The sequence below is a fragment of the Streptomyces sp. NPDC091387 genome, assembly GCF_044756945.1.
GTDB lineage: Bacteria > Actinomycetota > Actinomycetes > Streptomycetales > Streptomycetaceae > Streptomyces.
This window is the reverse complement of sequence record NZ_JBIVTZ010000013.1, coordinates 170,224-253,559: the sequence shown is the minus strand read 5'-3', so window position 1 is coordinate 253,559 and position 83,336 is coordinate 170,224. Positions and strand designations below refer to the sequence as shown.

The 83,336-nt window shown below is 71.4% G+C and carries 78 protein-coding genes (1 of these 78 running past the window's edge); 60 read left to right on the top strand and 18 right to left on the bottom strand.

The genetic code is table 11. The features are described 5' to 3' along the window. Positions 1 to 145: 145 nt before the first annotated feature. Complete coding sequence (locus tag ACIQM0_RS27170; protein ID WP_401291302.1) at positions 146 to 1,321, bottom strand: pyridoxal phosphate-dependent aminotransferase; 1,176 nt, start codon at positions 1,319 to 1,321, stop codon at positions 146 to 148. A gap of 139 nt (positions 1,322 to 1,460) precedes the next feature. Here ACIQM0_RS27170 and ACIQM0_RS27165 point away from each other — a divergent pair, with 139 nt between their 5' ends. The 16 genes from ACIQM0_RS27165 to ACIQM0_RS27090 all read left to right on the top strand — a co-directional run bounded on the left by ACIQM0_RS27165 (position 1,461) and on the right by ACIQM0_RS27090 (position 18,560). Next, positions 1,461 to 1,796: a hypothetical protein gene (locus tag ACIQM0_RS27165; RefSeq protein ID WP_401291300.1), complete on the top strand. Its 336-nt coding sequence runs from the start codon at positions 1,461 to 1,463 to the stop codon at positions 1,794 to 1,796. A 363-nt stretch (positions 1,797 to 2,159) separates the two neighbouring features. Beyond that, positions 2,160 to 2,681: a DUF2617 family protein gene (locus tag ACIQM0_RS27160; protein WP_362961153.1), complete on the top strand. Its 522-nt coding sequence runs from the start codon at positions 2,160 to 2,162 to the stop codon at positions 2,679 to 2,681. An 84-nt stretch (positions 2,682 to 2,765) separates the two neighbouring features. Next, positions 2,766 to 4,364, top strand: a complete 1,599-nt coding sequence (locus ACIQM0_RS27155) for a polyamine aminopropyltransferase (protein ID WP_401291298.1) — start codon at positions 2,766 to 2,768, stop codon at positions 4,362 to 4,364. Between the two features lie 119 nt (positions 4,365 to 4,483). Further along, on the top strand, positions 4,484 to 5,425 hold the full coding sequence (locus ACIQM0_RS27150) for an SRPBCC domain-containing protein (RefSeq protein ID WP_401291295.1): 942 nt from the start codon (positions 4,484 to 4,486) through the stop codon (positions 5,423 to 5,425). A gap of 23 nt (positions 5,426 to 5,448) precedes the next feature. After that, positions 5,449 to 6,243, top strand: coding sequence for an aldose 1-epimerase (locus ACIQM0_RS27145; protein WP_401291292.1), 795 nt, complete (start codon positions 5,449 to 5,451; stop codon positions 6,241 to 6,243). 76 nt (positions 6,244 to 6,319) lie between these two features. Further along, positions 6,320 to 6,859 (top strand): orotate phosphoribosyltransferase, encoded by a 540-nt coding sequence (gene pyrE / locus ACIQM0_RS27140; protein WP_401291290.1) that lies wholly within the window; start codon positions 6,320 to 6,322, stop codon positions 6,857 to 6,859. A 200-nt stretch (positions 6,860 to 7,059) separates the two neighbouring features. Continuing rightward, positions 7,060 to 8,091 (top strand): class II fructose-bisphosphate aldolase, encoded by a 1,032-nt coding sequence (gene fbaA / locus ACIQM0_RS27135; protein ID WP_363021268.1) that lies wholly within the window; start codon positions 7,060 to 7,062, stop codon positions 8,089 to 8,091. A 109-nt stretch (positions 8,092 to 8,200) separates the two neighbouring features. Further along, on the top strand, positions 8,201 to 9,367 hold the full coding sequence (locus tag ACIQM0_RS27130) for a MalY/PatB family protein (RefSeq protein WP_401291287.1): 1,167 nt from the start codon (positions 8,201 to 8,203) through the stop codon (positions 9,365 to 9,367). Positions 9,368 to 9,484: 117 nt separating this feature from the next. Then, positions 9,485 to 11,008 (top strand): MFS transporter, encoded by a 1,524-nt coding sequence (locus ACIQM0_RS27125; RefSeq protein ID WP_401291285.1) that lies wholly within the window; start codon positions 9,485 to 9,487, stop codon positions 11,006 to 11,008. 66 nt (positions 11,009 to 11,074) lie between these two features. Continuing rightward, positions 11,075 to 11,488, top strand: coding sequence for a DUF3151 domain-containing protein (locus tag ACIQM0_RS27120; RefSeq protein WP_401291282.1), 414 nt, complete (start codon positions 11,075 to 11,077; stop codon positions 11,486 to 11,488). Positions 11,489 to 11,812: 324 nt separating this feature from the next. Further along, a complete protein-coding gene (locus ACIQM0_RS27115) occupies positions 11,813 to 12,661 on the top strand; it encodes a tryptophan 2,3-dioxygenase family protein (protein ID WP_363021271.1) in 849 nt (282 codons plus the stop codon). Next, positions 12,654 to 13,850: a kynureninase gene (kynU, locus tag ACIQM0_RS27110; protein ID WP_401291279.1), complete on the top strand. Its 1,197-nt coding sequence runs from the start codon at positions 12,654 to 12,656 to the stop codon at positions 13,848 to 13,850. Before ACIQM0_RS27115 ends, kynU begins: the two co-directional genes overlap by 8 nt. 368 nt (positions 13,851 to 14,218) lie before the next feature. Further along, entirely contained in the window at positions 14,219 to 15,094 is an 876-nt protein-coding gene (locus ACIQM0_RS27105; RefSeq protein WP_401291277.1) for an alpha/beta hydrolase family protein, read from the top strand. Positions 15,095 to 15,203: 109 nt separating this feature from the next. Beyond that, the gene (locus tag ACIQM0_RS27100) at positions 15,204 to 16,505 is read left to right on the top strand and encodes a sensor histidine kinase (RefSeq protein ID WP_401291274.1); all 1,302 of its coding nucleotides are present in this window, start codon (positions 15,204 to 15,206) and stop codon (positions 16,503 to 16,505) included. After that, a complete protein-coding gene (locus tag ACIQM0_RS27095) occupies positions 16,502 to 17,182 on the top strand; it encodes a response regulator (RefSeq protein WP_401291272.1) in 681 nt (226 codons plus the stop codon). The genes ACIQM0_RS27100 and ACIQM0_RS27095 overlap by 4 nt, the downstream gene beginning before the upstream one ends. A 142-nt stretch (positions 17,183 to 17,324) precedes the next feature. Further along, positions 17,325 to 18,560: a cytochrome P450 gene (locus tag ACIQM0_RS27090; RefSeq protein WP_401291269.1), complete on the top strand. Its 1,236-nt coding sequence runs from the start codon at positions 17,325 to 17,327 to the stop codon at positions 18,558 to 18,560. An 86-nt stretch (positions 18,561 to 18,646) separates the two neighbouring features. On the opposite strand, the gene ACIQM0_RS27085 is transcribed toward ACIQM0_RS27090, so the two are convergent. From ACIQM0_RS27085 to ACIQM0_RS27075, 3 genes are read right to left on the bottom strand one after another with little or no spacing between them, the layout of a single operon-like run. After that, positions 18,647 to 19,024 carry a hypothetical protein gene (locus ACIQM0_RS27085; protein WP_401291267.1) on the bottom strand — a complete coding sequence of 126 codons (378 nt, stop codon included), beginning with the start codon at positions 19,022 to 19,024 and terminating at the stop codon, positions 18,647 to 18,649. Between the two features lie 49 nt (positions 19,025 to 19,073). Next, positions 19,074 to 20,705: an ABC transporter permease gene (locus ACIQM0_RS27080; protein WP_401291265.1), complete on the bottom strand. Its 1,632-nt coding sequence runs from the start codon at positions 20,703 to 20,705 to the stop codon at positions 19,074 to 19,076. Then, positions 20,702 to 21,616 carry an ATP-binding cassette domain-containing protein gene (locus ACIQM0_RS27075; protein WP_401291262.1) on the bottom strand — a complete coding sequence of 305 codons (915 nt, stop codon included), beginning with the start codon at positions 21,614 to 21,616 and terminating at the stop codon, positions 20,702 to 20,704. Before ACIQM0_RS27075 ends, ACIQM0_RS27080 begins: the two co-directional genes overlap by 4 nt. A gap of 112 nt (positions 21,617 to 21,728) precedes the next feature. On the opposite strand from ACIQM0_RS27075, the gene ACIQM0_RS27070 reads away from it, so the two are divergent. Beyond that, on the top strand, positions 21,729 to 22,286 hold the full coding sequence (locus ACIQM0_RS27070) for a GbsR/MarR family transcriptional regulator (protein WP_401291259.1): 558 nt from the start codon (positions 21,729 to 21,731) through the stop codon (positions 22,284 to 22,286). Between the two features lie 24 nt (positions 22,287 to 22,310). Here ACIQM0_RS27070 and ACIQM0_RS27065 read toward each other — a convergent pair whose 3' ends face one another. After that, positions 22,311 to 23,165 carry a diacylglycerol kinase gene (locus ACIQM0_RS27065; RefSeq protein ID WP_401291256.1) on the bottom strand — a complete coding sequence of 285 codons (855 nt, stop codon included), beginning with the start codon at positions 23,163 to 23,165 and terminating at the stop codon, positions 22,311 to 22,313. A 186-nt stretch (positions 23,166 to 23,351) separates the two neighbouring features. On the opposite strand from ACIQM0_RS27065, the gene ACIQM0_RS27060 reads away from it, so the two are divergent. From ACIQM0_RS27060 to ACIQM0_RS27040, 5 genes are all read left to right on the top strand, one after another. After that, positions 23,352 to 24,635, top strand: a complete 1,284-nt coding sequence (locus ACIQM0_RS27060) for an adenylosuccinate synthase (RefSeq protein ID WP_363021281.1) — start codon at positions 23,352 to 23,354, stop codon at positions 24,633 to 24,635. Positions 24,636 to 24,771: 136 nt separating this feature from the next. Continuing rightward, a complete protein-coding gene (locus tag ACIQM0_RS27055; RefSeq protein ID WP_401291253.1) occupies positions 24,772 to 25,623 on the top strand; it encodes a Scr1 family TA system antitoxin-like transcriptional regulator in 852 nt (283 codons plus the stop codon). 13 nt (positions 25,624 to 25,636) lie between these two features. After that, on the top strand, positions 25,637 to 25,825 hold the full coding sequence (locus ACIQM0_RS27050; RefSeq protein ID WP_327337718.1) for a DUF397 domain-containing protein: 189 nt from the start codon (positions 25,637 to 25,639) through the stop codon (positions 25,823 to 25,825). Positions 25,826 to 26,015: 190 nt separating this feature from the next. Further along, positions 26,016 to 26,228 (top strand): hypothetical protein, encoded by a 213-nt coding sequence (locus ACIQM0_RS27045; RefSeq protein ID WP_401291249.1) that lies wholly within the window; start codon positions 26,016 to 26,018, stop codon positions 26,226 to 26,228. Next, entirely contained in the window at positions 26,228 to 26,497 is a 270-nt protein-coding gene (locus ACIQM0_RS27040; RefSeq protein WP_328866479.1) for a hypothetical protein, read from the top strand. The genes ACIQM0_RS27045 and ACIQM0_RS27040 overlap by 1 nt, the downstream gene beginning before the upstream one ends. 22 nt (positions 26,498 to 26,519) lie before the next feature. Here the strand turns inward: ACIQM0_RS27040 and ACIQM0_RS27035 are convergent, their stop codons facing one another. Then, positions 26,520 to 28,055 (bottom strand): substrate-binding domain-containing protein, encoded by a 1,536-nt coding sequence (locus tag ACIQM0_RS27035; protein ID WP_401291247.1) that lies wholly within the window; start codon positions 28,053 to 28,055, stop codon positions 26,520 to 26,522. 275 nt (positions 28,056 to 28,330) lie between these two features. Between ACIQM0_RS27035 and ACIQM0_RS27030 the strand changes: the two genes are divergently transcribed. Together ACIQM0_RS27030 and ACIQM0_RS27025 are read left to right on the top strand one after the other, a co-directional pair. Further along, positions 28,331 to 29,212, top strand: a complete 882-nt coding sequence (locus tag ACIQM0_RS27030; protein ID WP_401291245.1) for a glycoside hydrolase family 19 protein — start codon at positions 28,331 to 28,333, stop codon at positions 29,210 to 29,212. Between the two features lie 328 nt (positions 29,213 to 29,540). After that, positions 29,541 to 30,434, top strand: a complete 894-nt coding sequence (locus ACIQM0_RS27025; RefSeq protein WP_401291243.1) for a glycoside hydrolase family 19 protein — start codon at positions 29,541 to 29,543, stop codon at positions 30,432 to 30,434. 35 nt (positions 30,435 to 30,469) lie between these two features. Here the strand turns inward: ACIQM0_RS27025 and ACIQM0_RS27020 are convergent, their stop codons facing one another. The 4 genes from ACIQM0_RS27020 to ACIQM0_RS27005 form a co-directional block, all read right to left on the bottom strand. After that, the gene (locus tag ACIQM0_RS27020; protein ID WP_401291366.1) at positions 30,470 to 31,966 is read right to left on the bottom strand and encodes a helix-turn-helix domain-containing protein; all 1,497 of its coding nucleotides are present in this window, start codon (positions 31,964 to 31,966) and stop codon (positions 30,470 to 30,472) included. 319 nt (positions 31,967 to 32,285) lie between these two features. Next, the gene (locus ACIQM0_RS27015; protein WP_401291240.1) at positions 32,286 to 32,831 is read right to left on the bottom strand and encodes a sigma-70 family RNA polymerase sigma factor; all 546 of its coding nucleotides are present in this window, start codon (positions 32,829 to 32,831) and stop codon (positions 32,286 to 32,288) included. A gap of 177 nt (positions 32,832 to 33,008) precedes the next feature. Continuing rightward, entirely contained in the window at positions 33,009 to 33,860 is an 852-nt protein-coding gene (locus ACIQM0_RS27010) for a hypothetical protein (RefSeq protein ID WP_401291238.1), read from the bottom strand. Then, positions 33,857 to 34,717, bottom strand: coding sequence for a transglycosylase SLT domain-containing protein (locus ACIQM0_RS27005; RefSeq protein WP_401291235.1), 861 nt, complete (start codon positions 34,715 to 34,717; stop codon positions 33,857 to 33,859). The genes ACIQM0_RS27010 and ACIQM0_RS27005 overlap by 4 nt, the downstream gene beginning before the upstream one ends. A gap of 323 nt (positions 34,718 to 35,040) precedes the next feature. On the opposite strand from ACIQM0_RS27005, the gene ACIQM0_RS27000 reads away from it, so the two are divergent. The 14 genes from ACIQM0_RS27000 (at position 35,041) to ACIQM0_RS26935 (ending at position 49,832) form a co-directional block, all read left to right on the top strand. Then, positions 35,041 to 35,640: a hypothetical protein gene (locus tag ACIQM0_RS27000; protein WP_401291233.1), complete on the top strand. Its 600-nt coding sequence runs from the start codon at positions 35,041 to 35,043 to the stop codon at positions 35,638 to 35,640. Further along, positions 35,637 to 35,918 carry a hypothetical protein gene (locus ACIQM0_RS26995; RefSeq protein WP_401291231.1) on the top strand — a complete coding sequence of 94 codons (282 nt, stop codon included), beginning with the start codon at positions 35,637 to 35,639 and terminating at the stop codon, positions 35,916 to 35,918. The genes ACIQM0_RS27000 and ACIQM0_RS26995 overlap by 4 nt, the downstream gene beginning before the upstream one ends. 105 nt (positions 35,919 to 36,023) lie before the next feature. After that, the gene (locus ACIQM0_RS26990; RefSeq protein WP_401291229.1) at positions 36,024 to 36,344 is read left to right on the top strand and encodes a hypothetical protein; all 321 of its coding nucleotides are present in this window, start codon (positions 36,024 to 36,026) and stop codon (positions 36,342 to 36,344) included. 18 nt (positions 36,345 to 36,362) lie between these two features. Beyond that, on the top strand, positions 36,363 to 37,112 hold the full coding sequence (locus tag ACIQM0_RS26985; protein WP_401291227.1) for a hypothetical protein: 750 nt from the start codon (positions 36,363 to 36,365) through the stop codon (positions 37,110 to 37,112). 1 nt (position 37,113) lies between these two features. After that, the gene (locus tag ACIQM0_RS26980) at positions 37,114 to 38,358 is read left to right on the top strand and encodes a hypothetical protein (RefSeq protein ID WP_401291224.1); all 1,245 of its coding nucleotides are present in this window, start codon (positions 37,114 to 37,116) and stop codon (positions 38,356 to 38,358) included. A 182-nt stretch (positions 38,359 to 38,540) separates the two neighbouring features. Next, positions 38,541 to 40,034, top strand: a complete 1,494-nt coding sequence (locus ACIQM0_RS26975) for an SCO6880 family protein (protein ID WP_401291222.1) — start codon at positions 38,541 to 38,543, stop codon at positions 40,032 to 40,034. A gap of 272 nt (positions 40,035 to 40,306) precedes the next feature. Next, positions 40,307 to 41,803: an ATP/GTP-binding protein gene (locus ACIQM0_RS26970; protein WP_401291364.1), complete on the top strand. Its 1,497-nt coding sequence runs from the start codon at positions 40,307 to 40,309 to the stop codon at positions 41,801 to 41,803. 77 nt (positions 41,804 to 41,880) lie between these two features. Further along, the gene (locus tag ACIQM0_RS26965; protein WP_401291362.1) at positions 41,881 to 43,593 is read left to right on the top strand and encodes a TraM recognition domain-containing protein; all 1,713 of its coding nucleotides are present in this window, start codon (positions 41,881 to 41,883) and stop codon (positions 43,591 to 43,593) included. A 113-nt stretch (positions 43,594 to 43,706) separates the two neighbouring features. Further along, entirely contained in the window at positions 43,707 to 44,741 is a 1,035-nt protein-coding gene (locus tag ACIQM0_RS26960; protein ID WP_401291219.1) for an NlpC/P60 family protein, read from the top strand. 52 nt (positions 44,742 to 44,793) lie between these two features. Further along, a complete protein-coding gene (locus ACIQM0_RS26955) occupies positions 44,794 to 45,333 on the top strand; it encodes a DUF4913 domain-containing protein (protein ID WP_401291216.1) in 540 nt (179 codons plus the stop codon). 534 nt (positions 45,334 to 45,867) lie between these two features. Continuing rightward, entirely contained in the window at positions 45,868 to 46,926 is a 1,059-nt protein-coding gene (locus ACIQM0_RS26950; RefSeq protein ID WP_401291214.1) for a hypothetical protein, read from the top strand. Between the two features lie 112 nt (positions 46,927 to 47,038). Further along, a complete protein-coding gene (locus tag ACIQM0_RS26945) occupies positions 47,039 to 47,275 on the top strand; it encodes a hypothetical protein (RefSeq protein ID WP_401291212.1) in 237 nt (78 codons plus the stop codon). Continuing rightward, positions 47,262 to 48,119 (top strand): hypothetical protein, encoded by an 858-nt coding sequence (locus tag ACIQM0_RS26940; protein WP_401291210.1) that lies wholly within the window; start codon positions 47,262 to 47,264, stop codon positions 48,117 to 48,119. The genes ACIQM0_RS26945 and ACIQM0_RS26940 overlap by 14 nt, the downstream gene beginning before the upstream one ends. A gap of 129 nt (positions 48,120 to 48,248) precedes the next feature. Continuing rightward, positions 48,249 to 49,832 carry a glycosyl hydrolase gene (locus tag ACIQM0_RS26935; RefSeq protein WP_401291207.1) on the top strand — a complete coding sequence of 528 codons (1,584 nt, stop codon included), beginning with the start codon at positions 48,249 to 48,251 and terminating at the stop codon, positions 49,830 to 49,832. Here the strand turns inward: ACIQM0_RS26935 and ACIQM0_RS26930 are convergent. Further along, positions 49,817 to 52,825 (bottom strand): AfsR/SARP family transcriptional regulator, encoded by a 3,009-nt coding sequence (locus tag ACIQM0_RS26930; protein WP_401291204.1) that lies wholly within the window; start codon positions 52,823 to 52,825, stop codon positions 49,817 to 49,819. The genes ACIQM0_RS26935 and ACIQM0_RS26930 overlap by 16 nt on opposite strands. A gap of 220 nt (positions 52,826 to 53,045) precedes the next feature. Between ACIQM0_RS26930 and ACIQM0_RS26925 the strand changes: the two genes are divergently transcribed. Both ACIQM0_RS26925 and dnaN read left to right on the top strand, forming a co-directional pair. Further along, on the top strand, positions 53,046 to 54,521 hold the full coding sequence (locus ACIQM0_RS26925; RefSeq protein ID WP_401291202.1) for a hypothetical protein: 1,476 nt from the start codon (positions 53,046 to 53,048) through the stop codon (positions 54,519 to 54,521). A gap of 172 nt (positions 54,522 to 54,693) precedes the next feature. Continuing rightward, positions 54,694 to 55,839 (top strand): DNA polymerase III subunit beta, encoded by a 1,146-nt coding sequence (gene dnaN, locus ACIQM0_RS26920; RefSeq protein WP_401291199.1) that lies wholly within the window; start codon positions 54,694 to 54,696, stop codon positions 55,837 to 55,839. Between the two features lie 52 nt (positions 55,840 to 55,891). Here the strand turns inward: dnaN and ACIQM0_RS26915 are convergent, their stop codons facing one another. Together ACIQM0_RS26915 and ACIQM0_RS26910 are read right to left on the bottom strand one after the other, a co-directional pair. Then, positions 55,892 to 57,883 (bottom strand): Ig-like domain repeat protein, encoded by a 1,992-nt coding sequence (locus tag ACIQM0_RS26915; RefSeq protein WP_401291359.1) that lies wholly within the window; start codon positions 57,881 to 57,883, stop codon positions 55,892 to 55,894. 175 nt (positions 57,884 to 58,058) lie between these two features. Further along, positions 58,059 to 60,575, bottom strand: coding sequence for a protein kinase (locus ACIQM0_RS26910; RefSeq protein WP_401291197.1), 2,517 nt, complete (start codon positions 60,573 to 60,575; stop codon positions 58,059 to 58,061). A gap of 183 nt (positions 60,576 to 60,758) precedes the next feature. Between ACIQM0_RS26910 and ACIQM0_RS26905 the strand changes: the two genes are divergently transcribed. From ACIQM0_RS26905 to ACIQM0_RS26895, 3 genes are all read left to right on the top strand, one after another. Beyond that, positions 60,759 to 62,132, top strand: a complete 1,374-nt coding sequence (locus tag ACIQM0_RS26905; protein ID WP_401291194.1) for an aspartate aminotransferase family protein — start codon at positions 60,759 to 60,761, stop codon at positions 62,130 to 62,132. A 105-nt stretch (positions 62,133 to 62,237) separates the two neighbouring features. Further along, complete coding sequence (locus ACIQM0_RS26900) at positions 62,238 to 63,002, top strand: GntR family transcriptional regulator (RefSeq protein WP_401291191.1); 765 nt, start codon at positions 62,238 to 62,240, stop codon at positions 63,000 to 63,002. Positions 63,003 to 63,123: 121 nt separating this feature from the next. Then, positions 63,124 to 63,774 carry a hypothetical protein gene (locus ACIQM0_RS26895; RefSeq protein WP_401291188.1) on the top strand — a complete coding sequence of 217 codons (651 nt, stop codon included), beginning with the start codon at positions 63,124 to 63,126 and terminating at the stop codon, positions 63,772 to 63,774. A gap of 133 nt (positions 63,775 to 63,907) precedes the next feature. Here ACIQM0_RS26895 and ACIQM0_RS26890 read toward each other — a convergent pair whose 3' ends face one another. Continuing rightward, the gene (locus ACIQM0_RS26890; protein ID WP_401291186.1) at positions 63,908 to 64,696 is read right to left on the bottom strand and encodes an SLATT domain-containing protein; all 789 of its coding nucleotides are present in this window, start codon (positions 64,694 to 64,696) and stop codon (positions 63,908 to 63,910) included. A 370-nt stretch (positions 64,697 to 65,066) separates the two neighbouring features. Here ACIQM0_RS26890 and ACIQM0_RS26885 point away from each other — a divergent pair, with 370 nt between their 5' ends. The 3 genes from ACIQM0_RS26885 to ACIQM0_RS26875 all read left to right on the top strand — a co-directional run bounded on the left by ACIQM0_RS26885 (position 65,067) and on the right by ACIQM0_RS26875 (position 66,923). Next, positions 65,067 to 65,402 carry a YbaB/EbfC family nucleoid-associated protein gene (locus ACIQM0_RS26885; protein ID WP_311307800.1) on the top strand — a complete coding sequence of 112 codons (336 nt, stop codon included), beginning with the start codon at positions 65,067 to 65,069 and terminating at the stop codon, positions 65,400 to 65,402. A 124-nt stretch (positions 65,403 to 65,526) separates the two neighbouring features. Next, positions 65,527 to 66,126 carry a recombination mediator RecR gene (gene recR, locus ACIQM0_RS26880; protein WP_362961245.1) on the top strand — a complete coding sequence of 200 codons (600 nt, stop codon included), beginning with the start codon at positions 65,527 to 65,529 and terminating at the stop codon, positions 66,124 to 66,126. A 137-nt stretch (positions 66,127 to 66,263) separates the two neighbouring features. Beyond that, on the top strand, positions 66,264 to 66,923 hold the full coding sequence (locus tag ACIQM0_RS26875) for a DUF5063 domain-containing protein (protein WP_363031120.1): 660 nt from the start codon (positions 66,264 to 66,266) through the stop codon (positions 66,921 to 66,923). On the opposite strand, the gene ACIQM0_RS26870 is transcribed toward ACIQM0_RS26875, so the two are convergent. Continuing rightward, positions 66,916 to 67,332, bottom strand: coding sequence for a hypothetical protein (locus tag ACIQM0_RS26870; RefSeq protein WP_401291182.1), 417 nt, complete (start codon positions 67,330 to 67,332; stop codon positions 66,916 to 66,918). The genes ACIQM0_RS26875 and ACIQM0_RS26870 overlap by 8 nt on opposite strands. An 84-nt stretch (positions 67,333 to 67,416) precedes the next feature. Here ACIQM0_RS26870 and ACIQM0_RS26865 point away from each other — a divergent pair, with 84 nt between their 5' ends. The 10 genes from ACIQM0_RS26865 (at position 67,417) to ACIQM0_RS26820 (ending at position 76,878) form a co-directional block, all read left to right on the top strand. After that, entirely contained in the window at positions 67,417 to 68,217 is an 801-nt protein-coding gene (locus ACIQM0_RS26865) for a helix-turn-helix domain-containing protein (protein WP_401291180.1), read from the top strand. After that, complete coding sequence (locus ACIQM0_RS26860) at positions 68,214 to 68,456, top strand: DUF397 domain-containing protein (RefSeq protein ID WP_385352225.1); 243 nt, start codon at positions 68,214 to 68,216, stop codon at positions 68,454 to 68,456. Before ACIQM0_RS26865 ends, ACIQM0_RS26860 begins: the two co-directional genes overlap by 4 nt. A gap of 328 nt (positions 68,457 to 68,784) precedes the next feature. After that, on the top strand, positions 68,785 to 69,720 hold the full coding sequence (locus tag ACIQM0_RS26855) for a hypothetical protein (RefSeq protein ID WP_401291178.1): 936 nt from the start codon (positions 68,785 to 68,787) through the stop codon (positions 69,718 to 69,720). An 88-nt stretch (positions 69,721 to 69,808) separates the two neighbouring features. Further along, a complete protein-coding gene (locus ACIQM0_RS26850) occupies positions 69,809 to 70,024 on the top strand; it encodes a hypothetical protein (protein ID WP_363031116.1) in 216 nt (71 codons plus the stop codon). Continuing rightward, the gene (locus tag ACIQM0_RS26845; protein ID WP_401291175.1) at positions 70,021 to 70,446 is read left to right on the top strand and encodes a PIN domain nuclease; all 426 of its coding nucleotides are present in this window, start codon (positions 70,021 to 70,023) and stop codon (positions 70,444 to 70,446) included. The genes ACIQM0_RS26850 and ACIQM0_RS26845 overlap by 4 nt, the downstream gene beginning before the upstream one ends. 282 nt (positions 70,447 to 70,728) lie before the next feature. Then, entirely contained in the window at positions 70,729 to 72,105 is a 1,377-nt protein-coding gene (locus ACIQM0_RS26840; protein ID WP_401291172.1) for a ParB/Srx family N-terminal domain-containing protein, read from the top strand. 216 nt (positions 72,106 to 72,321) lie between these two features. Beyond that, entirely contained in the window at positions 72,322 to 73,593 is a 1,272-nt protein-coding gene (locus tag ACIQM0_RS26835; protein WP_363031113.1) for an aspartate kinase, read from the top strand. Continuing rightward, complete coding sequence (locus ACIQM0_RS26830; protein ID WP_363031112.1) at positions 73,590 to 74,654, top strand: aspartate-semialdehyde dehydrogenase; 1,065 nt, start codon at positions 73,590 to 73,592, stop codon at positions 74,652 to 74,654. The genes ACIQM0_RS26835 and ACIQM0_RS26830 overlap by 4 nt, the downstream gene beginning before the upstream one ends. A 374-nt stretch (positions 74,655 to 75,028) precedes the next feature. Then, positions 75,029 to 75,604 (top strand): SigE family RNA polymerase sigma factor, encoded by a 576-nt coding sequence (locus ACIQM0_RS26825; RefSeq protein ID WP_207319729.1) that lies wholly within the window; start codon positions 75,029 to 75,031, stop codon positions 75,602 to 75,604. Positions 75,605 to 75,702: 98 nt separating this feature from the next. Then, complete coding sequence (locus tag ACIQM0_RS26820) at positions 75,703 to 76,878, top strand: hypothetical protein (protein ID WP_401291168.1); 1,176 nt, start codon at positions 75,703 to 75,705, stop codon at positions 76,876 to 76,878. A gap of 91 nt (positions 76,879 to 76,969) precedes the next feature. Here the strand turns inward: ACIQM0_RS26820 and ACIQM0_RS26815 are convergent, their stop codons facing one another. Then, positions 76,970 to 77,908, bottom strand: coding sequence for an SURF1 family protein (locus tag ACIQM0_RS26815; protein ID WP_401291165.1), 939 nt, complete (start codon positions 77,906 to 77,908; stop codon positions 76,970 to 76,972). A 72-nt stretch (positions 77,909 to 77,980) separates the two neighbouring features. Then, positions 77,981 to 79,843, bottom strand: a complete 1,863-nt coding sequence (locus ACIQM0_RS26810; protein WP_401291163.1) for a S9 family peptidase — start codon at positions 79,841 to 79,843, stop codon at positions 77,981 to 77,983. A gap of 71 nt (positions 79,844 to 79,914) precedes the next feature. Here ACIQM0_RS26810 and ACIQM0_RS26805 point away from each other — a divergent pair, with 71 nt between their 5' ends. Continuing rightward, complete coding sequence (locus ACIQM0_RS26805; RefSeq protein WP_401291160.1) at positions 79,915 to 80,766, top strand: class I SAM-dependent methyltransferase; 852 nt, start codon at positions 79,915 to 79,917, stop codon at positions 80,764 to 80,766. A gap of 55 nt (positions 80,767 to 80,821) precedes the next feature. Further along, positions 80,822 to 81,211, top strand: coding sequence for a nuclear transport factor 2 family protein (locus ACIQM0_RS26800; RefSeq protein WP_401291158.1), 390 nt, complete (start codon positions 80,822 to 80,824; stop codon positions 81,209 to 81,211). A gap of 127 nt (positions 81,212 to 81,338) precedes the next feature. Here ACIQM0_RS26800 and ACIQM0_RS26795 read toward each other — a convergent pair whose 3' ends face one another. Beyond that, positions 81,339 to 82,145, bottom strand: a complete 807-nt coding sequence (locus ACIQM0_RS26795) for an SGNH/GDSL hydrolase family protein (protein ID WP_401291155.1) — start codon at positions 82,143 to 82,145, stop codon at positions 81,339 to 81,341. Positions 82,146 to 82,356: 211 nt separating this feature from the next. Here ACIQM0_RS26795 and ACIQM0_RS26790 point away from each other — a divergent pair, with 211 nt between their 5' ends. Together ACIQM0_RS26790 and ACIQM0_RS26785 are read left to right on the top strand one after the other, a co-directional pair. Further along, positions 82,357 to 82,593 (top strand): hypothetical protein, encoded by a 237-nt coding sequence (locus ACIQM0_RS26790; protein WP_401291152.1) that lies wholly within the window; start codon positions 82,357 to 82,359, stop codon positions 82,591 to 82,593. 87 nt (positions 82,594 to 82,680) lie between these two features. Beyond that, positions 82,681 to 83,336, top strand: the 5' portion of a protein-coding gene (locus ACIQM0_RS26785; RefSeq protein WP_401291150.1) for a DeoR/GlpR family DNA-binding transcription regulator. It continues 130 nt past the right edge of the window; 656 of the gene's 786 nt are visible here — the first part of the coding sequence; the start codon lies at positions 82,681 to 82,683; its stop codon lies beyond the right edge, outside the window.

The following is an 83,336-nucleotide window of genomic DNA, read 5'->3' as shown; positions in this document are numbered from 1 at the left end:
GTGGCGCGCGCGCGGGGCCGGCCCCCGGGCCCTTCAGCCGGCGCCGGGGGGGGGGGGGGGCCCGCGGGGGCCCCCCCCCCCCGCCCCCCCCCCCCCCCGGGGGGGGGGGGGGGCCGGCGCGCCCCCCCCCCCGCGCCGGGCTTTCTCACCGGCTCTTCAGCCGGGTCACCGCCTCCGCCAGCACCTCCGTGCGCTTGCAGAACGCGAAGCGGACGAAGGGGGCGCCCTGTTCCCGGTGGTCGTAGAAGACCGCGTTCGGCACGGCCACCACCCCGCACCGCTCCGGCAGCGCGCGGCAGAAGGCGAAGCCGTCCGTCTCGCCGAGGGCGCGGATGTCGGTGGTGACGAAGTACGTGCCGGCCGGGCGGTAGACCGTGAAACCGGCCTCGGCGAGTCCGCCGCTCAGCAGGTCCCGCTTGGCCCGCAGGTCCGCGCGCAGTGTGTCGAAGTAGCTGTCGGGCAGTTGCAGCGCCTCGGCGACCGCGTACTGGAACGGCCCGGCGGAGACGTACGTCAGGAACTGCTTCGCGGAGCGGACCGCCGTCACCAGTTCGGGGCTCGCGGTGATCCAGCCGACCTTCCAGCCGGTGAAGGAGAACGTCTTTCCGGCCGAGCTGATGGTGACCGTCCGCTCGCGCATACCGGGGAACGAGGCGAGCGGCAGGTGCTCGCCCTCGAACACGAGGTGCTCGTAGACCTCGTCGGTGACGACGAGGAGGTCGCGCTCGCAGGCCAGTTCGGCGATCGCGGCGAGTTCCTCGCGGGTCAGGACGGTGCCGGTGGGGTTGTGCGGGGTGTTGAGCAGCAGCAGCCGGGTGCGGGGGGTGACGGCGGCGCGCAGCTCGTCGAGGTCCAGCCGGTAGGTGCCCGTCGAGGGCTCGGGGTGCAGGGTGACGGGGACGCGGGAGGCGCCCGCCATGGCGATGCAGGCGGCGTACGAGTCGTAGTACGGCTCCAGCGCGATGACCTCGTCGCCGGGCTCCAGGAGGGCCAGCATCGAGGCCGCGATGGCCTCGGTGGCGCCCGCGGTGACGAGGACCTCGGTGTCGGGGTCGTACGTCAGGGCGTAGCGCCGCTGCTGGTGGGCGGCGATGGCGGTGCGCAGCTCGGGGACCCCGGGGCCCGGCGGGTACTGGTTGCCGTGCCCGGCGCGCAGGGCACGGACGGCGGCTTCGCGGACCTCCTCCGGGCCGTCGGTGTCCGGGAACCCCTGGCCGAGGTTGATGGCGCCGGTGCGGACGGCCAGCGCGGACATCTCCGCGAAGATCGTCGTGCCGAACTCGGCGAGGCGGCGGTTGAGCAGCGGTCGTCCCTGTGTCATGACCGCCATCCTGTGCGGAAGCTCTGGAGTTGCTCAAGTCTGCTTTGGCCGAACGGGGGCGGGGGCATCCCCCTCCTGCACGCAGGGATCCGGTGAGAAGCGGGGGACTCGCTTCGGGGGACGGAAGGACGTGAGGTCCGTGAAGGTGGTACTCATCGCGGTGCTCGTGATCGTGGCGGTGGCGGTGCTCGTCTCGTCGATGGCGAGCGCGGGAAGCCGCGGCAAGCCGCTGGCCCGGGGCAAGGGCCGGAGCAAGGGCCGGCGCGGTGCGGCCGGTGGCGGTGCGGCCGCCGCCGGCGGCAGCTGGTGGGCGGGCGGCGGCGGGGGCGGCTCGTCGTGCGGCAGCGGCGGCGGCAGCAGCCACTCGGGAGGCCACTCGGGCGGTCACTCCGGTGGTCACTCCTGCGGTGGTGGTCATTCGTGCGGCGGGGGTTCGTCGTGCGGTGGCGGGGGCGGATGCGGCGGAGGCAGCTGACACGGGGCAGCTGGTCCGCGACCGGGCGGGATGCACGACGGCCCGGTGGCGCAAGAGGTGTCCGGCGGGAGTCGGGGCGGGGCTTCGGAGCCGCCTTGAGTCCCGCCGGACACCTTTTTGTTGGGCCCTGGGGCGAGTCGCCGGTGAACAGGTGAACCGGAAGGCCCCCGAGGGGATGGAAAGCACGTCAAGTTGGGTAAAAACACTGCGAGTGCGGCTTAGTTCGTGATTCCCTCGGTGGAGAGAACATTCAGCCCTCGGACCCCAGTTGGACCTGATCGGGCGCTTCCCACCTCCCACGTGCATCACGCTCGGGGGCGTCCCCCTGTCCATGTGTCCATGTGTGTTTTGCGGAGCCGACCCATGCTCACGACCCTCCATACGGCCTATTCCGACACCCGTGCCGCCGATCTGGCCTGGGCGCTGGGGCGTGAACCGCTCCCGGCGCTCGCCGTGCTCGATCTCCATCTCGCCGGTGCCCAACTCCAGTTGCGCCTGCTCGGCGCCTCCCACCAGGTCCTCCTGGAGGAGGACCGCGGCAGCTGCTCCGAAACCGTCGCCTGCATGCCGGGCTCCAGCACCCCACTTCCTCTCGGAGTCTCCAAGCGGCTCGGGGACTGGGAGTACGAGTTCGCGGCCCGCGTCGAGACGCTCGGTGCGGGCTCGTTCGCGGGGCGTGCGCAGGAGCTCCTGGCGCTCGTCGCCGACCATCCCCACGGCCTGGCCGGGACGTTCCCGGGCAGTCCGCACGCCTTTACCGCCATGCTCGCCCAGCGGACCGAGGGGCAGGTGCGGTGGCGTACCTGGCACGCGTACCCGCAGGAGGGTCAACTGGTGGTGACGCGCACCCGCGTGGGCGTGCGGATGCCGGCGGCCGTGCTGTGACAGGGGTCAACTCTGTTGCGGTTGAATCACTTACACCCTTGTGGGTGACAAGCGGCGACGTTCCAGTGACGTAGCGTTCGCGGCATGATCGACCAGCAGGTGTCGCTGCGAGGGGGCGCGGCGCGGCTTCCCGTACGGCCCAGGACCGGCCGGTTCCTCGTGCTCGCCGCGGTCTTCGTCTGCGCCGCGTGCGGTCTGGTGTACGAGCTCGAACTGGTCGCGCTCGCCTCCTATCTGATCGGTGACTCCGTCACCCAGGCGTCCGTCGTGCTCTCCGTGATGGTATTCGCCATGGGGATCGGCTCGTTGCTCGCGAAACGTTTATGCAGCCGGGCCGCGGTCGGCTTCGGACTGATCGAGGCCTTGCTCGCCCTGGTCGGCGGCTCCTCCGCGCTGGTGCTCTACGCGACGTTCGCCTGGATCGGCGAGTCGCGGTACGCCCTGGTCGGCTTCTCGCTGGCGATCGGCGTCCTGATCGGCGCGGAGATCCCGCTGCTGATGACACTGATCCAGCGCGTCGACCGGCAGGACGCGGGCGGGGCCGTCGCCGATCTGTTCGCCGCGGACTACGTGGGGGCGCTGGTCGGCGGGCTGGCGTTCCCGTTCCTGCTGCTGCCGCTGCTCGGACAGCTCACCGGGGCGCTGTTCACCGGTGCGGTCAACGCGGCGGCGGGCGGGGCGCTGGTGATGTGGGTGTTCCGGCGGGATCTCACCGGCCGGTCCCGGTGGCTGCTCATCGCCGTCAACGTGGCGGTGATCGCCCTGCTCGCCACGGCCGCGGTGCTGGCCGACGACTTCGAGCGGGCGGCGAGGCGCGCGGTGTACGGGGACCGGGTGCGGGTCGCGATGCAGACCGACGTCCAGGAGGTGGTGCTGACCGGGGCGGGCCGCAGCTCCCTGGACCTCTATCTGGACGGGCGGCTGCGGGTCAGCTCGCGCGACGAGTACCAGTACCACGAGGCACTCGTGCACCCCGTGATGAACGGGCCGCACGCGCGGGTGCTGATCCTGGGCGGGGGCGACGGCCTGGCGGCCCGCGAGGTGCTGCGCTACCCCGGCGTGCGGAGCGTCACGCTGGTGGAGCTGGACCCGGCCGTCACCCGGTTGGCCCGTACCGACCACGCGCTCTCCGCGCTGAACGCGCACGCGTTCCGGGACCCGCGGCTGACCGCCGTCACCGGGGACGCGTTCACCTGGCTGCGGGCGGCGCACGGCCGCTACGACGCGGTGATCTCGGACCTGCCGGACCCGGGGATCTCGGCCAGTACGAAGCTCTACTCGGCGGAGTTCTACGGTCTGGTCGCCGAGGCCCTCGCGCCGGGCGGCCGGCTGGTGGTGCACGGGGGGCCGCCGGCCGGCCGGCCGCACACGTACTGGACGGTCGAGGCGTCGATGCGGGCGGCGGGACTGCGCACCCGCCCCTACTGGGTCGGCGACCGGTACGCCGGTGTCGCGGCGGGCCCGGACCGTGCGTCGGGCGGGGCCGCGCAGCTGCACGGCTGGGGGTTCGTGCTGGCCGGACTCGGCCGGACGCCGGCCCTCGCTCTGGACCCGGAGGCGCCGGAGCTGAAGGACCTGACGGAACCCGTGCTCCGGGAGGCGGGGCGGCGGGCGGAGGCCGGCCGGCTGCCGGGGCTGGCGCCCTCGACGCTGGTGCACCCGAGGTACTGGGACGAGTCGTGAGCCCGCGCCGCCGGTGGGGCGTGAGGGGGCGGGGCGGCGGCGGTGGCTCCGGAGGGGCGGTGGTTCCGGAGGGGCGGAAGCGCTGACGTGATGGCCGGGGCTGAGTAGGCTCGGTTTCCATGGAGCATGAGGTGTACGTTCCGGTTCCGGTCCCCGTCCTTCGGCGCACGCTGAGCGATCCTGCCCGGGTCGCACGCTGTGTGCCCGGCCTTCAGCGGGACGCCGACGCGGCCGCGGGCCCGCTGGCCGGCCGGCTCAAGGTGCGGGTCGGCGGCCACACCATCACCTACCGGGGCGCGCTGCGGCTCACCGCGCCGGCGGACGGCCCGGCGGGGGAGACCGCGTGGGGCGTCTCCGTGGCGGGCGAGGGGGTGGAGGCGCGCGGCACCGGCTCGGCGAAGCTGGCCCTGACCGTCCGCCTGACGGAACGGGACGGCGGCACCGCGATCGTGTTCGACGGCACGGTCGGCGGCGACGGCCGCCTGGTGGAGCTGGACCCGGCGACAGCGCTCGCGGCGGCCCACCGCCTGCTGGACCGCTTCGCACAGCAACTGGTGACGGAGGCGCTGGCCGCGCACGAGGAATCAGGTGAGGGAACGGGCGCCGGGGCGGCCGACGAGCCGGCCGGCTCCGGGGCCGGTTCCGAGGAGCGGTCCGTCGGGGACGCGGTGGAGCAGGCCATCGAGGAGGCCGCGGAGGAGGCGGACGAGGCCCCGACCACGCATGACGCCGCCGCCGACGAGGCCCCGGCCGGGGAGCAGTCGCCGGACAGGCCCTCGGTCTTCGACACCCCGGTGCCGCCGTCCTCGATGGACGCGGTGGCCGGGATCGAGTTCACCGTCCCGGACGGGCCGCCGGCCGAGGCCGCACATGCCCGGCGCACCATGATCGGGCGCAGCGCCGAAGAGGTCGACCACGCCCCGCCGCGCGGCCGGTACGCCCCCGTGCCGTCGCCCGACTCGACCGGGGCGGGCGCCACACTCCGCTGGGTGGCCCCGGCGGCCGCCCTCGCCATCGCCTCCGCCGTGGTGGTGGGCCGGGCGCTGCGGCGCCGGAGGTAGCCGCGGCCAGTAGGGTCGGTCGGGTGAGCAGCAGCGAGAAGGACGTCCGGCTGTCCGTCGGCGACGCAGAGTTGACCGTGAACCCCGCCAACGGCTGCCGTATCAGCAGCCTGCGGATCGGTGGTACCGAACTGTTGCGGCAGGGGGAGCGGTACGGCTGCTTCCCGATGGTGCCGTGGTGCGGGCGCATGGAGAACGGGCAGTTCCGCAACGGCGGCGTCCTGCACCGGATGCCGCTGACCGCCCCGCCGCACGCCATCCACGGCACGGGCCGTGACACGGCCTGGCGGACCGCCCGGGACACCGGGACGGAGGCCTCGTTCTACTACGACCTGGCCGAGCCCTGGCCGTACCCGGGCCGGGTGACGCAGACCTTCGAACTGGCCGAGGACTCCCTCACGCTGGCGTTCGGCATCGAGACGTACGGGGACTCCTTCCCGGCGCAGGCCGGCTGGCACCCCTGGTTCCGGCGCAACCTCGGCGGCGAGGACGTCCGGATCGACTTCGACGCCGCCTGGCAGGAGGAGCGCGGCGAGGACCACCTGCCGACCGGCCGCCGGATCCCGCCCCTGGACGGACCGTGGGACGACGCCTTCGGGATGCCCGACGGCGTCGAGGTGACCCTCACCTGGCCAGAGCAGCTGGAGCTGACGGTGAAGAGCCGGACCGAGTGGGTCGTGGTCTACGACGAGCAGGCCGAGGCGGTCTGCGTGGAGCCGCAGTCGGGCCCGCCGAACGGGCTGAACACCGAGCCCCGCTACGTCACCCCGATCGAGCCCCTGGAGATCGCGACGACCTGGAGCTGGCGCACGCTCTGAGGGGGCCGGTGCGAGCGGTGCGTACGGGCCGCTGCCGCGCGAACGGGGCGCCGCCGGGCGCCTTATCCTCGTAGCCATGACAGACGTACGCGCTGACCTGCTGCAGCAGATCAAGGACAAGGCCGTTGTACACGGCAAGGTGACGCTCTCCTCCGGCCTGGAGGCCGACTGGTACATCGACCTGCGTCGCATCACGCTGGACGGCAAGGCTGCTCCGATGGTCGGTCAGGTCATGCTCGACGCGACCGCCGAGCTGGACTACGACTGCGTGGGCGGGCTGACGCTGGGGGCCGACCCGGTCGCCACCTCGATGCTGCACGCCTCCGCCGCTCGCGGTCAGGAGCTGGACGCGTTCGTCGTCCGCAAGGCGCAGAAGGCCCACGGGATGCAGCGCCGGATCGAGGGCACCGAGGTCAAGGGCCGCCGCTGCCTGGTCGTCGAGGACACCTCGACGACGGGCGGCTCGCCGCTGACGGCCGTCCAGGCGGTGCGTGAGGCGGGTGGCGAGGTCGTCGCCGTCGCCGTGATCGTGGAGCGGGGTGCGGCTCCGGCCATCGCCGAGGCGGGTCTCCCGTATGTCCACGTGTACTCGGTCGCTGACCTCGGCCTGTCCTGACCTGCGATTTTCTTCAAGGGCGGCCGGTTTCACGTGAAACCGGCCGCCCTTGTCGTGAGTCCGCGGCCGGTGACCCCGAACGCTGGGGGGTGCGCCGGGTGGAGCCGAAGCCAGAGTCTGGGAAGATGGGGGCGACGATGACGTCGCCCCCAGGTCAGGGAACCAGCAACGCACACCCGCACATCCCAAGGAGCGGACAGATGCCCATCGCAACCCCCGAGGTCTACGCCGAGATGCTCGACCGGGCGAAGGCAGGCAAGTTCGCCTACCCGGCCATCAACGTGACCTCGACCCAGACCCTGCACGCTGCGCTGCGCGGTTTCGCGGAGGCCGAGAGCGACGGCATCATCCAGATGTCCACCGGTGGGGCGGAGTTCCTGGGCGGCCAGTACAACAAGGACATGGTCACGGGCGCCGTCGCCCTGGCCGAGTTCGCGCACATCGTCGCCGCCAAGTACGACATCACGGTCGCGCTGCACACCGACCACTGCCCCAAGGACAAGCTGGACACGTACGTCCGTCCGCTGCTCGACATCTCCGCGGAGCGCGTTGCCAAGGGTCTGAACCCGCTGTTCCAGTCCCACATGTGGGACGGTTCGGCCGAGACGCTGGCCGACAACCTCGCCATCGGCCAGGAGCTGCTGGCCAAGGCCGCCGCCGCCAAGATCATCCTTGAGGTCGAGATCACCCCGACCGGCGGTGAGGAGGACGGCGTCACGCACGAGATCAACGACGAGCTGTACACGACCGTCGACGACGCGCTGCGTACCGCCGAGGCGCTCGGTCTGGGCGAGAAGGGCCGCTACCTGCTGGCCGCGTCCTTCGGCAACGTGCACGGTGTCTACAAGCCGGGCAACGTCGTGCTCCGCCCCGAGCTCCTGAAGGACCTCCAGGTGGGTGTCGCCGACAAGTACGGCAAGCCGGCCGGCAGCCAGCCGTTCGACTTCGTCTTCCACGGCGGCTCCGGCTCCACCGCCGAGGAGATCGCCACCGCGCTGGAGAACGGCGTCGTGAAGATGAACCTCGACACCGACACCCAGTACGCCTTCACCCGCCCGGTCGCGGACCACATGTTCCGCAACTACGACGGCGTGCTGAAGGTCGACGGCGAGGTCGGCAACAAGAAGGTCTACGACCCGCGGACCTGGGGCAAGGCCGCCGAGGCGGGCATGGCCAAGCGCGTCACGGAGGCCTGCGCCAACCTGCGGTCCACCGGCACCAAGCTGAAGTAGTCCCGTACGGATGTGTGCGTGGGCCCGGTATCCCTTGGGGTGCCGGGCCCACGGCATGTCCGCACCGGCAGACCGGCAGACCCGGCAGGAACGATATGAGGGAACAGCTGTGAGCACGTCCTACGACTTCGACACCGTCATCGACCGCCGCGGCACCTGGTGCGTCCAGTGGGACGGGGTCGCGGACCGGTTCGGGGTGGACGGGCTGCTGCCGTTCACCATCTCGGACATGGACTTCGCGACGGCCCCCGAGGTGCTGACAGCGCTGCGGGCCCGGATCGACCACGGCGTGTTCGGCTACACCGACTGGCAGCACGAGGAATTCACCTCGGCGATCGCCCACTGGTACGCGACCCGGTACGGCACCACGATCGACACCGGCCTGCTGGTGTACGCGCCCTCCGTGCTGAGCCAGCTCTCGCAACTGCTCCAGATGTGGACGTCGGAGGGGGACGGCGTCGTCGTCCACACCCCCACGTACGACGGTTTCCGCAAGGCGATCACCGGGCTCGGGCGGGAGCTGCGCGGGGTGCCGCTGGGGGACACGGCCGCGCTGGAGCGGGAGCTCGCCCGCACGGACAGCAAGGTCCTGCTGGTGTGCTCGCCCCACAACCCCACGGGGCGGGTGTGGACGGAGGCGGAGCTCGCGGAGCTGGCCCGGCTCGCCGCTCTGCACGGGGTCGCGGTGATCAGCGACGAGATCCACGCGGACTTCGTGCACGGCGGACGCCGGCACGTGCCGTGGACGCGGGTGGCGGGCGACGGCCGCTGGGCGCTCATCACCTCGGCGTCGAAATCGTTCAACTTCCCCGCGCTGACGGGTTCGTACGGGCTCGTCGGCCGGCCGGCCGACCGGACGGAGTTCCTGCGCCGGATGGAGACCGCGGAGGGGCTCGCCTCACCGGCGGTGCTGTCGCTGACCGCGCACATCGCCGCGTACCGGGAGGGCGCGGCGTGGCTGGACGCGGTCCGCGCGTATGTCACCGGGAACCTGGAACTGGTCGCGGACCGGCTGAACGCGGCCTTCCCCGAGCTGGGGTGGGAGCCGCCGCAAGCCGGCTACCTCGCCTGGATCGACCTCCGCAAGGCGGGCGTCGAGGACGACGAGGCGCTCCAGCGGGTGCTGATCGAGCGGGAGCGGGTCGCGGTGATGCCGGGGAGCGTGTACGGGGCGGAGGGCTTCGTGCGGCTGAATGTGGGGTGCGCGCGGAGCAAGGTGGTGGCGGGGGTGGAGGCGTTGATCCGGGGGGTGGAGGCCGTACGGGTCGCCGGGTAGCGGGGCGGGGAGTGCGGGGCGCGGGCCGTTTCGGGGCGCTGCCCCCGGACCCCCGCTCCTCAATCGCCGGAGGGGCTTGAACTGGCCGCCGGGGCGTTCGGCGTTGATGCTGGGGGCATGGAGAAGAGCGAGGCGGACGGGCCCGGGATCCGGGTCGCCTCCGTCGCCGGGCGCTGGGTCGTCCTCACGACCGTGCTCGGGTCCAGCATGGCCATGCTCGACTCCACCGTCATCAACGTCGCCCTGCCCCGCATCGGCAAGGACCTCGGCACCGACCTGGCCGCGCTCCAGTGGACCGTCAACGCCTACATGCTGACGCTCGCCGGGCTGATCCTGCTCGGCGGGGCGCTCGGTGACCGGTACGGGCGGCGGAGGGTCTTCGTCACCGGGGTCGTGTGGTTCGCCCTCGCCTCGCTGCTCTGCGGCATCGCGCCCAACGCCTTCGTGCTCATCGCCGCCCGCGCCCTCCAGGGCGTCGGCGGGGCGCTCCTCACCCCCGGGTCGCTGGCCCTGATCCAGGCGAGCTTCCATCCGGACGACCGGGCCCGCGCGGTCGGGCTGTGGTCCGGGTTCGGCGGGGTCGGGGCCGCCGTCGGACCGTTCGTGGGCGGGTGGCTCGTCGACGGGCCCGGCTGGCGGTGGGTGTTCCTGCTCAACCTGCCGCTCGCCGCCGTCTGCCTGCCCGTCGCCCTGCGCCACGTACCGGAGTCCCGGGACCCGTACGCGCACGGCCGCTTCGACGTGCTCGGGGCGGCGCTCGGCGCGCTCGCCCTCGCGCTGGTGACATACGCGCTGATCGAGGCGCCGGGTCTGGGCGCGTCCCCGGTCGTGATCGGGGCGGCGGTGGGCGGGGTGCTGCTCGGCGTGGCGTTCGTCCGGGTCGAGCGGCGGCGGACGTACCCGATGCTGCCGCCGTCGGTGTTCGCCTCCCGGCAGTTCACCACCGTCAACATCGTCACCCTCTGCGTGTACGCGGCGCTCGGCGGCTACTTCTTCCTCTCCGCGATCCAGCTCCAGGTCGTCGCGGGGTACTCCGCGCTCGGCGCGGGCACCGCGCTGCTGCCGACGACCGTCCTGATGCTGCTGTTCTCGGCCAGGTCCGGCGAGCTGGGCCAGCGCATCGGTCCCCGTATCCCGCTCACCGCGGGCCCGCTGATCGCCGCCACCGGCATGCTGCTGATGCTGCGCGTCGGGCCGGGATCGAGCTCCGTGCGGGGGTACCTGACCGAGGTCCTCCCCGCGGTGGCTGTCCTTGGCGTCGGGCTGGTCACTCTGGTGGCCCCGCTCACCGCGACCGTCCTGGCCTCCGTGGACACCGGCCGGGCCGGCCTCGCCAGCGGGATCAACAACGCCGCGGCCCGCGCCGCCGGGCTGATCGCGGTGGCCGCGCTGCCGCTGCTCGCCGGAATGGGGCCGGAGGCCTACCGGGACGCCGGGGAGTTCGCCGCGACCTTCCGGCGCGCCATGCCGATGTGCGCCGGACTGCTGGTGGTGGGCGCACTGATCGCCTGGTCGACCGTACGTACGCCCCACTCGGCCGTACGGGACACGGCACGGCCCGAGTGCACGGTGAACTGCGGCGTTGCCGCCCCGCCACTGGAGCCGGCCCCGGAAGCGGCACGCCAGGCGGACGACCCCTGAGCGTCCCGACGGGCATTGTGCGCCCTTGGTGCCCCGGCGGCGCCGGTGCCATGCACACTTGGACCCATGTCGATCCACGAGAACCTGCTCGGGGGACCTGCCCCGACCCACCTGCCCGACGACCCGGGGCCGCGCGAACTGCTCGCGGCGGACGTCGCGCCCGCCGATGTCGCCGCGAAGTACCCGACCTCCTCCCTGGCCTGGGCGCAGCTCGCCGACGAGGCGTTCGAGGGCGGCCGGGTCATCGAGTCGTACGCGTACGCCCGCACCGGCTACCACCGCGGCCTGGACGCCCTGCGCCGGGCCGGCTGGAAGGGCCACGGCCCCGTGCCGTTCGAGCACGAGCCGAACCGCGGCTTCCTGCGTGCCCTGCACGCCCTGGCGCGCGCCGCGCAGTCGATCGGTGAGCAGGAGGAGTACGAGCGCTGCGCGTCGTTCCTCCGCGACTCCTCGCCGACCGCCGCAGAGACGCTCGGCTAGGGTCTTTCGTTTGGATCGGGCTGGATCAGGGAGTGGGGTCCGGCGTCGTGCATCGCAAGGCGGAGGATTGAGGCAACGCGGAGCGTTGGTGATCGACGACAACGCCGCGAGGTGCGGCGCCGGACCCCGCGAGCCCAGCATGATCCAAACGAGAGGCCCTAGCAACACCTGTCGTACCCGACCCGCGGCCCCGCAGGCACCCACCGCCTGCGGGGCCTGCGCGTCTCCCGGAGTGGCGTTTAGGATGCGAGCAGGGGACCGGAGCTCCACCACCTCACGGAAGGGGCGGACCGCTACCCGGAAGCTCGTGTCGAGGAGACAGCAATGTCGACGATTCACCCCGACCCCGAAGCCACCGGTGCGCAGACCCCGCACCTCGACTTCGCGGGAACGACTCCGTACGAGGACTACGTCCAGGCGGACGTCCTCACCCACCTCCAGCACCTGCGCTCCGACGACCCGGGCGAGATGGTCTTCCTGGTCACCACCCAGGTCATGGAGCTGTGGTTCACCGTCATCGTCCATGAGTGGGAGACCGCCGCGCACGCCCTGCGCGAGGACCGGCTGCCGGTGGCGCGTGACGCGCTGAAGCGGTCGGTGCGGCAGCTGGAGGCGCTGAACGCCTCCTGGACGCCGCTCGCCCAGCTCACCCCCGCCCAGTTCAACTCCTACCGGTCCGCGCTCGGCGAGGGCTCCGGCTTCCAGTCGGCGATGTACCGGCGGATGGAGTTCCTGCTCGGGGACAAGTCCGCGTCCATGCTCGTGCCGCACCGGGGCGCGCCCCGCGTGCACGCCGAGCTGGAGAAGGCGCTCGGCGAGCCGAGCCTGTACGACGAGACCCTCGCGCTCCTCGCCCGGCGCGGCCACGCCGTCCCGGAGGCCGTGCTCGGCCGTGACCTGTCCCAGAAGTACGAGCCGTCGCCCGAGGTCGAGGCCGTCTGGGCGGAGATCTACGCCAACCCCGACCAGAACGACGAGCTGGTCCGGCTGGGCGAGGCGCTCACCGATGTCGGCGAACTGGTGTGGCGATGGCGCAACGACCACCTCGTCGCCACCCGGCGGGCCATGGGCTCCAAGACCGGGACCGGCGGTTCGGCCGGAGTCGCCTGGCTGGAGAAGCGCGCCACCAAGAACGTGTTCCCCGAGCTCTGGACGGCCCGCAGCCATGTCTGACCTCCAGGAGCGCGCCCAGGCGCTCGACACCGCCGACGAACTGGCGCCGCTGCGCGAGCTGTTCACGCTCGACGACACCGTCTACCTGGACGGCAACTCGCTCGGCGCACTGCCCCGCCACGTGCCCGCCCGGCTGCAGGAGGTCCTCACCCGCGAGTGGGGCGAGCTGCGCATCCGGTCCTGGGACGAGAGCGGCTGGTGGACCGCGCCGGAGCGGATCGGGGACCGGATCGCCCCGCTCGTCGGGGCCGCCGCGGGACAGATCGTCGTCGGCGACTCGACGAGCGTGAACGTCTTCAAGGCCGTCGTCGCCGCGACCCGGCTGGCGCCGGAGGGCCGCGACGAGATCCTGGTCGACGCGGACACCTTCCCCACCGACGGCTACCTCGCGGAGTCGGCCGCCCGGATGACCGGTCACCGGATCGTCCCGGTCGCCCCCGCCGACGTGCCGGACGCCCTCGGTCCGCGTACCGCGGCCGCGCTGCTCAACCACGTCGACTACCGCTCCGGCAGGCTCCACGACCTGCCCGGACTCACCGCCGCCGTGCACGCGGCGGGCGGGATCGCGGTCTGGGACCTGTGCCACAGCGCGGGCGCGCTGCCCGTCGGGCTGGACGCGCACGGAGTGGACCTGGCGGTCGGCTGCACGTACAAGTACCTCAACGGCGGGCCCGGTTCGCCCGCGTACCTGTACGTCGCCGCGCGGCACCAGGCGGCCTTCGACTCGCCCCTGCCGGGGTGGACGTCGCACGCCGACCCGTTCGCGATGACCCCCGGCTACACGCCCGCCGACGGCGCCGTGAAGGGCCGGGTCGGTACCCCCGACATCCTGTCCATGCTGGCCCTGGAGGCGTCCCTCGACGTGTGGGACGGCGTCGGGATCGAGGCGGTGCGGGCCAAGTCCCTGGCGCTGACGGACTTCTTCCTGGAGTGCGTCGCGGCGTACGTCCCCCAGGGGCGCGTCACCTCCGTCACCCCGGCCGCCCACGCGGAACGCGGCAGCCAGGTCGCGCTGCGCTGCGAGGGCGCCGAACCGGTGATGGCCGCGCTCATCGCACGCGGAGTCGTCGGGGATCTGCGCCGTCCGGACGTACTGCGGTTCGGATTCACACCGCTGTACGTGGGGTTCGCCGACGCCGAACGTGCGGCGCGGGCGCTCGCGGACGTGCTGGCCGCTCCGGCGGCGTAGGCTCCCGGGTCAGTCCGGCGACCGGCTCGCCCCGGTCGCCGGACGGCTTCCGGACACCCGGAAGGGCGGGCGGAACGAGTGCGACGACAGCTGACGGCGAGGGGGCCGGCCGCACGCCGAACTCACGCGCCTGGCCGACGGGGTGAGGGACGAGTTCGACGGCGTCGACCCGCAGGTCCTCTCCCTGGCGAGCGATCAGGAAAGCCCCTGGGCTCCCTTCTTCGCCGACATCGAGGGCGGGATGCACGACCCGGGCGGTCGGGGCGGGAGGCCGGCCCACCGGCCACCGGGGCAGGGAACGCCTCCATACTGATACCGTCCCCGCAGGTCAGCCCAGTTGGGCATTGTCAGGGGACGGTTGGAGCAGCATGTCGGATTCTGCCGCGCGTGATCAGGACGCAGCCGAGACCGAGTCCGCGTTCTCGCATCCGGTGATCGCCCCCGATGCCTCCGCCGCCTACGGCAGCCACCCGGACCAGACGATCGACTTCTACGCCCCGCACGACGGACGCACCGGCGCGCCCGTCGTGGTCGTCCTGCACGGCGGGGCGTGGCGGGCCCCGTACGACCGGCTCTACATGTCCCCGTTCGCGGGATTCCTGGCCCGGCGCGGGTTCGCCGTCGCCAGCGTCGAGTACCGGCGGGGCAGCGAGATCCCGCAGCAGCGCGGCTCGGGGCCGGTCGCCGGCCGCTGGCCGGAGACCTTCGACGACGTCGCCGCGGCGATGGACGCGCTGCCGGAGCTGCTCGCGCGGGAGTTGCCCGCGGCGGACGCCCGGCGGGTCGTCGTCACCGGGCACTCGGCGGGCGGGCAGCTCGCGCTGTGGGCCGCCGCCCGGCACGTACTGCCGGAGGGCTCGCCGTGGCGGCTGCCGCGCCCGCCCGCACTGCGCGGCGTGGTGGCCCTCGCGCCGATCGCGGACTTCACCACCGCGGTCGGGCTCGATGTGTGCTCCGGCGCGATCGGGCAGCTCCTGGGGACCGCAGAGGACTTCGCCGCACGGAGCGCGCACGCCGACCCGGCGCTGCTGCTGCCCACCGGCATCGCGACCGCCGTGGTGCAGGGCACCACGGACCTCACGGTGCCGCAGGCCGTCGTGGAGGCGTTCGTCGACGCGGCGGCGAAGGAGGGGGAGACAGTGATGCTGACCCTGCTGCCCGGCGTCGGGCACTTCCCGCTGATCGATCCGGCGGCCGACGCGTGCGCGGTGGTGGCCGAGGAGATCGCCCAGCTGGCCTGGTGACACCCGCGGTACAGGGGACGGGGCGGACCCGGGTAGTACTTGCGACGGACGGTCCAGGATCCCTATCTGTGCTGACGACCCCGGTCGCCGCGCCGCCTACCGTGGAAGCGTGACCGAGACCAAGACCAGAAGCCCTGAGCTCCGGGCCGCAGCGGGAGCGGTGGCCGGCCTGCGGCAGGACCTGATCCGTAACGCGTTCGCCTACTGCCCGCTGCCGCCCATGCGGACCGACGGGCCGGTGACCCGGCGGCTGCCGGAGCGGCTCCGGGCCCGTGCCCGGTGGACCCCGCACGCGATGGTGCTGGGCGCCGCGCTGATCGCGTTCATGCAGGGTTTCGCCAGCACCGGCAACGCCGGCGTCCTGCTGTCCGGGCTGCTGCCGGCCGCCTGCATCGCGATGACGCTGATCAGGCCGGTCGGGGCGTTCTGGATGTCGATGGCGCTGGCCCCGGCGTCCGCGCTCTTCGGTGGCGTGGACGGGCCGTGGGGGCCGAGTGCCTTCTTCGCCCACCTGGTCGTGATGAACGTCGTCGCGGTCCGGACCAGGCCGCGCACCGCCGCCTGGATGTGGGGACTGACCCTGCTGCTCGGCATGCTCCTGGAGAACGTCGCCGGCTGGGACACCTCGTCGAACACCGCCGCCATGGCCGTGTCCTCCGCGTTCGCCCTGCTCCTCGTGAGCCTGGTCCAGATCCGCCGGGAAGCGGAGCGCGAGGTCACCGTGCAGCGCACCGTCACCGCCGTCGAACGCGACCGGCGCACACTGCTGGAGGAGCGCACCACCATCGCCCGCGAACTGCACGACGTGGTCGCCCACCACATGTCGGTCGTCGCGATCCAGGCCGAGGCCGCCCCGTACCGGGTGGAGAATCCGCCGCCCGAGCTGGAGCAGGCCTTCCGCACGATCCGGGAGAACGCCGTCGCGGCGCTCACCGAACTGCGCCGGGTGCTCGGCGTCGTACGGACCGAGGGCTACGAGGTGCCGGACGCGCCGCAGCCCACCCTGGCCGAGCTGGACGGCCTCCTCGCCAATGTCGGCGAGGCGGGCCTGACGGCGGAGAAGGCGGTGACCGGCGCGGTGCGTGAACTGCCGCAGGGCGTCGAGCTGTCGGCGTACCGGATCATTCAGGAGGCCCTCAGCAACACCCTGCGGCACGCGCCGGGTGCCACCGCGAAGGTCGAGATCGGCTATGTGCTCGGCGGGCTCGGACTGCGCGTCGTCAACGGCCCGCCGACCGGCCCGGTGAAACCCTCGCCGGGAGCCGGGCACGGCATAACCGGGATGCGGGAGCGGGTCGGGATGCTGAACGGTGAGATGACCGCGGAGACGACCGCCGACGGCGGCTACGAGGTCACCGCGTTCATCCCCGTCCAGCAGGCCCCCTCCGACGCCCCCGTGGAGCAGGCATGACGACCGCGGGGACAGACGCGCCGATCCGGGTACTGATCGTCGACGACCAGATGATGGTCCGCGAGGGATTCTCGGTACTGCTCAACGCGATGCCGGGCATCGAGGTCGCCGGCGAGGCGGTGAACGGCCGCGAGGCCGTCTCGCAGGTCGCGGCCCTCCGCCCCGACGTGGTGCTGATGGACATCCGGATGCCGGAGCTCAACGGCATCGAGGCGACCCGCGAGATCGTCGCCGCCGACGGAGACGCCAAGGTGCTGGTGCTGACCACCTTCGACCTCGACGAGTACGTCTACCAGGCGCTGCGCGCCGGTGCCTCCGGCTTTCTCCTCAAGGACGCCTCGGCCCGGCAACTTGCCGACGGCGTACGGGTGGTGGCCTCCGGCGAGGCGCTGCTCGCCCCCACCGTCACCAAGCGGCTGATCAACGAGTTCTCCAAGCTCGCGGCGGCCCCGCGCCCGCCCGCACTGGCCCGGATCGGCGACCTCACCGAGCGCGAGACGGAGGTGCTCGTCCTCATCGCCCAGGGCCTGTCGAACGCGGAGATCGCCTCGCACCTGGTGGTCGCCGAGTCCACCATCAAGACCCATGTGAGCCGCATTCTGGTCAAGCTCGGCCTGCGCGACCGCACCCAGGCGGCCGTCTTCGCGTACGAGGCCCGGCTGGTCACACCGTCCTGACGGGCCCGCCGGGTGGCGGGCGGCCTTACGGCCTGACCCACGACGGGCAGCGGCGCCCGGGGCCTCCGCCTCGGACCCGAAGGCCCCGGGCGCCGCTCCTTCGCCCGCTGACAATCGCGGGTCAGGCCGTTAGCGTCGGTTCATGAACCAGCCCACGCCCGCCGCCTCCGGCTCCGCCGCCCTCTTCGACCCGTGGTCGGCGGCGTTCGTCGCCGATCCGTACCCCGCCTACGCCGAGCTGCGTGCCACCGGCCGGGCGCACTACTTCGAGCCCACCGACCAGTGGCTCGTCCCGCACCACGCCGATGTGTCCGCGCTGCTGCGTGACCGCCGGCTGGGCCGGACGTATCTGCACCGGTTCACGCACGAGGAGTTCGGCCGGACCCCTCCGCCGGCCGAGCACGAGCCGTTCGAGACGCTCAACGGGCAGGGGATGCTGGATCTGGAGCCGCCGGACCACACGCGGATCCGGCGGCTGGTCTCCAAGGCGTTCACCCCGCGTACCGTCGAGCGGCTCGCCCCGACCGTGCACCGGCTGGCCGCCGGGCTCGTCGACGACTTCGTCGCGCAGGGCGGCGGTGATCTGCTCACGGCGGTGGCCGAGCCGCTGCCCGTCGCCGTGATCGCCGAGATGCTCGGCATCCCGGAGTCCGACCGGGCGCCGCTGCGGCCCTGGTCGGCGGCGATCTGCGGGATGTACGAGCTGAACCCGTCCGAGGAGACCGCCCGCGCCGCCGTCCGCGCCTCGGTCGACTTCTCCACGTATCTGCGCGAGCTGATCGCCGAGCGGCGCGGGAACCCCGGCACGGATCTGATCTCCGCGCTCATCGCCGCCCACGACGAGGGCGAGCGGCTCACCGAGCAGGAAATGATCTCCACCTGTGTGCTGCTGCTGAACGCGGGGCACGAGGCGACCGTCAACACCACCGTGAACGGCTGGTGGACCCTGCTGCGCAACCCCGGGCAACTGGCCGCGCTGCGGGCCGATCACGGGCTGCTGCCGTCCGCGATCGAGGAGCTGATGCGGTACGACACCCCGCTCCAGATGTTCGAGCGCTGGGTGCTCGACGACATCGAGATCGGCGGCACGGTCATTCCGCGCGGTTCCGAGGTGGCCCTGCTCTTCGGCTCGGCCAACCGCGACCCGGCGCGCTTCCCCGACCCGGACACGCTGGACCTCGCCCGGCAGGAGAACCCGCACATCACCTTCGGCGCGGGCATTCACTTCTGTCTGGGCGCCCCGCTGGCCCGGGTGGAACTGGCCGCCTCCTTCGGTGAACTGCTGCGCCGGGCGCCGGACATGCGGCTGGTCGCGGAGCCGGAGTGGAACCCGGGGTACGTGATCCGGGGCGTGAAGGAGCTGCGCGTCGAGCTGTGAGCGGCGGGGGCGGCCGGGTGCCGGGGTGTCCGTGTGCGCGGGTGTCCGGGTGCCCGCCGTCCCCCCTGCGGGCCCAAGCCGGGTCCTCAGCAGCTGGGCCCGCAGGGGGACGGCGGGCCTTCGAGCACCTGGAACGTCACCCCGAGGACGGCCAGGGCCGCGAGGAGCGCCGCGAGCCCGAGGGCCCGCCGCCACTTTCCCCGTACGAGGTACAGGGCGCCCAGCGCGGCCGCGGCGCCGCCGAGGGTCATGACCGGCAGGCCCTGCCAGAGCACGTTCCACTCGGCCTCGCCCTCGAAGCCGCCGAGGATGCCGCGCCGTGCGTAGGGCGCCCAGACGAGCATCCCGGCGGCGGCCCCGGCCCCTGCCACGGCGCATCCGGCGGCTCCGGTGAGGGCCTCCCGCCGACTGCCCCTCCCGGTGTCCGCCCCGGTGTCTGTCCCGGTGTCCGTACCGATGTCCATACCGGGAGTGACGCCCGCCGGATGCCCGCGGGTTGCGGGCCGCCCCGGCTCAGTTCAGCATGTCCCGCCGCCGCAGCGCCGCCAGACCGCCGGCCGTCAGCGCCACCGCGAGCGCGGTGAGCAGCGCCACCGGACCCCACTCCATCCCCGCCCCCGGCAGCTTCGGCAGGTGCGTGAACGGCGACAGGTCCATCACCGGCTGCGGCAGATCCAGGGCCGGGCCTATCCAGCCCAGCGCCAGGCAGATCCCCACCACTCCCCAGGCCGCGGCGGCGGCCCTCGGCAGTGCCCCGTACAGCAGGACCGTCACCCCGCCCAGCAGCCAGACGGCCGGCAGCTGCACCAGCGAGGCGCCGAGCACGGCGGGCAGTTCGTGCCCGTATCCGGCGGCGAGGCCGAGGCCGCCGGCCGCCATGATCAGGCCCGCGCCGCCGAAGGCGATGATCAGATGGCCGGCCGCCCAGCCGATCCGGCCGACTCCGCCCGCCAGCACCGGTTCGGCCAGCCCGGCGGTCTCCTCGCCGTACGGCCTCAGCACGGAGGAGACGATGTACAGCGCCGCCACCGTGCCCAGCACGGAGACCATCGAGGCGAGGAACGCGTCGGTCAGACCGGCCTGTCCGCCCATCCGCTCGAAGATCTCCCTGGTCTTCTCGTTGTCCCCGACGAGATCGGCCGCTCCGCCGGTCAGCCCGCCGAAGACGACACCGACCGCGGCGAACGACACCGTCCAGCCCAGCAGCGCACCGCGCTGGAGCCGCACGGCGAGCCCGAACGCGGTGGAGATCCGGCCCCGGGCGGGCCCCGGCCGGGTCGCCAGGAAGCTCATGCCGACATCGCGCCGCCCGGCCAGCGCGTACGCCGCGGCGCACTGCACCGCCACGGCGCCGGCGATCACCAGGAGCACCCACCACCGCTCGTCCGCGTACGGCCGGACGTTCTCCGCCCAGCCGACGGGGGAGAGCCAGGTGAACACGGACGAGCCGTCGTCCACCGCGGAGTCGCCCGCCGCCTTCAGGACGAACGCGGCGCCGATCACCGCGGCCGTCAGCCCCTTCGCGAGCCGGGCGCTCTCGGTGAACTGGGCGGCGATCGCGGCGGTGCAGGCGAACAGCACCCCGACCCCGGCGACGGCCGACGCGATTGCCACCGCCCCGGCTCCGCCCGCCCCGGACCCGGTCATTCCGGCCACGATCACCAGGCCCAGCGCGGCATTGGCGATCACCGCGGCGAGCAGTGCCGCGGTCAGCGGGGCGCGGCGCCCGACCATGGCGGAGGAGAGCATCTCCTGACGGCCGGTCTCCTCTTCCTCGCGGGTGTGCCGCACGACGACGACCAGGCTCATCACCGCGGCGAGCGCGGAGCCGAAGGCGATCATCCGCCAGCTGACGAGCCCGCCCACGGAGTCGCCGAACACCGGCCCGTACATCGCCCGCAGGGAGCTGTTGCCGTTCATCGACGCGGCGAGCTCGGCGCGTTGGGCGTCCGTCCCGTAGAGCGAGGAGATGGACTTCGCGACGGAGGAGAACGAGCCGCCGAGCACGATCACCCAGAGCGGCATGATGACGCGGTCGCGCCGCAGGGCGAGTCTCAGCAGGGTCCAGGTGCCCGCGAGCTGTCCCGTCCCGGCCCCGGTCCGGCGGCCGGTGCCGGCCGGCGCGGTCATGGTCACGGCAGTCATCGCGCCGCCACCTCCGCCACCGGGCCGGTGTCCGCCGCGTAGTGCCGCAGGAAGAGCTCCTCCAGCGTGGGCGGGGTGCTGCTCAGTGACCGGACCCCGGACGCGGTGAGCGATCTGAGGACGGCGTCCAGCTTGTCCGTGTCGACCTGGAGCGTGACCCGGCGCCCCTGGATGTCGAGATCGTGCACCCCGGGCAGTCCCGCCAGCCCGCTGGGCTCGCCGGCCAGCTCGGCGCTGATGTTGGTGCGCGTCAGATGGCGCATGCCGGCCAGCGAGCCGGTCTCCACCGTCCGCCCCTGGCGGATGATGCTGACCCGGTCGCAGAGCGACTCGACCTCGCTGAGGATGTGGCTGGAGAGCAGGATCGTCCGCCCGCGGTCGCGCTCCTCCACGACGCAGCGCTGGAAGACCTCCTCCATCAACGGGTCGAGCCCGCTGGTCGGTTCGTCCAGGATCAGCAGATCCACCTCGGAGGCGAACGCGGCGACCAGGGCCACCTTCTGCCGGTTGCCCTTGGAGTACGTACGCCCCTTCTTGGTCGGGTCGAGCTCGAACCGCTCCACCAGGTCGGCGCGGCGGGTGTCGTCCAGGCCGCCGCGCAGCCGCCCGTACAGATCGATCACCTCGCCGCCGGAGAGGTTGCGCCACAGCGTGACGTCACCGGGGACGTACGCCACGCGCCGGTGCAGTTCCACCGCGTCGTGCCAGGGGTCGCGGCCGAGCAGCTGGGCCGCGCCGGCGTCGGCCCGCAGCAGGCCGAGCAGGACCCGGATGGTGGTGGACTTCCCGGACCCGTTGGGCCCGAGGAAGCCGTGGACCTCACCGGACTCGACGGCCAGGTCGAGCCCGTCCAGTGCGTGCGTCCGGCCGAACGACTTGTGCAGTCCGGCCACGGTGATTGCCTTCGTCATGATTTTGAACGTACGCTACTTTCACAAACTTGTGAAGTTAAGGAAACGTATAAACTCCGAAAGGGTGACGGGGCCGGTGATCAGCCGGGGGCGCAGAGGAGACGATGGGGCGATGAGCAGCGAATCCGGAGAGAACGCACGGGAGCGGCAGGACACGGGCGCGGCGCCCGGGGAGCGGGACGCGGAGGCGGTCTCGCGCTTCGTCGAGCGGTTCGCGTCCGAGATGACGGAGGCGGGGATGCAGCGGATGGCGTCCCGCGTCTTCGCCGCCCTGCTCGCCGACGACGACGCCTCGATGACCTCGGCCGAGCTCGCCCTGGCGCTTCGGATCAGCCCGGCCGCCGTGTCCGGCGCGGTGAACTACCTCACCCAGGTCAGCATGATCGGCCGCGAGCGCGAACCGGGCTCGCGCCGCGACCGCTACCGCCTGCACAACGAGATCTGGTACACCACCTTCGCCAGCCGCGACCGGGTGCTCACCCGGTGGGAGCAGACCCTCAAGGACGGCGCGCGCACGCTCGGCGAGCACACCCCGGCCGGTGCCCGGATCGCCGAGACGGCGGCGTTCTTCGAGTTCCTCCAGTCCGAGCTGGAGAGCCTGATGGGCCGCTGGGAAGAGCACCGCAAGACCCTCGACCTGCCGACGGCCGACGGGCGCGCGGGCGCCTGACGGCCCCGCGGCGCGGCCCGCCGGCTACGCGTCCGCCACCGGCAGCATCAGCCCCCACGCGCCTGCCCGCACCGTCCAGGTCCGCGTCCTCACGGGCCCGCCGACCTGTATGTCCGCGCGGTAGCGGAAGTCGGGGCCCGAGACCGTGACGGCCTTGGCCTCCGTGGTGACCGGGACGCCTTCCGGCGGGTGGATCGTCACCTCGGCGAGGCCGTCGCCGCACCCCGAGGTCACCGTCACCGATTCGACCGGGCGGTCCAGATCGTTCAGCAGGACACCGTCCGCCTCGATCCGCAGCCGGTGCGTGCGCAGCGGGGCGGGCAGGGCCGAGGGTGCCGGGTGCACCAGGGTCCGGACCAGCGAGCGGCAGGTGTCCCAGACCGCGGTGACGCCCGAGTGGGCGGCCTCCGTGCCCGGTGCGCTGCTCTGGGCCGGGATGCGCAGAGCGCCCAGGACCACGCCGTCGCTGTCGTCGACCAGCAGGTCGAGCCGTCGCACCACGCCGTCGAGCGCGGTGCGGGCGGCCGCCACCGCACTCGTCGGCACGCCGAGTGAACGGGCGAGTTCCAGCGCCGCCGCGGCGCCGACCGGGATCAGCGAGAGGGCGCTCCCGGCCGGTTCCCGCTCCCGGTGCAGCTGGGCCACCGCCCGCCTCAGCGCCCGGTCGTCCCCGACCACCACCGGCCGTCGGCCGCCCCTGCGGGAGAGGGCCCGGGCGAACTCCTCGGGCCCGTCCGGGAGGCAGATCTTGGCGTGCGAGCCGGCGCTCAGCACGTCCTTGGCGATCCGGACGGACTCGCCGTCCGTCCGGCGGGCGACCGGATCGATCACCACCAGCAGATGGGGCGCACCGTTACCGGGGGGCTGGGCAGCCGACACCTCGGTCCTTCCTCGGGTAGCATCTTGGTGCAAGAGCCCCTTGCGCTATTGCGCCAGGGGCTTGGTCTATTCCGGGGCACCCGGTTCGACGGTTCAGGCCTTGTCGTACAACGTCGTACGGCATGTACGACGTTTACGTACGCCCCCTGACCTTGGACATGCCCCGCCCGGAAGGGGTGTACGCCTGTGCCCGCACTTGTGCTGCTCGGTGCTCAGTGGGGTGACGAGGGCAAGGGGAAGGCCACCGACCTCCTCGGTGGATCCGTGGACTATGTGGTGCGATACCAAGGCGGCAACAATGCCGGCCACACGGTGGTCGTCGGCGACCAGAAGTACGCACTGCATCTCCTCCCCTCCGGAATCCTGTCGCCGGGGTGTACCCCGGTCATCGGAAACGGTGTCGTGGTCGACCCGGCCGTCCTGCTCTCCGAGCTGAGTGGGCTGAACGACCGCGGCGTGGACACGTCCAAGCTGCTGATCAGCGGTAATGCTCATTTGATCACCCCGTACAACGTCACCGTCGACAAGGTGACGGAACGGTTCCTCGGCAAGCGGAAGATCGGCACGACCGGGCGCGGTATCGGCCCGACGTACGCCGACAAGATCAACCGGGTCGGCATCCGCGTCCAGGACCTCTACGACGAGTCGATCCTGGAGCAGAAGGTCGAGGCGGCCCTGGAGCAGAAGAACCAGCTGCTGGCCAAGGTCTTCAACCGGCGCGCGATCGAGGCCGGCAAGGTCGTCGAGGACATGCTCCAGTACGCGGAGCAGATCAAGCCCTTCGTCGCCGACACTACGCTGATCCTGAACGACGCCATCGACGCGGGCAAGGTCGTCCTCTTCGAGGGCGGTCAGGGCACGCTGCTCGACGTCGACCACGGCACGTATCCCTTCGTCACCTCGTCGAACCCGACCGCGGGCGGCGCCTGCACCGGTTCCGGCGTGGGCCCGACGAAGATCAGCCGGGTCATCGGCATCCTCAAGGCCTATACGACGCGTGTCGGCGCCGGTCCGTTCCCGACGGAGCTGCTCGACGAGGACGGCGAGGCGCTGCGCAGGATCGGTGGCGAGCGCGGTGTCACCACCGGCCGTGACCGCCGCTGCGGCTGGTTCGACGCCCCGATCGCGCGGTACGCGACCCGGGTCAACGGCCTGACCGACTTCTTCCTCACCAAGCTCGACGTCCTCACCGGCTGGGAGCAGATCCCGGTGTGCGTGGCGTACGAGATCGACGGCAAGCGCGTCGAGGAGCTCCCGTACAACCAGACGGACTTCCACCACGCGAAGCCGATCTACGAGATGCTGCCGGGCTGGTCCGAGGACATCACCAAGGCGAAGACCTTCGCCGACCTGCCGAAGAACGCGCAGGGTTACGTGAAGGCGCTGGAGGAGATGTCCGGCGCCCCGATCTCCGCGATCGGTGTCGGCCCCGGCCGGACCGAGACGATCGAGATCAACTCGTTCCTGTAGGGAACAACGTGAGGGCGGCCGACGGGGAGGACGCGTCGGCCGCCCTCACGTATCCGCACGGCGGGGCGGGCGGGTTGACTAGGGTGGCTATGCCAGTCCACACCTGATCAATCGCATGGCGAGAAGGGGACGGTTCATGCCGGTCAGGAAGCCGTCCACGGAGCGGCAGCGACGTCTCGGTGCCGAGCTGCGCAGGATGCGCGAGCACATCGGCATGACGATCAACGAGGCCGCTAAGCTCCATCGGACCGATCGCACCACGGTCAGCAATACCGAGTCCGCCCGCTCCGGTGTCAGTGGCGACCGAGTGAGGGTCTGGGCGAGCAACTACTCCTGCCCGGACCCCCGATACGTCGACGCGCTTGAGGCCATGGCCCGGGAGCGCGGGGCCAACTGGTGGGACAAGTTCCGGGACACGGTGCCCTCGTACATGTTGGATCTTGTCGAGCTTGAGCACCATGCCGTGGCGCTGCGGCATGTGCAGATCACGCACCTGCCCGGTCTGTTGCAGCACGAGGACTACGCCCGCGCCGTTTTCGGTGAAGCGGTTCCGCCGCTGACCTCGGAAGCGATGGATCTGCAGGTTGATTTCAGGATGCACCGCCGGGTACTGCTCGACCGGCCTGATCCACCGGAGTGTTCGTTTCTCCTCCACGAAGCCGCCCTGCGCATGCTGTTCGGCGACCGCGCGGTGGTCCGGAAGCAGCTGGAGGAGCTGTTGGCGTACTCCGAGCGCGATGCGGTGACGGTGCGCGTGGTGCCCTTCACCGCAGGCGGGTTTCCCAGTGCGGGGAGTTCGACGATGTACGCGAGGGGGCCGGTCAGGCAACTGGACACCGTCCAGATCGACGTACCGAACGGCATCACCTTCCTGGATGCCGAGACCCATCTGGTGAACTACCGTGCTGTGTTGGATCGGATGGAGACGCGCTCGCTCGAACCGACGCATTCGCGCGACTTCATTCGCACAGTGCTTCACGAGCGATGAAAGCTTGGGGATCGTGGAAATTCAGTGGCGCAAGTCCTCCTACTCGGAGCAGTCGGGGAACTGCCTGGAACTGGCTGTGGTCGAGGGCGCGGTTCTCGTCAGGGAGAGCGACGACCCCGCAGCCGTGGTGCGGACCACGCCGGAAAAGCTCCGGGCGTTCCTGGCGGGCGCCAAGGCCGGGGAGTTCGACGACTTCGCATAGGCGGGTCACCGGCCTACAGGCATATGCCACTTCACTCGGTACGCACAACATGTTGTGTGAAGCCTCATGTTGGCCGTACGGTGGGTGATGTTGGCTAACACGGCGTAATGGGCCGTGTCGGCGGACGCAAAGTGCCCCGGCGGTGTCCTACCACCCCGGGGCATGACTAACGCCTCAAAGGAGCGTCAGCATGTTCCATCGTATCCGCACGCGCCTCTCGCGCGTCCTGCGCGTCCGGCCCGTCGTGCTTCCGCAGCCTCAACCCCCGTACGTGCAGAGCGTCCTGCGCCTCGCGCCCCGTACGCGTCCCGCGGTCATCGATCCCGAACGCCGCCTGCGGCGTACCGTCATGCGGCTCGTGCTGGACGGTCTCGTGGTGGCGACGGCGAAGGGGACGGTCTGATGGGTGCCCGGGGAGAGGTACGGGTCAGCCGGGTGCCCAGTAAGCCCGTGCGGCGGGAGGCGGACGGGTCGCTGTTCATCGACCTCTGGCTGCGCCGGGGCGGGGCCTTCGAGGAGGACGCCGCGTTGCGGCTGACGCCCGCCGAGGCCGAGATGCTGCACGCGCAGCTCTGCTACGCGCTCGACGACGAAACGGCCGAGCTCGGCGGTCCGGTCGCGGAGCGTCCCGACTGCCGCAGGGACGTGCTCAGCACGCGTCGTACGCTCTGACGGCCGGGAAGCCCGTCCGCCCTCACTCCTCCCCGCAGATCCGCAGCCCCTGTGGCGTCGCGCACGGCAGGTGGCCGTGGGTGCGGACGACGTCCTGGCCGATGCCCCGGCTGAGGTAGGCCAGGAAGCTGGAGGCCAGCGAGTCGGCGGGCGGGCTGCCGTAGGTGTACGCGTACTCGATCTCCCGGTACGGGTAGCTGCTGCTGCCGATCGTGTCGACGGACGGGGTGTCGCCGTCGATGGCGATCTGGTGCGCCCCGGCGGGCTTGGTGCCGGAGCGCAGTTCGCTGTAGCCGATCGCTCCGCCCAGCCGGCCCACCTCGGCCAGGACCTGTTCGGTGGAGTCGAGTTCGCAGCGGATGACGGGGGCCCGCGGGTCGTCCTTCGTCGTGCAGTCGCGGGAGGACTGGGCGGGCTCGTTGCGGCCCAGGACGCGGCGCTGGAAGACCTCGCGGGTACCGGAGTTGGCGTCCCGGCTGACCAGCAGTACGGGCAGGTCCGGGCCGCCCAGCTGCTGCCAGTCGCGGATGTCGCCCCGGTAGATCCGGCGGACGTCGTCGCCGGTCAGGTTCTTCAGCGGGACCCGGTCGTTGACGACGAGGCGGAAGAGCGAGACGGCGACGCGGTTCTCGCGCAGTTGCGGGAAGCCACTCGGCTTGGGCCCGTCGGAGAAGGCCACCAGGGCGGGCGACCCGGACTTCCCCGGCCCGGCGCCCCGGTCGGCCAGTTCGCGTATCCCCGCCGTGCTGCCGTGCGCGTCCACGGTGACGGCGGCCCCCTCGCACGCCTCGCCGTACTTCGCCGCCAGCTCCCGCAGGACCGGTGCGAAGGCGGTGGAGCCGGTCAGGGTCAGCTCGCCGCGAGCGCAGCCGATGGGCGGCGGGGTGTCGTCCCGCACCAGGATGATGGCGGCCAGCGTGACGACGCAGACGGTCAGCGCGACGGTGATGAACCGGGCGGCCCGGCCGAACAGCGGGGGCTTCTCGTCGGGGCGGGCCGCCTTGTTCGGCGTCACCTCGCCGTCCCGGATGCCGCCGGTGACCCGGATCGGGGAGCCCACCCGGGAACCGGTCAGCAGGACCAGCAGCTTGAAGTGCTCGCCCCGGTTGAGCGGCACGCGCGGCAGCCGGATCAGGGAGCCGCTCTCGCGCAGCCCGGCGGACGGGGTGAAGTGGTCCATGAGGTGGTCGGCGCCGGGAGAGTGGGTGACCGCGATGCCGCGGACCCGGCGTTCGGTGAACTCGACGACCAGGCCGTGCAGTTGTTCGTCCGGCCCGGTGTAGTCGCCGCGGGCGATGGACTGCGATCCGTCGTTCTCGACGCGCAGCAGGACGAGCGTGGCGTCGGACATGTCCGGGGTCTCGTCGAAGAGCCCGAGCCGGACGTTGGCCCGGCCCTGACCGGCGTCGCTGCCGATCGGGGTGTCCATCTGCACCCGGTAGCCGATGCGTTTGCGCCGCGGCACCCGGCGCTCGTACCAGAGCACGCCGACGGAGGCGAGGACGCCCAGTACGGCGGTCGCCACGGCCACGACGTTCTCGGCGCTGAGCCACTCCACGCTGCGGGGCTCCTGTCTGTCGGACGCCTGCACGGGTTCGGGTGCGCGTCACCGTAGGAGGCCCGGGGGGCCGGCGGGTGGCCGATGTGTGGCCAACACACGTCCACAGGGCAGCGATTGGTCCGCGCCTTGACAGGTCCAGACCAATCGGGGTTGGGTGTCAGGATGCCCGGACGGCCCGTCCGTCGAGTTCTGCGGCGCGCAATGCCCTGTCCTGTCGAAGTCCTGTCGAAGTCCTGCCGAGTTCTGCCGAAGTCCCGTCGAAGGAGTGAGCAGTGCTGAACCGAATCAAGGGCGTCCTGACCGTCCTGAGTGCCGTCATCGCGACGGCGGCCTTCCTCCCCACCGCGGCCACCGCGGCGCCCGCCGCCACCACGGAGCGGTGCGCGCCGCTCTGGAGCTCCTCGACCGCCTACACGGCCGGCGGCACCGCCTCGCACCACGGCCGTAACTGGACGGCCAAGTGGTGGACGCGGAACGAGAACCCGGGCGCCACCACCGTCTGGCAGGACGGCGGTGCCTGTACGGGTGGGGTCTCCGACTTCGCCATCAGCGAGGCGGAGTTCGACCGGATCTTCCCGGACCGCGACCCCTTCTATACGTACCAGGGGCTGATCGACGCCCTGCACGCCTACCCGCGCTTCGCGAACACCGGGACCGAGGCGATGCGGAGCCGGGAGGCGGCGGCGTTCCTGACGCACGCCGACTTCGAGTCGGTGGGTCTCCAGTACGTGAAGGAGATCAACGAGGCCAACTACTGGATCAAGTGCGACTACAGCCGGCCCTTCGGCTGCCCGGCCGGCCAGTCCGCGTACTACGGCCGCGGCCCGATCATGTTCAGCTGGAACTTCAACTACAAGGCCGCCGGTGACGCGCTCGGCCTCGACCTGCTGAACGACCCGTGGCAGGTCGAGCGGGATCCGTCGGTCGCCTGGCAGACCGCGCTCTGGTACTGGAACACCCAGAACGGCCCCGGCACCATGACCTCGCACGAGGCCATGGTCGGCGGCGCCGGGTTCGGTGAGACGATCCGCTCGCTCAACGGCGCGCTGGAGTGCGACGGCGGCAACCCCGACTCGGTGCGGGCGCGGGTCGCCACGTACGAGCAGATCACCGGCATCGTCGGTACGAACCCGGGCTCCGGGCTCACCTGCTGACGGTGCGGCCGTCGCATGTGCACGGGATGCGGGCTGACCGGCCGGACAGTACGGCGTCCCGCATGCTGGACGGGCCCGAAGGTTTTACCTTCGGGCCCGTCGCCGTTCCGGAGGGTTTGTGCGGAGCGACTCCTTCCGGAATCAGCCCTGTTGGGGGCGCCTGTGGGGCGAGCGGCCGGTGACCTCTGCGCGTGGGGGCGGCGGGTCGGGAAGGTTTTCCCATGTTGGTCTAGACCTTGACAGGTTCAGACCGGCAGCGCTTGAGTGTCGGCACCCCCCATGGCGGCGCACCGATGAGGTCGGTGCGCCGCGCCGAAGGAGTGTTCACATGATCAGACGCATCATGGGCGTGCTCGCCGCGCTCGGCGCGGTCGTCGCGACGCTGGTAATCCTCCCCGCCACCACCGCATCGGCCGCCGACTGCGCGGCTGCCTGGAACTCCTCGTCCGTCTACACGGGCGGCGGCTCCGCCTCGTACAACGGGCACAACTGGAGCGCCAAGTGGTGGACCCAGAACGAGACGCCGGGCAGCTCCGACGTCTGGGCCGACCAAGGCAGTTGTGGAGGCGGCGGCACGGATCCGGGTGACCCGGGCTCCTCCGACGGGTTCGTCGTCAGCGAGGCGCAGTTCAACCAGATGTTCCCGGGCCGCAGTTCCTTCTACACGTACAGCGGTCTGACCGCCGCCCTGAGCGCCTACCCGGGCTTCGCCAATACCGGCAGCGACGACGTGAAGAAGCAGGAGGCCGCCGCCTTCCTCGCCAACGTCAGCCACGAGACCGGCGGTCTGGTGTACGTGGTCGAGCAGAACACGGCCAACTACCCCCACTACTGCGACACCAGCCAGTCCTACGGCTGTCCCGCCGGCACGGCCGCGTACTACGGCCGTGGGCCGATCCAGCTCAGCTGGAACTTCAACTACAAGGCCGCCGGTGACGCCCTCGGCATCGACCTGCTGGGCAACCCCTACCTGGTCGAGCAGGACGCCGCCGTGGCCTGGAAGACCGGCCTCTGGTACTGGAACACCCAGAACGGTCCCGGCACCATGACCGCCCACAACGCCATGGTGAACGGCGCCGGATTCGGTGAGACGATCCGGTCCATCAACGGCTCCATCGAGTGCAACGGCGGCAACCCCGCCCAGGTGCAGAGCCGGATCGACAAGTACCAGGCCTTCGTGTCGATCCTCGGCACGACGCCCGGGTCGAACCTGAGCTGCTGACCGCGAGCTCCCTGTGACGGGGGGTGCGTCCGGCCTCACGGCCGGGGGCGCCCCCCGTCCGGCTGTCCGCCGTCGGCGAGGTCCAGCGCCCGGAACGCCAGCCACAGGTCGTAACGGGCGCTCGGCGACCGCAGGAGCGAGCGCTGCAGGACGGTCTCCAGGCGTGTCAGCCGCTTGCGCATCCCTGGCACGGAGATGTCCAGCACCGCGGCGGCCGGGCCGAGCTGGGCCTCGCACTCCAGCCAGGTGCGCAGTGTGGTGTACGGGTCGGCGGTGCTGCCGGCCGCTCCGGGGGCGCCGAGCGGGCGCGTCTGCTGGGCCGCCCAGGAATGGACCGCCGGGGTGCGCAGGATCTCGTCCAGCGAAGGGACGGGCGCCGCCGCGCCCCCGGCCGGGCGGGCGGCCCTGGGCAGGGCGGGCGTGGCACGGATGGACAGGGCCAGGTCGAGCGCGGACTGGTCGGCGACCCGGTTCAGATCCAGGTCGAGCAGCTCGCCGATCAGGCGCAACCGCGCGGCCAGCGTGTTGCGGTGGATCTTCAGGTGCTCGGTCGCGTGCGAGGAGAACGCCAGCCAGGAGGCGAGGGTCGCCGCGAGTTCCTGACTGCCCGGGTCCTGGCCGCGCCGCGGCAGATAGGCGAGCAGCGGCGCCAGCAGCGCATCCGCCCACCGGGCGCCCTCGGCACCGGTCACCAGGGAGAGTTCGGGAGCCGATCCGAAACGGGCGTGCCGCTGCGGCAGTCCGCGGGCGACGGCGAGCGCGTGGAACGCCTGGCGGTACGCGGTCGCCGTGTCGGACAGCGGTACGTCCTCGCTGATGCCGACGACGCAGTCGTCCACCACCGAGGCGACCCGCGGTCCGAGCCGCCCGTCCGCCTGCCCGGGTTTCGCGGGCACGACGAGGATCAGATGGCGTGCGTACACCGGGCACCGCACGATCCAGGACCGCCCGCCGGAGAGGTCCACACAGATGCGGGCCACCTCGTCCCGGTCGCGGCCCGAGCATGCGACGACGCAGACCCGGACCGGGTCCGGCAGGCTGGGCTTCAGGGCGCCCGCGACCTGGTGCGCGATCGACAGCTGGCCGGTCATCAGCAGGTGCAGCACCGCTTCCCGGCCGCGGGACTCCGCCAGGTCGACGCGACGGCGCTTGCGCTCCACGGTCTCGGCCGCCCAGCACATCGCCAGCGGCAGGGCCACGTCCGCGAGGAGCGTGGACAGTCCCTCGGGCAGCGGACGCCGGCCGACCACGGCGAGCACCGGCGGGGGCACGTCCGGCGGCGCGTCCAGGGAGTACAGCAGCGCGGTGTGCGCACCCTTGTCGAAGGAGAAGGACCGGGCGCCGAGCGCCGTCAACTCCGCGGCGCACTCGGCGGCGAGGGCGGCCCATCCGGCGCTGGCGGGATGGGGGACCCGGGCGACGCCGTGCAGGACGGTGCCGTCGCCGCCGAGCAGCCCCGCCCAGACCTGCGCACGCCCCGACACCCAGTGCAGCAGCCCCTGCGAGCCGCCCGACCGGGCAAGGCCGTGCATCCGTACGACGTCGTCCGCCCGCCTTCGCGCGTCCACACGTCCTCCGCTCCTGCCGGGAAACCGGGGTGCGGCGTACCGGCCCTGGCTGTGCGGACTGATACCTCCGGCCGTCCACACCGTGCGAACTGAATCTTCCCCTCACCTACCCCGCAACCTAGAGTCCGAACGCGGTTGCGGGCCTCCCGGGGGAGAGGCACGGGGGACGACGGCAGCGGCTTACGGGGGTGGCCGCTGTCGTCGGCCGCAATCGCCTCTTCATCGCGATGACGCAGGGCCTGCCCCAGGGGGCCGGTCTTCGTTGTCACGCGGGGTCGGGCACCTACCGCACTCCTCGCTCCTCCAGTGCCTTTCTCAGGGAGCGCAAGGCGTAGTACACACGGGACTTGACCGTGCCCTGCGGGACACCCAGGGCAGTGGCCGCCTCCTGGGTGCTGCGGTCGGCGAAGAACGTCTCTCGGAGTGCTTCACGGTGAGCGGGTGTCAGTGTCCGCAGGGCGTCGTGCACCAGGATCGACGACAGTATCTGCTCACTGTCGTCCGCCTTGGCGCCGAGCTCGCGCAGCCAGGTGTCGCCGCTGATCTCCAACGGCCGGGCCATCCGCGTGCGGTGCTGGTCGATCACGAGGTTCCGGGCGACGCGAAACATCCAGGGGCGTACGGCCATGCCCTCGGTGTCGACCAGATTCCGCTTGTTCCAACAGCGCATCAGGGTCTCCTGGATGACGTCCTCCGCGCGGTGGGTGTCACCGCCCAGCATCCGCAGCACATAGGTGTAGAGCGCTGGTCCGTTGTGCAGGAAGAGGTCACGCAGGGCCTGTTCATCGGGGGAGGTCGCGCTCGCCGACCCTATGACCGTCACGTTCATGGTGTGCTCTTGCTCCTTGGAATGACCGGCCCCAGCCTCCGGGGACCGGGTCCCGGTGCTTCGGTGGAACGGAGTGTTCCGAGGTGCGTTCCGCACTCGTTTGACGTTGGTTGTACGAGGCGATGGATCCGGGTGGGCCGAGGAGGAGAGAGGAGAGGCACGGATCCCGGGGTTGGATCAGACGTACGCCGCGAGGGTGTCGACGTGCCTGCGGACCTGTTCGGCGAGCTCCGTGTCATGGGACGACAGCAGACTGCGGCCTTCCAGCGCCCGCCACATGTGGATGAGTTCATGCCCGTGGGAGACGATGGCCCGGTCGTCGTCGAGCTGTTTCCAGGCGGCGGCCGCTCGCGCCACCTCGAGCGGTGCCTGACTGTGCCCGGCGCCGCACCGGATGCGGGCCACGGCCAGGGCCAGCACGATCGCCTCGCGGTGGGCGCCGGAGAGGTGTGCGAGGTACGCCTCGACCGAACGCGCCTCCAGTGCGTTCGGATGACCGGCGCCCATCGAACTGGTCAGACGCTCGCGCAGCGCGGTCGCTTCGGCGAGCGCCTCGTCCAGCAGCCCGGCATCCGCCAACGCCCGTATGCGGAGGACCGGTTCGGTGAGCTCAGCGGGGAGATCGACGGGGACGGCGTGCGGAGCGGCGTCGGCTCCGGTGACGGCTGTGGCTCCGGCGGCGGCTGCGGCACGGGCGCGGGCGATCGCGGTGGCGAGGGCGCCGGTCGTGGCCCCGGCTCCAGCGGGCTCGGGTTCCGGTGCCGGTTCCGCGGCCGGCGTCTCCTCGGGTGCGAGGACGTTGCTGGAGCCGTCCGGCAACACCCGCAGGACGAACGCGGTGCCGCCCGGACTGTCGTGCACCATCGCCTCGACCGCGGCGTCGCGCTCGTGCGCGTACCGGTGCAACTGGTCGAGTACGACTTCGTGCACGGACTGGTCCGGCGCCGGGACGAGGGGGTCTCCGTCGATCTCGGCGAGCCCGTGGTCGGAGATGTACACATCGAAGCGGGCCATGGCGGCAGTCCTCATGCGGTGGGAGTGGTGGTGGTCGGAGCGGCGGTGCCGGGCGAGGCCGGGTCACTGGGCTCGGGGGTGACGCCGGGAGTGGCGCCCGCCGGCGGGGCCGCGATGCCCTGGTACTTGGCGAACTGGGCGCGGATGCTGAGGATGTAACCCAGGGCCTCGTTGGTCTGCGGCACCCCCTTCGCCGCGCGTACGGCGTCCATCCCGACGGCATAGCCGGCCAGGGCGAGGTCCAGGGACGATCTGAGGGCCCCTTCGTCCCCGTCCTGCTCCCGGAGCTCGGCGTTGTCGATCATCTGCTGGCCCTGCTTGGCCAGATCGCACAGGTAGCGGCCCTGGGCCAGGATCGAGTCCTCTGCGTCCAGGGCGGAGGTCTTGTCGTTCTTGTCGTCGTCCTTGCCGTACTTCTCGAAGATGTCGGGCGGCAGCTGGGAGAGACCCAGCTCGCCGTTGGGTCCCTTCAGGGACGCGTCGAAGCCGGACTCCTTCTCGATCTGGGAGGCGATGACGATGGGGCCGATGGCCGGGCACTGCTGGCCGGCCCTCTTGATGGGGTCCAGCAGGTCGGCGGGGACCGTGGTGTTGTCGAGCCGGCCCTTGCCGTTGCCCTGGAGGACGCCGACCATCTGGTTCGCGACCTCCTGATGGGAACTGTTGCTTCCGTTGCCGCCCCCGAAGAGCAGGATCAGTGCGATGAGCGGGGCCAGGAGAACCCCGAAGCCGCCGAAGATCATGACCACGATCGCCGTGCAGACCAGGGCGACCGGCGACAACAGGCAGCCGCAGCCGGTACCGGCGATGAGGCTGTTCCGGACGGCTTTCGAGCCGCCGGTCTCATCGCCCTCTCCCATGCCTGCACTCATGCGCGCGTACCTTCTTCCCTTCGCCTTGAACCGCTGCGGCCACACGACCCGTTGTGCTGACCGTGGGGCTCGTCAGATCCCAACGGGCCCCGGCACGAATAAGTTCAAACCAGTGGAAAACAGATGATCCAGAGCAGCGGAATCACGAGCGAAGAGGGGGCGGGACGCGCATGGGCACTCCTTCGGTGACACCGCCGGGCCCGCAGTCATGGGTACGGGGGCCGAAATCCCCACAGGCGACGCCCCCCAACGGGGGCGCGCCGTCGGCTCCGGTGACACCCGTACCGCCGTCGGCTCCGGTGGCACCGCCTGTTCAGCCACCGGTGCGGACCGCCCTCCGCCCGGCGGCTCCCGTCCCGCCGCAGCAAGCCGCAGCCACGCAGCGCGCAGTTCCCCCGCGACGCGCCGCCCCCGCCCCCGCACCCGCTCCCGTCGAGGAGGCCGGCTGGGATCAGCCGAGGCCGCCGAAGGCGGCGCGCGGGAGGTCGCGCGACGAGGTCGGGTGGGTCAAGGCGCACGGCGGGGCCGGTACGACCTCGCTGATCGACACCCTCGGCGGGGTGGACGTAGGGGCCCGCTGGCCGGATCCCGCGCGGGGCGAGCCGCGGCGGATCGTCGTGGTCGGCCGGACCAGCTCGGGCGGACTGCGGGCGGTATCGCGGGCGTTGGGTGCGCTCAAGGAAGGGAAGGCCCCCCAGGGGCTCGACCTGCTGGGCGTGGTCCTCGTCGCGGACGCGCCCGGCCGGCTGCCGCTCGTACTGCTGCGCCGCATCCGGGTGCTGCGCTCGGTCGCCCGTGTGTACCGGGTGCCGTGGATACCGGCCTGGCGTACGGGTGGCCACCCGAAGCACGAACCCCGGCAACTCGCCACACTCGCCGCGCTGGTGGGAAGCGACCTCTACGGTGAGGGAGCCGTTTCGTGAACCACTCCCTGGCCGGCCCACAGTTCCTGGCCGCCTACACGCCGCCCACGGACGCCGACACCATTCTCGGCATCCTCGCCTGGTGCGCCTCGGCCGCCGGGGTCGGCGGACTGATCATCGTCGGCATTCAGATGGCGCTCCAGCTGCGCCGCGGCGATCCGGGCGAGGGCGGCGAGCACTTCCGCGGCGTCTTCTACGTCACGCTCAGCTGTCTCGTCGCCACCACGGCGGGTCCGCTCGTCGCGGCCCTCGGCGCCCTGTCGCTCCTCGGTCCGTAGCCGCGCACGCTGCCTCAACAGACCGTTCCGGACGGCCAGTCCCTTCCGTAACTCCAGCACCCTCTCGCCCACCGCTCACGCGGGCACCGACTCTTCGGAGATCCCATGTCACTGCTCCTCGCAGTCTCCAACATCCTGGCCGACGCGGCCGATACGGCCGGCACAACGGGGGGCACCAGCAACGTGCCCGCTCCGGTGAGCAACGCCCCCGAGGCGCTCACCGACAAGGTCAACACGGTGCTGGGCATCGCCGCGTGGGCCGGCACCGCCGCCGGTGTCGCCGGGGTGCTGATCACCGGCGCGATGATGGCCGTCTCCGTCAAGCGCGGCGAGAGCTCGGAGCACATGAGCCGGCTCGGCATGGTGCTCGGGGGCTGTGTCCTCGTGGCCACGGCGGGCCCCCTGATCAGCTTCGTCTTCGCGTAGGCCGGGCGGGCGGACGAGATGTTCAGACGCAGGGAACGGCGGGCCGCGGAGTCCGGTCCGTACTACAAACAGCGCAGTTGGCGGCTGTCGGCCGGGTTCATAGGCGTTGTCGTCGTGGTGGGCGTGATCGGCACACTGACGTCCGGCCACAGCGACACCACCCACCGCGCGACCACGGCGGCGTCCGTCGGCCCACTGTCCGATACCTCCGCGACCAAGGGCGGCCGGCCACGGGACTGCCGTACCGACGACAGTGCGGGCGACGTGCTGCCCACCTCCGTACCCAAGGACGTCAGTTGGCAGACGCTCGGGATCTCGCGCGTGCCGGTTTCCGCCTCGGCGGGGCCCACCCGGACCGACGGCGACCTGTGGTGGTGCTTCGCGCACACACCCACCGGGGCCGCGCTGGCCGCCCACATCATCCCCTCCCAGATGAGCGGGCCGGGCTGGCGGACCGTCACCAAGCGCCAGGTCGTGGAGGGAAACGGCCGCAAAATGTTCGAGTTCATACGCTCCACCGTCCAGGACACCGACGGCGAGTCCGGTAGGGCAGAGGCGTCCTACGCCGGCTTCTCGGTGACGTCGTACAAGAGCACGGCCGCGACGGTGAAGCTGCTCCTCAAGAGCGACGAGGGCTCGGCGGAGACCGTGATCCGCCTGCGCTGGAGCGGCGGCGACTGGAAGGTCGTGCCCGACGCCAACGGCGGTATGCACTCGCCGTTGGCGTCCGTGCAGAGCACCAACGGTTTCCTGCTATGGGGGGTCTGACGTGAGCTGCGCTACTGGAAATCCCGCGATCGACCTGCTCAAGGGGTTCTTCAGCTTTCTCGCCAATCCCATCGGGACCATCATAGAGATGGTCGCGAACATCATCCTCGCCGGTGCTGTCGCGGTGTTCGCGGCGCTGACCACCGCTGTCCCGACCCTGGAGGAAACGCAGACATCGAAGGGGATCAGTGGCGACACCCAGTGGATCGTGGTCTATCTCGCGGTCGGCTCGCTGCTCTTCGCCGCCGCACGCATGGCCATCGAGCGGAAGGGTGACGCGGGCAGGACCGCGCTGAAGGGCATCATGCGGGTGGTTCTCGTCTCGGGAGCGGCCACCACGGTCGTCGTGGCCGCCGCGGCTGTCGCGGACGACTACTCCAATTACTTGTTCAACGACGCCGTGCAGAACTCGCTGGCCAACGTCGGCGCCTGTTCGAACGGCAGCGGGATCCAGTCGTTCCTGCTGCTGGTCCTCGCCTTCCTGCTGCTGATCTCCGGGATCATCCACACGATTCTGATGTACATCCGGCTCGGCGTCATGATGCTGCTGCTGGGCACCCTGCCGTTGGCGGCGGCGGCCTCGATGACGGACTGGGGCGCCGGCTGGTGGCGCAAGCACATCGGCTGGATGGTCGCCTGGCTGATCTACAAACCCGCGGTCGCCCTGGTGATGAACGCGGGCATGGCGATGATCAATTCGGGCAAGGAGAGCGGCTCGGGCGCCGCCAGCACCATCAACACACGCATCGCCGGCATCGGCGTGATGCTGCTGTCCGCCGTCGCCCTTCCCGCGCTGCTGAAGCTCATCGTGCCCGCGGCCGCTGCCATGGGCACAGGCAATCCCATGTCGAGCCTGGGGCAGGCCGGGAGCAGCCTGGCCAGTGGCGCCGTCCAGCTCGGTGGCCGCGGCGCCAGTTCCGGCGGCGGCGAGTCGTCGGGTCCGAGTGGCGCGTCGGGCGCGACCGGATCGGGTGGTTCGTCCGGCGCCGGCGGTACGTCCGGATCGGGCGGTTCGTCCGGCGCCGGTGGTTCGTCCGGCGCCGCGGGCCCGGGTGCGAGCCCGGGTGCGAGCGGGTCCGGTGCCGCTGGTGCCGGTGCGGCCGTCAGCGGCAGCGGGGCGGCGGCTGCGGCCGGCGGCCCGGCAGGTGTCGCTGTCCTCGCCGCGATGGCCGCCGCACAGGTGGCCACCTCGACCGTGTCGGGTGCTGTCGAAGGCGCCGACGGCGAGCTGGGCCACAACAAGTGATCCCCGGGGGAGCGACGACGGCGGGCCGGTCCACCCGTACGTCCCGCCGTCGCCTCCCCTGACCAGCGGCGCCAGTGCTCCCCCCGGCGCGGCGGGAGCCCCGCGCTCTCCCCGCGGTCCTGTCACCACGGCCGTACCCCGACCGCCGCGCCCCGACCACTCACGAAGGGAAACCGGACCCCATGTCCACGGAAGCTGTCATCCATCCGACCTACGGAAACTGGCGCAGGCCAAGGCGGCCGGGGCTCGGCCCCCTTGGGCTCCTCGGCACCTTCGGGGCGTTCGGCGGGCTGATCGTCACCCTGCTGGCCTCGCTGATCTCGCTGTCCGCCGCAATCACCGTGTTCGTACCCGTCCTGGTGTTCCTGATCCCGCTCACCCTCCGCACCCAGGACGGACGGAACGTCTACCAGCTGATCGCGCTGCGCATCGGCTGGTCGCGCCGGAAGGCGAAGGGCGCGCACCTGTATGTCTCGGGGCCGCTGTCCGCCCGGCCGGGCGGCCGGTTCCGCCCGCCGGGTCTGCTCAACAAGGTCACGGCGACCGAGGGGCGGGACGCCTACGACCGGCCCTTCGGGGTCCTGCACCATCCGGCCCGCAACGTGTACACGATCGTCCTCGGCTGCGACCCCGACGGCGGCTCGCTCATCGACCCCGACCAGGTCGACGTCTGGGTCGCGCTGTGGGGTGAGTGGCTGGCCCGGCTGTCCCACGAACCCGGGCTGCGCGGTGCCTCCGTGATCGTGGAGACCGCCCCCGATCCGGGTACCCGGCTCGCCCACGAGGTGCTGCCCCGGATCCGCGCCGACGCTCCGCCCGCCGCGCGCGCCGTGATGGAGGAGGTCGTCGACCGCTACCCGAGCGCCTCCTCCGAGATGCACACCTACATCACCCTCACCTACGGGAACCCGGGCGGCCACAACCGCAAGAAGGAAGAAGTGATCACGGATCTCGCGATCCGTATCCCCGGTCTGCTCAGCGGGCTCGTCGCGGCGGGCGGCGGAGCCGCCTACCCCTTGTCGGCCGAGCGGATCGCCGAGGTCGTCCGCGTCGCCTACGACCCGGCCGTCGCCGCCGACGTGCTCAACGCCCGTGCCACGCAGGGTGGTACGGGCCTGGAGTGGGAGGACGCGGGGCCCGCCGCCGCAGTCGAGACCGTGAACAGCTATCAGCACGACTCCGGCGTCTCCCGGACCTGGATGCTGACCCTGGCGCCGCGCGGCACGATTCGCTCCTCGGTGCTCCGGGGCATGCTGGAGGCGGCCCCCGGCACTCGCCGTAAGCGGGTCGCCCTGGTCTACCGGCCCATCGACCCGGCCACCTCGGCGCGGATCGTCGAGTCGGACCGGCGCAGCGCCCAGTTCATGGCCACGTCCGGCAAGGGCATGGTGCAGGCGCGTGCGGCCTCCGAGATGCGGGCTGCCGAACAGACGGCGAACGAGGAGGCGTCGGGCGCGGGGCTCGTGGAGTTCTCGCTGATGCTGACGGTCACCGTCGACAACGCCGACGAACTGGCCGACGCGAGCGTCACCATCCGCAATCTGACCGCGGCGTCCCGGGTGCAGATGCGGCCTGCCGACCGGATGCAGGCGGCGGCGTTCGCCTGCACCCTGCCGGCCGGGGTCCTTCCGTGGGAGCAGACCCTCGTCCCGCACGAACTGCAGGAGGCGTTGTGAGCCGGCGCGAACAGAAGCTGGCCGAGCGGGCGGACCGACTGGCCGAGCAGCGGGCGGAAGCCTTGCCGCCCGGAGTGGTACCCGCCCCGGAGTCGCCCTGGTCGCAGGAGCCGGGGCGGAAGAAACCTGCCGCGTCGAAGGCCGGTGCGTCGAGGTCCGGTGCGCAGGGGAGCGGTGCGCAGGGCGACAGGCGGAAGGCGCCGCCCCGCCCCAGGGAGCTCTACGTCCCGGCCCGTGGCTGGTCCGGCGCGGGCGGCGGGCGCGTCGGCTTCATGGACCCGCCCACCATGTGGCGCGCCACCACCGTGCAGGCCTGCGGCATGTGGCCGTTCGCCGCCGGCTCCGGCTCACCGATGACCGGAGTACCGCTGGGACAGCACCTGTTCACCGGCGCCACGGTCTGCGGCGACCCGCTGAACTGGTTCACCCGGGCCCGCTACATCTCCAACCCGTCGCTGTTCATGCTCGGCATGCCGGGCCTGGGCAAGTCCACGCTCATCAACCGGATGCTCATCGGACTCGCCGCCACCGGCGTCGTCCCGCTGGTCCTCGGCGACCTCAAGCCCGACTACGCCGACACCGTGCGCGCGCTCGGTGGCCAGGTGATCTCGATCGGTCGCGGCCGGGGCGGCATCAACGTCCTGGACCCCGGGGCCATGGGCGCCGCGGCCGCGAAGATCGGCGGCGAGGCCGGCGAGGTCCTGAAGGCCGAGGCCCATGGCCGGGTACTGAACATGGTCGCCGCGCTCATCACCATCGTGCGCGGCCGGCCCATGGACGACCACGAGCAGTCCGTACTCTCCGCCGTCCTGCACCATCTGCGCGAACGCACGCCCCCCGGCCGCACCGTGCTCCTGCCCGACGTCCTGCGGGTCCTCACCGAGGGCCCGCCGAGGGTGCGCGCCGTCACGCTCGACCGGGGCGACGACGCCCGCTACCGGGACGCCGTCGACCCGCTGCACCGTTCCGTACTCGGCATCCTCGACGGCCCGCTCGGCGACACCTTCGCCTCGGAGACGTCCACCCGTATCGACCCCGACGCACCCGCCGTGTGCATCGACATCTCCGCTATCGGCGAGGCCGACACCCAGTTGACGGCAGCCGCGATGCTCGCCGCCTGGTCGGACGGGCTCGGTACGGTGGCGGCCAGCCACGCCCTCGCGGATGCCGGGCTCGCCCCGCGGCGCTGGTTCTTCACCGTGCTGGACGAGCTGTGGCGTCCCCTGCGCGCCGCCACCGGCATCGTCGACCGCATCGACGCGCTCACCCGCCTCAACCGCTCCCTCGGACTCGGCGACGCCAAGATCACCCACACCCTCAAGGACGCCGAAGCCCTCGGCACCGACGCGGACCGCGCCAAGGCCCGCGGCTTCGTCGAGCGGGCCGGGATGGTGGTGTGCGCCGGGCTGCCGAGGAACGAGATGGAGGATCTCGGCAAGGTCGTCGGGCTGTCACGCCGCGAGATCGAACTCGTCTCGTCCTGGTCCTCGCCCCCGGGCTGGGGCGTCAACGGCGACAACGAGGAACCGCCGGGCCGAGGCCGCTTCCTCATCAAGGTGGGTGGCCGCCCCGGCATCCCCATCAAGGTCGCCATCACCGACGCGGAACGCCACCTGCACAACACCAACACCCGCTGGACGCCCAACGAGCAGACGGTCGAGGAAGCCGTGGCCAAGGCCACCGGCCGGGTCCAGCGCGCCGCCCAGGAAGGGCCCTACCGCATACCCGGCGGCCCCGGCCCCGCATCGGCCGGGAGGTGGTCCAAGTGAGCGGGCAGCGCGGCGGCGGTGATCTGCATGACCTGCTGCCGTGGGCCATCGTGGCGATCGCCGGCACCGGCCTCCTCATGTTCACCGTCGCCTGGTCCGGCGGCACCATCGGCGCCGGGGTGACCGGCCATGGCTGGGACGCGCCGCCCTTCGCCATGTCGACCGTCTCCCGCCTGGTGTCCGAAGGGCCCGTCGCGCTGTGGCCCACGACCCCGGTGGCCGCCGTCTACGCGGGCATCCTCGGTCTCCTGGTGATCGTCGCGGTCCCGGTCGTCCTCGCCGTGATCCTCCTGGCGGGCCGCCCCGGCCGCACCAAGGGGCTTGCGAGCAGCCGCGAACTCGCCGCCATGTGCCCCAAGGGCATCGAGGCCCGTGCTCGCGAACTGCGCCCCACCCTCAAGGGCCGCAAGCGGCTCCACCCGGACGAGACGGGCAACCTCCTCGGCGAGCTCGACCCCAAGGGCCCTGAGCTGCGCAGCAGTTACGAGGACGTGGAGCTCGACCTCATGGCGCCACGGGCCGGCAAGTCCACCGGTATCGCCGTTCCCCGGGTGCTGCGCGCGCAGGGCGCCGTGCTGCTGACCTCCAACAAGGCCGACGTGTACGCCGTCACCCGCGCGGCCCGCGAAGAGGCCGGCACGGTCTGGACGTTCGATCCACAGGGCATCGCCCACAGTCCGCGCGCCATGTGGTGGAACATGCTCGCCGAGTGCCACACCACCGAGGGCGCCCGGCGGCTCGCGGGACACTTCGTGGCGTCCGTCAACGACGACACCGCGAAGAAGGACTTCTGGATCTCGGCCGCCCAGAACACCCTCACCTCTCTCTTCCTGGCCGCCGCCCGCAGCAACACCTCGGTCCAGGAACTCCTCGGCTGGCTCGCCGACCCGGCCGACCGCACTCCGGTCGATCTGCTCCGCGACCACGGACTCGTGGCGATGGCCGAGCAGCTCCAGGGCACGGTGCGCGGCGCGGTGGAGACCCGGGACGGCATCTACGAGACGGCCCGGCAGACCGTCTCCTGCCTTCTCGACCCCGAGATCCTGGCCTGGGTCACCCCCGACCCGAGGCTGCCCGAGTTCCGTCCCGACCAGCACGTCCTGGGCAAGGACACCCTCTACCTGCTGTCCAAGGACGGCGGTGGTTCGGCAGCCGGCGTCATCGCGGGCATCGCCGACACCACGATGCGGGCGGGTGTCGTCGCCGCCGAGCGCATGGGAGGCCGGCTCGACCCGCCGTTCACCGCCGTCCTCGACGAGGCCGCCAACGTGTGCCGCATCTCCGACCTGCCGGACCTCTACTCGCACTTCGGCTCGCGCGGCATCAACGTCGTGACCCTGCTGCAGAGTTACCGGCAGGGGGCGCGGGTGTGGGGTGACGTGGGCATGGACGCGCTGTGGAGCGCCGCGACCATCAAGCTGCTCGGCGCGGGCCTGGACGACGCCGACTTCGTACAGAAGATCTCCACGCTCGTGGGCCAGCACGACGTGCGCACCCCGAGCACCTCCCGCAGCAGGGACGGCACGTCACGCTCGTACTCGTACCGGCAGGAGGCCGTCCTGCCCCCCGACCGGATCCGCGCCCTGCCCAAGGGCGCCGCGCTGCTTCTGGCGACCGGAGTCAAGCCGGCCCTGATCCGGCTCCGCCCCTGGTACAAGGAGCCCGGCGCCGACGTCATCTCGGCGGCGGCGAAGGCGGAGACGGCGGCCATCACCGCACGGGCCGCGTCCCGGCTGACGGGGGTGAGCCTCGGCAAGCCGTCGCCCGGCCGGGACACCGCGCCGGTGTGACGGTCATCGGTCCATGCTCCTTGAACCGCCGCACGACACGGCCCGTTGTGGGTCTCGGGGCCCCGAGGGGGCCTCGCCCCTGACTGACGCGTAGGAAGGGAGCTCCGGACCGGATGAGACGGACCCGGCGCGTACACGGCTGCCGGACGGCGGCAGCCGTCGCCCTTGCCTGCGCCCTGATGGTGGCGAACCAGCAGGTGGCCCATGCCGACCCCGCGACTCTCCCCGAGATACGCGTCCGGCTGGACAGCCTCTACCACGACGCGGAAGTCGCCACGGACCAGTACAACGCCGCCGACGAGAAGGTGGGCGAGCAGCAGAAGCGGATCGACACGCTCAACGCCCTGGCCAGGACGGCCGAGACCAAACTGGCTGTCCTGAACTCACAGGCCGGGGCCGTGGCCAGGGCCCTGTACCGGGGCGGCCGACTGCCCGCCGAGGTGCAGTTCCTCCTCGCCGACAACCCCGCCACCGCTCTGGACAACGCCTCGTTGAACCGCCAGGTGCAGCAGGCCGAGCTGGGCGTACTCGCCGCTCTGAGCACCACCCGTGAGGCCCTGAGCGACCGCACCGACGAGGCCTCCGCCGAGCTGAAGCGGCTGGAAGCCACCCGTCAGGCCCGGAAGCGTGAGCAGGGCACGATCGAGCAGCGCCTCGCAGCAGCGAAGAAGCTGGAGTCGCGGCTGACGGTGGAGGAACTCCAGCGGCTCGCCGCCCTGGAGAAGGAGGAGGCCGCCGAGGCCCAGGCGGAGTGGGTGAGCACAGGTGCCCTCAAGAAGTCGGGTTCCAGAGCGACCGCGGCCGGCGAGAAGGCCGTCGCGTACGCGGTCCGGCAGCTCGGCAAGCCGTACGTCTGGGGCACCGAGGGCCCGGACTCCTTCGACTGCTCCGGCCTCACCTCGCAGGCCTGGCTGGCGGCGGGCCGCGCCATCCCCCGTACGTCAGAGGAACAGTGGCGGCAGCTGAAGCACATCCCGATCGAGGACATGCGCCCCGGCGACCTCATCGTCTACTTCTCCGACGCCAGCCACGTCGGCCTCTACATCGGCGGCGGCAGGATCATCCAGGCGCCGCGCCCCGGACGGTGGGTGTACGTGTCGCCGGCCGCGTCGATGGAGATCCTCGGCGCGGTACGGCCGGACGCCTGAGCGTGCTGACGCCCGCGCCCACCGAAGTCCCCACCCACCGACAGGAGGGCCCATGTCCACCACGCCGACGGAGCAGCCCGAAGCCCCCGGAGCCGATGACGATGCGGCGCCCGCAGCGGATGAGTACCTCGAACCTCCGCTGTTCATCCTCTACATGGAAGGGCCCGCGTATGCGCAGACGCTGCGTCAGCTGACGCTGTGGACCCACCATGTGCTGCTGCCGGTCTACGGCAGGGAAGTCACGTCCACGTCCCCCTGGTGCTCCCGTTGGTGGGAACACCCCGAAGCGGTGGCGCAGCTCCACGGTCTGTGGCTCGCCTGGGGCCAGTTGACGGGACCCGGGGCCGAGATGACCGGCCCTGCGAGCTGGCACCGCGACTACCTGTCGTCGGTCATGGACACCTTGCGGGATCCGCAGGGCCCCTTCGCCGGGTGCAAGCCGGGTATGCACCGGGCGAAGGAGACGCCTCCCGTCGATATGGCCGATCCGTTCGGACCGCCACCGCCACCGCCACCGCCACCGCCACCGCCACCGCCACCGCCGGGGCTCTCGTCCCCGTCGGGCTGGGAAAGGCCACCGGCGCCGCAGTGAGCGAGCTCCCAGCCACGGCTCGCCCGTCCACTGGCCACCGAAGTGCGGCGGACCTGGGAGAAGCCGGCCGGGCCGAACAGACTGGCACCAACCCGCGTCCGCCGGGCGTTCAGAAACCCGCACGCGAAGGCCGGTTCTCCAGCCGGTGCACCAAAACCGACCCGTGCCGGACCCGATCGGCTCCCGTGCTCGAAGAACCGCCGCCCGGCTACCGGTCACGACGTGGGCAGAGTGCTCGTTATCGGCGAGGCGTTCAGCCGTCCGGCACACCACAGGGTCGGCACGAAACCGCGTGGAACCGGATGAATGGCAAGCTCAAGGAGAGACACGCGACCCGTTCCCTTCTCGCAGTCTGCCCTCCGAGGCTGGCACGGCCGTCGTCCACGCGGGCGAACGTAGGCGGCCTCGTCGATGCAGGGCCCGGAGCGTCGGTGGTGGACGGATCGGCTCCGGCCTTCGGTTGAACCGTTCGGGTGTCGATTCCGTTGTAGCCGCTCAGCGAGCAGATCTGACATCCGTGGAAGGAAAACTGGCATGGCACGTCGTGACTCGGAGGTTTACGGGATCGATTTGCGGGCGCTTGAGGAGGGGACGGCATCGAAGAAGAAGAATGAACCGGCCTTCGATGCCCGCTCAGCGATCTCTGAGGAATCTGTAACACAATCACTTCCCGCAAATGTGGAGAACCGGCGAGTCTCCATCGGGTTCTACGATGGCGCAAGTAACACGACGTGGGCGGCCGTCCCGAGAGGTGCCAGTGAAAATAAGTGGGATGTTTACCGCTCCTCCGGACCGGCCAAGTGGGTTAAGGAGCACGGGGGGTCGATCCTGAAGGCCGTCAAGGCTGCGGCTGGCGCTCTCCAAGTTGCGGGCGCAGTGACTGAGTTGGCCGGCGGGTCACAGGGAGTCGCGAAGACCCTGACGGGAATCGGCCAGTATGGAGCCGCTGGCGCCGCGGCAGCGGAGGCCGTCGGGTATGGCTACTCCGCCGTTGGCCCGGGGACTCGGGGCGAGAAATTGGTCAACGGGGCCCACGGGTTCGCCGTGCTCACCACAGCCACGGTCAACATTGCGGCCATCGCGCGCCCAGAAGTAGAAGGACTTAAATTCGCCGCAATGGCCCTGCAGGCCACCGTCGATAACGTCCCATGGAAACCCGCGAGGGAGCAGGCACCGGAGAATAAAGCGGCGCAAGGACAGCAGGCTTCGGGTCTCGCCCCGAGGCAGCAGGACATGGGAAGTGTCGCCGTCGGGCAGAAGCCGAACTTCAATGACGTCGACTGGATACGTCGCCGGGCGACCGGGATCGTCGGGCCGAATGATGCGGCCAGTACGAGCAGCCGGAGCGAGAGCCCCGAGGGCACGCAGCAGCCGCCGTACAGAGTTTCCACCACGCCGCAGTACAACATGTCCAACGTTTCCTTCGCGCCGCGCAACAATTCCACCGCTCCGCAGTCACCCGCCCAGGGGGCGGCCGGAACCTATGGTCCGCCTGTCCCCAACAGTGGCAACAGTGCGCGCGGCGCATCAAGATCCAGCGAGAAGGCCACCAAGCCAAAGAAGGACAGGCCGACTAAAGGCAAGAGCCTTTAGTCGGCAGCAAACAGCTGACGCAAACCGCACCCACCAGCTCCATGCGCACGGCCGCGTCCCCGGGGCGCGGCCGTGCGCCGGAATCGCAGCCGACCGGTCGGGAGGTACGCACATGTCCGCCACCCACGCGTGGCGATTCGCGCCGGACGGGCTCCTGGAGCGGCGCCGCTCCGTGCCGGACGCCGACGGACGTCCGTCCCGTGAGATACCGCAGCGGCCGGTCACCGCCACCCCGTGGCTTCCCGAGACCCAGCTGCCGCCGGGCCTGTTGCCGCTGCCGAGCGGATACGAGTTGCGCGCCGCTGCTCCCTGGTCACCCTTGAAGGGGGCGCCTCGTGGCGGACGATAACTCGGTCGCGCTGGCGCGAGGCCTGATCACGAGCGAGTACGGACTGCGGGACCGGGAGCCCGGCCGTAAATCGGGTGCCGGGGACAAGGGCAGCATCTGGGCGCAGCTGGCGGACCAGTTGAAGCGCTTCATGGACCGGATCACCGGCCGGTCGCGGTCGGCATCGCAGTCGGAGCCGACATCCGCTCCGGCAATGTCCGCTTCGGCGGCATCGGCTCCCGCGATGTCGGCCGAGGTACAGCAGTCGGCCCCCATCTCCGAGCAGCAGATGCCCGGCAGCGTGGCGGGCTTCAGAGACATGATCGGTCGGCTGCCGGAACCCCAACGCGAAGCTTTCGAGGACGAGGTCCTCCACCAGGTCAGATCCAATAAGACGTGGCGCGATGCCTACGACGCATCCCCGATGAGCATGCCGATGGTCGCGGAGTACGCCAACAACGCGTACGAGCGGGAGCTACTGCGGGACACCCCCGGCAGCACAGCGGTCCGGGACCGCTGGGAGCGCCAGGCGCCGGCACCGGGGCCCTCGACGCCCCCTTTCCCGGGCCCTGGACCGAACGAGTTCATCGACGGCCACAACTTCGCTGCTGCCGGGCGTGGAGATGGGCCCGAGAACAGCATCTCGGCATTCGCATCCTCTTCTTCGCGCCCCGTCTCACCTGTGTCTCCCGAGCTCGCCGCCAGGTCAGGGCATGTCACTCCTACGTCTCCGCTTAGTGTGAAAGGAGTGGCGGCCGTTCAAGGTTGGCCGGGCAATTCCCGTCCGTCGCCCGTCCGCAGCACTGACACCTCGCCGCGGTCGCCCGTGTCGGGACCCACTCAGTCGAACCCGTTCCGCAGGTGAATGCGAGGAGCGTGACATCCGTCTCCGGATGAACCATCCACCGCGCCCCACCGTCGTGCCTGCGCAAGCGTAATCCGATCAACAGCCCCGCGTAAGCCCGATGGAGAGGGACCCTCGATGCGCAGACGCATGTTATTCCTCCTGGCGCTGCTCCTGGTCATCGGCGGTGTGTCAGGCACCGCCCTGGTGATCCAGGCGCACCGCTCCGACAGCGCAGGCATCCAGACCGCGGCCGCCGTCGCCGAACACACCATCACCCTGCGGAACGCAACGGACAGCCGTATCTGGGTCGGCAGCACGGTCAACGCCGACGGCTCGGCCGCGCTCACCGGGCTGCCGGTGCTGGACCCGGGCCAGGCCGCCGTCATCACCATTCCCGAGCGGCAGGGCGCCGGGCACTGGCGCGGCACCTTCTTCGCCCGTCAGGGATGCAGCGGTGACGAAGGCAGTTCGTTCCACTGCGCCGTCGGCGACTGCGGTCCGTACGCCGATCACTGTTCCACCGGCGAACAGCCAACCGGACTTGCCGAGTTCAACTTCGACCCGGCGGATTCCCTGGCGCCCTGGTACGACGTCAGCTACGTCAACGCCGTCTCGGCGCCCGTCACCATCACTCCGGACGGTGTGGCACCCCCCGCTGCCGGCGAGTGCGCCGTGGCGGGCTGTGTCGAGGATCTGCTGTCCGCCTGCCCGGCCGACAACCTGCAGAAGGACCCCGGCACGGGCAAGTCGCTGGTGTGCGTCAACCCGAACCGGGACGCGAAGACCCCCTACAGCGACATGATCAACCAGAAGTGCCCCACGGCGTACGCCTGGTCCAAGCAGGACGCGGAGCCGGGCAACAAGGTCATGTACCAGTGCACCAAGTGCAGCGGCCTGACCGTCTCCTTCGGCACCGGCACCGGCACCGGCACCGGCACCGCCACCGGCAGCGCCCCGAAGACGGACGCCGTCGTCACCGACCCGCCCGTCCCCGGCAACCCGGCGTCGCACCGCAAGGGCGTCAGCCTCAATCCCGTCGACGGCGCATCCCAGGCGCTGGCGGGGTCAGGCGCGTCCTGGTACTACAACTGGGCGTCGTCCAGCGGCCAGGTCGCCAAGCCGGACGGTGTCGAGTACGTCCCGATGATCTGGGGTCCTGGCTCGGTCACCGACACGGAACTGGGCCAAGCCGCACAGTCGGGCACGCAACTGCTCGGCTTCAACGAGCCCGACTCGGGCACGCAGGCCAACCTGAGCCCCGAACAGGCCCTGGACCTGTGGCCCCGGCTGCAGTCCACCGGCCTGCGTCTGGGGGCGCCCGCGGTCGCCACCGGTGCCGACCTGGCCGGAGGCTGGCTGGACCGCTTCATGCAGGGGGCCGACCAGCGCGGGCTGCGCGTCGACTTCATCCCCCTGCACTGGTACGGGGCGGACTTCGGCCCCGACGCCGCCAACCAACTGCGCGGCTACCTCCAGGCGGTGCACGACCGCTATCACAAGCCCATCTGGCTGACCGAGTACGGCCTGATCGACTTCTCCCAGGGCGTCCCCCGTTATCCGAGCGAGCAGGAGCAGACCGCTTTCATCAAGTCGTCGGCGCAGATGCTGAACGGCCTGGACTTCATGGAGCGTTACGCGTGGTTCACGCTCTCCACCGTGACCAGTCCGACGGGTCTGTATGACGGCACGACTCCCAACGCCAGCGGCCGGGCCTATCACGACGCGGGCTGATCAGGTCGTTGAACCGTCCCCACCTGCGATCCGTTGTCCGGATGCACGCCTGTCGTGGCCCGCTCCGGGGCCACGACGGGCTGTGGTCGGGGGAGATCGATGGCGGGCGTTGCGTGGTGGGCGGGCTCGTCCGCCGGCTCGGCCCCCAGCCGCCCGAGCCGCTCACGGACCCGCTCGGCGTCCGGATGGTTGAAGTCGGCGAAGAGCGCGAGTGCTTTGCGCCAGCTCACCCGGGCATCCTCCGGCTCGTCGGCCGCCAGATGGACATCACCGAGGTGGACCAGGGTATGACCCTCGCCCCACCGGTTGCCGATGTCCCGGTGCGTCTTGAGCGCCTGGTGGTAGCACTCGACCGCCTCGACCCGGCGTCCGAGCTTGTGGTGAACAGTGCCGAGGACGTCGAGGGTGATGCCTTCGACCCAGCGATTGCCGTTGTCGCGCAGGATGGTCAGCGACTGCTCAAGACAGTCGACGGCGTCGTCGAACCTGCCGAGCCTCTGATAGGCGTCGCCCAGGTTGCTCAGCAGGATCCCCTCTCCCCAGGCGGTGCCGACGGCCCGCTCGATGACCAGTCCCCGACGGGTGTACTCGACGGCCTTGGCGAGTTGACCGGTTTGAAGGTAGACATCGCCCAGGTTGGACACGGCCGACCCCCGGCCGTACGTGTCCCCGAGCTCCCGGTAGACGAGCACCGCCTGATGCAGGTGGTCGATGGCCTCGTCGAACCGGTCCGAGCCGCGCAGGGCGGCGGCCATGTCCGCGAGGCCCTGGGCTTCGCCCTCGCGGTGCTGGGCGGTCCGGGCTGCGGCGAGGCCCGCTCGGGCCGTGTCGGCCCAGTCGAGGAGGTGGCTGCGGAGGTAGAAGAACCCCCACAGGACGGCCGGCAGGCGCCAGGCGATGTCCGGGTGTCCGGACGTGGCGGCCTGATGCACAGCGGTGACCAGATGGGCCCGTTCGGTCTCGCACCAGTCCAGAGCCTGCTCGTGCGTCCTGAACTCCAGGGGCCGGCACGAGTCGGGCAGCGGGCCGAGGGGGATCCGGCGGCGGCGCGGTGTGATGTGTGTGTAGGCGGCGTCGGCGGTGTGCAGGTACCAGGAGAGCAGCCGCTCGACGGCCCGGTGCCGCTCCTGCGGCGCCTCCTCGGCACTGACCCGTTCGGCGGCGTAGACACGCAGCAGGTCGTGGAGGGCGTAGCGGCCGGGGAAGTGCTCGGTGAGCAGATGGGCGCGGGTCAGCTCGACCAGCAGCGTTCGGGTCTCACGCGGGGGGAGCCCGGCGAGGCCGGCTGCCGCCGGTGCGGAGATGTCGGGTCCGGAGTGCAGGCCCAGCAGCCGGAAGAGCCGCGCGGCGGGGGCGGACAGCGCTTTGTACGACCAGGAGAAGACGGCCCGTACGTCGGTACTGATGCCGTCGCCCCCCGCGAAGGCGTCGAGGCTGCCGTTGCTGTCGCGCAGTTCGCCGGCGATGGCGCTCAGCGGGAAGGCGGGATACGCGGCGGCGTGGGCGGCGACGATCGCCAGCGCCAACGGCAGCCGGGCGCAGCGGGCGATGATCTCGGCAGCGGCCTGCGGCTCGGCCGCCAGCCGTTCGGTGCTGAGGCGGCGCGCCAGGAGTTCGTACGCCTCGGCGGGCGACAGCTGGTGCAGCGTCAGCGGATGTGCTCCTTCCCCCGCGACCAGGCCGGTGAGCTGATTGCGGCTGGTGACGATGACCACGCAGCCGGGTGCGGCGGGCAGCAGCGGGCGGACCTGCTCGGTGTCGCGGGCGTTGTCGAGGAGAACCAGCACCCGCCGATGCACGAGCATGCTGCGGTACAGCGCCGTCTGGGCGGCGAGCCCGGTGGGGATCTGCATCGGGGGAACGCCGAGCGCGTCGAGGAAGATGCGGATGGCCTCGTCCGGTGTCATCACGGAGCCGGTCGGATGGAAACCGCGCAGGTTCAGGTAGAGCTGTCCGTCGGGGAACCGGTCGGCGATCTCGTGGGCCCAGTGCACGGCCAGGGTGGTCTTGCCTATGCCGGCCATTCCACCGATCGCACTGATGACCACGGTGGCCGGGGGGCGGCCGTCCTTCGGCAACAGGGCACGGGCCCTGTCGAGGTCGGTGTGCCGTCCGGCGAAGTTCGCCAGATCGGCGGGGAGCTGTGCGGGGCGGGCCGGTTGCCGCAGGGCCGGGGACGCCGACTCCTGGGGTGCTTCCGGCCGGCGGGGCGGGACGAGGGACACGTCGGCGGCGAGTATGCGTTCGTGCATCTCCTGCAGCGCGGCCCCGGGTTCGACGCCCAGCTCCGCTCTCAGGCTGCGCCGTGTCCTGCGGTACACCGACAGCGCCTCGGCCTGTCTCCCGGACCGGTACAGCGCCAGCATGAGCAGTTGGCACTGCTGTTCGCGCAGTGGGTGCCGGCCGGCCAGCGAGGTCAGTTCGGAGATCACTTCTTCGTGGCGGCCGAGTTCCACGTCGATGTCCAGCCGGAGCTCCAGCGCGGTCAGTCGTTCCTCGCTCAGCCAGGAGCGCTCCGACTCGGCCAGCGGCCCGGGGACTCCGGCGAGTGCCCGTCCCTGCCATGTGTCGAGTGCGGTGTGCAGCAGACCCGCCGCGTCGGACAGCTCGCCGTTGGCGCGCAGCTTCCTCGCCTCCGCGACGCGCTGCTCGAACACCGCCAGATCCAGGGCGTCTTCCTGGAACCTGATGAGATATCCGCTGCCGACCGAGACGACCGGCTGCGCGGAGTCGGCCGTTCCCCGCTCCGGCTCCAACACCTTGCGCAGGCGCGACACATAGGTCCGCAGGACGGATACGGCGGCGGCCGGCTGGTTCTCGCCCCAGACAGCGTCGAGAAGCTCATCGAGGGTGGCGGGGCGTCCCCTTCGCAACAGCAACGCCACCAGTACCGCTCGCTGCTGCGGTGAACCGAGATCCAGCTCTCGTTCTCCGTGCCACGCACGGATCGGCCCCAGCACGGAGAACCGCACGGAGTTCGTAGAGGACTTCACCTCGTGGACTCTAATGACCTGCGGCTTTGCACCGTACTGCCGGGGCGGAACTTTCGGTTCCGCGCCCGGTGACTTCACGGGCCGGTCATCTCTCCGACATCTGGGCGCGCAGGAGCGCCAATTGAACCGTTCCGGCGCCGTGTGCGTTGCGATACGCAGGGCCCGCTGTGCGCGGGCCTGACCGGGCCACGCGGCCCCTGTCCCATGGAAAGGCAGGCGTATGAGCCAGGGCGAAACACCGGACGAGCCGCTCGTGCAGGACGACCGGTCCGTTCCCGCGGCACCGGAGCCGTCTCCCCACTTCGCTGTGGTCATCGCCGGCGACGGCTCGGCGGCCATCGACGGCGAAGCGGTGGAGGCGGCGGAGGGCCAGGCGGTCGATGCCGCGATCCTCGACACACTGCACCGCAACGCGAAGGCCCGGAACACTCCCGTGACGGCGGCCATCTCGGACGCCTCCGCGGGGTACCTGGCGTTCGTCGAGGTCGCCCCGGACGGTTCGAGCAGGCTGCTGGAACAACAGGAGGAGCAACCGCCGGAGTCTGCCGAACAGGCAGTGCCGGAAGTGCCGGAAGCGCCGGAAGCGCCGGAAGCGCCGGAAGTGCCGGCACCCCCCGTAGTGCCAGTGCCCCCTGCAGTGCCCGTCATCGTCGATGACGGCCCCGATCGTGATGACGGCCCCGACCGGGATCGCGAGGAGGAGGAGGAGGAGGAGGAGGAGGAGGAGGAGACGAACGCGCTGCCGCCGCCCCCCGGGCCGCAACGCGCCGCAGGTCCCGCCCCGAAGACCGGCCGCCGAAACGAATCGCGGCAGTCGGACGACGAGTACAAGCCCCCGGGCCTGCTCGGCCGGCCCTTCCTCGTGGGTCCCGTGGCACTCGTGGTGGCCGCCCTCGTCATCGTTCCGCTGGTGATGCTCGGCACCGGCGGCGGCGGGGACGAGGAGCAGAACGCCACGTCCAGCAGCGCGACGAGCAGCATTCCGAGCCTGCAGTCGGCCCCCACGGCTTCTGTCTCCCCGGTCACACTCCCGCCCTCGCCCAGCAGCTCGTCCTCGCGCAGCAGCTCACCGTCGCCCAGCGGCTCGTCCTCGCCCAAGCCGAAGGCCACATCGGAGCACCGGCAGGTCACGAAGAAGACCACGGAGACCGTCGTCACGGTCACCGCGCGGCCCCCGCAGGCGACGACCACCGTGACGGCCACCCCGCCGCGGGCCACCGCGGCCACCGCCGTCAAACGTCTCGCCGCGCGGGACCCTTCAGGCCGGCACATCTGCTACCGCGCCTACGTCTCGGGGAGTGGCTGGCAGGATCCGGTGTGTGACGGCACGCTGGCCGGGACGTCCGGTCGGAACCGGGCTATCAAGGCTCTCAACATCGCCGTGTACGACGTCGGCGGCTCATCGGCCAACGCCTTCGTCCACGCGGCCAAGTCGAAGGACGGCAGAGGTGAGTGGAAGACGCCGTGGACAGCGGTCACCGAGGGCAAGGACTTCACCATCGGCAGCGCGAAGCAGAGCGCCCCGAACATGCTGGGCTTCGCCATCAACGTCGGCAGCGGCAAGATCTGTCAGGCGGCCCGCGTCCACAATGCCGAGTTCGGGGCGCGGGGTTGTTCCGAGCCACGCCCCAAGTACACCTTTGGTGGCACCCTCGCCAACAACCTGTATCTGGAGGCCGTCAAGTTCACGGTGTGAGTGATCGCGGCAGCCCGGACCGAGGGCGGCCGGTGCGGGACCGCGTGCCGCCTGCCTGGGGTGATCGCGAACGCGGTGGGCACGGACACTGTCTCTTCGCCGGACTGTCAGTGGTGACCCGTAGCGTCGGAGACCGGAGACGGTCGTCGGCGCACGAGGAGAGATCACCACCATGGAGTTCCGGATCGAACGCGGTGCACTGGCCGACGCCGTCACCTGGGCGGCCCGGGTGCTGCCCACCAGGTCACCCGTTCCCGTCCTCGGCGGTCTGCTGCTGGAAGCGGCGGACGGCCGGCTGTGCATCTCCGGCCTCGACTACGAGGCGTCCGCCCGCATCGAGGTGGACGCCGAGGTCCTGCGGCCCGGCAAGGTGCTCGTCATGGGCCGCCGGCTGCTCGACGTGTGCCGGGTGCTGCCCGAGGGCGCGGTGGAGTGCGCGGTGGAGGGCTCCCGCTTCACGGTGACGGGCAGCGGCGCCGGATTCGGCCTCTCGGTGCTGCCGCTCGACGACTATCCTTCGCTGCCGCCGCTGCCCGAGGTCCTCGGGGCGGTGGACTGCGAGGAGTTCGCGGCGGCCGTCGCGGATGTGGCGGTGGCGGCCGGCCGGGACGACACCCTGCCGACGCTCACCGGCATCCGGCTGGGGCTCGACGGCGACCGGATGACCCTGGCGGCGACGGACCGGTACCGCTTCGCGGTCCGCACGCTCGGCTGGAAGCCCGCGGCGGCGGACGTCTCGGCGGATGTCGTGGTCTCGGCCCGCCGGCTCACCGAGATCGCCCGCTCCTTCGGCCGCGCGGGCACGGTCAGCCTCGCCCTGGACAACGGGTCTGCCGGTTTCGAACTGGCCGGGATGCGGACCACGGTCCGGCTGCTGGACGGCCGACTGCCGCGCCACGACAAGCTGTTCGCGATGGCGGCCCCGGCCACGGCGGTCACGGAGCGCGAGCCCCTGGTCGAGGCGGTGAAGCGGGTCTCGGTCGTGGCGGACAACGACAGCCCGCTCCAACTCGCCTTCCGCACGGACTCGGTGCTGCTCCAGGCGGGCTACGAGGACGACGTGGCGTCGCAGCGGCTTCCGGCCGAACTGACCGGGACCGAGGAGATGACCGTCGCCTTCAACCCCTCGTACCTGATGGACGCGCTGGCCTCGTTCGACACCCCGGTCGTCCGGTTCCGGCTGATGGGCCCGGGGCAGCGCGCCATGGTCACCGGCCACGCCGCCCCGGAGGAGGCGACGGGACAGGTGACGACGGCGGAAGGGACCGGGCAGCCGGCGCACCAGCATCTGCTGATGTCGGTGAAGCCGCTGATCTAGGGCCCGACGGCACGGTGGAACCGGGCCCGGATTCCCGGGCCCGGTTCTCCGGCTACTTGGTGAAGATGAAGTACTTCCAGGCGCCGTGGGTCGTCGAGTTCACGATGTCGCCCGAGGAGCCGTCCACGTACGAGGCGCGGGCCCGCATCCGGTAGCCCGTCTCGTGCGTGCCGGAGAGCGTCACGATCGTCTTGCCGTTGGTGCCGAGCTTGAAGTACTGCCAGCCCGCGTCGTACCACTTGCCCTGGTAGTACACCTCCAGGGACAGCTTGAACGAGCGGTTCTTGTAGTAGCTCATCGTCGTGGTGAAGGCCGGGTTGGTCTTCTTGTGGAAGTACGCGTACGACGTGGAGCCGATCTTGGCCGTCCGGTACTGCTTGGAGACGGTGGTCGAGACCTTCACCTTGGCGTACGCCACGGACGTGACCGTCTTGGACGCGTAGCGGCCGTCGCCCTTGAAGACGGCGGTGACGGTGGTGTCCCGGGTCATGTCGACCGTGGTCGACAGGTTGCCCTTGGAGTTGACCTTGCCGGTCTTCGCCAGCTTCTTCGGCTTGTCCGGGCCGTACGGGTCCACCCACAGCTCGACGGTGCGGTTCTTGTACGTCGTGCCGAGGTGCGCGGTGAACGACACGTCGGCGCCGTACGCGTAGAGCGCCTTGTTGTGGTTCAGGGTCAGCGAGGCGGCCGCGCGGGAGACGGCGACCTTGCCGGAGCCCGAGCCCGGGGAGTGGAGGGTGTCACCCGCGTACGACACCTTGTAGGTGACCGTGCCGCCCGCGGGCGGGGTGTCGCTGAAGGAGAACGTGCCGTCCGGCTTCAGCGCCACCGAGGGGAGGGCCTTGCCCTTGGGCGACTCGATGTCGGTCCGCGTGACCGTGGCCTTGGCGCCCGCCGCGAACGCGCCGTTCGACGTGGCCCGGCCCGTGACGGTGAGCTTCTTGCCCCGCGTCGCCTTCGCCGGGGCGGTGACCTTGACCGTGGTCACGGACCTGACCGCGTCGGTGAGCACCCGCAGCGAACGGGCGCCCCGGCTGTTCACCGTGACGGCGAACAGCCGGCTGGTGTCCGGCGCCCAGGCCAGCCCGGCGGGGTCCAGGGTGTCCGAACCGCTGGAGTCCCCGGTGTTGGGGAAGTCGTACGTCCGCACCGGCTTGGTGGTGGAGCCGCCCGGCTTGTACACGTACACGTCGGGGGAGTACCAGCCGTCGATGCCGGCGGCGACCGTACCGTTCGGGGCGATGTCGATGGCGTTGGGGTACGAGTCGGACGCGTACGCGACCCCGGGCGTGAGGTCGGAGGTCCGGTAGGACTGGTGGTTGTACGGAGCGCCGCTGGCCACCACGACCCGGGTGCCGTCCGGGGTGACCGCGAGGTCGTGCAGATTGCTCCCGTCCAACTGGCTGTACGCGGTCCGCGTGGCCGTGCCCGAGCCGACGTCGTACGTGGCCAGCTCGGTCGGGCTCTGGCCCTCGATACCGGCGGCCAGCACGTTCGGCGCGCCGGGAGCGGAGGCCAGGGTCGGCGCCGCGTACCAGGAGGTGCCGCTCGTCTCCTGGTCCAGGCTCACGACCGGCTCGGCGCCGGTCAGGTCGAGCGAACCGATCTGGCCGGCGCCGGCCGAGCCGTACCCGAACCAGAGCTTGCCGCCCGCCAGGGCGGGGTACTTGGGGTCCGTGCCGTCGCCGGTGGCGTACCGGGCGGACTCCTTGAGCGCCGCCGTGTCGATCGTGACGATGGCGTCGGCGCCCGGTACGGCGGCGTAGAGCGTGCCGGAGTCGGCGGACAGGTCGAGCCCGGTCACTCCGGGCAGCGACGCGATCGTCGCGACGACCGCACCGCTGTAGTCGGCGACGAGGACCTTGCCGCCGGCCGGGTCGCTGATGAACACGTGCTTGTGCACGCCGTCCGCGACGATGTCGCCGACGGACTTGGCAGGAAGGATTCTGCTGGAGTCGGCGGCGGCCGGGTTCGCCGCACCGCCGATCAGTACCACTGAGCTGAACAGAACCGCGATCGAGGTCGCGGTGGAGACTCTGCGCATACGGAAGTTGTTGATCTCTACCCCCACGGTAAAAGAGGGCCGCTTGCCACCCGTAGTCGAGAAAGGGGCGCGGCACAGGAACGCAGGGTATGGCATGACCTTCACGGCGCGTACATAATATGGTCGGCAGGTGCCCGGCCGGCCCGTGGGTCACGTCCTGCGCGGCCTGCCCCGATCAACCGGACTTCGTGTACGTGAGCTTCTCGCCGGTGTCCGTGTTCTCGCGGCTCAGGGTGCCGTCGGGGAGCAGGGTGAGCGTGGTCGGACCGCCCGGTGTGCAGGACGACATGGGCTCGCCGAGCGTCACGGTGGAGGGGCCGATCCTGAGCGGTCCCTCGCCGGTGACCGCGTCCGTCAGTGCGGCCTCGAAGACGCAGCGGTAGGTGCCGCCGGCGTCGGTCGGACCCTCCGCGGTGAGGCTGAGTACGGTGTCGCCGGCCCCGCCCTGCTCGATGACGAGTTCGCGGGTGGAGTGGCCGGCGGCGTTGTCGATGCCGCCGGACCAGGTGCCGAGGTAGGCCTCGGGGACGCCGTTCTCCCCGTCGTCGGGGGAAGGGGAACCGGCGTCGGCTTCAGAATCGGACGAGTCGTCCTTGGGGGACGGGGTGGTGGAGTGCTTCGGGGAGGCGGTGGGGTGCCCGTTGTCGTTCATCAGCGCGTAGACGGAGCCGCCGGCGCCTATCGCGACGAGTACCGCGATCGCGACGAGAGCGGCGGTCCAGCCGGTTCTCCGACGGGCCGGCTCGGGGGCGGGCGGCTGGGTTCCGGTCGGGTACAGCGGGTCGTACGGGGGCGTGGAGCCGAAACCGGGCTGCTGCGGATAGCCGTACGCGTAGCCCTGGTTGGGGCCCTGTTGCTGCGGATAGCCGTACCCCGGTGCCGGTGCTGATGCAGGCGCCGGGGTCGCGGTCGGGTATCCGGCCGCGTACGGCTGCGCGGGCTGCTGCGGATATCCGTACCCGGGAGGGAGCGTCCCGGGTGTCGGCGGTCCGGCCGCCTGGGTGCCGGGCTGCTGGGGGCCGACCGCGGTGGGGAAGGGGCGGGTGCTGCCCGGTGCGGGTTGCTCCGACGGCGTGGACGGCTCGGCGGGCGGCGGGGCGGCGGGGGACGAACCGGAGTAGGGCGGGGCTGCGGAGGGACGAGGCGGTGTGTCCTGCGGGACCGTGTCCGCGGGGCCCGCCGCGTTCTCGGAGGTCTCGGCCTTCCCGAGGTCCGTAGCCTTCCCCGGCGTCTCCGCCTTCTCAGGGCCCGCCGCGTGCTCAGGGGGTTCCGCGTCCCTCGGCTCCGCCGCGTCCTCCGGCTCCTGCGGGTCCTCCGAGTCGAGCAGTTCCACCGCGTGGCGGCCGAGTTGGGCGATGAGCGCCCCGGGGAGCCAGGGCTCAGAGAGGGTGTCCTCGGCCAGCAGGTCCAGGATCTCGTCGGTCGCCGGTCTGGCCTCCGGGTCCTTGTGGAGGCAGTGCCGGATCAGGTCCACGAGGCCCACCGGGACCCCGGTCAGGTCCGGGTCCTCCTCCGCGATCCGGAACATCAGCGCGTGCACCCCGCTGGCCGTCCCGCCGAACGGGAGCCGTCCGGTCGAGGCGTACGCCAGCACGGAGCCCAGACAGAACACGTCGCACGCCGTGGTCACCCGCTCGCCCCGCACCTGCTCGGGCGACATGAAGCCGGGGGAGCCGACCAGCGCGCCGGTGCGGGTGAGACCGCCGTCGGTGACGGTGTCCAGGGCGCGGGCTATGCCGAAGTCGATGACCCGGGGACCGTCGATCGTCAGCAGGATGTTGGACGGCTTGAGGTCGCGGTGGATGAGCCCGGCGGTGTGGATGGCCCGCAGGGCGTGCGCGAGACCGTTGCCCAGGATGTGGACCGAGCGCTCGGGCAGCGGTCCGTACGCGCCGGGGGCGGGGCCCGCCGAGGTGAACGTGCGGCCCGAGACGGTGGCCTGGAGGGACGGGCCCGCGACGTAACCGGTGGCGACCCAGGGCACGTTGGCGTCGGTGTCCGCGTCCAGCACGGGGGCGGTCCAGGTGGACCCGAGACGGCGTGCGGCCATCACCTCCCGCCGGAACCGGTCGCGGAACTCCTGCTGCTCGGCGAGCTCCTCGCGCACCAGCTTGATCGCGACGGTACGGCCGCGGTCCGAGCGGGCCAGGTACACCTGGCCCATGCCGCCCGCCCCGAGTCTGCCCAGCAGGCGGTAGGCGCCGATGCGTTGCGGATCTACGGAGCCGAGCTTTTCCATGGTGTGCAGTCCTCCCCCGTACGGCGACACGCCGAACGGGTCGAGAATAGCGGCGCGGTTGCGCCCCGGCGGGGGGTGGTGGCCGGTCCGTGACCGGACCCCGCCCTCAGTCTCCGGACGGGCCGGCAGCGCCGGCCGTGCCCGCGGTGTCGGCCGGACCTGTGTGCCGCAGCGCGTCCATGGCCCGTGCCAGGCGTTCCAGCACGCGTACCGCTCGCCGGTGTCCCACAGCCCGGCGCCCGGCAGGATCAGCAGCGCACCGTCGTCGGGACGCAGCTCCGCGAGCGTCAGATCGGGGAGCACGGTCAGCCCGCCCATGCTGGTGACGGGATCGGCCGTCGGGCCCACCGTCCGGATGGTGAAGCCGTTCTGGGCGAGGTGGGCGGTGGCGTGCCCGGTCTCCCAGTCGGCGTAGGTGTCGTACACGGCCAGATGGACGGTCCCGCGGGTCATGACGGCCTCCTTGACGGAAGAGCGCTCATCGAGGGGGAGCGCTCGGGCAGGAACAGCGCCCACGACAACATGCTGTCAATGGGGGACGCTCGCGCGTCGACCCGACACCCTGCCGAACCACACGCCCCACGCCATACAAGGTGGCCATACCGAGCCGCGCCCACCGCGGCCTACGCTCGCCGTATGACCCCTCATCCCCGTCATGCCGTCGCCGCTGACCCCGCCGCCGGCGCGGCCGTGAAGGCCGCCGACCGCGCGCACGTGTTCCACTCCTGGTCCGCCCAGGGCCTGATCGACCCGCTCGCCGTCGCCGGCGCCGAGGGGGCGTACTTCTGGGACTACGACGGCAACCGCTACCTGGACTTCACCAGCGGTCTCGTCTACACCAACATCGGCTACCAGCACCCCACCGTCGTCGCCGCGATCCAGGAGCAGGCGGGGAAGATGACGACCTTCGCGCCCGCCTTCGCGATCGAGTCGCGCTCCGAGGCGGCCCGCCTCATCGCCGAGCGCACCCCCGGCGACCTGGACAAGATCTTCTTCACCAACGGCGGCGCGGAGGCCGTCGAGAACGCCGTCCGGATGGCCCGGCTGCACACCGGCCGCACGAAGGTGCTCTCCGCCTACCGCTCGTACCACGGCGCCACCTCCACCGCGATCAACCTGACCGGTGACCCGCGCCGCTGGGCGTCGGACAACGGCTCCGCGGGCGTCGTCCGGTTCTGGGCCCCGTTCCTCTACCGCTCGCCGTTCTACGCCGAGACCGAGGCGGAGGAGTGCGCCCGCGCGCTCCAGCACCTGGAGGACACCCTCGCCTACGAGGGCCCCTCGACCATCGCCGCGATCATCCTGGAGACCATCCCGGGCACGGCCGGCATCATGACGCCGCCGCCCGGCTACCTCGCCGGTGTCCGCGAGATCTGCGACCGGTACGGGATCGTCTTCGTCCTCGACGAGGTGATGGCCGGATTCGGCCGCACCGGCACGTGGTTCGCCGCCGACCACTTCGACGTCACCCCCGACCTGATGACGTTCGCCAAGGGCGTCAACTCCGGTTACGTACCGCTCGGCGGCGTCGCGATCTCCGCCGAGATCGCCGCCACCTTCGACACCCGCCCCTACCCGGGCGGGCTGACCTACTCCGGCCACCCGCTGGCCTGCGCCGCCGCCATCGCCACCATCCACGTGATGGAGGACGAGAAGGTCATCGAGAACGCCGCCCACATCGGCGAGACGGTCCTCGGCCCCGGTCTGCGCGCGCTGGCCGAGAACCACCCGTCGGTCGGCGAGGTCCGCGGCCTCGGCGCGTTCTGGGCGCTGGAGCTGGTCCGGAACAAGGAGACCCGCGAGCCGCTGGTCCCGTACAACGCGACGGGCGAGGCCAACGCCCCCATGGCGGCCTTCGGAGCGGCGGCGAAGAAGAACGGCCTGTGGCCCTTCATCAACATGAACCGCACCCACGCCGTACCGGCCTGCAACGTCACGGAGGCCGAGGCCAAGGAGGGGCTGGCGGCACTGGACATCGCGCTGTCGGTGGCCGACGAGCACACCGTGTAGCACCGTCCGCGCACAGCGCCCCTCCCCCTCCCGCCACCGGCCCGTCCGGCCCGGCGGTCCGGCTCGGTCTAAGGTGGCCGAAACCGAAACACGGGAGGGGCGCCCATGCGCGTGAGCGGGACCGTCACGCGCAGTACGCTGCGGCAGCAGATCGCGGACGCGCTGCGTGACGAGGTGCTTGCGGGGCGTCTTCAGCCGGGACGGGAGTTCACCGTCAAGCAGATCGCCGAGCAGTACGGCGTCTCCGCGACGCCCGTCCGGGAAGCGCTGTTCGATCTCTCCGCGCAGGGCCTGCTCGAATCCGATCAGCACCGCGGCTTCCGGGTACACCAGTTCTCCGTCGCGGACTACCGGGCGATGGTGGAGGCCCGCACCCTGGTCATGGACGGGGTGATCCGGAACGTTTTCCGCAACCGGCCCCCGTCCCCGGCGCGGCAGCTGAGGAACCGGGACGCGCTCGTCTCCGTGCGCCGCAGGGCCGAGGAGGCCGCCCGCGCGGCGCGCGGCGGTGACCTGGACATCCTCATCGGCTACGACCTGCGCTTCTGGCGCGAGCTGGGCGCGCTCGCCGGCAACACCTACATCAACGACTTCCTGCACCGGCTGCGCGTCCAGGCCTGGGTGTTCGCCGTGCCGTACCTGCGCCGCGACGCGGACGTACGGGACTGGCTCTGGCAGGGCCACGCCGACCTCGTCGCCGCGGTCACGCTCCGGGACCGCGAGGCGCTGCGCGGGGTGATCGACCAGTACAACGGCCACGCGATGAGCTGGGCGGACCGGCTGGCGGCCGCGGACCCGGCCCGCCCCGGCCGCGCACCGCAGCCGCCCGACGGGGACGAGTCCGCGGACCCGGTGCGGCCGGAGGCCTGAGCGGCGCCGGTCCCCGAAATCGGTCAGGGAGGACCACTGTCCGCGACGTGCCGACCGCATTACGCTGTCCCGAATTACGCTGTCCTGACCATCACACGCACCAGTTGGAGAGCGAGACTTCGTGGCCTGTGACCTGTGGCTGGTCCCCCTCGTCGATGTGCTGTGCCACAGCCCCGACAACCCCTTCGCCGAGGAGATAGCGGTCTTCGACAAGGCGCTGGGTGAGGCAGGGCTGCCGCCCGTACCCGTCTACGCCTACATGCCGGGCCTGACCGGAGACGTGGCCCCGGTCGCGGGCTTCGACTACGACGCCCTGCACTTCCTGCGCCGCGCCTATCTGCTCCGGATCAGCGGCCTCGCCGTCGCGCCCGTGGGCGAACTGGGCAGTGACTACGAGCAGTTGCTGGAGATGTTCGAGTCGACGGCCCAGCAGTCGCACCTGGTGTGGCACTACGACCACGCCGGGGCGTACGTCCCGCTGGACTTCGCGTACCCGATCTCCACGGACGACCTGCTGGCGGGCGGCGGCCCGCTCGGCTCCGCGCACGGGCTGCTGAGGGAACTGGAGTTCGTCGCGCCGTCCATCGGTATCGATCCGGCCAACCCGCCGCCCGCACCGCTGCCGCCCGCCGCGCCCACCGACCTGGAGGAACCGGCGGTCCCGATCCCGTACGACGACAGCCCGTTCGCCCGGGAACGCCATGTCTGGCTCGGCCTGCACGCGGCGGTCACCCGCAGCCTCGCCCAGGGCTCAATGATCATTTTCAGCTGACGAACGAGCTGCCGAACGAGCCGACGGCCGATCCGAGGATCAAGGGGATCAAGCCGACGGCCAGGGCTCCCGCCGGAGCCCCGCAGCCATCACCGGTCATCGGCGACCGGTCATCGCGACCGGTCGCCGACGGTCATCGCGGGGACTCCGGCGGCCGCTGCCGCGGCATGTTCGGCCGGCCCATCGACTGCAGCGGGAACCGCCCCGGCTGCGCGCCCTGCTCCGCGCGCCCGCCGCTCGTGCCGCCGGACACCAGCGCCTGCATCCCCATCGGCGCGGGCCCGGCCCGGAACTCCACCATCCAGTCCGCGGTCTCCGACCGCACGAGCTCCGTGACGTCCTCCGAGAACCGCCGCAGCACACCGAGGCACCGCTCGGCCGCCTCGCTCGCCGTCCCCTCGGTCGGGCCGAGCACCTCGCGCACGGACTCCGAGGCCCAGTCGAACTGGAGCACCTGGAGCCGTCGCTGTACGGCCTGTGCCGTCGCGAGATTCCTTATCCAGCCGGAGGTCAGGCCGAAGTACCGGTCGCATGCCATGCACGCGGCACCCAGCAGCAGCGACAGATAGCCCCAGCCCGCCGCACCGTGCAGCGCCCCCGTCAGATCGAGCAGCGGCAGCGCGGCGCCCGCCACCGCACCGGCCGCGGTCCCCATCCGCAGGACCCGGGCCGCGCGCCGCTTCCACACCCGGTCGGCCAGGTACCAGTCGGCGGTGCGCAGCGCGTCGGCCTCGACCCAGCGGTACAGCTCGTCGAGCCGCTGGGCCGGTTCTCCCCAGTCGCCGAGCGGGAAGGGCGTTCCGGTCAGATCCCGGTCCGGCGCACCGGAGCCCGGACCGGAAGGAGCGGCGGAACCGGCCGGACCGGGCACACCGGAATCGTTGCGGGGCGGCCCTTCGGGCTGCATCTCCGGCTGACTCACCGGGGTACTCCTCTGCATGCTGCATTGCGACGCGTGATGTCGACCGCGTCCTCGACGATGGGCGGGATCTCTGCCCTCTGCTCACTGACGCTCGCTGCGACCGGCAGTACCCCATGCGTAACCTTGCGTGACGGCTGGTGCACGTGCGCGTACCGGGACGCATGCCCTTCCTACCGCCGAATGGTGGGCCGCGGGGTCGAAATCGCGGTATTCCCGGGTGCGCGGAGCCTGTGATCAGGTATAGGAGTCCTGCCTTCGCTGACTCGATCTCACCCGAAAGAGTTGCTCGTCAGTGGGTGGGGCGCGCCGCCCGGGGACAACGTAGGCTCGGCGTACCGAAACATTTGTCGTCGAAATGCCTGGAGTGACCGTGATTCCCGGTGGTGGTCAGCCCAATATGCAACAGCTGCTGCAGCAGGCCCAGAAGATGCAGCAGGACCTCGCGGAGGCCCAGGAGGAACTGGCCAGGACCGAGGTCGACGGCCAGGCGGGCGGCGGTCTCGTCAAGGCCACCGTCAACGGCTCCGGGGAGCTGCGCGGCCTGGTGATCGATCCGAAGGCGGTGGACCCGGAGGACACCGAGACGCTCGCGGACCTCGTCGTCGCGGCGGTCCAGGCGGCGAACGAGAACGCCCAGGCACTCCAGCAGCAGAAGCTGGGCCCGCTGGCCCAGGGCCTGGGCGGCATGCCCGGCCTCCCCTTCTGACCAAGACCCCGACCTCGGACCTGCCCCAGGGCCTGTCCCAGGACATACCCAGGACGGTACGCACCCGCACCCCCTACGGTGCGTACCACCACTCGGCCGACCAGGCGCAAGGAAAGGCTCTCCGTTGTACGAAGGCGTGGTTCAGGACCTCATCGACGAACTGGGCAGGCTGCCCGGCGTCGGTCCCAAGAGCGCGCAGCGGATCGCCTTCCACATCCTCCAGGCGGAGCCCACGGACGTGCGCCGCCTCGCCCACGCCCTCCTCGAGGTCAAGGACAAGGTCCGCTTCTGCGCGATCTGCGGCAACGTGGCGCAGCAGGAGCACTGCGGGATCTGCCGCGACCCGCGCCGCGACCTGACGGTCATCTGTGTCGTCGAGGAGCCGAAGGACGTCGTCGCGATCGAGCGGACCCGCGAGTTCCGGGGCCGTTACCACGTACTCGGCGGGGCGATCAGCCCCATCGAGGGCGTCGGTCCGGACGACCTGCGCATCCGCGAGCTGCTGGCCCGGCTGGCGGACGGCTCCATCACGGAACTGATCCTGGCGACCGACCCCAACCTGGAGGGCGAGGCCACCGCGACGTACCTGGCGCGGATGGTCAAGCCGATGGGTCTGCGGGTCACCCGGCTGGCCAGCGGTCTGCCGGTGGGCGGCGACCTCGAGTACGCGGACGAGGTCACGCTCGGCCGCGCCTTCGAGGGAAGGCGGCTGCTCGATGTCTGACCCACTGCCCGCCCGCCTTCCGGCCAACCTCCCGGGGCCGGCTCCGGCCTCTTGCCCGGAGCCTCACAGCGGCTTTAGGTTCGGCGCAGTTATCTTCTACTCACCGTCTCCGACAGTGCCCACGGGAGGTCTCCGCGATGTCTGACGCCACGCTGAACACTGTCACCCAGGACCCCGACGACTTCGCGGTCCAGATCGCCGACCAGATCAAGACGTTCATCGTCGCGGTCACGGAGGTGTCGAGGGTCGAGGAGCCGGAAGAAGCCGTTCCGGTGCTGCTCCTCCAGGTCTCCCAGCTCCTGCTGGCGGGCGGCCGGCTGGGCGCGTACGAGGACATCCTCCCGGACGAGCGCTACGAGCCGGACCTCGGTGCCGAACCGGACGCGGACGGCCTGCGCGAGCGCTTCGCCGCCCTCCTGGAGCCGATCGACGTCTACTCCGAGGTCTTCGACCCGTACGAGCCCCGCAAGGCCCCGGTCCCGGCCCGCATCTCCGACGACCTGGCCGACCTGGTCACGGACCTGCGCCACGGCCTGGCCCACTACGAGGAGGACCGCACCACCGAGGCCCTGTGGTGGTGGCAGTTCTCCTACTTCTCCAACTGGGGCTCCACCGCCTCCGCCGCCCTGCGCGCCCTCCAGTCCCTCATCGCCCACATCCGCCTCAACCAGCCCCTCCAGGCACTCGACGGCCTGGACACCGACCAGGACGCCGGCGACGACGACCTGGCCGAGGAGGCCGGCCGCGTGATGCTCGAGGAGATCGCGGCCCCGCTGGGCCTGCGCCCGGTCACGTAGGGGGCTGGTCGGGGCGATCGGCCTGGCCGAGGGCCGACCAGAGCCGGTCCGCGTTCACGAAGGGCGCCGTCGGCGTGGGCCAGGACTGCCACATCAGCGGCCAGGTGTGCCCGTTCAGCGCCGGTACGCCGACGTAGCTGACCTGGTGCCGGGTCCCGAACCGTTCGACGTCCAGCGGCCAGGAGCGGTCGCCCGCGGTGCGCGGCGGCAGCAGGAAGTACATCCAGCGCAGCCCGGTCCCCTGCCACACGATCGGCCCCGCGTCGTCCCCCGTGAGCCGCCCCAGCCGGGCCGCGACCTCCTCGCCGCGGATGCCCTGGATGCGCAGGGTGTCGAAGTGGACCCCGCTCATACGGAGTTGGTGCCCGGAGGCGGGGACCCAGTCGGGGTGGTGAATTGCTCGCTTCATGGTTACACCGTGCCGGTGAAGTGGCTACGCTCGGTAGTGACCACTGCGATACGCGGTGCTGTGTACCCCTTGGAGGTGGCTGCTGTGTCAGCTCAGGACCCGCCCCCCGCGACGTGGCGCTACTGCGGTGACCAGCTGAAACGCTGGCGCACCCGGGCGGGCGTCAGCCGGGAGGAGTTGGGCGCGGCGGCGAAGTACGCCCCGGACACGATCAAGTCGATGGAGCAGGGCGTACGGATGCCGACGCCGCAGTTGCTGGATGTGGCGGATGTGTTACTCAGGGCGGAGGGGCTGCTGAGCGCCGCTAAGGACTTCCTGCGGCGGGAGAAGTTTCCCGCGCGGGCGCAGGACTTCATGGGGCGGGAAAGTGAGGCCCGCACTCGCTGGTCGTACGAAACCGTTCTCGTGCCGGGGCTCTTGCAGACGGAGCGCTACGCTCGCGGACTGATCGGCAACCACTCGCCGCCCCTTGACGAGGAGACCGTCGAGGCGCGCGTGGCTGCCCGGATGGAGCGTCAGGAGATCCTGTACAGAAGGCCACTCGTTGCCCTGAGCTTCATCGTCTACGAGGCCGCGCTGCGCGGTCCCCACGTGGACAGGGAACAGCTCTTGCAGGTGGTGAAGCTGGGGCGGCTGTGCAACGTGTCGGTTCAGGTGCTTCCCTTCGCCCGAGCGATTCCCGCCGCGCTACTGGGACCTGTGGTGCTGCTTGAGACCTGGGACCACGAGCGACTTGCCTTTGGTGAGGGGCAGTTCGATAGTCGGCTCACCGCGGACCCCGACCTCGTCAGCAACACGACCGAGCGGCTTAGCATGATCCGCATGGAGGCTCTGGGGGGCGCGGAGTCGGCTGGCTTCATCGAGCGGATGGCGGACGGGATATGAGCGACAAGCGGCGCTGGTTCAAATCGAGTTACAGCAACTCCGAAGGCGGGGACTGCGTCGAAGCCGCGCTGTCGTGGCGCACGTCCACGTACAGCGACTCCGAGGGCGGCAGCTGCGTTCAGGTCGCCCCCTGCCCCACCGCGATACACGTCCGCGACTCCAAGCTGTCCACCGGCGGCCCCGAACTGACCATCCCCGCCGGGCCTTGGGCGGCGTTCGTCGCCTTCGCGGTGGCGTAGGGCCGCATCTCCGCAGGTCGGCCCGAGGCTTGAGCCCCGAGCCGCGAGCCTCGAAGTCCGAGCTTCTTTCTGTAGGAATGGGTGGTGAGGTTGAACCCACCCACCCTCCCAAGTCCCGCGTATCACCTGGGAGGATGACTTTCGGTGATCGGCTTGCGTCACAGCGTGTGCACGCTCTAGGTTCGGTGTAACAGTCCGTAAAACGGACGATCCCGGCGGTGAGCCAACACCAACCGGGATCTCGTCCTGATAGATCGACGACTAGAGAGACTCGATCCACATGACTTCCGCCCATGTTAGTGCTGCCCTGCGCGCGCCCGCCCACCGCATGGCCAAAGCCGGTTACGGCAAGCGGCACGTCCCCGACGAAGCCCCGCGCGGCGCGGCCGACTTCGCACATCTGCCCACGCGGGAAGCGGCCATCGCCGCGTACATCGACCGGCTGCCCGAGGGTGCCGCGATCGGCTACAAGGTGCTGGCGGAGGAGCTGCCCGACTACGGGCAGCAGGCGTGCCGCAGTGCGCTGGACCGGCTGACCAGGACCGGGCACCTGCGGCGGATCAAGGTGCAGATCGCCGTGGAGGGCAGCGGGCTGCGCTGGGTGACGCGTACGTTCTTCGCCCGCACGGCCCGCGACGCCACCTGGTGGACGCGGTACATCCGGTACATCCGGGGCGTGGACGCTCCGGGACAGCCCCCGGCACCGGACGAGGTGCCTTCCGCCGAGCCCGAGCCGGGCGTTCCGGCCGCGCGCTCGGAGGCGTACGACGTGCTCGCCGGGCTCGGGAGCAGGGAGCCGAGGCTCCAGCTCTCCGAGGGTGAATGCGTCGCCCTGGAACCGCTGGTGCAGGAGTGGCTGGCGCGCGGGCTGGGCCGTGAGCAGGTCAGCCAGGCGCTGGTGTCAGGACTGCCGGCTTCCGTGCATTCCGCCGGAGCCTTCCTCCGTACTCGACTGGAGAACAAGATGCCGCCCGTACCGCAGCCGAAGAAGAACAAGTTCCGGGAAGTGGAAGAGACCATCGTGGCGGCGCTGGAGATGTGCGCCTTCTGCGACGAGGACGAGAGCACCACCACGCTCGTGGACGGAGTCTGCGTGGACTGCCGCGCGGACATCGACCGGGACGAGGCGAACGGGGCGACGGGCGACATCCCGGACACGTTCCTGGCCCGTCCCCGGCAGCGTACGGACGTCGCGGCGAGGGTGGCCGGGCTGCGGGCGGCCGCGGGGCGCCCGGTCGTGCCGGGGCCGAGGACGGGCGGCTGAGCGCGGCCCCGCAGCAACTGTCATCCCGTGGACATCGACCTATCGTGGAGGTGGTCCCGTGATTCCGTGCGCTGAAAGGGGGCCGGACATGGCCCGGTACACAGTTCGGATCGACGAGGCGTTCGTCGCCGATGCCCGTGAGAAGTACGGGGTGGAGACGGACGAGCAGGCGATTACGGCAGCCGTGGAGGACGCGGCGAAGCGGCTGCGGCGCGAGGAATTCAGCGACGCGATCAAGTCCGGCGAGATCGACTTCATGCCGGACGTGCCGGGTGGACCCGGACAGGAGACGTCGGCGGCGTGAGCGAGCGATACCTGCTGGACAAGTCGGCCTTTGCCCGCTGGAAGCAGCCCGTGGTTGCCAAGATGCTGGACCCGCTGAGAGACCGGGGGCTGTTGTGCATGTCCGCTGCGGTCCGGGTGGAGGCGATGCACTCGGCCCGTGGCGTCGCTGATGCGAAGCGGCTGGACCGCTGGATGTCGGGATTCGATCACCTGCCGTGCCCCGATGAGGTGTGGGACACCGTGCTGGACACCCAACGCGCGGCGGTGGCCAACGGCAACCACCGCGCGTTCTCGCTCGCGGATCTGCTGATCGCGTCGACCGCGAAGCGCCACCGCGTCACCGTCCTCCACTACGACGAGGACTACGACCGGATCGCCGAGATCACCGGGCATCCGAGCCGCTGGGTCGTCGAACCCGGATTGGCCGACCGGCGCGAGTAGCCCCGGCCTCCCCGGCGACATCCCGGACACGTTCCTGGCCCGTCCCCGGCAGCGTACGGACGTCGCGGCGAGGGTGGCCGGGCTGCGGGCGGCCGCGGGGCGCCCGGTCGTGCCGGGGCCGAGGACGGGCGGCTGAGCCGTCGTCGCCGGCGTTCACCCTGCCGACACCCGCGCGACGGCCGGGGGTTACCGGTCGGGGCGGGTAGGGATGAATAGATGTGCGCGATCCTCGGCGCACCCCACGCAGCGCCCCGCCCCGCCCCGCAGACACGTGGAGACCGTATGACCGGCTCAGTCCGTACCCAGCCCCAGCCCCTCGCCCCTCGCCTGCGCCGTCTGGGGGCGGGTCTCGCCGCGGGTGCGGTGGTGCTGGGCGGGGTGCTCGCGGGTGGTGGTACGGCCGCGGCGGCGGGCGGCGTGGCCGGCTCGACGGCCGGGAGCCCCCGGGCCGGGGAGCTGCTCGATGTCACCCTGGACCAGCTGCGTCCCACCCAGCCCACCGTGGGCTTCGACCAGATCTACTACAAGCTGGGCCGCTACACCGGCACCAAGGACGAGGCGAACGGCGGCCTCAACAAGCGGTTCGACGACTGGTGCGAGACCAACGGCCAGGAGAAGGCCGCGAGCGTGCGGCCCGGCGCCAAGCTCTCCGACGCGTCGAGCTTCACCTGCACCGTCCCCCTCGGCGAGGAGACGGCCGAGACCCGCGCCGCGATGAAGACGGTCGTCGTCGGGCCCGGCGGTCTCCTGTACCTCACCGACGGGCACCACTCCCTGACGTCGTTCCTGGAGGCGCCCGACGGCGGTCCGAGGACGCACATCAGGCTGCGCGTCGTGGACAACCTGAGCGGGCTCTCCACCGCCGCGTTCTGGAAGACCATGCAGGAGAAGAAGTGGGTCTGGCTGCGTGACGAGAACAACCGGCCCCTCACCACGGACCAGCTTCCCCAGCACCTCGGGCTCGCCCACTTCCACGACGACCGCTACCGCAGCCTCGTCTACTTCACCCGTGACATCGGCTACCAGGCGCCCGCCGGCGCCGCGGAGTTCCTGGAGTTCCAGTGGGGCACCTGGCTGCGTGAGCGCGTCGACCTCGGCACGTACGACCTGACCGCCCCCGCCCCGTACCTCTCCGCGATCCGCACCGCCTCGGAGGGGATGTCGGCGACGCCCGGCGACACCGTCATCGCCGACGGCCGCACCGCCGACGAGCTCGGCCGGATGGCGGAGTGGAACAACGGCAAGAAGCCGACCGGCGGCGAGTTCGGGAAGCTCGGCGCCCCGATCTCCGACGCGAAGCCCGGCAAGCTCGCGTACGCCCTCGACTACCGGGCCCGTGTCGCCGCCGCCCCCGCCTGCACGAAGACGGTGACCGGCAAGCACACCGGACCGCTGGTCATATCCTCCGGCGTCACCTGCCTGGACGGCACGAAGCTGACCGGCCCCGTCGTGGTCGGCGCGGGCGCGAGCCTGGTGGCGAGGGGCGCCGAGATCACCGGGCCCGTCCAGGCGGTCGGCGCGCGTACGGTTCAGATCTGCGGCACCTCGCTGACGGGCCCGCTCTCCGTGGTCGGCACGAAGGAGCGGCTGACCCTGTCGGGCCCCGGCTGCACCCCGAACACCCTGAAGGGCCCCGTCCAGCTGGTCGGCAACCCGTAGCCCACGGGGCCGTGCACCCCGGTGCCGGGTGTGTGGGCTGGGACACATAAGGGAGTGCCCGGACGATCGGCGGGCAGCAGCCTCGTACGAGCAGTTCGGAACGACGCGCCTATGATCACGTGGTGAGCGGGACATCTCAGCATGTGATATCGGCGAGGCGTTTCCGGACTGCTCGTTAAACTGAGCCGACAGCAATGGATTGAGCGAGGAGCGCACGTGGGCCTTGTCGTGCAGAAGTACGGGGGTTCCTCCGTAGCCGATGCCGAGGGCATCAAGCGCGTCGCCAAGCGAGTCGTCGATGCCAAGAAGAACGGCAACCAGGTGGTTGTCGTGGTGTCGGCGATGGGCGACACGACGGACGAGCTGATAGATCTCGCGGAGCAGGTGTCACCGATGCCCGCCGGGCGCGAGTTCGACATGCTGCTGACCGCCGGAGAGCGGATCTCCATGGCGCTGCTGGCCATGGCGATCAAGAACCTGGGCCACGAGGCCCAGTCGTTCACCGGTAGCCAGGCCGGTGTCATCACCGACTCGGTCCACAACAAAGCGCGGATCATCGATGTCACGCCGGGCCGCATCCGGACCTCGATCGACGAGGGCAACATCGCCATCGTCGCCGGGTTCCAGGGGGTGAGCCAGGAGGGCAAGAACATCACCACCCTGGGTCGCGGCGGGTCCGACACCACCGCGGTGGCCCTCGCCGCCGCGCTGGACGCCGAGGTCTGTGAGATCTACACCGATGTGGACGGTGTCTTCACCGCCGACCCGCGGGTCGTCAAGAAGGCCCGGAAGATCGACTGGATCTCCTTCGAGGACATGCTGGAGCTGGCCGCGTCCGGCTCCAAGGTGCTGCTGCACCGGTGCGTGGAATACGCACGCCGCTACAACATTCCGATCCACGTACGCTCGTCCTTCTCGGGACTGCGCGGAACCTGGGTCAGCAACGAGCCGCTAGGGGACCAGCAGGTGGAGCACGCGATCATCTCCGGAGTCGCCCATGACGTCTCCGAGGCCAAGGTCACCGTCGTCGGGGTGCCCGACAAGCCGGGCGAGGCCGCCGCGATCTTCCGTACGATCGCCAACGCCGAGGTCAACATCGACATGGTGGTGCAGAACGTCTCCGCCGCGTCGACCGGTCTGACCGACATCTCGTTCACGCTCCCGAAGTCCGAGGGCCGCAAGGCCATCGACGCCCTGGAGCGCAGCCGCGGTGCCATCGGCTTCGAATCGCTGCGCTACGACGACCAGATCGCCAAGATCTCCCTGGTCGGCGCCGGCATGAAGACCAACCCGGGCGTCACCGCGGGCTTCTTCGAGGCACTGTCCGACGCGGGCGTGAACATCGAGCTGATCTCGACCTCCGAGATCCGCATCTCGGTGGTCACCCGCGCCGACGACGTCATCGAGGCCGTGCGCGCCGTGCACTCCGCCTTCGGCCTCGACAGCGACTCCGACGAGGCAGTCGTGTACGGGGGCACCGGACGATGACCACACGCCGCCCTTCGCTCGCGGTCGTCGGCGCGACCGGGGCGATCGGTGGCGTCATGCTCCAGATCCTTTCGGAACACGCGGATGTCTGGGGCGAGGTGAAGCTGATCGCCTCGCCGCGTTCGGCCGGCGGCAAGCTGGTCGTGCGCGGTGAGGAGACCGAGGTCCTCGAACTCTCCGAGGACATCTTCGACGACGTGGACGTCGCGCTGTTCCTGGCGCCCGACGAGGTGGCCGCACGCTGGGCACCGCTCGCCGCGTCCCGCGGCGCGGTCGTCATCGACGACTCCGCCGCCTTCCGGATGGACGGCGACGTTCCGCTCGTCGTCCCCGAGATCAACCCCCACTCCGCCCGGATCAGACCGCGCGGCATCATCGCGAGCCCGAACTCCACGACGCTGGCACTGATCGTCGCGGTCGGCGCGCTGCACGCCGAGTTCGGACTGCGGGAACTCGTCGTGTCCTCGTACCAGGCCGTCAGCGGAGTCGGGCGCGACGGCGTCGCCGCACTGCGCGAACAGCTGACGATGGTGGCCGGCACCGAACTGGGCACGAAGCCGGGCGACGTGCGCCGGGCCGTGGGGGACGGCGACGGCGGCCCGTTCGCCGCACCAGTCGCCCTCAACGTCGTGCCGTGGGCCGGTACGGACGCCGGCGACGGCTGGTCGTCAGAGGAACTGGCGATCCGCGACGAGTGCCGCAAGATCCTCGATCTGCCGAGCCTGCGTGTGGCGGCGACCTGCGTGTACGTCCCCGTGATCGCCACCCACTCCTTGTCCGTGCACGCCCGCTTCGAGAACGAGGTCACGGTCGACCGGGCGCACGAGATCCTGGCGACCGCACCCGGCGTGGTGCTCTACGACAGCCCCGGGGCGGGCGACTTCCCGACCCCGTCCGACGTGGTGGGCACCGATCCGACCTGGGTCGGCCGGGTCCGCCGGTCGATGGACGAGCCGAGAGCGCTGGAACTCTTCGTCTGCGGCGACAACCTCCGCAAGGGCGCCGCGCTGAACGTGGCGCAGATCGCCGAGTCGGTGGCGGCCGAATTCCCCGCGTCCTGAATTTCCCAGGTCTGATCGAACCTGTTTTGTACGCTCTGTGAATGCCCTGTGAGCAAGTTGCTGGTCTGAACCTCTTGAGCTGGGGTGTCGCGGTGTCCGACGATGACCTTTCGGCCCGCTGCAACCGCCGGTCGGGCGGCGCGCGTCTAAGCCGTCACTTCTTGCGCGGCGAGGCGCACATTCGGGGTATTTGGGGAAGAGCGGTTACGTATGAAGGCATATCGCAGGGTGTCAAACGCGGTGCCGTATGCGTACAACCCTGACGGGGGGAAACGTGTCCAACTGGCGTGGCAGAGGTACTCGATATCACAGTGGTGGGCCCCTTGCGCGGCGCTTCGGTGCGACCGCTCAGACGGCCCCGCGCGCCCGGCGGTATGCCGGTGATCGCGCCCATGCCCGCTACGCGCCCGACAGGGCTGCCGTCACAGCGCGAGGGCGCTGACGACAGCGTGGCAGCCGGAACTACAGTTGACCATCTCACCGAAACCTATCGCGCCCACTACCGTTCGCTGCTCGGCCTCGCGGCCCTGCTGCTGGACGACACGGCGTCCTGTGAGGACGTCGTGCAAGAGGCGTTCATACGCGTGCACTCGGCGCGCAACCGGGTACGGGAGCCCGAGAAGACACTGGCGTACCTGCGCCAGACCGTCGTCAACCTCTCCCGCTCCGCGCTGCGTCGCCGCATCCTCGGGCTGAAGCTGCTCTCCAAGCCCATGCCGGACATGGCGAGCGCGGAGGAGGGCGCGTACGACCAACTGGAGCGGGACGCCCTGATCAAGGCGATGCGGGGGCTGCAACGGCGCCAGCGGGAGGTACTCGTGCTGCGCTACTTCGCGGACATGACCGAGGCGCAAGTCGCCACGACCCTCGGGATATCCCTGGGCTCGGTGAAGGCGTACGGCTCCCGCGGAATCGCGGCGCTGCGCGTGGTGATGGAGGCGCAGGCATGAGCCGGCGCGAAGGCCACGAGCACGGGCACGAAGGCGAGAGCGGACACCGGCACGGGCCCTCATTCGGACATCGGATTGACCGGACTGGAAACGGAATTGTGAATCACGGGCCGGACAGCACCCCGGGCACGGACCGCGATACGGAACCCGGCACGGAACCCGGCGGGGCCGGTCGGCCGATCGACCTCTTCGGCAGTGCCAGTGGCAGTGGCTCCGGATCAGGGTTCGGCTCCCACGACGACGGTGCGGATGTCGACGAGGACGCGCTGCGTCGGATGATGCGCGGCGCCGTGCAGGGCCTTGAACCCCGCGACGGCAGCCTCGACCACCTCTACCGCGCGGTGCCCGCCCGGCGGGCCCGGCGGCGGCAGGCGCTCGTCGGCGCGGCGGCGGCGGCCCTGCTCATCGGCACCGCGATCCCCGCCTTCGTCCATGTGGCGAACTCCGAGGGATCGAGCACCGCCAGCCCCGCGATCGCCGGTCACGGCGCGCAGGCGCAGGGCGGCAGCGGCGAGCAGCCCGGTCCGGGCTCCGGCGGTGCGAACGGCGGCGGTGGGAGCGAAGGGCAGGACGACGCCGGTGACGGTGTCCCCGATACCTCGGCCAGCCCGTCCGCCAGCAGCGGCCAGGGCGTGGCGGGCACGGTGGCCGGCGGTTCGGCCGACCCCCGGGCCAGCGCGGCGGCCGGTATGCCGACCTGCTCGCCCGACCAGCTCGGGGTCGCCTCGGCCAGCACGGGCGCGGCCGGTGCCGACGGCACGGTGTACGGAACGTTCCGGATCGCCAATGTCTCCGGCAAGAACTGCTCGGTGAGCAGCGGCGGCACGGTGGGCTTCCAGGCGATGGGCGCGGCGGACCCGGCCAGGATCGTGGTCGTCCGGCACACCCAGGGGGACGCGGCGTCCGGACTGCCCGATCCCGCCCAGGAGGAGGCGACGGTGCTGCTCAAGCCGGAGATGGCGTACGAGGTGCAGTTCGCCTGGGTCCCCGGGGACACCTGCCCGACCACCGGCAGCTCACCTTCCCCGAGCCCGACGGAGGGCGCGGACGGCAGCGCCGGGGGCCTGTCCGGGTCCAGTTCGGGCAGCGGGACCGGGGACACCGAAACGGGTACGGAGACGCAGTTCGGCAGCGAGGACGGCCCGGTGACGGTGCAGGGCAGCGTCTCCGTGCAGCACACCCCGGAACCGGGGGCGCCGGTCGCCGAGACGAAGATCGCCAACGCCTGTGCGGGCACGATCTACCGGACGGGCGCGCTGGAGCCGTCGTCGTAAGAGGTGTGGGAATGGGGCGGGCCGTGCGTGCGGGCCTTGCCCCGGGCCTGAGCAGGCCCGGTTGTGACGTGCTGGCGCTGGCGCCCGGCGTTCAGCGGCCCGTGGCGGTGGTTGTGCCGGCGTCGGTCTCGGTCCTGGTGTCGGTGTCGGTGTCGTCCGAGCTTGTGTCCGCGTCCGGGCCCGAGGGCGCGTCCGCGTCCGCGACGAGGCCCAGTCGCAGGTCCCGGACGGCCTCGACCTCGCGCCGGACCAGCCGGAACCACATGAAGAGCACGAACGCCGCGAAGACGAACCACTCGCACAGGTAGCCCAGATTCTGGAAGGCCTTCAGGTCGAGCCCGGTGCCCTGTGCGGCGGTAGCCGGTACGGGGCGCAGGGCAGCGGCGCCCTTGGCGTCACCGGCACCGGAGGCCGCGCCCGCGCCTGTGCCCGTGCCCGCACCCGCGTCACCGGGGCCGGCGTCGGTCTTCTGGAGCGTCACCCATGCGTCGTACACGTCGTACGGCACGAGGTTGACGAGCGACGCGGCGCTGATCATGCCGACCTGGCCGTCCGGAAGCCCGCCCGTCGCGTCGACTCCCGCGGTGGCCGAGCTCTCCGAGGCCTGGAGGTCGCCGGTCACGGTGACGTCACCGGTCGGCGCTGCCGGCACCGAGGTGTGTCCGGCCTTACCGGGCAGCCAGCCCCGCACCACGGGCAGCGCCTTGCCGCTGTCGGTGCGCAGCATGCCCACGACGTAGAAGCCGGTCCGGTCGTCCAGCTTCCGGCCGGGCACCAGGAACTGGTCGGCGTACCGGCCGGTCGCGGTGGCGGGACGGCCGGAGGTGACCGTGTCGACGGGCAGCAGCTCGTCGAGCGGCTTGGCGGTGCGCGTGCCCGGGGCGGGCTGCTTGTCGGCGGCCTCGTGCGTCTGCACGCGGTCCTCGAAGCGGCCGAGCTGCCACGTGCCCATGAACACGCAGAACGGGATGGCCAGCACGACGAAGAGGTTGATCCCCCACCATCGCGGGGTCAGCAGGAACCGGTACACCCCTCCACGGTACGGTCCCCGCTCCGGCGGTCCGGAGCGGGGGCACCCGTGGCGGGGCCCTTTATCCGGCCCCTACACGGTCTGATCCGTCCCGGCCGGGCCCGGCGTTCCCAAGTGGCGGGCGGCGAAGTCGAGCTCCAGGCGCACCTGCTTGATCCGCTCCTCCACGACGAGCGAGCCATGACCCGCGTCGTAGCGGTACACCTCGTGCACCGCTTCGCGGTCCTTCAGCCGCTCCACGTAGTTCTCCACCTGGCGGATCGGGCAGCGCGGGTCGTTGACGCCCGCCGAGATGTAGACCGGGGCCCGCACGGCGTCGACGTACGTCAGGGGCGACGAGGCCTCGAAGCGCTCGGGCACTTCCTCCGGCGTCCCGCCCAGCAGGGTGCGGTCCATCGCCTTCAGGGCCTCCATCTCGTCGTGGTACGCCGTGACGTAGTCCGCGACCGGGACGGCGGCCAGGCCCACGGCCCAGTCGCCGGGCTGCGTACCCAGGCCGAGCAGGGTCAGATAGCCGCCCCATGAACCGCCGGCCAGGACCAGCCTCGCCGGGTCCGCGAGGCCGGACTTGACCGCCCACTCCCGCACCGCCGCGATGTCCTCCAGCTCGATCAGGCCGATCCGGTGCTTGAGCGCGTCCGTCCAGGCCCGCCCGTAGCCGGTCGAGCCGCGGTAGTTGACCCGGACGACCGCGTAGCCGTGGTCCACCCAGGCGGCGGGCCCGCCCGCGAAGGCGTCGCTGTCGTGCCAGGTCGGGCCGCCGTGGATCTCGAAGACGGTCGGGAACGGCCCCTCGGCCGGGGCCGCGGGACGCTGGACGAGCGCGTGGACCCGGCCCCCGGGCCCCTCCACCCACACGTCCTCGACCGGCACCGACCGCGGAGCCTTCGCACCCGGCGGATCGAGCACCACCGCACCGGTCGTGGACCGGACGACGGGCGGCTCCGCGGCCGACGACCAGAGGTACTCCACCGTGCCGTCCGGGCGGGCGGTGGCCCCGGAGACCGAACCGGTGGGCGTCTCCACCCGCACCAGGGTGCCGTCGCCCGCCGCCGGCTCGTACCGCCACAGCTCGCTGCGGGCCTCGAAGCCGTGCTCGATCAGCAGCGCGGAGCCGTCCGGATACCACTCGGCGCCCACATCGCCCGGCAGCTCGATGGCGAGGTCCGTCTCGGTGCCCGCGACCGGGTCCCAGATCATCGGCTCCCAGCGGCCGCGCCGCTGATGCCCGACCAGCAGCCGGGTGTCGCCCGCCACCGGGGCGAAGCCGAGAACGGCGAGGCCGAGCTCCTTCGTGCCCCCCTCGGTGTCGTCCAGCTCGGCGACCGCGGTGCCGTCCGGCCGCACCACCCGCAGCGCGGAGTGCATCGCGTCACCGTGCTCGGTGTGCTCCAGCGCGATCAGCGTCCCGTCGTGCGACAGGTCACCCACCCCGGCCGACTCACGGTGGCGGTAGATCTCGACGGGCGCCGCCCCGGGCCGTACGACGTGGACCGTCGTCCCGTCCTCGTCCGTCGAACGGCCTACCACCGCGGTGCCGTCCCGGCCGATCGCGAGCCCGGCCGGGTAAGAAGGCTCCAGGCCGGGCGTCGCCGGCTCGTCCTCCGCGGCCCCGGCATCGCCCTCGCCGCCGGGGAACGGCCGGCGCATCCACACCCCGAACTCGTCGCCGTCGGTGTCGTTGAACCACCAGATGGCCTCGCCGTCCGGCGTCAGCGCGCCGTCCGTCGTCCCGTTCGGCCGGTCGGTCACCTGGCGCTGCTCACCGGTGGCCCGGTCCCAGGAGTACAGCTCGTACGTCCCCGTCGCGTTGGAGACGAACAGGGCGCGGTCCGGCGCGTCCTCCGCCCAGTCGGGCAGGGACACCCGGGGAGCCCGGAAACGCTGCTCCCACTCCGGAACGGAATCGGTCGTCGAACCAGTGGTCTCAGTCATGCCCCCCATTCTGCGCCGGGCCGCCGACAATCTGTTCGCTCCGTCCGCAGCCTGTGGATAACCTCGCGGACATGCATGCACCGATACCCGCCGACTGGCGCGAGGCCAACCGTGCGATGTGGGATGAACGTGTGCCCATCCATACCGGCAGTGACTTCTACGACCTGGACGCCTTCCGCGCGGGCAAGGACTCCCTGCGCGCCTTCGAGCTGGCGGAGGTCGGGGACGTGACGGGCCGGTCGCTGCTCCACCTCCAGTGCCACATCGGGCTCGACACCCTCTCCTGGGCCCGGCACGGCGCCGTCCAGGTCGTCGGCCTCGACTTCTCCGAGCCGGCCGTCGAGACCGCCCGCTCGCTCGCCCGGGACCTCGGCCTGCCCCCGGACCGGGCGGCGTTCGTCGCCGCCGACGTCCACGACGCGGCGGAGGCCGTGCCGGACTCCTCGTACGACATCGTCTACACCGGCGTCGGCGCGCTGAACTGGCTGCCCGACATCGACCGCTGGGCCGAGACGGCGGCCTCGCTCGTCGCGCCCGGGGGCTTCCTCTACCTGGCGGAGTTCCACCCGCTCACCGACTGCCTCGACGACGCGACCGGCTCGCGGATCGTGCACGACTACTTCAGCCGCGACGCCTGGGTGGACGAGACGCCGGGCACGTACGCGGACTTCGACGCGCCGACCGTCCACAACCGCAGCGTCGAATGGCAGCACCCGGTGGGCAGTGTGGTCTCGGCCCTGGCCGCGGCGGGGCTGCGGATCGAGTTCCTGCACGAGCACGACGCCTCGCTCTTCGCGCGCTTTCCCGCGCTGGAGCGTCAGCCGGACGGCTGCTACCGCTTCCCGGCGGAGCGGCCGCGCGTCCCGCTGATGTACTCGATCAAGGCGACCCGGCCGGAACGGCTTCCCCGGGGCGGGCGGTGAGGCCCGCTTGTCCCAGGTCAGGGCGATTGTCAGTGGCGGGGTTCAGACTCGGGGCATGACCACGACTGCTGATCTGCGTGCCACGGTCGAGACCTACTGGACCGCTGCCGACCTCCGCGACTGGGACACCTTCGCGGCGACGCTCGCCGACGAGGTGCTGTACGACCTGCCGCAGACCCGCGAGCGCATTCGCGGCAAGGAGCGGTACGTCAGCTTCAACCGGGAGTACCCGGGGGAGTGGCGGGTGCGGGTCGAGCGGATAGTGGCCGACCGGGACGGACAGCAGGTGGCGGTCCGGACGCGGTTCACGGTCGGCGCGCAGGAGCTGCCCGCCATCCACTTCTTCTCGTTCGACGCGGAGGGGCGGATCAGCGAGATCACCGACTTCTGGCCCGAGCCGTACGAGCCCCCGGCGGGCCGGGAACATCTCGTCGAGCGGTACTGAGCACGGCGGCAGAGCGCGGGGGCGCGGGGAGCGACGGGGGCAGCGCGAGGGGGAGCACGGCAGCGGTGCGGCAGGGCCTCGGAGCCGGGGCTCCTGAGCCGTTGCCGCGCCGCTGCTTCCCGTGGTCCTACGCGGCTGAGCTGAAGGCGGGCAGGTAGCCGCCCGACTGTCCCTCGGCCTTGGGGTGATACGAGTTCTCGATGGGGATCGAGACGCTGTGGAGCCACGGGTCGCCGGAGCACAGCTCGTGCCCGGTGAACTCGTCCGCGACGCCGGAGAAGGTGAATCCGGCGTTGGCGGCCTGCTTGGCGATGACACCGTTCAACACGTCGGACGCGTTGTTGATGGCCGTGCGCTCCGCCTCCGTGAGCCCGGCGATGCAGCTTCCGCCGATCTGGTAGAAGCGCGGGTAGCCGAGCACCACGACATGCGCCTGCGGGGCCTTGGAGTGGATGGACCCGTAGAGCGAGCTGAGACCGGCCGGCAGTGAACTGTTCATCTGCGAGACGGCGGAGTTCACGCTGGCGAGGCAGGCCGCCTCGCCGGACAGCACGCAGTCCTGCATGACACTGGCGAACCCGACGTCATTGCCGCCCGCCGTCACGCTGACCAGCGAGGTGGACGAGCTCAGCGGGCCGAGCTGGCTGCTCGCCACCGAGCTTGACGTGGCGCCCGAACAGGCGACGAAGTCGAACGAGGAAGGCGAGTTCGCCGCCGCCCAGAGGTAGGCGTAGGCGTGGGTGCTGCGCCGGCAGTCACCGCTGTCGGAGAGGTAGTCTCCCGCGCCGACACCGGACGAGTACGAGTCGCCCAGGGCGACGTAACCGCCGGCGGCGGCGGAAGAGGATGCCGAGGCCGGCTGGGCCATGCCCAGAGCGGCCGCGGCGGCGAGGAGCAGAGTGGATGCGGACGCCCAGAATCTCCGTACTGACATAGCTGTCAGCCCTCCGAAGTGTGGGGGGTGGGTGGGGGGTTGATGGAGCGTCACCTGTTCTAGCAGCTTCCGGTACCAGTCGGTAATAGCCAGGCGGGAACCTGTCGGAATTGCCCGAATGATCGTTCGACACCCGTAGCTCCGCGCGTAGATAATCCCCGAACTCCACCCGAAACAAGGGGTTTACGGCTGCCCGGCCGTCACTTCGCAGGTGCTCGCGCGGAGGCCGGGCGCATGCTCATCAGCGGGGGCGGCGAGTATCGGCCAGAGCTCTGTCCGCGCCGCGCCGCGCCGCTCGGCCCTGTGCTGCCCCGCTCGGCCCGAGGTCACCGCCACCCGTTCCCTGCCCGCCCCCGACGGCGGCGTACTGCCCGCCGTCACGCTCCAGGTCGCCGTCGCGGACCTCTTCGGCGCGGTGGCCCCGACGGTCGCCCACCTCACCGGCTGACGAGAAGCACACCCGGCGGGGCCGCGCCCGGCCGAGAAATCACACACAAAAATGTTCAAACAAACATGGCTGTGTTAGAAATGGGCCATGGGTATCGCTCATCGTCTGGACCTGACTCTCCGGCTGGTGCAGGGCTCCGACCGGGTCTCCGTGTCGGAGCTCTCGCATCGCCTGGGGGTCTCCGAAATGACCGTGCGCAGGGACCTCGACGCACTTGAGCGTCAGGGGCTGGTGCGCCGGGTGCACGGAGGCGCCGTCGCCACGCGGTCCCGCGAGGAAGGGGCGGGGTTCTCGGCGCGCGAGCCGTGGCAGGCCGCGACCAAGGACCGGCTCGGAGCGGCGGTGGCCGCGATGGTGGAGCCGGGTTCCAGGGTGCTGCTGGACGCGGGCACCACCACCGTCCACGTCGCGGAGCACCTCGCGGAACGCGCCCCGCTGACGGTGGCGGTCCTCAGCCTGCAGGCCGCGGTGAGCCTGGCGGACCGGCCCGGGATCGACCTGCTGGTCGTGGGCGGCCGGTCCCGTCCCGGTGAGCGGTCCCTCGTCGGCCCGCTGGCCCTGCGCACGCTGGAGGCGCTGGCCTTCGACTGCTTCGTGCTGTCCATCGGCGGCGTGCACGCCGAGTACGGGTGGTCGGAGTTCTCGCTGGACGACGCGGCGGTCAAGCAGGCCGCGCTCGCGGGAGCCGCGCGGACCATCGCGGTGGCGGACGCGACCAAGCTCGGGGTGCGCGCGTTCAGCCA

Excerpts from the sequence above, each read along its gene's own strand:
- ACIQM0_RS27170 (WP_401291302.1), bottom strand. The coding sequence starts at position 1,321 with ATGACACAGGGACGACCGCTGCTCAACCGCCGCCTCGCCGAGTTCGGC.
- ACIQM0_RS27160 (WP_362961153.1), top strand. The coding sequence starts at position 2,160 with ATGCTCACGACCCTCCATACGGCCTATTCCGACACCCGTGCCGCCGAT.
- ACIQM0_RS27155 (WP_401291298.1), top strand. The coding sequence starts at position 2,766 with ATGATCGACCAGCAGGTGTCGCTGCGAGGGGGCGCGGCGCGGCTTCCC.
- ACIQM0_RS27150 (WP_401291295.1), top strand. The coding sequence starts at position 4,484 with ATGGAGCATGAGGTGTACGTTCCGGTTCCGGTCCCCGTCCTTCGGCGC.
- pyrE (WP_401291290.1), top strand. The coding sequence starts at position 6,320 with ATGACAGACGTACGCGCTGACCTGCTGCAGCAGATCAAGGACAAGGCC.
- fbaA (WP_363021268.1), top strand. The coding sequence starts at position 7,060 with ATGCCCATCGCAACCCCCGAGGTCTACGCCGAGATGCTCGACCGGGCG.
- ACIQM0_RS27125 (WP_401291285.1), top strand. The coding sequence starts at position 9,485 with ATGGAGAAGAGCGAGGCGGACGGGCCCGGGATCCGGGTCGCCTCCGTC.
- ACIQM0_RS27120 (WP_401291282.1), top strand. The coding sequence starts at position 11,075 with ATGTCGATCCACGAGAACCTGCTCGGGGGACCTGCCCCGACCCACCTG.
- ACIQM0_RS27115 (WP_363021271.1), top strand. The coding sequence starts at position 11,813 with ATGTCGACGATTCACCCCGACCCCGAAGCCACCGGTGCGCAGACCCCG.
- kynU (WP_401291279.1), top strand. The coding sequence starts at position 12,654 with ATGTCTGACCTCCAGGAGCGCGCCCAGGCGCTCGACACCGCCGACGAA.
- ACIQM0_RS27105 (WP_401291277.1), top strand. The coding sequence starts at position 14,219 with ATGTCGGATTCTGCCGCGCGTGATCAGGACGCAGCCGAGACCGAGTCC.
- ACIQM0_RS27095 (WP_401291272.1), top strand. The coding sequence starts at position 16,502 with ATGACGACCGCGGGGACAGACGCGCCGATCCGGGTACTGATCGTCGAC.
- ACIQM0_RS27090 (WP_401291269.1), top strand. The coding sequence starts at position 17,325 with ATGAACCAGCCCACGCCCGCCGCCTCCGGCTCCGCCGCCCTCTTCGAC.
- ACIQM0_RS27085 (WP_401291267.1), bottom strand. The coding sequence starts at position 19,024 with ATGGACATCGGTACGGACACCGGGACAGACACCGGGGCGGACACCGGG.
- ACIQM0_RS27080 (WP_401291265.1), bottom strand. The coding sequence starts at position 20,705 with ATGACTGCCGTGACCATGACCGCGCCGGCCGGCACCGGCCGCCGGACC.
- ACIQM0_RS27075 (WP_401291262.1), bottom strand. The coding sequence starts at position 21,616 with ATGACGAAGGCAATCACCGTGGCCGGACTGCACAAGTCGTTCGGCCGG.
- ACIQM0_RS27070 (WP_401291259.1), top strand. The coding sequence starts at position 21,729 with ATGAGCAGCGAATCCGGAGAGAACGCACGGGAGCGGCAGGACACGGGC.
- ACIQM0_RS27055 (WP_401291253.1), top strand. The coding sequence starts at position 24,772 with ATGCCGGTCAGGAAGCCGTCCACGGAGCGGCAGCGACGTCTCGGTGCC.
- ACIQM0_RS27045 (WP_401291249.1), top strand. The coding sequence starts at position 26,016 with ATGTTCCATCGTATCCGCACGCGCCTCTCGCGCGTCCTGCGCGTCCGG.
- ACIQM0_RS27040 (WP_328866479.1), top strand. The coding sequence starts at position 26,228 with ATGGGTGCCCGGGGAGAGGTACGGGTCAGCCGGGTGCCCAGTAAGCCC.
- ACIQM0_RS27025 (WP_401291243.1), top strand. The coding sequence starts at position 29,541 with ATGATCAGACGCATCATGGGCGTGCTCGCCGCGCTCGGCGCGGTCGTC.
- ACIQM0_RS27020 (WP_401291366.1), bottom strand. The coding sequence starts at position 31,966 with ATGCACGGCCTTGCCCGGTCGGGCGGCTCGCAGGGGCTGCTGCACTGG.
- ACIQM0_RS27015 (WP_401291240.1), bottom strand. The coding sequence starts at position 32,831 with ATGAACGTGACGGTCATAGGGTCGGCGAGCGCGACCTCCCCCGATGAA.
- ACIQM0_RS27010 (WP_401291238.1), bottom strand. The coding sequence starts at position 33,860 with ATGAGGACTGCCGCCATGGCCCGCTTCGATGTGTACATCTCCGACCAC.
- ACIQM0_RS27005 (WP_401291235.1), bottom strand. The coding sequence starts at position 34,717 with ATGAGTGCAGGCATGGGAGAGGGCGATGAGACCGGCGGCTCGAAAGCC.
- ACIQM0_RS26990 (WP_401291229.1), top strand. The coding sequence starts at position 36,024 with ATGTCACTGCTCCTCGCAGTCTCCAACATCCTGGCCGACGCGGCCGAT.
- ACIQM0_RS26985 (WP_401291227.1), top strand. The coding sequence starts at position 36,363 with ATGTTCAGACGCAGGGAACGGCGGGCCGCGGAGTCCGGTCCGTACTAC.
- ACIQM0_RS26975 (WP_401291222.1), top strand. The coding sequence starts at position 38,541 with ATGTCCACGGAAGCTGTCATCCATCCGACCTACGGAAACTGGCGCAGG.
- ACIQM0_RS26970 (WP_401291364.1), top strand. The coding sequence starts at position 40,307 with ATGGACCCGCCCACCATGTGGCGCGCCACCACCGTGCAGGCCTGCGGC.
- ACIQM0_RS26965 (WP_401291362.1), top strand. The coding sequence starts at position 41,881 with ATGTTCACCGTCGCCTGGTCCGGCGGCACCATCGGCGCCGGGGTGACC.
- ACIQM0_RS26960 (WP_401291219.1), top strand. The coding sequence starts at position 43,707 with ATGAGACGGACCCGGCGCGTACACGGCTGCCGGACGGCGGCAGCCGTC.
- ACIQM0_RS26955 (WP_401291216.1), top strand. The coding sequence starts at position 44,794 with ATGTCCACCACGCCGACGGAGCAGCCCGAAGCCCCCGGAGCCGATGAC.
- ACIQM0_RS26950 (WP_401291214.1), top strand. The coding sequence starts at position 45,868 with ATGGCACGTCGTGACTCGGAGGTTTACGGGATCGATTTGCGGGCGCTT.
- ACIQM0_RS26945 (WP_401291212.1), top strand. The coding sequence starts at position 47,039 with ATGTCCGCCACCCACGCGTGGCGATTCGCGCCGGACGGGCTCCTGGAG.
- ACIQM0_RS26935 (WP_401291207.1), top strand. The coding sequence starts at position 48,249 with ATGTTATTCCTCCTGGCGCTGCTCCTGGTCATCGGCGGTGTGTCAGGC.
- ACIQM0_RS26925 (WP_401291202.1), top strand. The coding sequence starts at position 53,046 with ATGAGCCAGGGCGAAACACCGGACGAGCCGCTCGTGCAGGACGACCGG.
- dnaN (WP_401291199.1), top strand. The coding sequence starts at position 54,694 with ATGGAGTTCCGGATCGAACGCGGTGCACTGGCCGACGCCGTCACCTGG.
- ACIQM0_RS26915 (WP_401291359.1), bottom strand. The coding sequence starts at position 57,883 with ATGCGCAGAGTCTCCACCGCGACCTCGATCGCGGTTCTGTTCAGCTCA.
- ACIQM0_RS26910 (WP_401291197.1), bottom strand. The coding sequence starts at position 60,575 with ATGACCCGCGGGACCGTCCATCTGGCCGTGTACGACACCTACGCCGAC.
- ACIQM0_RS26905 (WP_401291194.1), top strand. The coding sequence starts at position 60,759 with ATGACCCCTCATCCCCGTCATGCCGTCGCCGCTGACCCCGCCGCCGGC.
- ACIQM0_RS26900 (WP_401291191.1), top strand. The coding sequence starts at position 62,238 with ATGCGCGTGAGCGGGACCGTCACGCGCAGTACGCTGCGGCAGCAGATC.
- ACIQM0_RS26875 (WP_363031120.1), top strand. The coding sequence starts at position 66,264 with ATGTCTGACGCCACGCTGAACACTGTCACCCAGGACCCCGACGACTTC.
- ACIQM0_RS26870 (WP_401291182.1), bottom strand. The coding sequence starts at position 67,332 with ATGAAGCGAGCAATTCACCACCCCGACTGGGTCCCCGCCTCCGGGCAC.
- ACIQM0_RS26860 (WP_385352225.1), top strand. The coding sequence starts at position 68,214 with ATGAGCGACAAGCGGCGCTGGTTCAAATCGAGTTACAGCAACTCCGAA.
- ACIQM0_RS26855 (WP_401291178.1), top strand. The coding sequence starts at position 68,785 with ATGGCCAAAGCCGGTTACGGCAAGCGGCACGTCCCCGACGAAGCCCCG.
- ACIQM0_RS26850 (WP_363031116.1), top strand. The coding sequence starts at position 69,809 with ATGGCCCGGTACACAGTTCGGATCGACGAGGCGTTCGTCGCCGATGCC.
- ACIQM0_RS26840 (WP_401291172.1), top strand. The coding sequence starts at position 70,729 with ATGACCGGCTCAGTCCGTACCCAGCCCCAGCCCCTCGCCCCTCGCCTG.
- ACIQM0_RS26830 (WP_363031112.1), top strand. The coding sequence starts at position 73,590 with ATGACCACACGCCGCCCTTCGCTCGCGGTCGTCGGCGCGACCGGGGCG.
- ACIQM0_RS26825 (WP_207319729.1), top strand. The coding sequence starts at position 75,029 with ATGCCGGTGATCGCGCCCATGCCCGCTACGCGCCCGACAGGGCTGCCG.
- ACIQM0_RS26810 (WP_401291163.1), bottom strand. The coding sequence starts at position 79,843 with ATGACTGAGACCACTGGTTCGACGACCGATTCCGTTCCGGAGTGGGAG.
- ACIQM0_RS26805 (WP_401291160.1), top strand. The coding sequence starts at position 79,915 with ATGCATGCACCGATACCCGCCGACTGGCGCGAGGCCAACCGTGCGATG.
- ACIQM0_RS26800 (WP_401291158.1), top strand. The coding sequence starts at position 80,822 with ATGACCACGACTGCTGATCTGCGTGCCACGGTCGAGACCTACTGGACC.
- ACIQM0_RS26795 (WP_401291155.1), bottom strand. The coding sequence starts at position 82,145 with ATGTCAGTACGGAGATTCTGGGCGTCCGCATCCACTCTGCTCCTCGCC.